The following is a 109,224-nucleotide window of genomic DNA, read 5'->3' as shown; positions in this document are numbered from 1 at the left end:
CACCGACGCCTGGGCCGAGAACATGTCGTTGATGTGGACCTTCCGCGGCATTCCGACGCTGTACTACGGCTCGGAGATCGAGTTCCAGAAGGGCAAGAAGATCGACTGCGGTCCGAGCTGCCCGCTCGCCACGACGGGCCGCGCGTACTTCGGCGACCATCTCGCCGGGTCGGTCACCGCGAGCGACTTCGGGAAGGTCGCCTCGTCGAGCGGCACGGTCGCCACGACGCTCGACCAGCCGCTGGTCAAGCATCTGCAGCGGCTGAACCAGATCCGCCGGGCCGTGCCCGCGCTGCAGATGGGCCAGTACTCGACGGAGGGCATCAGCGGGCAGATGGCGTTCAAGCGGCGTTACACCAGCGGGAGCACGGACAGCTTCGCGCTGGTCACGGTCTCGGGCGCGGCCACGTACACCGGCATCCCGAACGGGACGTACACCGATGCCGTCACCGGAGACATCAAGGCGGTCTCGAACGGGACGCTGTCCGTAACCGCACCAGGCAAGGGCAACCTGCGGGTGTACGTGCTGAACGGTCCCGGGAAGATCGGCGGTGACGGTCTCTACCTCAAGTAACTAGGGGCTGATCGCCAGGAACACGAACGACGCGAACACCACCAGATGCACCCCGCCCTGGAGGAGAGTCGCCCTGCCCGGAACCACGGTCAGGGCGCTCACCACCATCGTCAGGGCGAGCAGCACCATATGGGTGGCGCCGAGGCCGAGGTGCAGCGGCCCGTCCAGCCAGATCGAGGCGACGGCGATCGCGGGGATCGTCAGACCGATGCTCGCGATCGCCGAGCCGTGCGCCAGGTTGAGGCTGATCTGCACCCGGTCGCGGCGCGCCGAGCGGTAGGCCGCGAGGGTCTCCGGCAGCAGGACGAGCAGCGCGATCACGACACCGACGGCCGACTGCGGCAGGCCGGCGTCGTCGATCACGGACTCGATCGTGGGCGAGATGCCCTTGGAGTTGCCGACCACCGCGATCAGCGAGACGAGGAGCAGCACGACGCTGATCAGGGTCTCGCGGCCGGTCGGCGGGTGGGCGTGCGCCTCCTCGTCGAGCACTTCGCCGTCGCGGGTGACGGGCAGGAAGTAGTCGCGGTGGCGGATCGTCTGCATGGCCACGAACAGCAGATAGAGCCCGATGGAGACGATCGCGGCGAAGGCCAGCTGCGCGCTGGTGAACTGCGGGCCCTGGGCGCCGTGCGTGAAGGTCGGCAGCACGAGGCTGAGGGTGGCGAGGGTCGCCACGGTGGAGAGCGCCGCGACGGTGCCGTCCGTGTTGAAGGCGGCCACGCCGTTGCGCCAGGCCCCGACCAGGAGGGTCAGGCCGACGATGCCGTTGCAGGTGATCATGACCGCGGCGAACACGGTGTCCCGGGCGAGCGAGGACGCTTTCGGTCCGCCGTCGGCCATCAGGGTGACGATCAGCGCCACCTCGATCAGGGTCACGGCGACCGCGAGCACCAGGGAGCCGAAGGGCTCGCCGACCTTGTGCGCCACGACCTCGGCATGGTGGACGGCGGCGAGCACCGCGGCCGCCAGACAGAGGGCGACCAGCGCCACCATGGGGCCGGGCAGGTCGCGGCCCCAGGTGAAGGCCAGGACCACGAGGGCGATCAGCGGGACGGCGGTCGTCCCGACGGTCGTGAAGGTGCCCGTTTTCGCAGCTGCCATGATCCAACGCTGACAGCTGTCGGTGCGGCCCGCTTCCCCGGGGGAAGCGGGCCGTGGGATCACATGGGCCGCTCGTGCCCCTCCCAGTAGGGCTCGCGCAGCCGCCGCTTGTACAGCTTGCCGTTGGGGTCGCGCGGCATGGTCTCGATGAAGTCCACGCTCTTGGGCCGCTTGTATCCGGCCAGCTGCCGCTCGCAGTGCGCGAGGATCTCCGTGGCGAGGGCGTCGCCGGCCGTGTAGCCCTCGGCCGGCTCGATGACCGCCTTGACCTCCTCGCCCCAGTCGGCATGCGGGATGCCGAAGGCCGCGGCGTCCGCGACGGCCGGGTGGGTGAGCAGCGCGGACTCGATCTCGGCCGGGTAGATGTTCACGCCGCCCGAGATGATCATGTCGATCTTGCGGTCGCGCAGATAGAGATAGCCGTCCTCGTCGAGCATGCCGAGGTCGCCGACGGTGAAGAAGTCGCCGATGCGGTTCTTCTTCGTCTTCTCCTCGTCCTTGTGGTACGAGAATCCGCCGGTCTTCATCTGCATGTAGACCGTGCCCAGTTCACCGGGCGGCAGCCGGTTTCCGTCGTCGTCGAAGATGGCCAGCTCACTGATCGGCCAGGCCTTGCCGACCGTGCCCGGCTTCTTCAGCCAGTCCTCCGCGGTCGCAAACGCGCCGCCGCCCTCACTGGCCGCGTAGTACTCCTCGACGCAGGTGCCCCACCATTCGATCATCGCCCGCTTCACGTGATCCGGGCAGGGTGCGGCGCCGTGGATCGCGTGCCGCATGGACGACACGTCGTACGAGGACTTCGTGGCCTCGGGCAGCGCGAGCAGCCGGTGGAACTGGGTCGGCACCATGTGCGTGTGCGTGCACTTGTAGGTGTCGATCAGGCGCAGCATCTCCTCGGGCGTCCACTTGTCCATGAGGACCAGCGGATGTCCGATGTGCAGCGATGCACCCGCGAACTGCAGCACGGCCGTGTGGTAGAGCGGCGAGCACACGAGGTGCACGTTGTCGTCGAACGGCTTGATGCCGAAGATGCCGAGGAACCCGCCGAGATACGTCTCCTCGGGCAGCTTCCCGGACAGTGGCCGGCGGATGCCGCGCGGACGGCCCGTCGTACCGGAGGTGTAGTTCATCACCCAGCCCTGGGTGCGGTCCTCGGGCGCCGACTCGGGCTGTCCGTCCAGGAGTTGGGCGTACGGACGGAATCCCTCGACCGTGCCGACCGCGAACCGCTGTTCGGCCGGGAGCTTCGCCTCGTCGGCCGCGTTGACGGCGGCCTCGGCGAAGCGCTCGTGCGCGATGAGCACCTTGGCACCCGAGTCGGACACGATCCAGGCGATCTCCGGGCCGACCAGGTGGTGATTGACCGGTACGAGATAGAACCCGGCCTGGGACGCGGCGAGATACGCGGTGAAGAACTCCACCCCGTTGGGCAGCACGACGGCGAACGCGTCGCCGCGCTCCAGGCCCGCGGCGCGCAGCCCGTGCACGAGCTGGTTGACGGCGGCGTGCAGGCGCCCCGCGGACCACTCCTCGCCGTCGGGGGCGATGAGCATGACGCGCTCGGGGTCGGCCGTCGCCTGCGCCCAGAAACCGTTGGGTGCTTGGGACATGAAGGCTCCTCCTGGCTTACGGGGCCGTGGGTCGGTGGGCCGGGCCGGTCAGGCGCGGCCGGCGATCTTGTTGATGCGGTCGATGGCGCGCTCGAACCCGCGGGTGAGGTCGTCGAAGACCTCCTGGACGCTCCGCTCGGAGTTCATCCGGCCCACGATCTGGCCCACGGGCGTGCCGAGCAGCGGCTCGACCTCGTACTTCTGGATGCGGGTGAGCGCCTCGGCGACCAGGAGGCCCTGCAGCGGCATCGGCAGCGTGCCGGGCCCGTTCGGGTCGTCCCAGGCGTCGGTCCACTCGGTGCGCAGCTGCCGTGCGGGCTTTCCGGTCAGCGCGCGCGAGCGGACCGTGTCGCCGGAGCCGGCCGCGAGCAGCTTCTCGGTGACCGCCCGTGAGTGCATGTCGGCCTCGGTGGTGGTGAGCCAGATCGATCCGGTCCACACGCCCTGCGCGCCCAACGCCAGGGCGGCGGCGACCTGTTCGCCGCTGCCGATGCCGCCGGCCGCGAGCACGGGCAGCGGGGCGACGGCCTCGACGCACTCGGGCGTGAGCACCATGGAGGCGATCTCGCCGGTGTGGCCGCCGGCCTCGTAGCCCTGCGCGACCACGATGTCGATGCCGGCCTCGGCGTGCTTGCGCGCATGCCGGGCGCTGCCCGCGAGGGCGGCGACGAGCACGTTGTGGTCGTGGGCCCGCTGGATCACATCGGCCGGCGGTGAACCCAGCGCGTTGGCCAGGAGTTTGATGGGGTAGTCGAAGGCCACGTCGAGCTGGTTGCGCGCGACCTGCTCCATCCAGCCGGTGATCCGCCATCCGGACGCCTCGCCGTCGGCGAGCTCGGGGACGCCGTATTTGGCGAGGGTCTCCTTGACGAACTCCCGGTGGGACGCGGGGATCATCGCCTCGACATCGGCCTCGCTGACCCCCTCGACCTTCTTCGCGGGCATCACGACATCGAGGCCGTACGGCTTCGCGTCGGTGTGCGCCTCCATCCAGTCGAGGTCGCGTTTGAGTTCGTCCGGATCCTTGTAACGGACCGCGCCGAGCACGCCGAATCCGCCGGCCCGCGTGAGGGCGGCGGCCACGGCGGGGAACGGCGTGAACCCGAAAACGGCGTGCTCGACTCCGAGTTTCTTGCTCAGCTCCGTCTGCATGCGGGCAGGATGCCGCAGCCGCGCGGGCGAGGGAAGAGATTTTCTGACTGAGTGTCAGATTCTTTGCCCGTGGCGGCACTCGACGCGCCTGCACCCCGGGACTCTTGACAGGGACACCACCGCGAAAGAAGGTTTCATTCGGCTGTCGAGATCGCGAAAGTATCTTTCATTATCGATACGCGGAGGAGTACGGCATGCGTGAGGCGCACGCAGAACACGGCGAGGTTCCCAGACAAGCAGCCCTTTCCCGGCGCCGGTTCGGCCAGGGCATGATGGCGCTGGGCGGCGCCCTCGCCCTGGTGCCCTTCCCGGCAGGACCCGCCGCCGCGGCGGGCACCGCTCCGGCGGCCGAAGCGGGCTCCGCGCGCACCCTGCGCCGCGGATCGGCCGAGCAGGCCGGGCTGCTCCCCGGCGAGCTGCGCCAACTGGTCGTGGACGCCGAGAAGTTCCTCGGCCCCTCCCCCAAGCACCCGTGGTTCGCGGGCGCCGTACTCCTCGCCGGCCGCGGCTCCACCGTCGCGCTGCACGAGCCGATCGGCATGGCCGTGCGCTACGCGGCGTACGACGAGAAGACCGACACCGGCGTCGAGTTCCCCGCCGACCAGCAGATCCCGGCGGCCGAGGACACCGTCTACGACCTGGCGTCCGTCTCCAAGCTGTTCACCTCGATCCTGGCCGTGCAGCAGATCGAACGCGGCACGCTGGAACTCGAGGCCACCGTCGCCTCGTACCTCCCGGAGTTCGCCGGCGGCGGCAAGCAGGACGTCACCGTCCTCCAACTCCTCACGCACACCTCCGGATTCCGCTCCTGGATCCCGCTCTTCAGGGAGCCCACGTACGAGGGAAAGCTCCAACTCCTGTGGAAGGAGACCCTCCTCAACCCGCCGGGCACCAAGTACCTCTACTCGGACCTCAACCTGATCTCCCTCCAGCTGGTCCTGGAGAAGATCACCGGCCGCGCGCTCGACGTCCTGCTGCGCGAGGAGATCACCGCTCCGCTCGGCATGCGCCGCACCCGCTTCAACCCGCCCGCGTCCTGGAAGCCGAAGATCGCGGCGACCGAGGACGCCCGGCTGCCCTGGTCCGGGCTCGACCGCGGTCTGGTCTGGGGTGAGGTGCACGACGAGAACGCCTTCAGCCTCGGCGGTGTCGCGGGTCACGCGGGCATCTTCTCCTGCGCCTGGGATCTGGCCATCCTCGGCCGCTGTCTGCTCAACGGCGGCTCGTACGGGCGCGCCCGCATCCTGAACCGGGACTCGGTGGAGCTGATGTTCACCGACTTCAACACGGACTTCCCCGGCGACGAGCACGGCCTGGGCTTCGAGCTCTACCAGCACTGGTTCATGGGCGCGATGGCCACACCCGGTACGGCGGGCCACACCGGATTCACCGGCACGTCCCTGGTCCTCGACCCCACCACGGACTCGTTCCTCGTCGTCCTCGGCAACTCGGTCCACCCGGTGCGCAGTTGGCGCTCCGGCTCGGCGCCGCGTGTCGCCACCGCGAACCGGCTGGCCCGTGCGGTGCCGGTGCGTCCGGCGGGCGGGCGCAGCGCGTGGTTCTCCGGGATGGCGGGCTCCACCTCGGCGACCCTGACCCTCCCCGCGCTCCCCGCGGCCGAGGGCGCCCGCTTGAGCTGCTCCCTGTGGTGGGACACGGAGCCGAACTCCGACTTCCTCCGGCTGGAAGCCTCCACGGACGAGGGCACCACGTGGTCGCCCCTGGCCTTCACCACTGAAGGCCCGGTGTCAGGACCGCACCCCGACGGCCGCGTCACGGGCTGGGCCCACCGCACCTGGCACCGGGCGACGGCCGAACTGCCCGCGGCGGAAGGCGGCTCCGTACGGCTGCGGTGGCGGTACACGACCGATCAGCTGTACGTGGGGCGCGGGGCTTACGTGGACCAGCTGCTCGTCCAGGCAGGCTCCCGGCGCCTGTTCGACGAGGCACGCCCCTCGGACGCGGCGCGGATCGAGGCAGTGGGGTGGGCGGCCTCGCGGGACTGAGCGGGGCCGCGGAGTGGGTGTCGGCCTGGCCTGGCTCGGCTCGGCTCGGCTCGGCTCGGCTCGGCTCGGCTCGGCTCGGCTCGGCTCGGCTCGGCTGCGGTGAGTCTGACGGCCCTTCTGCCCGGTTGCAATGAGCGGAACGGCCGTCTGCTCGGCTGCGGCTATTCGGTGGCGGATGGGTCGCGGCGGGACTTGGATGCCCTGGTGACTTCTCCGGATCCCGCTCCCGCACCCACCGCCGCCCTGCTGCAGCGCATCGAGCAGTACTACGACGCCGCACCCCGCTCGTCGGCCGAGGCCGAGGACTTCGGGCCGCTGACCCTGTTCGTGCGCGCCGGGCAGGGTTTCCCGTTCTACGCCCGTCCGACGCCGGGCGGCTGCGCCGAGGTGAGCGCCGATGACGTACGGCGCGTCCGAGCCCGGCAGCGTGCGCTCGGCGTGCCCGAGGCCTTCGAATGGGTCGAGGAGACAACTCCCGTGCTGCGCGCCGCCGTTGAGGCCTCCGGCCTGGCGGTGCACGAGCATCCGCTGATGGTCCTCGACCCGCAGGCGGCCGCGCAGGAACCACCGGGCGGGCTCGTCCGGATGCTTGAGGCCGGCGACCCGGCGCTGGCGAGCGCGCACGCCGTACTGTTCCTCGCTTTCTCCGCGCCCGGTACGGCGGCGGGCGAGGCCGGTGTCGACGCACTCGACGCCGAGACGCGCACACGCTCAGGCGACGGCTCGGTGGAGTCGCTCGCCGAGCGGATCGAGGCGGGCCTGACGCGGGTCGCGGCGGCGGTCGAGGACGGTCGTGCCCTGGCGTCGGGGCGTCACCAGCCCGTCGGAGCGGTCACCGAGATCGTCGGCATGGGCACGCTGCCCGCCGCCCGGCGCCGCGGACTCGCCCAGGCGGTGGCCGCCGCCCTGATCGCGGACGCGCACGCGCTCGGCATCGAGACGGTGTTCCTGTCCGCGGCCGACGAAGCGGTGGCCCGTCTGTACGCACGGCTCGGCTTCCGCCGCGTCGGCACCGCGCTCATCGCCGAGGCCGCGTCCTGATCCGTATCGGGCGCTACTGCGGGGGCTGGTGCGGCGGCTGCCCGTAGGGGGATTGCTGCGGGTAGGGCGCGGCGGGCTGCTGCGGCGGGGCGTAGGGCTGCTGCCCGTACGGATTCGGCTGCTGGGGCTGCTGGCCATAGGGCTGGGGCTGCTGCCCATATCCGGCGCCCGAAGGCTGCGGAGCACCGTAAGGCTGAGGCTGCGGAGCACCGTAAGGCTGAGCAGGACCCTGCCCCTGCGGCGCACCGTAAGGCTGAGGCTGACCGTAAGGCTGCTGCCCGTACATCTGCTGCTGCGGCTGCGCGTAAGGGCTCCCCGGCGGAACCAGCCGCTCACGCCCCGTCGGCTCGGTGATCGGCACGTACCCCAGCGCCCGCAGCCGTTCGCCGCACTCGCGGCGCCACTTGCGCCGCAGCAGGTAGCTTCCGCCGGCCACCACCAGCGCCACCCCTATCAGCGCGCCCCAGTACACCGCGGCGTCCGGCATGCGGGCCATCTGCAGGGCGACGACCGCGAAGGCGATCGGCACGGCCGCGAGCCGGCGCTTCTCGTTGTGCCCCGCGTACATGTCGAAGCGGATCCGCGTCCGCAGCAGCTCCGGCACCTCACCGGGAAGCTGCGGCAGCGGCGCGCCCGCGGCCGGTGCGTGCTGGGCCCAGGCCTGCTGCGCCCGCTGCTGGGCCCCCGGATCTGGGTCCGGGACGAGCAGCATCTTCAGGCCCTGCATCGTGAAGACGACGTCCGCGTACTGGTAGCCGAACCGCTCGGCGACGGCCGCGAGCCGGGACAGTTTCTTCACCGACCCCCAGTAGTTGGTGACCTCGACCGGCTGCCCGTACGCCATCGCGTTCAGCATGGTGCGGACCTTCGAACTGCTGCTCATGCGCGGCTCCCTCCCGTGGGGAGCCACCTTCGCATACGCCCCTGTGGTCCCGGAGGCCGGGCATCCGGTTCAGGCCTGGGCCGGCGCCCTCTATCCCCTTGCCACCCCATGGCACGATGGCTGCGTGTTCCAGCCCACAGCCTCACCCCTCGTCGGCCGCCAGGACGAACTCGTCCGCCTCACCGGCCTGCTCGACCGCGCCCGCGAGGGCGAGGCCCGCGCCGTCCTTGTCGCGGGCGACGCCGGTGTCGGCAAGACCCGGCTGCTCGACGAGACCGCCGTGCGGGCGACGGAGGCCGGGATGACCGTGGTCACCGGGCGCTGCGTCGATCTCGGCGACGTCGGTCTGCCGTATCTGGCGTTCACCGAGATCCTGGGCAGGCTCGCCGGCGACGAGCGCTTCGCCGGTCTGATCGCCGAACACCCGCTCGCCCAGCGGCTGGTCGGCGGTGGCGGCGCGGGCGAGGCCGCCGGGCGGGAAGCCGACGGACGGCTGCGCCTGTTCGAGGACATCGCCGGCCTGTTCGCCGACCTCGCCGCGACCGCGCCCCTGCTGCTCGTCCTCGAGGATCTGCACTGGGCCGACCAGTCCACCCGCGACCTGCTGCGCTTCCTGCTCAGCCGTGCCGTGCTCCAGCGCACGGGCGGCACCTCGCAGCGGATGGCCGTCATCGCCTCGTACCGCTCCGACGATCTGCACCGTCGCCACCCTCTGCGCCCGCTCCTTGCCGAGCTCGTCCGGCTGCCGTCCGTCGAGCGCCTCGAGCTCAGGCCGCTCACCGACACCGACATCGAGCAGCTCATCCGTACGCTGCGTCCGGACCTGCCGGCGGACGACACGATCCGCCGCATCGTCGAGCGTGCCGAGGGAAACGCCTTCTACGCCGAGGAGTTGCTCGCCGCGACCGCGGACGACGAGCGCGGTGCCGGTTCGGCGGAGGTGCCGAGCGGACTGGCCGACGTCCTCCTCGTCCGCTTCGAGCAGCTCTCGGGTACGGCACAGGACGTGCTGCGGGCCGCTGCCGTGGCCGGCCGCAGCGTCGGGCACGAGGCCTTGCGTGCCGTGGTCGATCTGCCCGCGGACCAGCTGGAGTCCGCGCTGCGCGAGGCGACGGGCCGCCAGCTCCTCATATCCGGCGGCCTGCCCGGAGCGACCGGGGATGAGCGGGATCTTTACACCTTCCGGCACGCCCTGATCCAGGAGACGGTCTACAGCGACCTGCTGCCCGGCGAGCGGGTCCGTCTGCACCGGCTCTTCGCCCAGCTGCCCGACACGCGCAGCCGCCCCGCCGAGCGCGCCCATCACGCACGAGAGAGCCACGATCTGCCCGGCGCGCTCGAAGCCTCGCTCGAAGCGGCCGACCATGCCCATCGCGTGGGCGCGCCCGCCGAGGAGCTCCGCCACCTCGAAGCCGCGCTCGATCTGTGGGGCGCCGTGCAGCCCTCCGAACGCCCCGACAGCTCCGGCCTCACCGAAGTCACCCTCACGCTGCGGGCGTCCGCCGCCGCCGCGCAGGCCGGGGAGAACCACCGCGCCGTCGCCCTCACCCGCGCCGCGCTGGCCCGGGTGGGCTCCGACGCCGACTCCGAGCTGGCCGCCCGCGTCCACTACACCCTGGCCGGCCGCCTCCTCGGCATCGACAGCGTCGCGGCCGCCTTCACCCACAGCAGCGAAGCCCTGGCCATGATCCCGTCGGAACCGCCCACACCCACCTGGGTGTGGGCGGCCGCCACCCACGTGATGGCCGCCCACTACAAGGGCGACGAGGAGACCGCACGCCGCGTGGGCGCCGAGGCGCTCGGCAAGGCCAAGGCGCTGGGTCTGCACGACGCGCAGGCCGACCTGACCATCTCGCTGGTGGGGCTCGGGGCGTTCACCCGCCACACCCCCGAGGGCCGGCAGGAGCTGCGGCAGGCCCGCGCGCTGGCCCGCAAGGCCGAGAACGACTCGATCGAGCTGCGGGCGCTGTTCAACCTGGCGATGGGCAGCTTCGAGTCGGGCGCCCTGGACGAGTGCCTCACGTGGCTCACTGAAGGCCTCGACCGCGCCCGCACCACCGGACTGCTCACCGCGCACTACCCGCTGATGCTGCGCTATCTGCGCTCCCTGGTGCTCTACACCCTCGGTCGCTGGGACGAGTGCGTCGAAGCCGTACGGGCGGACACCGACCGGATGCCGGCCGCCGGTGTGTTCGTGACCGGCCCCGCGCTCTATGTCGCGCTGGGCCGTGGCGAGCCGGGGGCGGAGGAGGGCGCCCGGGTCCTGCTCGACCAGCCCTACGACGCGATGGTCTGGATCGTCGCGGGCATCGCGCTGACCGACGGTGCGGCCCTGCGCCACGACCCCGAGGCGGCCGTCGCGCAGGTGCACGCGACCCTCGCCCGGCTCACCGAGGACGCCGCCGGAGTACGTCACCCGATCGGGATCCGCCTGGCCGCGCTCGCTCTGGCCGCGGTGGCCGATGCCGCCGGTGAACTGCGCCTGACCGGCGACGAGTCGGGCGCCCGCCGCTGGACGGACACGGCACACGAGCTTGCCGATCTGGCACGGGACACGGTGGACCCGGAAGAGGACAACTGGTTCGGTCCGGAGGGCCGCGCGTGGCTCGCCCGCGCCGAGGCCGAGGAAAGCCGGGCGGCCGGGCGCACGGACGTCGCCGCCTGGACGAAGGCGGTGGCCGCGTTCACCGAGTACGGCGACGCGTACGAGCGGGCGCGTTGCGCACGCCGGCTCGCCGAAGCGCTCCTCGCGGACGACCACCGCGCCGAGGCCACCGAGCACGCCCTGGCCGCCCGCGAAACGGCCGCCGCGCTGGGGGCGCGGCCGCTGCTCGAGGACGTCGACGCGCTGATCCGCCGCGGCAGGCTGGAGGTCAAGGCCGCGCCCGAGGACGCCGTCCTCACGGCGCGCGAGCGGGACGTGCTGCTGCTGCTCGCGAAGGGGCTGACCAATCGCCGGATCGGCGAGGAGCTGTTCATCAGCGGAAAGACGGCCAGCGTCCACGTCTCCAACATCCTGGCCAAGCTGGGCGCCGCCAGCCGCACCGAGGCTGTGGGCATCGCCTATCGGCAAGGACTGATCGAGAAGTCCCCCGCTTCGTAAGGGCGCTGGGGGATCACTTGCTGAGGGATCACTCCCCAAGCACCACCATCGCGGCATTGTGCCCGGGAATCCCGCTCACCCCACCACCGCGCACCGCCCCCGCGCCGCACAGCAGCACATTGGCGTGCGCGGTCTCCACGCCCCAGCGGCCGGTGCCCTCCTGCGCGTAGGGGAACGCGAGGTCGCGGTGGAAGATGTTGCCGCCGGGCAGCCGCAGATCGCGTTCCAGGTCGAGCGGGGTCTTCGCCTCGATACAGGGCCGCCCCTGGGCGTCGGTGGCGAGCACCTCGGCGATCGGTTCGTCGAGATACGCGTCCAGTTGGGCGATCGTCGCCTTGAGCAGCTCCGCGCGTGCCGCGTCGTTGTCCTCGGCGAAGAGCCGCGCCGGTGCGTGCAGGCCGAAGAGCGTCAGGGTCTGGTAGCCGAGGTCGACGAGATGATCGCCGAGGATGCTCGGGTCGGTCAGGGAGTGGCAGTAGATCTCGGAGGGCGGCGCGGTCGGCAGCGTCCCGGACGCCGCCTCGCGGTAGGCGGTCGCCAACTGCTCGTATCCCTCGGCCACATGGAAGGTCCCCGCGAAGGCCTCGTGCGGGTCCACCTCGCGGTCGCGCAGCCGGGGCAGCCGCTTGAGCAGCATGTTCACCTTGAGCTGCGCGCCCTCGGCGGGTGCGGGCGGCTCCTCGCCGAGCAGAGCGGCGAGTGCCTGCGGGGAGGCGCCGACCAGGACATGGCGGGCGGCCACGGTGAACTCGTCGTCCGCGCCCCGGCAGGTCACCTCGGCCCGCGTGCCGTCCGTCTCGATCCGCAGCGCCTCGTAGCCCGTGGCGAACTCGGCGCCCGCCGCGCGCGCCGCCCGCGCCAGCGCGTCGGTGAGCGCGCCCATCCCGCCGACGGGCACGTCCCACGCGCCCGTGCCGCCGCCGATGACGTGGTACAGGAAGCAGCGGTTCTGCCGCAGCGACGGGTCGTGCGCGTCGGCGAACGTGCCGATCAGCGCGTCGGTCAGCACGATCCCTCGTACGGTGTCGTCCTGGAAGCTCTCCTCGATCGCGGCGCCGACGGGTTCCTCGAAGAGCATCCGCCAGGCGTCCTCGTCGTCCACCCGCGCCCGCAGCTCGGCGCGCGTCGGCAGCGGTTCGGTGAGCGTCGGGAACACCCGCTTGGCCACCTGGCCCGTCAGCCCGTAGAACCTCTCCCAGGCCGCGAACTCCCGCTCGCCGCCCGTGAACCGCGCGAACGCCTCCCGCGTACGGGCCCTGCCGCCGCCGACGAGCAGTCCGGTGTCCTGGCCGTCGCGCCGCACCGGCGTGTAGGAGGAGACATCGCGTCCGCGCACCGCGAAGTCCAGATCCAGATCGCGCACGATCTTCCGCGGCAGCAGGCTCACCAGGTACGAGTAGCGCGACAGCCGTGCGTCCACACCCTCGAAGGCGTACGTGGAGACCGCGGCGCCCCCGGTCTTCTCGAGCCGCTCGACCAGGAGCACGGAGAGCCCGGCGCGGGCCAGATAGGCCGCGGCGACGAGTCCGTTGTGTCCGGCCCCGACGATCACGGCGTCGTAGGCGGAGGGGGTGCCCCCTGCTCGAACGGAGTGGAGAGCTCGGGGGAGGGCCGACGTAGCTCCTTGTGCGGTCATGGCTCTTCGTAACACGGGATGATCGCGGACCGCCAGAGCAAGGAGCCGGGGCCCGGCGGGTGCCGCGCCGCGTCGGACCTATCGCGTCCCGCGCTGCTGCCGCAGCGCCGCCACCCTGCGGTACAGCTCGACGGCTTCGGCGCCGCGTCCCAGCTGTTCCAGGCAGTGCGCCTCGTCGTTGCGGCTGGCAAGCGCGTCGGGGTGGTCCACGCCCAGGACGCGTTCGCGGGCTGCGGCGACGCGGCGGTACTCGACGAGTGCGTCGGCCCAGCGGCCGAGCCAGCCGAGGCCGACGGCGACCTCGCGCCGGCTGACCAGGGTGTCCGGATGCTCGGGGCCGAGGACGCGCTCGCGCACCGCGCAGACGTCGCGGGCCTCGTCGAGTGCTTCCTCCCAGCGGCCCATCCGGCCGAGGTTCACGCCGAGGCCGTGGCGGGCGCGCAGGGTCTCCGGGTGGTCGAGGCCGTGCACGCGGGCGCGGTCCTCGACGAGGTCGCGGTAGAGGGTGAGCGCCTCGGCGCTGCGGCCGAGGCGGCCGAGGCTGATGCCGACTTCGTAGCGCGCCGCGAGGGTGTCGGGATGGTCGGCGCCGAGAGCGGTCTTCCGGGCTTCGGCGACCTCGCGGTAGGTCTGCAGGGCTTCGTTCCATCGGCCCAACTGGCCGAGTGCGTAAGCGACTTCGTAGCGAGTGACGAGAGTGTCGGGGTGCTCGGGTCCCAGGACGCGGGCGCGGGCGGTGGCCACGTCGCGGGCCATCCGGAAGGAGTCCTCCAGACGGCCGAGTCTGGACAGGTTGAACGCGAGGTTGTGGCGGCAGCGCAGCGTGTCGGGGTGGTCAGGGCCCAGGCGCGGGTTGCGTTCGCGGGAGGCGAGCACGGCGAGGTACACCTGGTGCGCCTCGAAGTGCCGCCCCAACTGCCCCAGGACGTAGGCGACTTCCTGCCGTGCGGCGAGCGTGTCGGGGTGGTCGGTCCCGAGGGAGCGTTCGCGGCCTTCGGCCACGCGGGTGTATTCGCGCAGGGCGTCGGCGGCGCGGCCGGTGCGGCTGAGGGTGAAGCCCACCTCGTAGCGGCTGGAGAGGGTGTCGGGGTGGTCGGGGCCGAGCGCGTGCTCGCGTTCGGCGGCCACCGCGCGGTGCACCTCGCCGGCCTCCTCCCAGCGGCCGAGCCGGCCCAGGCTGAGCCCGGCGTTGTGCCGGCCCGCGAGCACGGCGAGCAACTCCGGTGATGGGGTGGGCCGTTCGGGTTCGGGCACGGGCTGTTCGCGGCGGGTGTCCCCGCGCGGGATCCACTCGCCGGTGAGTCCGGCCGCCGCGTCGGGCGGGGTGGTGCGCAGCGCGGCGGAGGTGCCGCCGGCTTTGTGCCCGGTGGTCATGCCCCGGGTCCAGGACGGCAGCCGGGGCTCGTTGGACGGCGGCTGCTCGGGGCGGTGGGCCGGCGGGCGGGGCTGCGCGGGGATGGCGGGGACGCCGCGGCCCTCGGTGATACGGCGGGCCAGTTCGCGGGCGTCGCCGGGCCGCTCTTCGGGATCCTTGGCGAGCAGGTCGAGCACGATCCGCTCGAAGAACTCCGGCAGTTCGGACCGGTGGTTGCGGGGCGGCTCGGGCGGGGTGTCGCGGTGGCCGACGAGCACGGCCCAGGCGTCGTCGAGGTCGAACGGCGGTGCACCGGTGGCGATCTCGTACAGGACACAGCCGAGCGAGTAGAGGTCGCTGCGGTGGTCCACCTGCTGGCCGCCGATCTGCTCGGGCGACATGTAGTGCGGGGTGCCCATGGCGATACCCGTACCGGTGAGGCGTGAGGTGAAGCCGATGTCGGCGCCGAGCCGGGCGATGCCGAAGTCGCAGATCTTCACGGTGCCGTCGCCGAGCCGCATGATGTTCGCCGGCTTCAGGTCGCGGTGCACGATGCCCTGGTCATGGGTGTACGCGAGGGCGTGCGCGACCTGTTCGGTGATGTCGACGATGTCGGGCACGGGCAGCGGGTGGGCCCGGTTGTCCTCGAGCAGCTGGCTGAGGTTGCGGCCTTCGAGGAGCTCCATGACCAGGTAGAGGACGCCCTCGTACTCGCCGAAGTCATGGACGACGGTCACGCCCCGGTGCTGCAGCGCGGCCGCGACCCGCGCCTCGCGCCGGAACCGCTCGCGCAGCACACGCGTGAACTGCGCGTCGTGCTGCGGACCCATGGGCTTGAGGCACTTCACGGCGACGCGCCGCCCGAGCGACTCGTCGCGGGCCCGCCACACTTCGCCCATGCCACCGCGCCCGATCAGATCGAGCAGGCGGTAGCGGCCCTGGATCAGCCTGGTGTCCCCCAGCTCTGGCATGTCGTGCTGTCGCCCCCGTCGTTTCGCTGCGCCCTCCCCGGCCCGTCCAGTATGGCGGCGCGCCTGCGGAGTTTGTACGGTGCCGGTCGGCTGCCCGGACCGAGTCGCTCCATGGCGCGCAGAATGTGCTTGGGCGGTAGCTGCCAGCGTACGCGGGCCGGGATGGCCCGCAGCAGGACGCCCGCGATCCGCAGCCGGCGGTCCGCAGTCTTCACGGAAGGCCCCCGCCTGCCGTACAACTCCTGCGCATACGGCGGCAATGCGGCAAACGCCAGGTTCGCCACACGCCGCCAGATCAGGGCACGCAGCGGCACGAGCAGCGGATGGGTCGGCGGCCGCTGCAGGAAGTCGTCGACGTCGCGCGCCTCGGGACCGGCGGCGAGCTCGGGCCGGACCCGTTCGAAGTAGGCCGTCAACTCCGCTTGATTGGCGGGGACTTGCTCCGGGTCGAGCCCGAGCAGACGGGCGTCCACACGGTGTTCGTCGATGTAGCGGTCGACGAGGGCGTCGTCGAGCGGGAATCCGGATCTGCGCGCCACCTGGACATACGAGTCGATCTCGGCGCAGTGCACCCAGAGCAGCAGCTCCGGCTCGTCCACCCCGTACACCTCACCGGTGTCGGGGTCGGTCGCCTTGAGCATCCGGTGGATCCTGCGGACCCGCGCACCCGCCTTCTCGGCCGCCTCGGTGGCCCCGTAACTGATCGTGCCGACGAAGTTCGCGGTCCGAAGGAGCCGCCCCCAGGCGTCCTTGCGGAAGTCGGAGTTCTGCATCACGCCCCGCACGGCCCGTGGATGCAGCGCCTGCAGATACAGCGCCCGCACCCCCGCCACCCACATCATGGGATCCCCGTGCATCTGCCAGGTCACCGAATCGGGTCCGAACAACCCGGGATCCGCCTCCCGCATGCGCCCCACCTCCCCTGCCAGGTTAGGTGCCCCAGGAGGAAGCCGGTCAGTCGCACGCACGGTTCGAGGTGCCCGGGACGAACTCCAGGGGTGGCAGGTGCGCGGAGACGAAGACCGCCATGCCCGGGTCCTGCAACTGGATGTAGCCGGCCATGTAGTTGAAGGTGTTGTGCCGGCCCGAGTCCTCGTCGAGCGGCACGGGTGAGGTCAGGTCCGTGCGTACGGTCCGCAGGATCCAGGTCTTTCCGGCGAAGCGGGTGCTCTCGACGCCGCAGTGGGAGAAGAGGTCGTGGGGGTACCAGGTCCCGGCCTTCGGGCGCTCGGGCCCTTGGACGGGCGCGTTGTCGTCGCCCGTGCGCGGCGGCAGGGTCTCCTGGTCCGCGGGATACGTGGACGGGGCGGGCCCGGTGCGTTCCGCGCCGAGCGCGGTGCCGGGCGAGGCGGGTTCGTTGTCCGCGCAGCCCACGAACAGCAGAACGGCCGGCAGGGCGAAGGCGACGAGCAGGCGGTGACGTCTCATGCACCAAGGACGCGGTGCCCGCCGCTTTCGTTCGCCCCGAGTCCGGCCTTGTCCGACCGAAGAAGACGTTCGACAGGCAAAAGGTGAACGATCATAATCGTTAGCCATGGGAAAGACTTATGAACGCATAGACGGCCGCCTGCGCTCCTTCATCGAGCAGCAGCCCATGTTCTTCACCGCCACGGCCCCGCTGTCGGCCGACGGCACGGTCAACCTCTCCCCCAAGGGCCTCAAGGGCTCCTTCGCGGTCCTCGACGAAGTCACCGTCGCCTACCTGGACTTCGCGGGCAGCAACGCGGAGACGGTGGCGCATCTGCGCGAGAACGGCCGGATCACCCTGATGTGGTGCGCCTTCCAGGGCCCGCCGAGCATCGTGCGGGTGCACGGCCGCGGCGAACCCGTATTCCGTGACGACCCGCGCTTCGACGAACTCCTCGCCCGCTTCCCCGGCATCGACACCGCCCCGCACGGACTGCGCGCCATCATCGTCGTGACGGCCGACCTCGTCCGCGACACCTGCGGTTATGCCGTGCCGTTCATGACGTACGACGAAGACCGCGATCTGCACGGGCAGTTCTTCGCGCGCAAGGACGACGAGGCCCTCAGCAAGTACTTCGAGGGCAAGGACGACATCGCCACCAGCATCGACGGCCTGCCCGGTCTGCCGCTCCCGCTGCCGCCGCGTACGGCCTGAGCCCCCTCATCTCCGTCCGGACCGCTCAGGTCACCACCGCACCCACGGCGACGAACCCGCAGATCAGGACGAACAGGATGGCCAGCAACGGCCAGACGAACCGCAGGTACTTGTCGTAGCCGACCTTCGCCAGCGCCACACCGCCGATGGTGACAGCGGTGGTCGGCACCCACAGGTTCATCCAGCCGCTCGCCGCCGCCCAGGCCGTGACCACCACGGCGCGCGAGACGCCCGCGAAGTCGGCGAGCGGCGCGAGGATGGGCATGGTGAGCGTGGCGTGGCCCGAGGTGGAGGGGATCAGGAAGGCCAGCGGCAGGTTCACCACGAACACGATGACCGCGAAGAGCGCGGACGACGTGCCCTTGACCACGCCTTCGATGGAGTGGAGCACGGTGTCCGTGATCTTCGAGTTGTTCATGATCACGGTGACGCCGCGGGCCAGCATGATGACGAGCGCGGGCGAGATGAAGTCCGCCGCGCCCTGGATGATCGTCGAGCTCAGCTTGGGCTCGTTCATCCGCGCCACCAGGCCCACGAGCACCGCCGCGACCAGGAACATCGCCGCCAACTGCGGGAACGACCAGTCCAGTTCCCAGCCGTACGGGGTGGCGTCGGCGTCGCCGCTGAGCGCGCTGGACCAGGGCACCACGGAGAAGATCATGAAGGCGAAGACCAGGCCGACCAGGATGAGCACGGACTTGTGCAGCCGGGTCAGTTCGGGCGCCTCACCGACATTGGCCTGCGCCGCCTGCTCCCGGTCCCCGGGCTGGAAGCCGCCGATCGACTTCGACGGGTCCTTCTGTACGCGCTTGGCATAGCGCACCACGTACGCGATGATCACCGCGGTCAGCACGATCCACATGACGAAGCGCAGGATGATGCCGTCACCGAGCGAGATGCCCGCAGCCGACGAGGCGACGCCGGTCGCGAACGGGTTGACCGTCGAGCACAGCACGCCGACGCCGGCGCCGAGAATGGCGGTGCCGACGGCGACCATGCGGTCGAAGCGCAGCGCGAGCATCATCGGCACGAGCAGCCCGTAGAAGCCGAGAGTCTCCTCGGCGAAGCCCTCCACGGTGCCGAGCAGCGAGAAGACCACCATCACGCCCGCGATCAGGAGCGCACCGCGGTCGCGCAGCCGGTGCGCAAGGCGGGCGATGCCGCGGTCCAGGGCGCCGGTCGCGAAGACCACGGTGATGAACGCGCCGATGGCGAGCACGAACAGGAACACGCCCGCGCTGCCGTACAGCGAGCCCGTCAGGTCGGGGCCGACCTGTCCGGTCTTCTCGTCCTGGATGCCGTACAGGCCGTTGACCGGCGAGAGGAACAGGTCGTTGAGCCGGTCGACGAAGGACTGCCCGGACGGGACGCGGTGGTAGGTGCCCTGGATCGGGCCGCCGTCCTCGTTGCGGTCGTACTGACCCGCGGGGATGAGGAACGCGAGCAGCCACACGCCGATGGTGACGATCGCGAGGATCGTCAGGGCGCTCGGGAACGTGAACTTCTTCTTCCCGGGCTCCTGTTCGGGCGCCTGGGTCTCGGTGGCGCTCACGCGCCGGCTCCCGGTGCGCCCGTACGGCCGCGGAAGTCCTCGGCGTACTCGGTGACGAAGGCCGCCATGGCGACGACGGTGTTGCGCAGCTCGGACAGCAGGACGCGCTCGTTGGGGGCGTGCAGATTGCACATGCCGTCCTGGGCGCCGAAGAGCAGCACCTCGGCTTCGGGAGCGGCCTGTGCGAGCCCGTTGACCAGCGGGATGGAGCCGCCGGTGGCGACGTAACCGGCCTCCTTGCCCCAGGCCCTCTGCAGCGCGCTGCGCGCCGCCTCGTAAGCCGGTCCGCCGGTGGCCGCCTCGTATCCGGGTCCCGTGTCGCCGGGTGTGACGGTCAGTGCAATGCCGAAGGGCCGCTGCGCCCTCAGATGCTCCACGAGCTTGTCGCGCGCTTCCTTGGGGTCCTGCAGCGGGTGGAAGCGGAGGTTGAGCTTGGCCCGGGCGTACGGCACCACCGCGGACGCCGCGCCCTCGACGCTCGGGGCGTCCAGACCGATCACGGTGACGGCCGGCCCGGACCACAGCCGCTCCCCGAGTCCGCCGGACCCGATCAGCGGCAGCCCCTCCTGTACGCCGGCCAGTGAGCGGAACTCGTCCTCGGTGTAGCCCGCCCCGCTCCACTCGTCGCGGCGCAGACCGGGTACGGCCACGTCGCCCTTGTCGTCGTGCAGGGTGGAAAGGGCCCGCAGCAGTACGAGCAGAGCATCGGGCGCCGCGCCGCCGAACTCGCCGCTGTGCCGGGGCTCGTCCAGGGTGCGCACCTCGACGATCACCTCGGCGGCGCCCCGTAGACCGGTGGTGAGCGTCGGGGTGCCGGGGCGCAGATTGCCGAGGTCGGCGATGACCATGGCATCGCAGGCGAAGCGTTCGGGGTCGGTCGGCGGATAGTCGTCGAAGGGGCTGCCGTACTCCTCCTGCCCCTCGATGATCATCTTGATCCCGACGGGCGGGCGGCCGCCGAACACCCGGAGCATGCCGAGGTGGGCGATCACATTCGACTTGTCGTCGGCGATCCCGCGTGCCCGCAGACCGCCGCCGGGGTCGTCGGTGGGGGTGGGCTCGAAGGGCGGGGACAGCCAGGAGGACTCGTCGCCGGGCGGCTGCACGTCGTAGTGCCCGTACAGGAGCACGGTGGGTGCGCCGGGGTCGGGCGGCGGGATGTGCGCGTACACGGCGGGCGCGGTGTCCGGCAGATCGAGGCGCTCGATGTGCTCGACGCCGGCGTCCTTGAGCAGTTCCACCAGGAGGTCGTGGGCCTGTTCGAGCGGCTCGGGCGGGAAGCCCGGGAACGCGATCGAGGGGATCGCGGCGAGCCGTTCGAGGTCGGCGCGCAGGCCGTCCATCAGCCCGTCGACCCTGGCCTCCAGATTGCCGATCTCCATGGTGCTGCCCCTGACTGTGGCGCGGACGTACTTCCACGCCACATTTCCCGACCCTGCGCGGGCGCGCATTCCGGGTGGGGCAGGCGTGTGGTGTCACGGCGTCAGGGGCTGTCCATGGGCGACCCGACGGGCCGCTTCTAGCGGCAGGCGAAATCGGTCTCGCCGGGAACGAGTTCGATGGGCGGCAGCTCGACGGAGGCGAAGACGGCGAGGTCGGCGCTCTCCAGCTGCATGTAGCCCGCGAAGACTTCCTTCGCCACCGACCAGGTGCCCTTCTCCACCGGCGAGGGCAGATCGGTCCGCACGGTGCGAAGGAGCCAGGTGCGGGCTGCGAATTCCGTGCTGTGCAGCCCGCAGTGCGAGGTGAAGTCATGCGGGTACCACTGGCCGATTTCGGCCTTGGCCGGCGGCTTCACGGGCTTCCTGTTCTCATCGGCCTCGCGCGCCGGCAGCAAGGTCTCCGATCCGGCGGCCCCCTGGGTCTGCGTGGCCGCCGAGGTGGCGCAGCCGGTGAGAAGCAGCGCGGCGGGCAGCAGCAGGGCGGCTGTGCGGATTCTCCACGTCATGCCCCTTGGACGCCGGTGACCGCTGTTTCGTTCGCGTGCCCGCGCAAGCCGGGCGCCGCCTTTCCGTGCGCGTCCCCGCTGCGACCCGTACGCCGCTGTCTCGTGCGCATCCCTGCGCGACCCGGGCGCCGCCGTCGCGGGCGAGGCCCGTGTCCCGCGTTCCCCGGCGGACCCCGTCCGCGCCCTGCAAAAATGCCCGGCAACCTTTGCGGCCCCGGCGGCAACTCACCTGTGCACGACTCGGCTCGACAACGTGGACGGAACTGGCACATGAACACACCGAGGCAGGCCGCGCGGCAGCGCAGACAGCGGCGCAGGCTCATATTCGGCGCGGCGACGGCGGTGATCTGCGCGGCTGTCGCCGCCGTCCTGGTCATGGTGCTGCTGCCCGGTGGCGACAGCGACGCACAGTCCGTCGCGACGGCCACCGACGCCACGACGGATCGCCCGTCACCCAGCACCGCCACCGCGACCACGAAGCCCTCCCCGAGCAAATCCCCCAGCCCCTCGGCTTCCAAGTCGAGCGCGTCGGCCAAGCCGAAGCCCACCGCCACTCCGCGGCCCTCCCGCAAGCCCGCCGCCGCCCCGCAGGCGGGACGGATACGGCCCGGCGCCACGTATCAAGGCGTCGCCACCCACTACGAGGCCGGGGACGGCAACGGCGCCTGCCTGTTCGGGCCGAGCCCCGATCTCATGATCGCGGCCATGAACACGACCGATTACGAGACGTCCAGGGCCTGCGGCGCCCATGTGCTCGTCCGTGCGGCCAACGGGAAGACCGTCACGGTACGGATCACCAACGAGTGCCCCTCTCCGTGCGCGCCCGGACAGATCGACCTCAGCAAGCAGGCGTTCGCCAAGCTCGCCGCCCTCAACGCGGGCCGGATCCCGATCACTTGGAGCCTGGTGAGCCCCAGCACCTCCGAGAAGATCTCGGTGCGGTACAAGACCGGCTCGAGCCGCCACTGGTGCGCCGTCCAGGCCATCGGCCACCGCAACCCCGTCGCCCGGCTCGAGGTCCGGACCTCGGGCGGCTGGCGACAGCTCCCGCGCACCATGTACAACTACTTCCTCGCCGAGAACGGCAACGGCTGCGGTGGCGCGATCCGGCTCACCGACATCTACGGCGAGCAGCTGACCGTCCCCGCCCTCGCGGTGCGACCGGACGTCGCACAGCCCACCGGGCTCCAGTTCGCCCGCCGCTGATCCCCGCTCCCGTACGGTCGGTCAACTCGCCCTGTTCACAGGCGTGTTCGGACAGATAGGTTCACCGCGTGCCCTCGCCCACGCTCGCTCTCACGCTCGCCAACCTGGCGGTGCGCCCCTCGTTCGGCTCCCGGCGCGACCCCGGCCGGGTCTTCGACCGGATCGCCGCGCAGGCCGGACAGGACCCCGACGACGGGGAGTTCACGGACGAGTTCCGGTCGCTTCTGGGCTGGTGGGCGCAGGCCGACCGGCTCACCCCGGTCGGCTGGCAGGCGGCGCAGGCGCACGTGCGACGGCATCTCACCAACCGGGCTCGTATACGGCGGCTGATCGCCGAGCACCCGGAGATCGAGCGGGAGCCGATCGAGAAGCCGGTGTTCGTCGTGGGCCTGCCGCGCACCGCGACCACGGTCACGCATGCGGTGCTCGCGCTGCCACCGGAGCACCGCAGCCCGATGATGTGGGAACTGATGGCTCCCGACGTGGAGTCGACGCCCCGGCAGCGGCGCAAGGCGATCACGGCCGGACGCCGGATGGTCCAGGGCGCCAACGTCTTCACACCGCGCTTCCGGGACATCCACCCGATGACGGCGGAGGGCCCGGAGGAGTGCACGTTCGCGCTGCCGCACGCGCTGATGCCGGTGTCGCAGGCCGGGATCCCCGCGTACCGGGAGTGGCACTGCGCGCGGGATTTCGTCGCCGACTACCGGTATCTCAAGCAGACGTACCAGGTCCTGCAGTACGGACGCCCGCGCCGGCGCTGGGTGTTCAAGTCGCCCATGCACCTGGAGAACCTGGACGCTCTGCTCACCGTCTTTCCCGATGCCACGCTCGTGTGGTGCCACCGCGACCCGGTCACGGTGGTGGCCTCGTTCTGCAGCCTGGTCGAGCACGGCATGGTGGTCAGCACGCGCCCGGTCGATCTGGCGGGGATCGGCGCCACCTGGCTCGGTCTGCTGAGCCGGGCCATGACGCGGGGCCTGGCGGCACGGACTGCCGTCCCCGACGGACAGCTGGTGGACGCCCCGTACTCCTGGCTCGGCTCCGAACCGGCCTCGGGCGCCCCGAAGCTGTTCGCGGCGGTCGGCGCGCCCTGGACGGAGATGGAAGCCGCCCGGCTCCCCGAGGCCGTCGCCCGACCCAAGGGGGCCCGCCCCCACTCGTACGAGCTGGCGCGCTACGGCCTGGACCGGGACGAGGTCGAGGCAGCGTTCGCGGAGTACAACGTGCTGCGGGCGGAGGTCGACAGGGACTGAGGCGCAGGTCGCCGTAGGTCGACAGGGACTGAGCCGCAGGTGGCCGTCGGTCGACAGGGAACTGAGTCGCAGGTCGATCGCGCCCGAGCCGCAGATCCCCACAGGCCGACCACGCCTGAGCCGCAGCGGGCTCACTCGGCCTTACGTGCGTCCGCCGGAGCCGGAAACGCAGGAGAATCGGCGACTTCCCGCGCCGCGGCGGTGATGAGCCGGGTCACCGCGTCCGCCGCCTCATCGCCGCGCCCGTCCGCCACCGCGTCCAGGACCGCACGGTGTCCGGGCAGCGAGGAGGCGACGGCGCCGGGGGTCTGGGTGCTGATCGCGAAATGGTGGCGCAGCGCCACGTCGATGGCGCGGCCGAGCGAGCCGAGCAGACGGTTTCCGCCGGCGGCCAGGAGCGTGCGGTGGAACTCGGTGTCCGCCTCCACGTAGGCGGCACGGTCGCCGCGCGCCTCCGCCTCCTCCATCCGCGTCAACGCACCTCGCAGCGCGTCCAGTTGACCAGGACGGCAGCTCCGGGCCGCGAGGCGCGCGGCCTCCGGCTCGACGATCCGGCGCAACTCGCCTGTCTCGCGCAGCAGTTGGAGCGGATCGCACTCCTGCTGCCAGGCAAGGACGTCCCGGTCCAGGTGGTTCCATCCGTCGGGCGGCAGCACCCGGGTGCCGGTGCGCGGGCGCGTGGCTAGCATCCCCTTGGCCGCGAGCGCCTTCACCGCCTCGCGCAACGCCCCGCGGCTGACGCCGAGTTCGGCGGCGAGACGGTCCTCGACGGGCAACGGCTCGCCCACCGGGAACTCACCCGCGACGATACGGCGCCCGAGCACCTCGACGATCTGCTGATGGCCGGTGCGGCTTCCCGTCATCGCCACGGCCTTTGTCCCGATCTGCATCCCGGGCCCCTCCCCGATTCGTTCCACGATCTTGTGCACACCCCCTGGACGGTTTCATCGAATCATTCAATGATTGCCCGGCATCGTACCCGCACCGTCCCCAACGCCCCCTGGAGACGTCCAAGATGACCGACGCCGAACGCACCTCCGCTCCGCCGCCCGCTCCGTTCCCCCTGCGTACCGGGATTCTCCCCGCACCCGACGTGCGCGAGATGCCCGCCCCGCCCGCCAAGACCTGGAAGATCATCGGCCCCGGCATCGTGGCGGCCGGAGTCGGCCTGTCCTCCGGGGAGTTCATCCTCTGGCCCTACATCGCCTCGCAGGCGGGCCTTGTCTTCCTGTGGGGCGCCGCGGTGGGTGTGCTCACCCAGTGGTTCCTCAACATGGAGATCGAGCGGTACACCCTCGCCACCGGCGAGACGGCCGTGACCGGCTTCAACCGCTACTGGCGGCACTGGGGCCTGGTCATGGTGGCCCTCACGTATGCGGCGAACCTGTGGCCGGGCTGGGCCATCAGCTCGGCGACCATGCTCAGTTACGTCTTCGGCGGCAAGCCGGCCTACATCGGCATCGGCCTGCTCGTCGTCATCGGCCTGATCCTCACGCTCGCCCCCGTGGTCTACACCGCCCTGGAGAAGATGCTGGGCGCCAAGCTCGTCCTGATCGGCGGCTTCTTCGTCCTCGCCCTCGCGCTCGCGGTCACCGCCACGACCGTGGACGCCCTGCCGACGGCGGTCACCGACGCGAAGTTCCCCTCCGAGCTCGGCGTCGCCGTCCTGATGGGCGCCCTCGCGTACGCGGGTGCCGGCGGCGGCCAGAACCTGGTGCAGAGCAACTGGATCCGAGACAAGGGCTTCGGCATGGGGCACTACGTGCCGCGCCTGGTCAGCCCCGTCACCGGCAAGGAGGAGGCCGCGGGCCCGGCCGTCGGCTATGTCTTCGAGCTGAACGAGACCAACCTGTCGCGCTGGCGCCGCTGGTGGCGGTTCGCCAACGCCGAGCAGGCCATCACCTTCGCCCTGGTCACCATCGTGACCATCGTTCTCTCGTCGATGCTGGCGCACTCCACGCTCCATGGGACCGAGGGCCTCGACAACAGCGTGGCCTTCGTCGAGCAGGAAGGGCTCGTCCTGCAGGAGCGGGTCGGCAACTGGTTCGGTGTCTTCTTCTGGCTGATCGGCGCCTTCTCGCTGTTCAGCGCCGCCACCGGAATCGTCGACTATACGAGCCGGATGGCCGCCGACGTGCTCAAGTCGACGTATCTGCGCAGTACTTCGATCAGCGAGTCCCGGATCTACGCCCGCCTGGTGTGGGGCCTGGTGGCCGTCGGCGCCGTGGTGCTGCTTCTCGGGCTCGACCAGCCGCTCGTGCTGCTCGTGATCTCCGCCTGCGTGTCCGGACTCATGATGTTCGTCTACGCGATCCTGCTCCTGGTCATGAACCGCACCGCGCTGCCCAGGCCGCTGAAGGTACGCGGCTATCGCGTGGCCGCCCTGGTGTGGGCGGTGCTGCTCTTCGGCGTGCTGTCCGTCCTGACCGTGCGCCAGCAGCTCGACAACCTCTTCGGCTGACCCGCTCCCCCCAACGTAAGGAAGTGATCCGCATGTCCGAGGGACGACGCAGTCAGGCATGGTTCGGCGCGGCGGGCCGGGGCGGGATGCTGTACCGCTCATGGATGCGCAACCAGGGCTTCGGACCCGAGGTCTTCGACGGCCGCCCGGTGATCGGCATCGCCGTCTCCGCCTCCGAACTCGCTCCCTGCAACGCTCATTTGACCCGCGTGGCCGAGGCTGTTAAGCGCGGCGTATGGCAGGCCGGGGGCTTCCCCCTCGAATTCCCCACGATGGCCACCGGCGAGACGCTGATGCGGCCGACCGCGATGCTGTACCGCAACCTCATGGCGATGGAGGTCGAGGAGCTGATCCGCGCCAACCCGCTCGACGGCGTGGTGCTGCTCTCCGGCTGCGACAAGACGACCCCGGCCATGCTGATGGGCGCCGCAAGCGTCGATCTGCCGGCGGTGATGGTCACCGGTGGCCCGATGCTCAACGGCAAGTTCCAGGGGCGCGACGTCGGTTCGGGCACGGCGGTGTGGCAGATGGAGGCCGAGGTCAAGGCCGGCCGGATGACCGAGGAGGAGTGTTTCTTCGCCGAGGGCTGCATGGCCCGCTCCAACGGCCACTGCATGACGATGGGCACCGCCTCCACCATGGCCTGCATGGCGGAGACCCTCGGCATGCAGCTGCCCGGCTCGGCCACCTGGCCCGCCGTCGACATGCGCCGCTACGAGACGGGGCAGGCGGCGGGCCGCCGTATCGTCGAGATGGTCGAGGAGGAACTGCGGCCTTCCCGGATCCTGACCCGTGAGGCGTTCGAGAACGCTATCCGCACCAACGCCGCGATCGGCGGCTCCACCAACGCGATCATCCATCTCACGGCGCTCGCCGGCCGGGTCGGCGTACACCTGGACGCCGAGGACTTCGACCGGCTCGCGCGCGACGTACCGACGCTCCTGAACCTGATGCCGTCCGGCAAGTACCTGATGGAGGACTTCTGTTACGCGGGCGGCCTGCCCGCCGTCCACCAGGAGCTGGTGCGCGCCAAGCTGCTGCACGCGGAAGCACTCACCGTGACCGGGCGCACGCTCGCCGAGAACGTGGCGGACGCCGAACGCATCGGCGACGAGGTGATCACCCCGGTCGACGCACCGTTCCAGGCCGCCGGTTCGGGCACCGCCGTCCTGCACGGCAACCTCTGCCCCGACGGCGCGGTCATCAAGCAGTCCGCCGCCTCACCGCACCTGCTCACCCACACCGGCACCGCCCGCGTCTTCGACTCCCCCGAGGCGTACCACGCGGTGTGCGACGACCCGGACCTCGACGTCGACGAGAACACCGTCCTCGTCATCCGCGGCGCGGGCCCCAAGGGCTACCCCGGCATGCCCGAGGTCTCCAACGTGCCTCTGCCCACCAAGCTGTTGAAGGCCGGCGTCACCGACATGGTGCGGGTCTGCGACGGCCGGATGAGCGGCACCGGTTACGGCACGGTCGTGCTCCACGTCGCCCCCGAAGCGGCGGTCGGCGGCCCCCTGGCCCTCGTACGCGACGGGGACACCATCACCCTCGACGTACCCGGGCGGTCCCTGAACCTGCAGGTGGACGACGCCGAGCTGGAGCGGCGGCGTGCCGCATGGGAGCCGCCCGCCCCCCGGCACACCAGCGGATACGCCTGGTTGTACACCCAGCACGTGGAAGGAGCCGACCGCGGCGCCGACTTCGACTTCCTGCGCGGCTGCCGCGGACACGCGGTGCCCCGCGACTCACACTGACCCCGCCCGTGGAGCCGTTCTTGGAGCGCCGTATGCCCCTCACGCCCGAATCCGTATTGCCGGTCGATGCCTCGAGCGCCTTGCTCATCGCCCGCGTTCACGAACCCGAATGGGACGGACCGTGCGTGGCCGCCGTCCGCGACGGCCACGCCGTGGACCTCACCGCACACGCCCCCACCGTTTCCGACCTCCTGGAGCGCGAGGACGCCTGCCGCATCGTCCGCGAAGCCGAGGGCGGCCGCAGCCGGCCGCTCGACGAGCTGCTCGCGGCCACGGCCGCCGGTCGGCGGGACGTACCGCATCTCCTCGCACCCGTCGACCTCCAGGTCATCAAGGCGGCCGGCGTGACCTTCGCGGAGAGTCTGATGGAACGCGTCATCGAGGAGCGGACCGGCGGCGACCCGTCCCTGGCCGCCCGCACCCGGGAGCGGCTCGCCGCCTCCGTGGGACCGGTGACCGCGGTACGGCCCGGATCGCCGGAGGCCGAGAAGGCCAAGGCCATCCTTCAGACCGAGGGCCTCTGGTCGCAGTACCTGGAGGTGGGCATCGGCCCCGACCCGGAGGTGTTCACCAAGGCCCCCGTCCTCTCGGCGGTGGGCACCGGCGCCCACATCGGCGTGCTCGCCTCGTCCGTATGGAACAACCCGGAGCCGGAGGCCGTCCTCGCGGTGGACTCCCGGGGCCGCGTGCGCGGCGCACTGCTCGGCAACGACGTCAACCTCCGCGACATCGAGGGCCGCAGCGCCCTCCTGCTCCCCCGCGCCAAGGACAACAACGCGTCCTGCGCCCTCGGCCCTTTCCTGCGCCTGTTCGACGATGAAGGCGGTGGCAACGGGTTCTGCCTGGACGACGTACGGGGGATGGAGATCGACCTGGAGGTGCGGGGCACGGACGGCTACGTCCTGCACGGCAGCAGCTCGATGCGCCGGATCAGCCGCGACGTCCTCGACCTCGTGTCGTCCGTACATGGCGCCCACCACCAACACCCCGACGGCTTCGTCCTGTTCACGGGAACCCTGTTCGCACCGACCAAGGACCGCGACGCACCAGGCGAAGGCTTCACCCACCACGAGGGCGACGTGGTCCGCATCTCCAGCCCCCGCCTGGGCGCCCTCGTCAACACGGTCACCACCAGCGAGACGGCACCCCCGTGGGAGTACGGCCTGCGCCATCTCATGCGCAGCCTGGCGCACAGAGGTGTGTTGTGACCGAGGCCTCCGTGCGGTCCCGTATTCAGCTGTCCTGCCCCATCCTGGTCCTGGACGTGGAGCGGCACGACGCCAATGCTGTCGATCATCGCGGGACGTGTACATCGACTTCTACGTCAACAAGCTCGGCTTCGAGCTCCGCTTCGACAAGGAAGTCACGCCGGGACTGCGCTGGATAGAGGTCGGTCTGCCGGGCCGGCACGCCAACATCGGCATCCTGTCCGCGGCCGCCACCCCGGACAGGCCCGCCGTGACGAACTGGGCCACTCTGCACACCACCGACCTCGCCACGACGCGCGCGGAACTGCTCACGCGCGACGTCGAGGTCGGCGAACCGGTCTCCGCACCCTGGGGCCCCTTCGCGATGGTGACCGACCCCGAGGGCAACCAGATCATCCTGGCCGAGGTCCCGCTGTAGCGGGACCTCGCGCGCCCTCTGGGCGGACCCCCCCAGCCTCAGCGCCGTACGCGCGGCATCCCCAACCCGATCCAGGAGATGATCTCCCGCTGGATCTCGTTGTTGCCGCCGCCGAAGGTGAAGATCACCGCGCTGCGGTAGCCCCGCTCCAGCTCGCCGTGGAGCACCGCTCCCGCCGAGCCCTCCTTCAGCGGGCCGGCCGAGCCCACGACCTCCATCAGCCAGGCGTACGCGTCCCGGCGCGCCTCCGATCCGTACACCTTCACGGCCGAGGCGTCCTGGGGCGTGAGCGTGCCGTTCTGGACGGCGTTCACCATCTGCCAGTTGAGCAGCTTCATCGCGTCGAGCTTGGTGTGCGTCATGGCGAGCCGCTTGCGCACCCAGCCGAGGTCGAGCACGCGCCGTCCGTCGGCGAGCTTGGTCTCCTCGGCCCACTTCTGCACGTTGTGCAGCGCGCGGATCGCCATGGTGCCGTGCGCCGCGAGGGTGACCCGCTCATGGTTGAGCTGATTCGTGATCAGCCGCCATCCCTTGTTCTCCTCCCCCACACGCCTGCTCACCGGCACCCGGATGTTCTCGTAGTAGCTGGCCGTGGTGTCGTGCGAGGCAAGGGTGTTGATGATGGTGCAGGTGTAACCGGGGTCTGAGGTCGGCACCAGCAGCATCGTGATGCCCTTGTGCGGCGGAGCGTCCGGGTCGGTCCGCACCGCGAGCCACACCCAGTCCGCGGTGTCGCCGTTCGTCGTCCAGATCTTCTGTCCGTTGACGACGTACTCGTCGCCCTCCCGGACGGCCCGCGTCTTCAGCGCGGCCAGATCGGTGCCGGCATCCGGCTCGCTGTACCCGATCGCGAAGTCGATCTCCCCGGAGAGAATCTTCGGCAGGAAGTACGACTTCTGCTCATCGGTCCCGAACTGCATGATCGTGGGCCCGACGGTGTTCAGCCCCATGATGGGCAGCGGCACACCGGCCTGCGCGGCCTCGTCGAAGAAGATGAACTGCTCCATGGGCGTCAGCCCACGCCCCCCGTACTCCTCGGGCCAGCTGACTCCAAGCCATCCGTCGCTGCCGAGCCGCCGGATGGTCTCGCGGTAGAACCGCTTCTGTTCGGCCGGGTCCTCGTAACGGCTGTACGCGTTGTCCGGCACCAGCTCGGCGAAGTACGCACGCAGCTCGGCGCGCAACTGCTGCTGCTCAGGCGTGTATTCGAGGTGCACGGCCCCTCCTGGCTCTGGCGGTCCTTGGCGGCGCACACAGTAGAACTTGTTTCAGTAATGCGGAAGAGACAGCGACATACGGGCTGCCGGAACCGCGCCCGTCACGCTGCGTAGGATGCGAAGAGCACCAGCCCCACCAGGGACATGCCCCTCATTCCATGCCCCCTCACGAGGAGTTCCGATGAGCCTGTACGACATCCCGCTGCGCACCCTCCACGGCACGGACACCACCCTCGCCGACCACAAGGGCAAGGCGGTCCTGATCGTCAACGTGGCCTCGCGCTGCGGCCTCACGCCCCAGTACGAGGGCCTGGAACGCCTCCAGAAGCGCTACGCGGACCGCGGCTTCACGGTCATCGGCGCCCCGTGCAACCAGTTCGGCGCCCAGGAGCCGGGCACGGCCGACGAGATCGACACCTTCTGCTCGACGACGTACGGCGTCACGTTCCCCCTCCTGGAGAAGCTCGACGTCAACGGCGCCTCCCGCCACCCGCTGTACACGCAGCTGACGCAGACGGCGGACGCGGAGGGCGAGGCGGGCGACATCCAGTGGAACTTCGAGAAGTTCCTCATCTCCCCCTCGGGCGAGATCCTGAGCCGCTTCCGCCCGCGCACGGAGCCGGAGGCGGACGAGATCGTGACGGCGATCGAGGCGGCGCTGCCGGCCTGACGACCCGGTCAACGGATCGAACCAGGTCGGCCCCGGGGCAGGCGGGACCCGACCGGACGACAGGCCCCGGGCCTTCGCCGGACAGGGTCCCGCCCGCATCGGAGCACGTCAGGCCTGGACAACCGACAGCACTACAGCTCTACCTCGGGAAACACTCATGGACTTCGTCTTCCACATACTCTTTCCGTTGCTCATCCTGCTGATGCTGTGGGGCGGCTACGCCATCGTCCGCAGGACCGGGCAGCGGCGCAGAGCATGGGAAAGCGGACTGACCGCGCAGGCCCGGGTCGTGCGGGCCTACGTCCGCGTGCAGACGATCAACGACGTGCCCCGCCGGATCCAGTACCACGAATACGACTTCACGGCCGACGGTCGCGCGGTGCGCTTCACCGAGGCGGGCGGACCGCCGAGCAGGGCGGTCGGGGACGAAACGCTCGTCTACTACGCGAGCGAGGATCCGGAGAGCGCCACGGCCTCGGAGCCTTCCCCCGGACGGGACATGGCCGGTGCGGTGATCGGTCTCGTCGCCCTCACCGCCGGCGTGATCATCGCCGTCAACGTCATGATCACGTACGGCTGAGACAGCCTGCCGGGACGAGAACGCATCCCCCGAGCAACCAATTCAAGGTCATCGGCCTCTTTCTCCATGGCGGACTTGGCCCGCAAACCGAGCACGCACCGCCCCTGGATGCCCGACGACGCAGGGCGCCACCTCGACGCTGCACTGGAAAACGTTGCCAAGGTGATCGAAAGGCACTGGGGATGACCACACCGACCCCGAGCAACTGCCCCATCTGCAATGGCCCGATGCCCTGCCTGAAGCACTTCAGCGCAAGCGGGCCTCTCGCGGAACCCGACACACCCCTCGCCGGCGCTACTTACGCACAAACGTCTCCAACGCCTGGGCGAGATGAGGGAGTTCGTCGAGCACGGCGGACGTCGCGTACTCATGATCGGCGTAGTCGAATCCCGGCGTGACGACCTCCGCGACCAGCGCATGGCGCGCGCCGTCGACGAGGTGGCTCGCCTTCCACCAGCCGCCCGGCACCGGCAGGAAAAGGGCTGTGCCCCCGAGCCGGGTCCGGTTCAGCGCGCCGCCCGGGTCCACCGTCACGTATTCGACCGGCCCGCCGTCCAGCAGGAAGTGCAGGATGTCGCTGCGGTTGCGGTGCAGTAGCCCGGCGGGCCGGGATGCGTCGAGCAGGTAGTAGATCGAACTGGCCGAGGGGCGTTCGCCCTGCGGCGCTTGAGTGGTGTGCGGACTCGTATAGATCCGCCGGAAGTAACCGCCTTCACCGTGCGGCTCCAGCTCGAGTTCCCTGCGCCAGTCGTGCGGCATGTGCGTGACTCCCTCCGCCCCAGGTCGGGCTCATGTCATGATCATGGATCCGCGCCGAGGCCTGGTCACGGGTTGTCCGGTACCTCGATGACGAGACCCTCCGTTACCCCGGGACCGACCCACGATTCCTCCGACAGCTTCAGCGAATCGATGACTTCGGCCCCGTCCCGCCCCGTCCAGGTCTGCCCCCGCAACCAGGACTCGAGCCACTGCGGGAAGGTCAGATCCAGCTTGTGCCGGTCGCCCTCCTCCCACCACCACATCTGCCCGTCAGGGTGCCGGCAGTCCAGCAGGAACCACTGGGCACATCCCATGTCACAGAAGAACAGCACTCCGGCGGGCGGTGGTGGCGGGATCTCCGGGTCCAACTCTTCCGTGAGGTATTCGACATAGGCGTTGAGCATTCCCATAGGTTCGTCCTCATCCTGAAGCGCGGAAATGCCATCGAACGGGCCGATTCCACCGTCGCCTATTTCGAGATAGATGCGCCGCAGCAGAGGCGGCATGGGGCAGCCCACTATGCGCTCGAATACCTCGACCTCCGCGAGGGCGGCAGGACCGGGCAGCGCGTCGCGGTGGGGGCTGTCGGCCGGCCTCCCCTCCCTCACCCGGGCCAGGACGGCATCGAACAGCTCGTCATCCGTCATGCGCATGTGCACGCTCCATTTCATCGAAGCACGCATTCTCCAGCGCCCCACTGACAGTCACCGGGACCCATCCCCTCATCTAGGCCAAGAACAGACCTAGTTGCCTCCTACGCTCGAAGCATCCGGTCCACAGCAGCGGAAGGATCACCATGCCCGAGCAGACACACACGACCCCCCACGGCTACACCACCGTCGCCCCCTGGGTCGTCACCGATGACACCGGGGCCTTTCTCGACTACGTCGCCGAGGTGTTCGGGGGTGAGGAGTTGGGACGGGTGCTGACCGAGGACGGGCTCGTCGGGCACGGGGAGATCCGGGTCGGTGACACCGTCGTCCTCGCCTTCGACCGGCGCGAGGACTGGCCCGTCATGCCGAGCCTGCTGCGCGTATTCGTGGCCGACGCGGACGCGGCGTTCGCGCGCGCGGTCGCCGCCGGCGGGCAGGTCGTGACCGCCCTGTCGGACAGCGCCTTCGGGCAGCGCGGCGGGCGGATCAAGGACCCGTTCGGCAACGTCTGGTGGGTGGTCTGCCATGTGGAGGACGTCCCCGAGGAGGAGATCTGGAAGCGCCTCCAGGAGCCCGTGTACGCCGAAGGCATGCGCATCGCCCAGGAGACGCTCGACGCCGAGCTCAGCGGGCGCCGTGACGGACGCAGCAGCGCCCCCGTCAGGGGTGACCTGGCATGATCCAGGCATGATCCAAGAACCGGGGCGGGGCCGCTTCACCCACGTACTCTTCGACGTCGACGGCACCCTGATCGACGCCGTGAGCAACCAGCGCCAGGTGTGGGCCGGTTGGGCTCAGCGCTACGGGCTCGACGGGGACGAGGTCTACCGGGTCGCGCTGCGGACGCGGCCGGTGGAAACGTTCGCCGAGGTCGCGCCGGGGCGCGATGCGCAGGAATGTCTGGCCTTGCTGCACGAGCTGGAGGACGAGGACGTCCGCTCCGGGGATTACGGCGCGTTCGACGGGGCGGGCGAGCTGCTGCGTGCGCTGCCCGCCGGTTCCTGGGCCCTGGTGACCTCGAACTACGAGCACCGGGTGCGCGGCCGCTTCCAGCGCACCGGACTGCCCCTGCCGGACGTCCTCGTCGACGCGGCCGCCGTCGACGAGGGCAAGCCCTCCCCCGTCCCGTATCTCCGGGCCGCCGAGCTGCTCGGCGCCGCACCGGAGGAGTGCCTGGTGATCGAGGACGCCCCGTCAGGGGTACGGTCCGGTCTCGCGGCCGGGATGACGGTGTGGGGCGTCAACACAGACGTCGCCGTCGACGGTGTGCACCGCCACTTCCCGCGCCTGCGCGACGCGGTCCCCCACATCCTGGCCGCGACAGCCGGCCCGCCCCGGCAGCACTCCGCACTCGGGCAGCAGGCCTCTTGACGAACACGGCGATCTCGATGGCCTGCCCCGCGCCCCAGCTCGGCGCCATGGTGCTGACGGCCTCCCAGCCCTCACGCCCCAGCTCGTTGAGATCCCGCTCGATCTGCTCGTAGTCGAACGCCTTCATGCCGAGCTTGTACTTCAGCACTTTGTGCTCCCACCGCATGCTCATGATGGGGCCCCTTCACCGACTCCGACCGATCCCGACGGACGCTACCCACGGGTCTGGGGCACCGCATCTCGCGCCGGACGCGCTCGGGTGGCCAAAGCTGCCCACCACCATCGACGCAGCGTTGCCCATCACAGCGAAGACCGTCGATCATTTCCTCATGAGACCCGAAGCCGAGAGGTTCCTCGCCGGAGGTATCCGATGACCACTGTCGCCCAGCTCCGTAAGGCCGCTCTCGGGCTTCCCGAAGTGGAGGAGGGTACGCATTTCGGGATGGTGTCCTTCGCCGTACGCGGGAAGGGCTTCGCCTCCGTCACCAAGGAAGGGGATGTGCAGGTGCAGCTCCCGGACGCGGCCGTCGATGAGGCCCTTGCCGCGCATCCCAGCGGGGAGCGCCTCGAGCGCTTGGGGAAGCCGATCGGCTTCCGCGTCCCGTTGAAGGACATCAACGGCAAGGATCTCAACGCCCTCGTATACGCCTCCTGGGCGCACCGCGCCCCGAAGCGCCTCGCCGCCGCACTCGCCGACGCGCAGATCGCCGCGGAAGGTCCGGTCGGAGACCTTCCCGCGACCATCGGCAAGCCGGCGACGCGGGCACTGCTCGGTGCGGGCATCACCGGCCTGGAGGACGTGGCCCGGCATTCGGCCGCGGAGCTCCTCGCCCTGCACGGCGTCGGTCCGAAGGCGGTCAGAATCCTCGGCGAGGAGCTACGGGCGCGCGGGCTCGACTTCCAGGCCTGACCCTGGCACCTAACTCGCGGCGGGCTTACGGAAGATGAGGAATCCCTGCGGAGTCTTCTCCGGGAACGGGCCGTCGAGTTCCCGCTGTTTGACCAGCCGCATCCGCTCCTCGAACCCGGCGTCGCGCAGCCGCTCGGCCACCGCATCCGGCGTGCGGCGGTGGAACGTGAGGTCGAAGGTGTGCCCGAGCGCCTCGGTGAGCTGCAGGGGCTCCTCGCCGATCTGGAAGCCGAGAAGGAAGTGACCACCCGGCTTCAGTACGCGATGGAACTCGGCGAACACGTCCGGCAGTTGGCCGTCGGGGACGTGGATGACGGAGTACCAGGCGAGCGCCGAGCCGAGGGACTCGTCCGGAAGGTCGAGCGCGGTCATCGAGCCCTCGACGAAGCGCAGTTCGGGGTGCCGCTTGCGTGCGGCGGCCAGCATGCCCGGGGACAGGTCGATCCCGAAGACGTCGGCACCGAGCCCCGCGAGGTGCGCGGTGACCCGGCCGGTGCCGCACCCGACGTCCGCCATCGGGCCCTGACCGGCGGCGAGTTCGGCGAAGCAGGCCAGCACGGAACGCTCCACCGGCTTGACGGCGAGCTCGTCCGCCGCCCATTCCGCGTAGTCGGCCGAGATGGTGTCGTACGAGTCTCTGGTCGTGGCCAGGAAGCCCGGTTCAGTCATGGGGCAGGACCCTATCGACGGCGGGACCCCACTCGGCCAGGGGGTCCCGCGTCAATGTTTCACGTGCAACATCCGCCCATACGGGAAGATTGTCTGACTAGGCGTCGGGGCGACGCCTCTGCGGCCTAGCGGATCGGCATCCCCGACAGCGTGCGGGCGATCACCAGGCGCTGGATCTCGCTCGTGCCTTCGAAGATGGTGTAGATCGCGGCATCGCGGTGCATCCGCTCCACCGGGTACTCGCGTGTGAAGCCGTTGCCGCCGAGGATCTGGATGGCCTGGCCCGTGACCTTCTTGGCCGTCTCGCTCGCGTAGAGCTTGGACATCGAGCCCTCGGCGTTCTCGAACTTCTTGCCGGTGGTCGCCATCCAGGACGCGCGCCATACGAGAAGGCGGGCGGCGTCGATCTGCGTACGCATGTCCGCGAGCTGGAACGCGACGCCCTGGTTGTCGATGATCGGGCGGCCGAACTGCGAGCGGGTCTTGGCGTATTCGAGGGCCTCCTCGTACGCGGCGCGGGCCGTACCGACCGCCATGGCGCCGACGGCCGGGCGGGAGGCCTCGAAGGTGGCCATGGCCGCGTTCTTCACGCGCTCGCCGCCGCTCTTGGCGCGCTCACGGGCACGGGCGAGGCGCTCGTCGAGCTTCTCCTTGCCGCCGAGCAGGCAGTGGCCGGGGACGCGGACGTTCTCCAGGACGACCTCGGCGGTGTGCGAGGCGCGGATGCCGTGCTTCTTGAACTTCTGGCCCTGGGAGAGGCCGGGGGTGTTCGGCGGGACGATGAAGGAGGCGTGCCCCTTCGAGCCGAGCTCGGGGTCGACGACCGCGACGACGACGTGGACGCTCGCGATACCGCCGTTGGTCGCCCAGGTCTTGGTGCCGTTGAGGACCCACTCGTCCTTGGCCTCGTCGTAGACGGCACGGGTGCGCATGGCAGCCACGTCGGAGCCCGCGTCGGGCTCGGAGGAGCAGAACGCGGCGACCTTCACGTCGTTGGCGTCGCCGTACATCTGCGGGACCCAGGTGCCGATCTGCTCCTCGGTGCCGTTGGCGAGCACGCCGACCGCGGCGAGGCCCGTGCCGACGATCGAAAGCGCGATGCCGGCGTCGCCCCAGAAGAGCTCCTCCATCGTCATCGGGATGCCGAGCCCGGTCGGGTCGAAGAACTGCTGGGCGTAGAAGTCGAGCGAGTAGATGCCGAGCTTGGCGGCTTCCTGGATGACGGGCCAGGGGGTTTCCTCGCGCTCGTCCCACTCGGCGGCCGCGGGGCGGATCACGTCGGCGGCGAACCCGTGGAGCCAGTCCCTGACCTCCTTCTGCTCGTCGTTCAGCTCCATGGTGAACTCGGCCATGACCCCTCCAGCGCTGCACTGCCCAGGCTGCACTGCCCAGAACGTTGTTACTTGCGGTAACGAGAGTCTGTTACTCGCGAGTAAGTGATGTCAACTCCCGGCAGCCAGTTCGATGCCGGGGTACCCCGGAGTGTTACGTTGCGCGTGCGTTACCGAATCTGCACGGGCGGGGAGTAACTATGGAGACCACTGGGCGGACCGATCAAGAGCGGTCGGCCGACCGACGCCGCCGGGAGCTGCTCGAGGCAGCCGATCGCGTCGTGCTGCGCGATGGTCCCGGTGCCTCCATGAACGCCATCGCCGCCGAGGCGGGCATCACCAAGCCGATTCTCTACCGGCACTTCGGCGACAAGGGCGGACTGTACAAGGCTCTCGCCGTACGGCATACCGATGCGCTGCTCGATGCGCTGCGTGCGGCGCTCGACGCCCCGGCCGAGCGGCGCGAACGCGTCGAGGCCACGCTCGACACGTATCTCGCCGCGATCGAGGCGAACCCGCAGGTGTACCGCTTCCTCATGCACCCCGCCGAAGGCACGTCGGGGGGCGAGGCCGGATTCGACGTGGGGCTGCACTCGGCTCCGCTGCTGCGGCGGCTCGGTGAGGAGCTCGCGAAGGTGATCGAGGAGCGGGTGGATCTCGGGCCCGAGAGTGCGCTCCTTGCGCGCGTGTGGGGGCATGGGATCGTCGGGATGATGCATGCCGCCGGGGACTGGTGGCTGGGGGAACGGCCTTGTTCGCGGGCGCAGTTGGTGCAGTCGCTTGCGGATTTGCTGTGGGGGCGGCTGGCTGCTGCGGGGGACCGCGTGGGCGGGCCCGGCTTCTAGTCCGTACGACTCCATGGGTGGGGGCTCAAGCTGCGGCGGCATAGCCGTCGGTGTGCCGCGCCCACCCGTGCCGCCCTGCGGCACGACTGCCCGCTACCGGTTCAGGACCACGACGCCCGTCGTGCCTGGCGCAGGACGCGGCCGCGGCGGAAGCGGTCGAGGCGTTGGGGGTAGACCATGCCGTCCAGGTGGTCGCACTCGTGCTGGAGACAGCGGGCGAAGAAGCCCGTGCCCTGGATACGGACCGCTTCCCCGTGCCGGTCGACGCCCTCCACCACCGCGTAGTCAAAACGGGGTGTGCCCGCTTCCAGGCCCGGCAGCGACAGGCAACCCTCCGATCCGCGGACCGTGACGCCCCCGGTCTCGATGAGCTTCGGGTTGACGACATGGCCGAGGTGGCGGTTGTCCTCGTCGTCCGGGCAGTCGAAGACGAACACCCGCAGGCCGACACCGACCTGGTTGGCCGCGAGACCCACACCCGGCGCCGCGTACATCGTCGCGAACATGTCCTCGATCAGCCGGTCGAGCTCGGGCCCGAACTCGGTGACGTCTGTGCAGGGTGTGTGCAGAACCGGATCGCCGAGCAGAGTCATCGGCCGTACGCGTCCCGAGCTGCCCGGGATGGAACCATGTCGCATCCCGTAAGCGTACGTTTCGGGGAAGACGGGCGGCGCGCCGCGTTCCTGGTGGTGGCGCCGTGCAGGGCCGCAGATGGATCTCGGTAGGCTGGCCCGGACCAGTGCCGAGGGCAGGCGCGGCGCCGGATGCGTAGGAGGAGCAGGACGATGGCAGGACACCCAGGCAGCGCGGAGCCGCTGTCGCCCCGGTCGAAGCTCGCCGTGACGGCAGGCAAGGCGGCCGCGGCGGTCTCGCGTGCCGCGGGCCGTGGCAGCGGATCGGTGATCGGCGGCCGGGTGGCTCTCAAGCTCGACCCCGACCTCCTGAGCCGGCTCGCCACGCACCTCGATGTGGTGCTCGTCTCGGCGACCAACGGCAAGACCACCACGACGCGCCTGATCGCGGAGGCGCTCGGCGCCGCCGGTCCGGTGGTGTCCAACGCGCTCGGCGCGAACATGCCCGCGGGCATCACCTCCGCCCTGGCCGGCGGTTCGGACGCGAAGTTCGGCGTGATCGAGGTCGACGAGAAGTACCTCGCGGGTGTCGCCCGTGATGTCTCGCCGAAGGCCATCGCGTTGCTCAACCTGTCGCGCGACCAGCTCGACCGCGCCGCCGAGACCCGGATGCTGGCCGAGAAGTGGCGCGAGGGCCTGTCCGGTTCGAAGGCCGTGGTCGTCGCCAACGCCGACGACCCGCTGGTCGTATGGGCCGCCTCCTCCTCGCCGAACGTCGTGTGGGTCGCGGCCGGCCAGGAGTGGAAGGACGACGCCTGGTCGTGCCCCTCCTGCGGTGGTGTGATGCAGCGGCCGGGCGACGACTGGTTCTGCGGCGAGTGCGGCTTCCGCCGTCCGCAGCCGAGCTGGGCGCTGTCCGGTGACTATGTGCTCGACCCGCATGGTTCCGCCTGGCCGATCCACCTCCAGCTGCCGGGCCGTGCCAACAAGGCCAACGCCGCGAGCTCCGCCGCCGTCGCCGCCGTGTTCGGTGTGCCGCCGCAGGTCGCCCTGGAGCGGATGTATCAGGTCCAGGCGGTCGCGGGCCGCTACGACGTGGTGAACTTCCTCGGCCGTGACGTACGGCTGCTGCTCGCGAAGAACCCGGCCGGCTGGCTCGAGACGTTCTCGCTGATCGACCCGCCGCCGACCCCGGTGATCCTCTCGGTGAACGCGCGCGGCGCCGACGGCACCGACACCTCCTGGCTGTGGGACGTCGACTACACGCGCCTGGCCGGCCACCCGATCTTCGTGATCGGTGACCGCCGGCTCGACCTCGCGGTGCGCCTCGAGGTCGCGGGCCTCGACTTCCGTGTCTGCGAGACCGTCGACGAGGCCGTGCAGATGGCGCCGCCCGGACGGATCGAGCTGATCGCCAACTACACCGCCTTCCAGGACGTACGCCGCCGCGTCGGCAACTGACCGCTTAAGGACTGACGAACATGAGCGACAACAGCCTGCGCCTGGTGTGGGTCTACCCGGACCTCCTGAGCACCTACGGAGACCAGGGCAACGCCCTCGTCGTCGAGCGCCGCGCCCGTCAGCGCGGTCTCAACGTCGAGCGCTACGACGTACGCAGCGACCAGCCGGTGCCCACCTCCGGCGACATCTACCTGATCGGCGGCGGCGAGGACCGGCCGCAGCGACTGGCCGCCGAACGGCTGCGCCGCGACGGCAATCTGCACCGGGCCGCGTCCAACGGCGCGATCATCTTCTCGGTCTGCGCCGGCTACCAGATCCTCGGCCACGAGTTCATCAACGACCTCGGCCAGCGCGAGCCCGGCCTCGGTCTGCTCGATGTGATCTCCACCCGTGGCGAGGGCGAGCGCTGCGTCGGCGACGTGCTCGCCGACATCGACGCACCGCTCGGACTCCCCCAGCTGACCGGGTTCGAGAACCACCAGGGCATCACGCACCTCGGCCCGTCCGCGAAGCCTTTCGCGCACGTGCGGCTCGGCAAGGGCAACGGCACCGGCGACGGCACCGAAGGCGCGTACAACGACACCGTTTTCGGGACGTACATGCACGGACCGGTGCTCGCCCGCAACCCGCAGATCGCGGATCTGCTGCTCAAGCTGGCGCTCGACGTGAACGCGCTGCCGCCGACCGACGACCGCTGGTACGAGGCGCTGCGCGCCGAGCGCATCGCGGCCGCGACGCAGCCCGCCTGACAGCGAGTTGATTCGTAGGGAACTCCAAGGTCCGCTCTGCGGACCCGATTCGGCCCCGTCACTTCCCACTAGTAGGGTGACGGGGTCTTGTCGTCCGGACAGCGTGGTCCGGTCATCCGTCCACGTTGCAAAGGTTCTTGGGCCATGCGTATTGGTGTCCTCACCTCCGGCGGCGACTGCCCCGGCCTGAACGCGGTGATCCGCTCGGTCGTGCACCGCGCCGTCGTCGACCATGGCGATGAGGTCATCGGCTTCCACGATGGGTGGAAGGGCCTCCTCGAGTGCGACTACCGCAAGCTCGATCTGGACGCGGTCAGCGGCATTCTCGCCCGCGGCGGCACCATCCTCGGCTCCTCCCGCGTCCGTCCCGAGCATCTGCGGGACGGCGTCGAGCGGGCCAAGGGCCACCTGGCCGATCTCGGCCTGGACGCCATCATCCCGATCGGCGGCGAAGGCACGCTCAAGGCGGCCCGTCTGCTGTCCGACAACGGACTGCCCATCGTGGGCGTGCCGAAGACCATCGACAACGACATCGCGGTCACCGATGTCACCTTCGGATTCGACACCGCGGTGGGCGTCGCGACCGAGGCGCTCGACCGTCTCAAGACCACCGCCGAGTCCCACCAGCGCGTCCTGATCGTCGAGGTCATGGGCCGGCACACCGGCTGGATCGCGCTCAACTCCGGTATGGCGGCCGGTGCGCACGCCATCGTGGTGCCCGAGCGGCCCTTCGACATCGAGGAGTTGACGGCGCGCGTCGGCGCCCGTTTCGAGGCCGGCAAGAAGTTTGCGATCGTGGTCGCCGCCGAGGGCGCCAAGCCGCGTGCGGGCACGATGGAGTACGACGAGGGCGGCAAGGACATCTACGGCCATGAGCGGTTCGCCGGGATCGCCCGCCAGCTCTCCATCGAGCTGGAGCACCGCCTCGGCAAGGAGGCCCGCCCGGTGATCCTCGGCCATGTGCAGCGCGGCGGCACCCCCACCGCGTACGACCGCGTCCTCGCCACCCGCTTCGGCTGGCATGCCGTGGAGGCCGTGCACCGCGGCGAGTTCGGGATGATGACCGCCCTGCAGGGCACCGACATCATCATGGCGCCGCTCGCGCAGGCCGTCGAGACGCTCAAGACGGTGCCCGAGGAGCGTTACGCCGAGGCGGAGTGCGTGCTCTGACACCCGCCTGTTCGCAGGAGTGACCGCCCCCGGCCGCAGACGCGGCCGGGGGCGGTTCTACTCTGGTGCGGACAACGGGCACGAATCAGGAGCGAGTGGATGGATCACAGCGGACACGGCTCGATGACGGACCTGCCGCCGTTCACGCTGGGAAGAGGTCTGCAGCCGTCGTTCGACGCGTTCTTCGCCATCGGCTGCCTGCTCGCGCTTCTCCTGTACGGGTACGGCGTGGTGCGTCTGGTACGGCGCGGGGACTCGTGGCCCGTCGGCCGTACGGTCTCCTTCGTGATCGGCGTCCTTTCGGTCGCGCTGGTGATGTGCACCAAGCTGAACGACTACGGCATGGTCATGTTCAGCGTGCACATGGTGCAGCACATGGTGATCAGCATGCTGACGCCGATCCTGCTGCTGCTCGGCGCCCCGATCACGCTGGCGCTGCGCGCGCTGCCGGTGTCGGGCACGCGCGGGCGCAAGGGGCCGCGCGAGCTGCTCCTGATGCTGCTGCACAGCCGCTACATGAAGGTGATCACGCATCCCGCGTTCACCATCCCGATGTTCATCGCGAGCCTGTACGCGCTGTACTTCACGCCGCTGTTCGACTTCCTGATGGAGTCCAAGCCCGGCCACATCGCGATGATGGTGCACTTCCTCGCCGTGGGCCTGGTGTTCTTCTGGCCGATCATGGGCGTGGACCCGGGGCCGCACCGGCCCGGCTATGTGATGCGGATGCTGGAGTTGTTCGCGGGCATGCCGTTCCACGCGTTCTTCGGGATCGCGCTGATGATGGCGACCGAGCCGATGATCGGCACGTATATGCACCCGCCGGCCTCGCTGGGCATCGATCCACTGGCCGATCAGGAGGCGGGCGGCGGCATCGCCTGGGCGTTCAGCGAGATCCCCTCGGTGGTGGTGCTCGTGGCGCTGATGTTCCAGTGGCGCAAGTCGGAGGACCGCGAGGCCAAGCGCAAGGACCGTGCCGCCGACCGTGACGGGGACAAGGAGCTTGAGGCGTACAACGCGTATCTGGCGTCGCTCAACGCCCGCAGCCAGCAGTCGTAGGACGGCGTCGCATCTGTCGCAGCACAGCGTCCCACCTGTCGCAGAAAATCCCTCAGCGCGCGGGAACTCCGTCCCCGCGCCGCCCGTTGAACCCGGTGAAGCCCCGCAGCGTCCCCCGTCTGCGGGGCTTCACCAACTGCCGGAGACCCTGGCGCGGAGCGGCCGCCGATCTTCACCGAATGCTGGCGGAAACCGCCCCCGACGAGGGACGATGGCCTCAGCGAAGGAGCCCGGGCGTCGGTCCGGCCTGGCGTGAGGTGGGTGTCGCGATGCCCGGAACCACGAAGGCAATGGGAGTGATCACCGTAGGTGGTCTGGTCATGGTGACCGCCTACACGGTGGCACTCGGCAGCAACGGGTGGCTGTGGTTCGGCTGGGTCGTCCTGGGACTGCTCACGCTGGCGATGGTGGTGTCACGTAACGCCTGACCTGCGCCTTTGCAGGTGGTCAGGTTTGGAGAAGCCTCTTGCGGTGGGCCGTGGCTAGCGTGGAAACACGAGATCCCACCACCTCAGGAGGCACCATGACCAGCACCCAGACCCAGGGCATCAAGACCGTGCTGCACCCCGTCGCCGACCTGGCCAAGGCCAAGGACGTGTACACCGCGCTGCTCGGCGTCGCGCCGGTGGTCGACGAGCCGTACTACGTCGGATACGAGACCGGGGACCAGCACATCGGTCTGGTCCCGGGCGGCGGCCCGCAGAAGATGACCTCGCCCGTCGCGTACTGGCAGGTAGCCGACCTCTCCGCCAAGCTCGCCGAGCTGACCGCGGCCGGAGCGCAGGTCACGGAAGAGCCGCACGAAGTCGGCGGCGGACGTATCGTTGCCGCGGTGACCGACCTCGACGGGAATGTGCTCGGCCTTCTGCAGGACTGACCTGCCCGTCCGGAAGATGGAGAAACACACAGACATGGCCACGCGGAAGAAGACGCAGTCGCCCGCGGTGCACGCCGCCGACACCCACGACATGATCCGGGTGCACGGTGCGCGTGAGAACAACCTCAAGGACGTCAGCATCGAGATTCCCAAGCGGCGTCTCACCGTCTTCACGGGTGTCTCGGGCTCCGGGAAGTCCTCGCTGGTCTTCGACACGATCGCCGCGGAGTCGCAGCGGCTGATCAACGAGACGTACAGCGCGTTCGTGCAGGGGTTCATGCCCACGATGGCGCGGCCCGAGGTCGATGTGCTCGACGGTCTGACCACCGTCATCAGCGTCGACCAGCAGCGGATGGGCTCCGACCCGCGCTCCACCGTGGGCACGGCCACGGACGCCAGCGCCATGCTGCGCATCCTGTTCAGCCGGCTCGGCAAGCCGTACTTCGGCCCGCCCGGAGCGTTCTCGTTCAATGTCGCCTCGGTCTCCGCGAGCGGCGGTTTCACGGTCGAGCGCGGAGCGGAGAAGACCAAGACGGAGAAGGTCTCCTTCAACCGCACCGGCGGCATGTGCGTCAACTGCGAGGGCCGGGGCAATGTCTCCGACATCGATCTGGCGCAGCTCTACGACGACAGCAAGTCGCTGAACGAGGACCCCTTCACCATCCCCACGTACACCGGGGACGGGTGGGTCGTGCGGGTCATCCGCGACTCCGGTTTCTTCGACCCGGACAAGCCGATCCGCCGGTACACGAAGAAGGAGCGGCACGACTTCCTGTACCACGAGCCGACCAAGGTGAAGATCAACGGCGTCAATCTGACGTACGAGGGTCTGATCCCGAAGATCCAGAAGTCCTTCCTGTCGAAGGACCGCGAGTCGATGCAGCCGCACATCCGGGCCTTCGTGGACCGTGCGGTCACCTTCCAGGTCTGCCCGGAGTGCGACGGCACCCGGCTCACCGCGGGCGCGCGCTCCTCGAAGATCAAGGGGATCTCCATCGCGGACGCCTGCGACATGGAGATCCGCGATCTCGCGGAGTGGGTGCGGAAGTTGAAGGAGCCGTCGATCGCTCCGCTGCTCGCCGCACTCCAGCAGGCGCTCGACTCGTTCGTGGAGATCGGCCTGGGGTATCTGTCGCTGAACCGGCCTGCGGGCACGCTGTCCGGCGGCGAGGCGCAGCGCGTGAAGATGATCCGGCACCTCGGGTCCTCGCTCACCGATGTCACGTACGTCTTCGACGAGCCGACCATCGGTCTGCACCCGCATGACATCCAGCGGATGAACAACCTGCTCCTGCGGCTGCGCGACAAGGGCAACACGGTGCTCGTGGTGGAGCACAAGCCGGAGGCGATCGCGATCGCCGACCATGTCGTGGACCTCGGCCCCGGCGCCGGTACAGGCGGTGGCACGGTCTGCTTCGAGGGCGATATCGAGGGGCTGCGCGCCAGCGACACCGTCACCGGGCGCCACCTCGACGACCGGGCCGCGGTGAAGGACACGGTCCGCAAGCCGACCGGCAAGCTGTCGATCCGCGGTGCTGGTGCCAACAATCTGCAGGACGTCGATGTCGACATTCCGCTGGGTGTGCTGACCGTGGTCACCGGTGTGGCCGGGTCCGGCAAGAGCTCGCTGATCCACAGCTCGATCCCGGCGAGCGAGGGCGTCGTCTCGGTGGACCAGAGCGCGATCCGCGGTTCGCGGCGCAGCAACCCGGCCACGTACACCAGCCTGTTGGAGCCGGTGCGCAAGGCCTTCGCCAAGGCCAACGGGGTAAAGCCCGCCCTGTTCAGCGCCAACTCCGAAGGTGCCTGCCCGACGTGCAACGGCGCGGGCGTGATCTACACCGATCTCGCGATGATGGCGGGTGTCTCGACCACCTGTGAGGACTGCGAGGGCAAGCGGTTCCAGGCCTCGGTCCTGGAGTACAAGCTCGAGGGCAAGGACATCAGCGAGGTCCTCGCGATGCCCGTCTCGGAGGCGGAGAAGTACTTCGCCACGGGCGAGGCGAAGATCCCGGCCGCGCTGAAGATCGTGCAGCGGCTCCAGGACGTCGGCCTCGGCTACATCACCCTGGGGCAGCCGCTGACCACCCTGTCGGGCGGTGAGCGCCAGCGTCTGAAGCTCGCCACGCACATGGGCGACAAGGGCGGCGTGTACGTGCTCGACGAGCCGACCACCGGTCTGCACCTGGCGGATGTGGAGCAGCTACTCGGGCTGCTCGACCGGCTCGTGGATTCCGGCAAGTCGGTCATCGTGATCGAGCATCACCAGGCCGTGATGGCGCACGCCGACTGGATCATCGACCTCGGTCCGGGCGCGGGACACGACGGCGGAAAGATCGTCTTCGAGGGCACGCCCGCGGAGCTGGTCGAGAAGAAGTCGACGCTGACGGGTGAGCACCTCGCGGAGTACGTGGGGGTCTGAGCGCGTCGTTCCGCTGCGGGGAGGGGTCGTTGGGCCCCTCCCCGCAGTCGTGTCCGTCAGAAGTCGAAGACCGGGTCCGTGGCCGCGTGCCGCAGGCAGTCGTTGGCGAAGGTGCGGTGCCAGGAGATGTCCTGGCCGCGGTGGGTGCCGGCGGCCGTCACGGTGACCGGGTCGTACTCCTTCGTACACAACGGCGCCTTGCCCGGCAGCCGGTCCAGATCGCCGTCCACCGCGTCGATCGCCGCGCAGGCCTCCGCGGCGTGCGGGTGGTGACCGGACGCCTCGTGCGAGCACATCAGCTTCAGGCCTCGGATCCAGGTGTTGTCGGAGCCGGAGACCGTGAGGAAGACACCGGGGCGCGGCGGCGGCTCCGGGTCGTCGGCGTGCGCGGGCACGGCCGTGGCCAGGGCTGCGGCCAGCGTGACGAGGGCGGCGGCGTGGAGACGCATCGGACCTCCGGTACGGGGAAGGCATGGGGATCTTCCCCGTCAGCGCACCCGACCGGCGGCCGCGGGCCAAGCGGCCGCGCCGTGAGGTCCTCCGGACGAGGACCGGTGGCCGACGCCGATGCTCGCCGTCCGACCCTGCGTGCCCTACTTGCCGACTGCCTTGCGCAGTTGTTCCTTGTTCATCGACGAGCGGCCCTCGACGTTCTTGCGCTTGGCCTCCTCGTAGAGCTGTTCCTTGGTGGGGCCCTGCGCACCCTTGTGGGAGCGCTCGCCACCGCGCTGCGAGGACGACTTGGGGTCGCGCGTGGACACCTTGCTCGAGGTCTTCGCCTCGCCCGAGCGGGCACGCTCCTTGTTCACCGTACGAGCGGCGATCTCCTCGGCCCGGGACTCGGATTCGCCGCGCTGCTTGGCGCTCTCCTTGATGTGCTCGTACTGGCGCTCACGCTTCTTGCTCGATCCGGCGGGCATCGTCCGCTCCTTTCCTCAGGTGTCCCGGTGGACCCCTGGGTTGCCATCGGCGACCGATCCCGCGTACCCGCGCCGAGGACGCTTACGCACTGCAGCGGCGGGATCTACACTGTGTCGGCTCGGGGCCACCGCACCAGCAGGTACAGCGCCACGACAACCGAAACGGGGAGCAGCCGCCATGTTCTATTACGTCTTGAAGTACGTGCTCCTCGGCCCGCTGCTCCGGCTGATGTTCCGGCCGCGAATCGAGGGCCTTGAGCACGTGCCGGACACCGGCGCGGCCATCGTCGCCGGCAACCACCTCTCATTCTCCGACCATTTCCTGATGCCCGCGATCCTGAAGCGGCGGATCACGTTCCTCGCCAAGGCCGAGTACTTCACCGGCCCCGGCCTCAAGGGACGCCTGACGGCCTTCTTCTTCCGCAGCGCGGGGCAGATCCCCGTCGACCGGTCGGGCAAGGAGGCCGGGCAGAACGCGATCCGCGAAGGGCTCGGCGTCCTGCGCAAGGGAGAGTTGCTCGGGATCTACCCCGAGGGCACGCGCTCGCACGACGGGCGGCTCTACAAGGGCAAGGTCGGCGTGGCCGCGATGGCACTCAAGGCGGGTGTGCCGGTGGTGCCGTGCGCGATGATCGGCACGTTCGAGGCGCAGCCTCCCGGCCAGAAGATTCCCAGCCTGCGGCCCATCACCATCCGCTTCGGCAAGCCCCTGGACTTCTCCCGCTATGCGGGGATGGACAACGAGAAGGCCGCCCTGCGCGCGGTGACCGACGAGATCATGTACTCCATCCTCGAACTGTCCGGTCAGGAGTACGTCGACCGCTACGCGGCGGTGGTGAAGGCCGAGGAGCAGGAGGCGGCCAAGGCCGAGAAGAAGGGGAAGAAGTCCCCGCGGATGCCGCTGAGTTAGGCGCAGGCCGCGCAATCGGGCGCCCGGACCGCTGAGTTAGGGTGAATGCTTCTCGGCGGAACGGACTCAGGGCGGGCACGTGGCGGAGCATGAGCAGTACACCAAGCTGATCGGACTGCTCGACGAGCGCGGTGCGCAGTACCGCGTCATCGAGCACGAGCCCGAGGGCGCCACGGAGGCGGTGAGCGCGCTGCGCGGCAATACGCTGCAGCAGGCGGCCAAGTGCATCGTCGTGATGGTGAAGCTGACCAAGAAGACCAAGGCGTATGTGCTCGCCGTGGTGCCGGGTGACCGGCGCGTGGACCTGGGCGCGGTGAAGGCGCTGCTCGGCGGTGTCTACGCGGGCTTCGCGACCACCGAGGTGGCCGAGCGGCTCGCGGGCAGCGTCAGCGGGACCTTCCTGCCGTTCTCGTTCGATCCGGAGCTGCAACTCGTCGTCGATCCGGCGCTGTTGGAGCACGAGGAGCTGTTCTTCAACGCGGCGCGGCTCGACCGCTCCCTGGCGCTGCGGACCGCGGACTATGTGGCGATCGCTGAGCCGCGGACGGCGCCGATCGCGGAGCAGGCACCTTCGGCCTCTTCCCCGCCGACCGCTCAGTAGCCACCTTCGGCCTCTTCCCCGCCGACCGCTCAGTAGCCACCTTCGGCCTCTCCCCCACCGATCGCGGAGTAGCCACGGTCGGCCTGTCCCCCGCGATCCGGCTTCCTCGCCTAGCGGCCGTCCGCGGCCTCGCCCAGCAGCAACTCCAGGGCCTCGTCCAGGATCCGCCGCACCGCCAGCGCATCCGCTGCCACGGCGGTGACGAGCGCGGCCGGTCCCGCAAGCGGGGTGAGCGAAGCACGGTCGCCCAGCATGCGCGGCCGCACCGGAGACTCGGTGAATTCCGGTCGTACGACGAGGAGTTGGCCGAGCGCGCGCAGTCCGGCGAGCACGGCGGGGCCGTCCCAGCCGGCCGGGGCGCCCGGGCCGCAGGACAGTTCCTGGTCGAGCAGCGGGCGGCCTGCGCACGTGACCGTCAGGCGGCTGGTGAGCCGGCCGGGTGCTTCACCGCTGCGTCCGAGCACCTGTTCCTCGCGCAGCACGAGGACGGCGTCCTCGGCGACCTCCGCCCGGGTCGTCACCCGCAGATCGCTGCCGTTCGCGCTGATGAGCTGCTCGGGCAGCCAGTGCAGAGTGGCGCCGCGGCCGACGGTCAACCGCACGTCGTAATGCGCCGGTTGGCCGCTCTGGCCGGGCAGGGCGATCGTGGCCGCGGTGGCGGCGACGTGCAGCCGGGCACCGTCCGCCACATCGGCGCGTACGGCGAGCCGGTCGCCGCCGAGCGGTGCGCTCATGGCGCCGACCAGGGCGACGCGGCCTTCGCCGTACAGGCCGCGGATCCGGCGTACGGCCAGCGGGCCTTCGCCTTCGAGGACGGGCAGGACCGTGGCGCCGCCCGGGCCGGGACGGGCCTCGATCCGGGCGGTCGCCTCGATGCCCGCGATCGTGACAGCGGCCCGTGGTGCGACGGCGAGAAGCTCCGCGGTCATGCCGCGTTCCAGGCGGCGAGCCGCGCCCGCACCCAGTCGGCCACGTCGGTCACGCCGCGCTCCGAGCGCAACGACTGGAAGACGACCGGCAGTTCGTGCCGCTGCTCCTTGGCGTCGCGCGCCATGCGCTGCAGGTCGGAGCCCACGTGCGGGGCCAGGTCCGTCTTGTTGACCACAAGCAGGTCGGCGGTGGTGACGCCGGGGCCGCCCTTGCGCGGGATGTCGTCGCCGCCCGCGACGTCGATCACGAAGATCTGGGCGTCGACGAGACCCTTGGAGAAGGTGGCGGTGAGGTTGTCGCCGCCGGACTCGACCAGGATCAGCTGCAGCGGTCCGATCGCGTCCTCCAGGTCCTCGACGGCTTCGAGGTTGGCGGAGATGTCGTCGCGGATCGCGGTGTGCGGGCAGGCGCCGGTCTCCACGGCGGTGATCCGCTCGGGCGGAAGCACGGACTCGCGGAGCAGGAAGTCGGCGTCCTCACGGGTGTAGATGTCGTTGGTGACCACGGCCAGCGAGACCGTGTCGCGCAGGGCGCGGCACAGGGCCGCGACGGTGGCGGTCTTGCCGGAGCCGACGGGGCCGCCGAGCCCTATCCGCAGCGCACGGCGGGTGCCGTCGGCGCGCAGCGGCTCGGCGCTGTGGGTGTGGCGTTCGGGGAAGGTGGTCGCATGGTCGAGGTGCATGGGTGGATTCCTCTGCGGGATCGGAGAGTTGACGATTACGAGGCGAAGAGCCGTACCGGCCAGGCGGCATGGGCTTCGGCGCCGATCTCCAGGAGCGGCGCGGACGCGCGGGGCAGGGCGTCCACGCCGTCGTCGAGCGCCCGGCGGGCGGCCGTCACCGCCGCTGTCACGGTCTCGTCCATCGCGGGTGCGAGCCGCGCGAGCACCGCGGTCGCCTGGAACGGATCGAGGCTGAGCAGCCGTACGGTCGCGGTGGAAGGGCCGCCGACGCTTTCGTACACGGCGCAGTAGGCGGCGTCCTCCGGCCCGAGTCCCGCCGCCCGCGCGGTGAGGCCGAGCACCACCGGCTGGTGGGCGCCGCGGGGGCGGGCGGCGGCGAGCGCCGAGAGTTCGGGCGAGGGCCAGGTGGCGCGCGCGGCCCGAAGGAGCTGCCGGCCGAGCTTGCGTCCCGCGGTGCGCAGGGCGGCCGACGGTGTACGGGCATCGGCCGCGTCGTCGAGGACGAGCGGGTCGATGCCGAGCGCGGCCGCGGCGGCGAGGCCTGCCGCGACCAGGCCCGCGGTGTGCAGCCGGCCCCGGCAGAACTCCTCGAGCGTGGCCGCGTCCGTGATCCGGCCTGCCTTGACCGCCTCCTCGGCTCCCCCGGAGTGGGCGTGCCCGCCCGCGGGGAAGCGGCCGTCGGCCAGGACGAGCAATGCGGCTCTGCTCATGGACGTACTCCTCGTGCGGGAACGGCGACAGCGGTCAGAACAGGAAGTACCGCTGCGTCATGGGCAGTTCGGTGGCCGGATCGGGCTCGACCAGCGCTCCGTCGATGGTGACGGCGAAGCTGTCGGGTTCGACACGGACGTCGGGCCGTGCGTCGTTCTCCCGCATATCGGCCTTGGTGATGCCGCGGGTGGAGCCGATCGCGGTGAACTGCTTGTCCAGGCCCAGGCGTTCGGGAAGACCGTCGTCCAGCGCGGCCTGCGCCACGAAGTTGAACGACCCCTGGCCGGGCGCCTTGCCCACCGCCCCGAACATCGGCCGGGGAAGGACCGGCTGCGGGGTGGGGATGGAGGCGTTGGAGTCCCCCATCTGCGCATACGCGATCTGCCCGCCCTTGATGACGAGCTGCGGCTTCACGCCGAAGAACGCCGGGTCCCACAGGACCAGGTCCGCGAGCTTGCCGCTCTCCACGGAACCGACCTCGTGGTCGATGCCCTGGGCCACGGCCGGGTTGATCGTGTATTTGGCGACATAGCGACGTGCCCGGTGGTTGTCCGCCCGTACGTCGCCGGGCAGGAAGCCGCGGCGCTTCTTCATCACGTGCGCGGTCTGCCAGGTGCGCAGGACCACTTCGCCGATCCGGCCCATCGCCTGCGAGTCGGAGGAGATGATCGAGATGGCGCCCAGGTCGTGCAGGATGTCCTCGGCCGCGATGGTCGAGGGCCTGATCCGCGATTCGGCGAAGGCGAGGTCCTCGGGGACGCCCGGGTTGAGGTGGTGGCAGACCATCAGCATGTCGAGGTGCTCCTCGACGGTGTTGACGGTGTGCGGCCGGGTCGGATTGGTCGAGCTCGGCAGGATGTTGGGCTCGGAGACCACGGTGATGATGTCGGGCGCGTGCCCGCCTCCCGCGCCCTCGGTGTGGTACGCGTGGATGGACCGGCCCGCGATCGCGGCGAGCGTGTCGGCCACGAACCCGGCCTCGTTGAGTGTGTCCGTGTGGATGGCCAGCTGGGCGCCGGTCTCCTCGCATACGGACAGACAGGCGTCGATCACGGCCGGGGTGGCGCCCCAGTCCTCATGGATCTTGAACCCGAGCGCGCCGCCCCGCAGTTGGGCGTACATCGCGTCGCGGGACATCGTGTTGCCCTTGCCGAGCAGTCCGACGTTGACGGGCGTGTTGTCGAGCGCCTGGAACATCCGCTCCAGATGCCAGGAACTGGGGGTGATCGTGGTTGCCTTGGTGCCCTCGGCCGGTCCGGTGCCGCCGCCGACGACGGTCGTGGTGCCGGCGGCGAGCGCCGTGTCGAAGAGCGTCGGCGTGATGAAGTGGACATGCGCGTCGACGGTGCCGGCGGTCAGGATCCGCCCGTTGCCCGCGATGATCTCGGTCTCGGGTCCGATCACGAGGTCCGGGTGCACCCCGTCCATCGTGTCGGGATTGCCCGCCTTGCCGATTCCGGTGATCCGGCCGTCCCGTATGCCGATGTCGGCCTTGACGATGCCCCAGTGGTCGAGGATCACCGCGCCGGTGATGACGGTGTCGGGCGCGCCTTCGGCCCGCGTGACGCAGGACTGGCCCATCGACTCACGGATGACCTTGCCGCCGCCGAACACCGCCTCCTCTCCGGCGCGTCCGGGTCCGCCCGCGCGGTCCTCCTCGATCTCGATGAACAGATCGGTGTCCGCGAGACGGATGCGGTCACCGGTCGTGGGGCCGAACAGATCGGCGTAGGCGGCACGTGTCAGTTCAGGCATCGAGCGCTCCCGCGGTCTCGCCACGCAGCCCGGGAACCAGCCGCAGGCCCTTCAGAGGTACGAGTTCCACCTCGGCCGGAATGCCCGGCTCGAAGCGCACGGCGGTACCGGCCGCGATGTTGAGGCGCTTGCCGTGGGCGGCCGCACGGTCGAATTCCAGACCGGGGTTGGCCTCGGCGAAGTGGTAGTGGGAGCCGACCTGGACCGGGCGGTCGGCGGCGTTGAGGACAGTGAGCCGGGTGACGGGGAGGCCGGCGTTCAGCGCCACGGCGTCTTCGGCGTACAGGATCTCTCCGGGGATCATGGGCAGGACTCCCCCGTCAGACGATCGGCTCGTGCACGGTGACCAGCTTGGTCCCGTCCGGGAAGGTCGCCTCGACCTGGACGTCGTGGAGCATCTCGGGGACGCCTTCCATGACATCGGCCCGGGTGAGGACCTTGCGCCCGGAACGCATCAGCTCCGCGACGGTTCTGCCGTCCCGCGCACCCTCCAGGACATGCGAGGTGATCAGGGCGACGCTCTCCGGGTGGTTGAGCTTCACTCCGCGTTCGCGGCGCTTGGCCGCCACGTCGGCGGCCACATGGATGAGCAGTCGTTCCTGCTCATGCGGGGTCAGTTGCACGCGTGCACCTCACTGTCTCCGGAAGAGGTTGCACGCTAATGCCGAAGTTTTTCCTCCGCGTTAACTGGCGCCCGTAACCTGCATCCGCATGACGCCTCGCAGCCCCTGCTGCAGCTGATCGATCTCAAGATCGCCGAACAGCGCCTGCTGCGCGATGAAGCCCATCGCACAGCCCATGAGGGTGCGGGCCGCGTACTCCGGTTCCACATCGTCCGGCATGATGCCCTGCCGCTGGTACTCCTTGACCACCTCGGTCCAGCCCGCGCGCATCATTGTCACGGCCGCGTGCACCTTGGCCCCCAGGACCTCGTTGCGCGTGGTCTCGCCCCAGACCTGCAGCACGAGTTGACCGAATTCGCGCTCCGTGTCGAAGCCCGTACCGGCGAAGCACTGACGCAGCACATAGCCGAGGAGCTCGTCGGGCAGCGGCGGCGGGCTCTGCCGGGCCGCCTCGTCGAAGGCGTCATGCAGCACCGAGAAGGCCTCTTCGGCGATCGCCTCGATGAGCTCTTCCTTGCCGCTGAAGTATCGGTAGACGGCGCCGGCGGAGAGGCCGACCTCCTTGAGGATGTCCTGCATGGACGTGGCGTGGAAGCCGTTGCGTGCGAAGCAGCGACGTGCGCCGACCATGATCTGACGCCGTCGGGCGTCGAGGTGTTCCTGGGATACGCGGGCCATGGTCACAAACTAAAACGAACATTCCTTCTTGACAAGAGGACAGGGCGGCGGGACAGTGAGGCCAACGCAAAACGAACGATCCTTCTCTTTAAATCCGGCGCCACCGCGGCGCCCCTCCCGACAAGGAGCACACCATGTCCTCCGCTACCCCGCCGGCAGGAACGAGCCCCCGCAAGCTCATCGCCGTGATCGTCCTCGTGCCCGTCATCGTGGCGCTTGCCCTGTGGGCCTTCGCCTGGCCCGCCTCGCGCACCGCGCCCCGCGATCTGCCCCTCGGCGTCGCCGGACCCGCCACTGCCGTGAGCCAGGTCGAGCAGCAACTCTCCCAGCGCGAAGGCGCGTTCGAAATCCACCGCTACGCCGACGAAGCCGCCGCACGCGACGCGATCGAGGACCGGACCGTATACGGCGCGATCGTCGTCACCGAGCAGGGACCGAAGCTCCTGACGGCCACCGCGGCCAGCCCGCTCGTGGCCCAGCTGCTGCAGCAGGCGGCCACGGCCGGCGCACCCCAAGGCACCCAGGTGCCCACCGCCGATGTGGTCGCGGCCCCTGCCGAAGATCCGCGCGGCGGCGTGCTCAACGCCAGCGTGCTGCCGCTCGCGATCGCTGGTGTGGCGGCCGGCGCCCTGGTCACCGTGATGGGCCTGCGCGGCGGACGCGCCGTGGTCGCACTGGTCGGCGCCGCCACGCTGGTCGGCATCGTCGCGGCGGCGCTCGCCCACAGCTGGCTGGGCGCGCTGAGCGGTGACTGGTGGACCGAGGCGGGTGCGCTCGCGCTCTCGACTCTCGCGGTGAGCGCGGCCGTGGCAGGGTTCGCAGCGCTGATCGGCCCTGCCGGCATCGGGATCGGCGCCCTGCTCGTGGTCCTCATCGGCAACCCGTTCTCCGGTGTCGCCTCGGCGCCCGAGCTGCTGCCCCAGCCGGCCGGTGTCATCGGCCAGTTGCTGCCGCCGGGAGCGGGCGGGTCGCTGCTGCGGTCCGTGTCCTTCTTCGACGGGGCGGCAGCCACCGGACCGGCGATCACACTCGCCGTGTGGGCCCTGGCCGGCCTCGCCCTCGTCCTGATCGGGGCACGCAGGCGGACCGCACCGGCGGGGAACAGCCCGGCTCCGGCCAACGCTCCGCAGCCCGCACCGGTCGGCTGACCCGAGCCGCACCGCGGCCCCCCTGAACGACCGTGCACCCTCGGCGTAGCGGACGAGGGTGCACGGTCTTCGTGTGTGCCCGCGGCCTCCCCGTATGCGGTTGCCCGGCGGCGCCGGCGGGAACACTTGGCCGGGGCGCCTGGACGGGAGGCGCGTGGGGGGGAAGCCGGGGGAACTGGCGATGCGAGTGCTCAGGCCGCGCGACGATCGTGTGAAACAGCTGCCCGTGGCGGCACTGCCCGAAGCCGAGGTGGGGACCTGGAGTGCGGGCGACGCCGAGCAGTGGCGGCGCGCCCGGGTTCCGGCGATCTTCGCGCCCGTCGCCGGGAGTTGGGCCGCGGCGGCCCTCGTGCTCCTCTCGTACGTGCTGACGTCGGCGTTCACGTCCTCCTCCGCCGGGTGGCACGGCGGCGCGGACGCCGGTACGGACTGGCTGCGGTATCCCGGCGCGGTACTCCTTGCGGCCCTGCCCTTCTGGTATCGCCATCTGCCGGTCCCGGCCGGGGCGGCCGCCACGGTCGTCGCGGTGGACACGGGGTACTCGCTCGCCTCGGCGAACGGCGGCGGTGAGCGGGTCGGGCATCTGCTCGTCCTCGCCTTGTGCGCCTGGGCGTTCGCCGGAAGCTTTCTGTGCCTGCGGGCCCGGCGCAGGCAACGCGCACTCTTCCTGGCGGCGGCCGGACCTCGGCGCTTCCCGCTGCCCGAGCGGGCGCCCGAGTCGGACGGCTATCGCGGGCACGCCCTGTTCTACACCGGGCTGGTGTTCTGCCTGATCGCCGCGGGCCATGTGATCGCCGCGCTGGTCGAGGACCTGACCGGGGACGGGTACGACGCCGTGGGGCAACAGACGGCCGCGCTGCTGTTCCTCGTCCTCGGCAGCACCCTGTACGGCAGGGGCCTGACCACCTACCGGGCCGCGCGCCGGCTGCACGAGGCGCATAGGCACCCCGCCCTGCGCGTGGGCATCCGGATCGCGCCCGACGGCCGCCACTGGATACACCCCGACGCCGCCGCCCCGGCCGGCCACCCCCTGATCTGCTACACCGTCGGGAGCCGGGACACCTGCCGGGCCGCCCGGCTGCTCGGCAGCAGCTCCTCGTACGGCATCGGCGACGGACACCACAGCGTCGACCCGGCCGCCGAGCCCTTCGAAGCGGTCCTTTACGGTCCCGTCCACGAGGGCGCCGAGATCGTCGTCGCGTATGCCTCCATCGCCTACCAACCCCGCCAGGAAACGGGCCAGATGAGCCTGAGCGTGACCACCGCCGCACTGCTCGCGCACCGCCGCCACGGCCTGGGCCCGTGGCAGCCGGTCGACGGCACGGCCCACGAACGCACACGCCGCGCAAGGGTCCGCGAGAACGCGGCCCGCGCGGACCGCCTCCGGGACGAACTGGCCCGGGCCCGCGCCAAGAAGACGGCCGCGGGGACCGCGGGCGGATCCACGGCCGCGAGTGGCGGGGGCTGTGGGGGCGGGGGCGACGACAGTTGCGGTGGAGGTTGCGGCGGGTGCGGGTGTGGCTGAACTGCCGGGCGCCTTACCGCACTTGGGATACCCGCCGAGGCAGGCGACCGGACGCGGGGCGGCGTGGCACCGAGGGGACTGCCATGTCCACTCGGTCCATTCCGACGGGGAGCTCGATCCCGAGGAACTGGCCGCTCAGGCTCGGGCTGCCGGGCTCGACTTCATGGCGACGACGGAGCACAACTCGGCTGCGCGAGCCGGTGTGTGGGGCCATCTGGCCGCCGCCGACTTCCTGATCATGCTCGGTGAGGAAGTGACGACAAAGACCGGACACTGGCTCGCGCTCGGCCTCGAACCCGGCGAGGTCGTCGACTGGAACCATCAGGCCAGGGATGGGCCGATCGACCAGCACCTGGACCAGGTCCATCGACGCCGCGGGCTGTGCGTGGCCGCACACCCTCACGCGCCCTATCCGTCGGGCGACTTCCAGTTCCCCATACGGGGCTTCGACGTGGTGGAGGTCTGGAACGGACTGTGGACTTCGAACCGGCCTTGGAACGCGGACAACGAGGCCACCTTGGCGGAGTGGGGGCGCAGCCTCGCAACGGACCTGCGCACGGGCTCGTGGCGACCGGCCATGGGCAACAGCGACACCCACCTGGATGTACAGATCGGGACCCCTCACACCGTGGTCTTCGCCGAGGGGTTGAACACCGGGGCGATCCTGACGGGTATCCGTGCCGGCCACAGTTGGATCGCCGAGTCGGCGGATGTGGAGGTGACCTTCACCGCCGAGGCCGAGGTCGATTGTCTGGTGGTCGGGGTGGGCGAACAGCTGACAACTCACGGCGGGCGGGCCGAAGTTCAGGCCGCCGCGCGAGGCGTACCGGAGGGGACCGTCAGCTTCCACACCGATCGAGGAAAGGTGCATCAAGCGCCTGTCCCCCGCGGCGGGACGGATCCGGTGCGGTGGGACACGACCGCGAAGGAGTCGATGTTCGTCCGCATCGAGGTCCCTCACCCCAGCGGGGACGTCGCCGCGCTCACCCATCCGATCACTCTCGTCTGAGCACCGAGTGCCGCGTGCCGCTAGGAAGCGCCGTGCCCGCGGTGCTCCGCCGCGATCCCGAAACGCTGCTGCTCCGCGGAGGACGGCGCAGCCGGTGCCACCTGTGACACCGCGCTGACCACGGGCTCCCCCTCGGCCGCCGACAGGGCCTCCAGCTTCCCCAGATCCTCGGCCGAGACCAGCGCGACCAACGGTTTGCCGTGCCGGGTGACGACCACGCGTTCACCGCCGTACACCACACGGTTGATGAGATCGGCAAGCTCTGCCCGGGCTTGCGTCACCGGAATCTCGTAGGCCATGACCCCATTCTAACGTCACGTACGTCCTGTACATTTTTTACAGAACGGCGCGGGCGGTCTCCCGCGCCGACCTCTGACGCGGAGGCATGCCATGCACCAGATGGGAGCCGGCCCGGCAGGTCGTCATGTCCTGCCGGAGTTCAGCGAGCGGACCAGCCAAGGGGTGCGGACCCAGGATCCGTATGCAAAGTTGCTCGAGGAGCGGATTGTCTTTCTCGGGACGGCCGTTGACGACACCGCGGCCAATGACGTGATGGCGCAGTTCATGTATCTGGAGCATGCGGCGCCCGAGCGGGACATCTCGCTCTACATCAACTCCCCCGGCGGCTCGTTCAGTGCGATGAGCGCCGTCTACGACACGATGCGCTTCGTCTCCTGCGATGTGGAGACGGTCTGCCTGGGACAGGCCGTGTCCGCCGCGGCCGTGCTGCTCGCGGCCGGCACGCCGGGCAAGCGGGCGGCGCTGCCCGGCGCACGGGTGCTGCTGCACCAGCCGCGGTTCACCGAGCCCGTCGAGGGGCAGACCAGCGATCTGGCGATCCAGGCGGATGAACTCCTGCGCACCCGAGCCCAGTTCGAGGAGATGCTCGCGCGGCACACCGGGCGGACCCGCGAGGCCGTCTCCGCGGACATCGAGCGGGACAAGATCCTGGACGCCTCCGGGGCGCTCGCGTACGGCCTGGTCGACCGGATCGTGCCGGACCGCAGGACCCGTGCCGGCGAAGGCGGGTGAGCGTGCGTGTGGCCACCCGAACCGCCGCCGCTGCCCGCACTGACGCGCGCCGAGGGCGAGTTGATCGACCGCTATCTCGAAGTCGTGGATCTGCTCGGCCGGATCAATCCGGCCCGCGGGCGTGACACCTACAGCGGGCTGCGCGCCGCACAAGCCCTGGTCACGAAGGCGGTGGAACTGCGCGAGGCACTGGACGCGATGCATCGCCGCGGGGAGAGCGAGGTGCATGCCGCGACCCTCGCGCGGGCGCTGCGCACCCTCGACGGGGAGCGGCGCAGCGGGCGCGTCGCGGTGCCGCCTGCCGCCGGGAGGTGAGGGGCGGCCACCGCGAGGGGGTGCGGGGCGTCTGCGCACGCCTCCGTCAGGACTAGTCACGCTCCCCCTTTTGGCGTAGCCACGTTACTGATGTACGTACGAGCGGAGTTGCGCAAGTCCTGTACGCGCAAGCCGGAATGATTCATTCCGCCGCTGGTACGCGGGTCGTCGCGGCGCCGATCTCTGCGCGTCACCGACCCGTGTCCACCCGAACGGGTCAGCCGTGAGGAGCCTCACAAACAGCCGTTTCTAGTCGGAAATCGCCCGTGCCGTGCGTGAAGATCCCTTCCGACGACAAGCCCCCGCCACAGCGGCGGGGCGGTCCGGGCGGACGCCGAGTCCTGCCGCTGCCCGGATGCCAGGTCGACATCGGTGGACCGGCAGGAGTGGAGGACCCGAGCAGTACGGGGCGGAGGGCCGAAAGGTCCAGGCGCCCCTTGGGGTGAAGTCGCCGTACCGGCGCGGCAGTCGAGCCGTGACGGGAAGGCGGCCGGGCATCTTCGTTGGCCCGAATCCGACAGGTCATCCTTCACAGGCGGCTGACGAAGGGTTGCGCATGACTGCGCGTCATCGTGTTCCGTCTCTGATCACGCGGGCCGGCAGTGCTTCGGCGCTGACGCTCGCGGTTGTCGGCGGCACCGTTCTCGTACCAGGAGCAACAGACCAGGCCGAGGCCGCCACAGCGGCCACGAAGGCCGTCCAGATCGCGGCGTCGAAGAAGGGGTCTCCGTACAAGTACGGGGCCACGGGGCCACGCCGGTTCGACTGCTCAGGACTGACGCTCTACTCGTACAAGCGCGCGGGCAAGAAGCTGCCACGTACGGCAGCGGCCCAGTACAACAAGACCCGGCACATCAAGGCGAGCCAGCGCAAGCACGGCGACCTGGTGTTCTTCCACTCGGGCCGGAGTGTCTACCACGTCGGCATATACGCGGGGAAGGGCCGCATCTGGCACTCCCCCAAGCCCGGCTCCAAGGTGCGTCTGGAGAAAATCTGGACCAGGAGCGTGTGGTACGGGCGGGTGCGCTGAACGGCCCCTCCGTTGAACTGAGTTGACTGCGCGAGGCCTGTCCCCCGTTCACGGGGGACAGGCACTCAGCCCGTCAACGGCGCGATGAGCAGCCCGAGTCCGAGCCCGGTGAGGGCGATCCCGGTGACGGCCTCGACGGCGCGTGCGGCGCGCGGCCGGCGAAGGAAGCGGCCGAGGCGGTCGACGAGCAGCGCGACCATCGGGAACCACAGCAGCGCGATGACGACCACGATCGTGGCGAGCAGCAGCGTGCGCGGCAGCGCGGACCCCTGATCGGGAACGAACTGCGGCAGGATGCTCAGGAACGTGATCGACGCCTTGGGGTTGAGGGCGTTGGTGAGAAAGCCCTGGCGCAGGGCCGCCGCCGCGGTGAGCCGGGGCAGGGCGGCCGACTCGCCGGGGGCGTCGGTGCGCGGGCGCCGCAGCGAGCGCAGGGCCTGGACTCCCAGGTAGAGCACATAGGCGGCGCCGACCAGTTGCAGCGCGCGGAACAGCGTGGGCAGGGTCGCGAGCACCGCCGCGACCCCGGCCACCGCGAGCACCGTGTGCAGCAGCAGCCCGGCGGCGATCCCGAAGGCGCAGGCGAGCCCGGCCCTGCGTGAGGCGAGGGCACCGCGCACGACGACGGCGAAGTCCGCACCGGGCAGGGCGACCAGGCCCACGGCGAGCAGGGTGAAGGCAAGGAGCGTGGCATCCATGGTGCTCAGCCTGCCGCCGTACAGCCTTCAGCAGGTACTTGCAATCTTCATGGTCTGCCTTAAGCATTGCTTTAGGGTGGGGGCATGTACGACCCGACGCGACTGGCCGCTTTGGTCGCCGTGTCCGAGGCGGGCTCGATCACCCGGGCCGCCCAGCGCCTCGGCTACACCGCGCCCGCGCTCTCCCAGCAGCTCGCCAAACTGGAGCGGGAGGCAGGCACCACGCTGCTCGTACGGCACCATCGCGGCGCACGCCTGACAGCCGCCGGTGAGCTGCTCGTGGCGCGGGCGCGGCGGGTGCTCGACGAACTGGACCGGGCACGGCACGAACTGGCGCAGCTGTCCGGCCTGTCCGGGGGCCGGCTGCGGATCGGGACCTTTCCCACGGCGGGGGTCCATCTGCTGCCGCCTGCGCTCAGCGCGTTCCGGCGGGCGCACCCGGATGTGGAGCTTGCCGTCACGCAGTTCGAGCCGCCCGCGGGCGTGACGGCGGTGGCCGACGGCGAGGTGGACCTGGCGTTGACGCACACCTACGAGCCGGGCGAAGCGGAGCCGCTGCCCCGTTCCGTACGGGCGGAGGTGCTGCTCGTCGAGGAGTTGGTCCTGGTGACGGCGCCGGGCCATGTGCTCACGGCCGGCGCCGACCGGCTGCCGCTTGAGGACCTGGCCGGGCAGCCGCTGATCTCGATGGCGCCGGACCATCCGCGGCGGCGCGGCGTGGAGGCGGCGCTCGCGGCGGCCGGTGCGGTGCCTTCGGTGGTGCTGCAGACCCCGGAGTACGGCGTGGTCTGCGCGCTGGCCAGTGCGGGGCTCGGGGTGGCGGTCGTGCCGGACATGGTGGCGCGGATGGCGTCGACTCCCGTGGGCGTACGGCGGCTCGAGGCCTCGGCGCTGCGGCGCACGATCTCGGTGGTGCACCGGGCGGACGAGTCGGATGCCGCGGCGGGGACGCTGCGGGCGCTTTTGCGAGGGGCTTTCGGGCGGACCGGTTCGGGATGAGTGCGGACCGCCTTGGGATGAGCGCGGCCGGTGCGTCACGAGGCCGGGCCCGCCCTGGCGGACGGAGCCCGGCGACGCGGAGGCCGCACCGGCGTCACCCGCGGACCGGGGCTCCACCGCGGATGCGGGACAGGACGCGGGCGCCGAAGGCCATGGCGACCAGGCCGAGCGGGACGGCGAGGACCGCGCCGACCTGACCGTTGCCGGTGCCGGGACCGCCGTCGGAGGTGGCCAGGTGCAGCACGGCGAGGAACGTGCCGGCCAGGCCCACGGCGAGCGCGGAGAGGCCGGTGGTCCGTGCGTTGCCGAAGCGGATGCGGCCCCGGACGCGGGACAGGGCCAGCCAGCCGAGGGCCACGCCGAGCAGGCCCACGCCGAGGGCGAGGTTGGCGCCCGTACGTCCGTCGCCGATGACTCCGCCTTCGGCGGCCAGTGTCAGTGCCTGTGCAGTGTTCATGGCTTCTCCCCAGTGGGCTGCGTCAGTTGGGCTTTCCTGGCGGTGTTCCGCCGGTCGAGCTGCTTCGAGAGTGCCCGCGGGACCAGGCCCGCCGCGTCCCGCAGACGCAGACACTTCGCGCTGCCGCACCCGTGGCAGAACCGCCCCGCATACCGCAGCCGTGGTAGCCGATCGCTCCTTCGGCAGCACGACTCGCCGCCCCGGGACGGCGGGCTAGGGTGCGCGCATGGACATCGGACGCTTGCGTGTCCCCGCAGGTGTCAGGGACTGGCTGCTCGCCCTCGCCGTGGCGGCACTCCTGGTGGGGACAGGCCTGGCAGGCCCCGCCCCCGACGGGGCCGCGGGCCTGATCGGCTGTGCGCTGCTCGCGGCCGGCGGTCTCGCGCTGGCGGCGCGCCGCCGGGCGCCGCTCGCGGTGCTCGCCGTGACCGGGCTGTGCGCGGTGGGCTATCAGGCCGCCGGGTTCGAGGTGCTGTCCGTCGCCTATCTCGTCGCGGTGTACGGCGCGGTGCGCGCCGGCCACCATGCCGTCACCGTGATCGGGTCCGTCGCGCTCGTGCTCGTCCTGCATGTGTCGGCCCTCGCCTTCCACGACGGGCCCGCGAGCGAGGCGCTCGCGCAGGCCCGTGGCACGCTCGAAGCGGCCTGGCTGATCGCCGCGTTCGCCGCGGGTGAGGCGCTGCGGCAGGCGGAACGGCGTGCCGAGGAGGCGGAACGCGGCCGCGAGGAGGCCGCGGAGCGGCGTGCGGACGAGGAACGGCTGCATATCGCACGGGAGTTGCACGACTCGCTCACCCATCAGATCTCGATCATCAAGGTGCAGTCCGAAGTGGCCGTGCATGTGGCGCGCCGCCGCGGCGAGGAAGTCTCCGAGGCGCTCCTGGCCATTCAGGAGGCCGGCCGCGAGGCGACCCGTGAGCTGCGCGCCACCCTGGAGGCGCTGCGCGACGACGACACCGCGCCGCCCCGGGGTCTCGACCACATCGAGGAGCTGGTGGAACGGGTCCGCCGCGGCGGTCTCGAGGCGACCTTGACCGTCGAGGGCACCCGCGGAGACGTCCCGGCGGCCGTGGGCCGTACCGCCTACCGGATCGTGCAGGAGGCGCTGACCAACGTCGTACGGCACTCCGGCGCCTCCACCGCGACCGTCCGCGTCGAGCACCGTCCCGGGGCGCTGACCGTCCAGGTGGACGACGACGGCAAGGCGAGCCCGGACAGCCCGCCCGAGTCCGGCCTCGGACTGCTCGGCATGCGCGAACGCGTCACCGCACTCGGCGGCCGGCTGCAGGCCGTGCCACGCGCCGAGCGCGGGTTCAGTGTCCTGGCCGAACTCCCCGTGGAGCGTACGCAATGAGTGCCATCCGAGTGCTGCTCGTCGACGACCAGCGGCTGATCCGCAGCGGCTTCCGCGCACTGCTCGACCTCGAGGACGACATCGAGGTGGTGGCCGAGGCCTCCGACGGCCAGGAGGGCCTGGAGCTCGTACGGCGGCATCTGCCCGACGTGGCCCTGATCGACATCCAGATGCCGGTGCTCGACGGCATCGAGGCCACCCGTCAGATCGCCGCGGATCCGGCCCTCGCCGGGGTGCACGTGGTGATCCTGACCAACTACGGCATGGACGAGTACGTCCTTGATGCCCTACGCGCGGGCGCCGCGGGGTTCCTGGTCAAGGACATCCTGCCGGAGGACCTGCTGCATTCCGTACGGGTGGCGGCCCGCGGGGACGCGCTGCTCGCGCCCTCGATCACGCGCAAGCTGATCCACCGCTTCGTCGCCCAGCCGCTCCCCGGTACGCCCGCGGCGGCCGGCACGGGTCTGACCGAACTCACCGGCCGCGAACGGGAAGCGGTCGCGCTCGCCGCGCAGGGGCTGTCCAACGACGAGATCGCCGACCACATGGTGATCAGTCCGCTGACCGCGAAGACCCATATCAACCGGGCCATGACCAAACTGCGCGTTCGCGACCGCGCCCAACTCGTGGTCCTCGCCTACGAGTCGGGCCTCGTCACGCCTCGTAGGACCTGACGCCCGGACCTCGTAGGACCTGACGCCCGGACCTCGTACGAGCTGACGCTCGGACCTCGTCACACCTCGTACGGCCTCAAAGCTCGCCACGCACCGAACCGCAGCACCGCCCCGCCCGCCCCGAGCTCAGCTCTGCACGGGCGCCGTCCACGGCAGCGCGATCCACACCGTCTTGCCGCCCTCCGCCGTCGCGTTGACCGACAGGCGACCGCCGCACTCGGCCGTGAGCCAGCGGATGATGACCATGCCGCGCCCGTTGTCCTGCTGGACCGCGGCGGGCAGCCGCTTGGGGAAGCGGGGGTGGCTGTCGGTCACCCCGATGCGCAGCTGCTCGTCGCGTTCCAGCTCCACGTCCACCGTGAACGTGGGCGACTGGCCGAAGGTGTGCTGGACGGCGTTGGTGGCCAGTTCGGAGACGATCAGGCGGACGGTGTCGGCCGCCTCCGTGTCACCCGGCAACCCCCACTCCGAGAGCACATGGAGCACATAGTTCCGCGCCGCGGACACCGAGGCGGGGTCGCTCGGCAGCGTGACGGATGCTTCCTGGTGATCTGCCATGGCGACGTTGTCCCTTTCCCACCGGGGTCGAACTCCCGGCGCAAGACTGGCCGGAATGAACGAATCACCTGAATCACGGAGAACCCCGGACTGGTGCTTCGCGCCAGACTGCCACTACCCAACCGCCAACACGTGCCGATCCCCCAAGATATGCATATATCTGTCGCTCGAAGCGGTGAACTCTGCTACGGAAGAACGTATTTGGGAGCGAGACTGACCCATCGACGAGACTGACCCGTCGACCGGAAGGAGCCTGCCATGAAGTACGGGCCCGCCGTACGGCGCCGCAAGCTGGGCGCCGAGCTGCGTGCGCTGCGCGACCGCGCAGGACTAACCAGCGGCGAGGTGGCCCAGCTCGTCGGCTGGCACCAGTCGAAGGTCAGCCGAATAGAGACCGGCACGTCCAGCGCCAAGCCGGCGGACGTGGGGGTGCTGCTCGACGTCTACGGCGTACGCGACCCCCAACTGCGGGCGCTGTTCGAGGCGTTGGCGGGGGCGGACGGCGACCGGACCGCACGCCATCAGTGGTGGCATGCGTACAAGGGATTACTGCCGCCTGCGTATCGCGATTTCATCTCGCTCGAATCGCAGGCCTGCCGGGTGCGCACCTTGGAGACCACGGTGGTGCCCGGCCTCCTCCAGACGCCCGAGTACGCGCGGGCCGTCACGCGGGCCGCCCTGGACGGGCTGCCGGACGGTCAGGTCGATGAGCTGGTGCAAGTACGGCTCGCGCGCCAGGACGTGCTGCGCGGCGATCCTCCGCTGGAGGTGAGCGCGGTGATCGACGAGGCCGTGCTGCGCCGGCCGGTCGGCGGATACGGCGTCATGGGGCGCCAGTTGCGACATTTGACCGAAGTGGCACAACTGCCTCATGTGTCACTTCAGGTACTCCCCTTCGCTGCGGGGGGCCACGTCGGCCTCACCGGCCCCTTTCTTATTTTTTCGTTCCCGAACATTGCTGATCTGGATGTGGTTGTTCTCGACCATTTGACGAGTAGCCTCTATCTGGAACGGAAAGAAGACCTCAAGGCATACAGCGAGGCCTTCAACTCCCTGCAGGAACAGGCCCTTTCGACCGAGGACAGCCTGGAATACCTCACCGGGATCGGTGATGGCGCGTAAGGAGGCACGATGACTGCACTGCCTCGGAACGTTCTCTCCAGTACCTCTCTGAACAGAGCCCAGCACGACCTCCGATGGCGGCGCAGCAGCCGCAGCACCGGAATGAACAACTGTGTGGAGACAGCGCCGCTCAGTACGGGCACGCTGTCAGGACTGCTCGCCGTACGCGACTCGAAGGACACGGCGGGTCCCGCCCTGCTCTTCGCTCCCGCGGCCTGGAACGCCTTCCTCGACGCCGTCCGAGGCAAGGAGCTCTGAGCCCGGCGAGCAGAACGGGCAACTCACCTGGAAATCACCTGCGATGAGGCGCGGTACGGACAATCGTCCGTACCGCGTCTGCGATCTCGGCCTCGCTCAGGTCGGCGCGGGCGGTGAGCCGCAGCCGCGAGATGCCGTCCGGCACGGACGGCGGCCGGAAACAGCCGACGACCAGGCCCGCGGCGCGGCAGTCGGCCGCCCAGGCGACCGCCTCGTCGGGCGAGGGCGCCCGTACGGAGACCACGGCGGCGTCGGGGCGTACGGCCTCCAGGCCTGCCCGGGTGAGCCCGGTGTGCAGCGCGGTGGCGACCTCGCGGGCGCGCGCCGCACGGGCGGGTTCGCGGCGCAGCAGCCGCAGCGCGGCAAGGGCACCGCCCGCCGCGGCGGGTGCGAGGCCCGTGTCGAAGATGAAGGTGCGGGCGGCGTTCACCAGGTGCTGGATCACCTTGGCGGGGCCGAGCACGGCGCCGCCCTGGCTGCCGAGCGACTTGGACAGGGTCACCGTGGCCACCACGTCCGGAGCGCCCGCGAGGCCGGCCGCGTACGCGGCGCCGCGACCCGCGTCACCGAGCACTCCGAGGCCGTGCGCGTCGTCGAGCACCAGTCCGGCACCGAACTCCCGGCATACGGAGGCCAGTTCGGCCAGCGGAGCACGGTCGCCGTCGACGGAGAAGACCGAGTCGGTGACCACGAGGGCGGGTCCGCGGTGGGTGTCCAGGGACTTGCGGACCGCTTCGGGGTCGTTGTGCGCGGCTACGGCGGTGGTGCCGCGGGCGAGCCGGCAGCCGTCGATCAGGGAGGCGTGGTTGCCGGCGTCCGAGACGATCAGGGTGCCGTGCGGGGCGAGCGCGGTGACGGCGGCGAGGTTCGCCGCATACCCCGAGGACAGCACGAGGGCGGCCTCGAAACCGCAGAACACGGCGAGTTCGCGCTCCAGTTCCGCGTGCAGCTCGGTCGTGCCCGTCACGAGCCGCGATCCGGTGGCACCGGCGCCCCAGGTGCGGGCGGCCGCCGCCGCGCCCTCGACGACCTCGGGGTGGCGGGTCAGGCCCAGGTAGTCGTTGCTCGCGAGGTCGAGCAGCGGGGAGTCGGCCGGGCGCGGGCGCAGGGTGCGGACAAGTCCGGCGGCGCGGCGCACCTCGGCCTGTTCGTCGAGCCGGGCGAAGGGGTCAGCGTGCGGGTGCGCTGGCGTGTCCATCCGGACGTCCTCGGGTGCTCGGGAGCGTGCTTTCCGGGCGCTCGGCGCCATGCCTCGCGGGTGCCCGGGAAGGTGCCGCTCGTCTTTGTCGGCAGTCCACAGACACTAGCCGCACTCCCCCGAGGTCAGCGTGTGGCAATACCCACACCTGGGACGGCCACTGTTGTGCGGTTCCTACTTGGCCGGGGGCGCTCGCGTAAGCAAGGATCTGCACTCATGGACCTGCTGAACACGCTCGTGGACAAGGGGCTTCGGCGCGAGCTGCCGACCCGCGAAGAGGCACTCGCCGTGCTCGCCACCTCCGATGAGGACCTGCTCGACGTGGTCGCCGCCGCGGGCAAGGTGCGCCGCCAGTGGTTCGGGCGCCGGGTGAAGCTGAACTACCTCGTCAATCTGAAGTCCGGGCTCTGCCCCGAGGACTGCTCCTACTGTTCGCAGCGTCTTGGCTCCAAGGCCGAGATCCTCAAGTACACCTGGCTGAAGCCGGAGGACGCCTCGAAGGCCGCGGCCGCCGGGGTCGCCGGCGGCGCCAAGCGGGTCTGTCTGGTGGCGAGCGGCCGCGGGCCGACCGACCGCGATGTGGACCGGGTGTCCAAGACCATCGAGGCGATCAAGGAGCAGAACGAGGGCGTCGAGGTCTGCGCCTGCCTCGGGCTGCTCTCCGCGGGCCAGGCCGACCGGCTGCGCGACGCGGGTGCCGACGCGTACAACCACAACCTCAACACCTCCGAGGGCACGTACGGCGAGATCACCACGACCCACACGTACGCGGACCGTGTGGACACCGTGCAGCAGGCGCAGGCCGCGGGACTGTCCGCCTGCTCGGGTCTGATCGCGGGCATGGGCGAGAGCGACGAGGACCTGGTCGACGTGGTCTTCGCGCTGCGCGAGCTCGACCCGGACTCGGTGCCGGTGAACTTCCTGATCCCCTTCGAGGGCACCCCGCTCGCCAAGGAGTGGAACCTCACCCCGCAGCGCGCCCTGCGGATCCTCGCGATGGTGCGGTTCGTCTGCCCCGATGTCGAGGTGCGGCTCGCGGGCGGGCGCGAGGTGCATCTGCGCACCCTGCAGCCGCTCGCGCTGCATCTGGCCAACTCCATCTTCCTGGGCGACTACTTGACCAGTGAGGGCCAGGCCGGCAAGGCCGACCTGGAGATGATCGCGGACGCCGGGTTCGAGGTGGAGGGCGCGGGGACCACCACGCTGCCCGAGCACCGCACGGACGTGGCGGCGGCAGGCTGCGGCTCGCACGCGTCGGCCGGCTGCGGGTCCCACGAGTCGTCGGGATGCGGCTCGCACGGTGGCGGCTGCGGCCCGTGCGGCGCCTCCGAAGAGCCGTCCGTCCCCGGAGAGCCGTCCGTCCCCGAAGCCCGCACCGACCTGGTCGCGGTGCGCCGCCGCGGCGCCGGAACGGATCTCGCGCCCAATGCCTGACCTGTCCCCCGCCGAGCTCCTCGCCCTCGACCGGCGCCATGTCTGGCACCCGTACGGTCCGATGCCCGGCCGCCAGGAACCCCTGATCGTGGAGTCCGCGAACGGGGTGCGCCTGAAGCTGGCCGGCGGCGAGGAGCTGGTCGACGGGATGTCCTCGTGGTGGTCGGCGATCCACGGCTACAACCACCCGGTGCTCAACGAGGCGGCGCGCGGCCAGCTGGACCGGATGAGCCACGTCATGTTCGGCGGGCTCACCCACGAGCCCGCCGTCCGTCTGAGCAAGCTGCTCGTCGACATCACGCCGGACGGCCTGGAGCATGTCTTCCTCGCCGACTCCGGATCGGTGTCGGTCGAGGTCGCGCAGAAGATGTGCCTGCAGTACTGGCGCTCGCTCGGCCGGCCCGAGAAGCAGCGCCTGGTGACCTGGCGCGGCGGCTACCACGGGGACACCTGGCATCCCATGTCGGTGTGCGATCCGGAGGGCGGGATGCACGAGCTGTGGTCGGGTGCGCTGCCCCGGCAGGTGTTCGCGCCCGCTCCGCCTGCAGAGTTCGAGGAGGCGTACGCCCAGGTCCTGCGCGACACCGTCGCCGAGCACGCCGCCGAGACGGCCGCCGTGATCGTCGAGCCGGTGGTGCAGGGCGCGGGCGGCATGCGCTTCCACTCCCCCGCGTATCTGCGGGTGCTTCGCGAGGCCTGCGACGCGCACGACGTGCTCTTGGTGTTCGACGAGATCGCCACGGGCTTCGGCCGTACGGGAGAGCTGTTCGCGGCCTCGCATGCGGGCGTCACCCCGGATGTGCTGTGCGTGGGCAAGGCGCTGACCGGCGGCTATCTCACGATGGCGGCGACGCTGTGCACCTCCCGTGTCGCCGAGGGCATCTCGCGCGGCGCGGTGCCGGTGCTCGCGCACGGCCCGACGTTCATGGGCAATCCGCTGGCCGCGTCGGTGGCCTGCGCCTCGATCGAGCTGCTGCTCGGCCAGGACTGGCGGGCCGAGGTCAAGCGCATCGAGTACGGGCTGCGCGAAGGCCTCGCCCCCGCGGCCGACCTGCCGGGCGTATGGGACGTACGCGTCCTGGGCGCGATCGGTGTGGTTCAGCTCGATCACGACGTGGACATGGCCGCGGCGACCCGGGCGGCGGTCCGTGAGGGTGTGTGGCTGCGGCCGTTCCGCGACCTCGTGTACACGATGCCGCCGTACGTCACCGGCGATGAGGACATCGCCCGGATCTGCCGCGCGGTGGTCGCGGCCGCGCAGGAGGGCTGAGATGCCGGCAGTTCCCGAGAACGTTCTCGTCGTCACGGGCACCGGAACGGAGATCGGCAAGACGGTCACCACCGCGGCGCTCGCCGCGGTGGCGCTGGCCGCGGGACGCTCCGTGGCCGTGCTCAAACCCGCGCAGACCGGGGTCGCCCCCGGTGAGGCGGGCGATGTGGCCGAGGTGGAGCGGCTCGCGGGCCGCGTCACCGGGCTCGAACTCGCCCGCTACCCCGAGCCGTTGGCACCGGCGACGGCGGCACGGCGCGCGGGCCTGCCCGTGGTGACACCCGCCGAGGTGGCCGAAGCCGCGGCGAAGCTGGCCGCCGCACACGACCTCGTGCTCGTCGAAGGCGCGGGCGGACTGCTCGTCCGCTTCGACGACGCCGGCAGCACCCTCGCCGATACGGCCCGGCTGCTCGGCGCTCCCGTCCTGGTGGTCGCCCCGGCCGGGCTCGGCACGCTCAATGCGACGGCCCTGACCGGCGAGGCGCTGCGGGCGCGCGGTCTGGTCCAGGAGGGCGTGGTGGTCGGCAGCATGCCGCCCGAGCCGGGGCTCGCGGAGCGCTGCAACCTCACCGACCTGCCGGTGGTGGCCGAGGCACCGCTGCTCGGCGCGCTGCCGCAGGGCGCCGGCGCGCTCGATCCGTCGGCCTTCCGCGTCCGCGCCGCTTCCTGGCTCGCGCCGCGGCTCGGCGGTACGTGGCAGGGCTGACCGGATTTTCTCGATCGCCCGCAGCGCGGGCGATGAGTTTGCGGCCCGTGGCCGGTCCACCCTGGTGACACCCAAGGAAAGGACACTGCCATGTCGGAGCTTCTCGTCGACTTCATCACCTCCCTCGACGGCTACGCCTCGGGGGAAGGCTGGCCGGGCTTCTGGGGCCTCGAAGGCCCGGAGTACCTCGCATGGCTCGGCGAACAGCCCGCGGCCACGTACCTGATGGGCGCCACCACGTACCGTCTGATGTCGGGCTTCGCCGCAGGTGAGGTACCGAGCGGTCAGGACGAGTTCCGGCCGGAGGAGGAGGCCTCCGTCGACGAGCTCACGCAAGCGACCAAGCTGGTGTTCTCCTCTTCGCTCAAGGACCCGCTGACCTGGGCCAACTCCACGCTCATCCGCGACGACGCCGTGGAGACGGTCCGCGCCCTGAAGGCGAACGGCACAGGGCTCCTCAGCACGATCGGCAGCCTCAGCCTGAGCCGGTCCCTGCTGCGCGCCGGACTCGTCGACCGCTTCCGGGTCGTGATGTTCCCCGTCATCACCGGGGCCACGGGCGAGGAACGCATCTACGACGGCTATCCGGACGTCGCCCTCGAGATGACCGACCACCGCACCTTCGACGGCCGCATCCAGCTGGTCGAGTACAAGCCCCGCGTGCTCGAGCACCCGCCGCTGGGCGTCCCCGCGTGACCTCTCCTGTCCGCAGGCCCGGCGGCACAGTGGCAGGCTGACCGGGCATGGCCGAAGCCGTAAACTCCCGGACGTTTTCGGCCAGATGATGATCTACTTTCCCCTCATGACGACCGTTACAGAACTTCGGCCGGCCCCTGTCATCGACGAGACGATCCGCCTGCTGACCGAGCACTACGTCTTCCCCGAGACAGCCGAGCAGGTCGCCGGTCTGCTGCGGCAGCGCCTCGCCGACGGCGCCTACGACGTCGACGAGGCCGAGAAGCTCGCCGGTCTGGTCACCGCGGACCTCCAATCCGTCAACTCCGACCGGCACTTGAGGCTGAAGTACCACGCCGACCAGGTGCCGGCCGAGCAGGGCGCGGCCAACCTCAAGGCCATGCGCCGCCAGTTCGACACCACGCTGGGCGGCGTACCCCGCGTGGAGTTGCGCGACGGAGAAGTCGCCGTACTCGAGCTGACTCCCATGCTGTTTCCGCTGGAGTGGGCCGCCGAACCGCTGAGCGCCGCGCTCACCCTCGTCTCCCGGGCCAAGGCGCTGATCCTGGACCTGCGCGCCAACCTGGGCGGCGCCCCGGACACGGTCGCCTTCGTCTGCAGCTACCTGCTCGACCAGCGCACCCACCTCAACTCCATGTACTGGCGTGCCGGCGACCGCACCGATCAGGCCTGGAGCCTGCCGTACGTGCCCGGCGCCCGCTTCGGCGGCAGCAAGCCGGTGTACGTGCTGACCAGCGGCGCCACCTTCTCCGCCGCCGAGGAACTGACGTACAACCTGCAGCAGCTCGGCCGCGCCGTGATCGTCGGCGAGAGCACCCGTGGCGCCGCGCATCCGTGCAAAGGCTGGACGGTGCATCCGCACCTGGAGGCCACGATCCCCACGGGCCGCGCCATCAACCCCATATCCGGCACGAACTGGGAAGGCACCGGCGTACAGCCGGATGTGGCCTGCACCGCCGCCGACGCCCTGGAGCACGCCCACACCCTGGCTCTGGCCCGACTGGCGGACTGACCGGCTCCCGACAGAGCGCAGCCCGCGATCAAGACGTCTAGGCTGCCGATATGCGCGCACGTATCGAGGAAATCGTCTTCGACTGCATCGAACCTGCTCAACTGGTCCGTTTTTGGGCCGCGTTGCTCGACGCCGAGCCGGTCGACCGCACTCCCGACTGGTCGTATATCGACGTGCCCGGATTCGTCCGGATCGCCTTCCAGGGCGTCCCGGAGAAGAAGGCCGCGAAGAACCGACTGCATCTCGACCTCGACGGGGGCGGACTCGCCGCCGCGGTCGCCGAGGCCGAGTCGCTCGGCGCCCGGCGCATCGGTGAGACCGTCACGGACGCGTACGGGGATTTCCAGGTGATGGCGGACCCCGAGGGCAACGAGTTCTGTTTCGTCAGCGAGAGCGCGCGCCCTGCGGGGTCGGAATCGGCCTCCGCAGGGGGACAATCGGCCTAAGCCCTTACGGTCGAGGAGGCAGAATGCCGTCGCGCTCCGGAAACGTGCCCAAGGACGCCGTGCACCACCCGATCTTCGCGCGCTTCTACGAGAAGCAGAGCCTCGCAGCCGAGAAACTCATCGCCGCCCACCGCAAGGAGCTGCTTGCCGGTCTCAGCGGCCGGGTCATCGAGATCGGTGCCGGCAACGGACTGAACTTCGCCCACTACCCCTCGGCCGTCTCCGAGGTCGTGGCGATCGAACCGGAGCGCCATCTGCGCCAGTTGGCCGTCGAGGCCGCTCTGCGGGCCGAGGTTCCCGTCGATGTGGTGCCCGGTGCGGCCGAGGCGCTGCCGGTCAAGAGCGAGGCCTTCGACGCGGCGGTGTTCTCGCTCGTCCTGTGCAGCGTCCGCGATGTGCCCCGCGCACTCGCGGAGGCGCGGCGCGTGCTGCGCCCCGGCGGTGAGCTGCGGTTCTTCGAGCACGGGCGGGCGCCCAAGAGCCGGGCGATGGTCACCTTCCAGCGGGGTCTCGACGCGACCGTGTGGCCGCGCCTGTTCGGCGGCTGCCATGTGGGGCGCGAGCCGGTCATCTCGGTGCGGGACGCGGGATTCGAGATCACCGCGTCCCGTGACTTCCTGATCCCGCCGTCCCGGCTGCGCTTGCCGACCTCGTACTGCGTGATCGGTACGGCCGTCCGGAGCTGACGCGTTCTACGCGCACGTCCACTGCGGGTCACGGCCCGTCAGGGCGAGCAGGCGGTCGAGCGGCGAGGCGTTCTCCGGCACGTCGACGGGGTCGCCGAAGACGCCCATCTGCCGTCCGCCGGGCGCGAGTTCGGCGAAGGCCGGGGCCACGTCGGCCACCACGGCAGGATCGGGCGCGTAGGTCTGGCCGGTGGCCTCGGCCAGGTCCCAGGCGTGCACCACGAGATCGCCGAGCGCCATCCGCGCGACGGTGGGCGCGGGCATGTCCATCATCCCGGTGACGCCCTCGAGGGCGCCCGGTGCGGCCCAGGCCTGCGCGAGGCGGTGGACCTCCGCGGCGAAACGCTTGCGCCATTCCGGGTCCTCGCCGATGTAGTCCGGGGTTGTGGAGAAATCGGGGATCTGCTTGGCGGCGAGGGCCTGGAACTGGACGACCACATGCAGAAGATGGTTCGCCAGCGCGCGTACGTCGTATTCGGCGCAGGGCGTAGGTGCGCCCAGCTGCCCGTCCTCGATGCCGTCCAGGACCGCCGAAGCCCGCTCGCCGGCCACGGTCATCAGTTCGCTGATCTGCTGGTTCTGCTGGTTCATACCGCGAGGCTACGGCCGGGGGCTTGGCGGCTTCTTGTAGAAAGGCGTCACGCCGGTTTCTAGACTCGGCGGCATGGCAGCTCCGCGCAGGGACACCCGAGGCATCCTCGATCCGGCCGAGCTGCTCTCGCGCGTACGGTTCCGCCGCCATGAGCCGGCCGCCCCCGAGCTGCGCCCGTATCTGGAGCACTACTGGCTGATCGACTGGGATCTGCCCGAGCCGTTCGCCTCGCATGTCGTCCCGCATCCGTCGGTGAACGTCGTCTTTCAGCGCTTCGAGGACCGCTCGTACGGCGAGGTGGCGGGCATCGGGCTCGAACTGTTCACGCAGAAGCTCGAAGGCAGGGGACGGGTGTGCGGGGTGCAGTTCCGGCCGGGCGGCTTCCGGCCCTTCGCGCCCGACGCGCACGTCTCGGAGTGGACGGGCCGGCGGCTGCCGCTCGCGGAGGTCTTCGGAGAGCTCGACGGTGATCCGGTCGCGTCGGTGCTCGCGCCTGCCGACGACGCGGGGCGGGTGGCGGCCCTCGACGCGTTCCTGCTGGCGCGCGAACCGCGGCCCGATCCCCAGGCGGAACTCGCGATCGGCCTCGTGGACCGTATCCGCACCGACCGTACGATCCTGCGGGCCGGGGCCTTCGCCCGCTCGGAGGGCATGTCCTTGCGCACGCTGCAGCGGCTGTTCGCGCAGTACGTGGGGGTGGGCCCGAAGTGGGTCATCCTGCGCTACCGCATCCACGAGGCCCTGGAGCGCGCCGCGTCGGACACGGCGGTCGACTGGGCCCGGCTCGCGGCGGAGCTGGGCTACGCCGACCAGGCGCATCTCGTACGGGACTTCACGGCTACGGTCGGGGTGCCGCCGACGGCGTACGCGCCGAAGGGCTGAGGTCCGCGCGCTGCGCCGCCGGAGCCGCAGGCTAGTCGGTGGTGCGCTTGCGCACGAGGTCCTTGATCTCCTGCGGCAGCGCGTCGGCGGCCAGGAGCCGGCGCAGCAGATCCGGTTCGCGGGTCGTGGCGCGGAAGACGAGTTGGACGGTCACGTCGTGGGCGGGCCGGTGCACGATCTCGACCGGGTCGCCTGCGCAGATCTCGCCGGGCTCGATCACCCGCAGATACGCGCCCGGCCGTGCGGCCTGCGTGAACTGCTTGATCCAGCCCTCGCGTTCCAGCCAGCCTTGGAACGTCGCGCAAGGGATGCGTGCGCACGAGACCTCCAGGACCGTCGTGGACCCGATGCGCCAACGCTCGCCGATCAGGGCGCCGTTGACGTCGAGACCGAGGGTCGTGAGGTTCTCTCCGAAGGCGCCGCCTGCCAGCGGTCTCCCCAGCTCGGCCTGCCATCCGTCGAGATCCTCGCGGGCGTACGCGTAGACGGCCTGGTCCACGCCGCCGTGGTGCTTCACGTCGTAGACGCGGTCGCCCGCGAGGCCGACCGCGCCTGTGCCTTTGGGTCCGGGAGCGGTGACGGCTACCGGACCGTCGACAGGCCGCTTGTCGATGCCGGTCGAGCGGAGTCCCTTCCACGGGTTGGGACGGGGTCGGCCGATGTTGACGGAGAGCAGCTTCATACGGGTGACAGTACGGTCCCGCCGCAGCGGGGAGCGACAGATTTCCTGGCGCTGCGGACGGCCCGTGCCGCACGCGGCGCTGCTGCGTCAGCTCGCGGCGAGTCGCGCCTTCTTGACCTTGTTGCCGCAGGTGTTCATGGAGCACCAACGGCGGTTGCCCGCGCGGCTGGTGTCGAGGTAGAGCCCCGCGCATCCGGGGCCTTCGCAGTTCTTGACGCGGTGGCGGTCGGGGCCTCCGAGGAGGTGAATGGCATCCGTGGCCAGGACGCCGAGGGCGTCACCGACGGGCGCCGTGTCGGTGAGGTGCCATTGCGCGCGTCCCTGTTCCAGCGCGGCCTTCGCCTGTCCGCTGGAAGCGGCCTTGTTGAGGATGCGGACGTCCTTGGAATCCGGCCGCTTCCCTGCCGCGATCGCCGACCCGATGCGGTAGATCGCCTCGCGCAGTGCGACGGCGGCCGCCAGGTCGGCCGGTGCCACGTCGGCGACGTCGAACCCGGTGGCCCGCAGCCACATCGTCAGGCGTGCGGGGCCGGTCAGCCGCTCCCTCGGCTGCGCGCCCGCCCGGTCGCTGACCGTGGCCGTGAACCGGAAGGCCAGGACCTCGTTGTCCATCCGGAACACCCGTCGTACGTCCTCGGTCATTTCCCACCTTCGCAGTGCGACCACCTGGGGTGAACCGGTTCAAGCGGTTCGACAGAATGGTAGCCCCATGCCATCATCGAACCGGTTCAGACGGTTCAGACGGTTCAGACGGTGCAGATGGTTCAGTTGGCTGGTCGGAAGGGCTCTCCATGCGCAGCATCGCGGTCGTCGGTCTGGGAGCGATGGGCAGGCCCATCGCGCACAACCTCGTGAAGGCCGGCCATGACGTCGTGGTGTGGAACCGTTCCGACGCGCCCGCGGAGGAGCTCGTCGCGGCGGGCGCCAGGCGCGCCGCCTCCGTCACGGAGGCCCTGCGGACGCCGGTGGTCTTCTCACTCCTGTCCGACGACCGGGCCGTCACGCAGACGTTCCTCGACTCCGGCGTTCTCGCCCAGGCCCCGGCCGGGACCGTGCACGTCAACCTCGCCACGGTGAGCGCCGACCTGGCCCGCCGGGCGGGCGAGGTGCACGCCGAGCACGGTGTCGGGTACGTGGCCGCACCGGTCTTCGGCCGTGTCCCGGTCGCCGAAGCCGGGGCGCTCAACATCCTTGCCGCCGGCGAGGCGGAACTGATCGACCGCGTGCAGCCGTTCTTCGACGTCATCGGCTCGCGGACGTGGCGCCTGGGTGACCGCCCCGAGCAGGCGAACATCGTGAAGATCCTCGGCAACTACCTGATCGCCTGCGCCATCCAGTCGCTGGGCGAGGCGGTCAGTCTCGCGGAAGCCGCCGGCGTCGACTCGGGACAGCTCGTCGACCTGTTGACCTCGACCCTCTTCCCAGGCCCTGTCCACTCCGGCTACGGACCGATGATCGCCGAACGCCGCTACCAGCCGGCCGGCTTCACCACGACCCTGGGCCGCAAGGACCTCCACCTCGCCCTCGACGCCGCAGCCACCCACGCCGTCCCACTCCCGATCGGCGAACTACTGCGCACGGTCTTCGACCAGACCATCACGGACGGCCACGGCGCGGACGACTGGGCGGCGATCGCGGAACAGCAGCCGCGGTGACCGGCGGGGCCGACGCCCGTCACGCTTAGGTTCTATCCGGCAGATCATGTCCCTGTCGAATTGCCGTCTCGTTGTTGTCGATGCGGGGCGAGGCGATCTGAAGAACGCGGAGTGGGTGCGGCTCAAGGCGCATCTGCCGGCGCCCGTCGGCTGGTGCCCGAAAGGAGTAGCTGCGCGTCCCGGAAACGAAGACGCCCCATGGGACTTGGACGGTCCCGTGCAGGCCGGACCGCCAAAATCCACCTTGCTGGTAGGGCGTGCCCGGCGAATCAGATCGGCGTGCCAGACCCCGCGTCCGCGACAAGATCCGCCGGTCAAGCCCTACCCGCTCCACCCCCGCAGCTCCCTCGCGATCTGCTGGATGCCGGCCTCCCCGGACTTGACCAAGCGGGCGAGGTCGCGGACCTGTTCTGCCGAGGTGATCACCTTCTGGCCGTCGGCCATGAGGTAGGCATACGCGACGGCGCAGGCGAACATGGCGTTGGAGCGTTCCAGGGCCGGGATGTGCAGGAGCTGCTGGAGCAGGGCGGCGGCGCGCAGATGCGGGTCGTCGTAGACCGGGACGCCGAATATCTCCGCTTCGTGGCGGCTGACCGCGGCCACCAGGGAGCCCCAGTCGGTGACTTGGGGGTCGCCGGGGGTCTTCTGTTCGGCGACCATCAGCAGCCAGGCGAGGTCTATCTTCAGAGTCAAGGCCGGGTGCGCTCCGGGCCGAACTCCTCGGCGAACACGGACTCATAGCTCTTCATGAAGTCGGCGGCCGACTCCACGAAGGTGCGTCCCACTTCGCCGGCGTCCTGGCGGACGAGTTCCTCGATGTAGCGGTTGACGCTCATCCCGCGGGCCAGGGCGCGCTCCCGGGCGGCCCTGGCGGTCTCCTCGTCCACGCGGACGTTGAGTTGAGTCTTCGGCATACCACCAAGCTAGCGCCGGGGCGCTAGCACTGGCAAGAGCCGCCGGCGGTGGATACAGATGGCCCTTACATCCGCCTGCGATGCCCGACTTCGGAGGGATACCGGATGGACACCCGATCCGGCTACTCTCTGCGCTCGTACGGGAGTTGGGGACGGACCGGAGCCCGGGAGACGCCTTGTCCACACCGTCAGCAGCACATCCCACCGACCTCGCGGAACCGGACAGGATCGCGGCAAGGGCCCGCGGGCTGACCAAGGCGTACGGATCGGGCGAGACCACCGTGCTCGCGCTCGACGCGGTCGACGTCGACATCGCCCGGGGCCGGTTCACCGCCGTGATGGGCCCTTCGGGTTCGGGCAAGTCGACCCTGATGCACTGCCTGGCCGGCCTCGACTCGGTCTCCGCGGGACAGGTGTGGCTCGGCGACACCGAGATCACCGGACTGCGCGAGCGCGAGCTGACACGGCTGCGCCGGGACCGGATCGGCTTCATGTTCCAGGCGTTCAACCTGCTGCCGACCCTCAACGCCCGCGAGAACATCACGCTGCCGATGGACATCGCCGGACGCAAGCCCGACGCCGAATGGCTGGAGCGCGTGATCGACACACTCGGGCTGCGGGACCGCCTCAAGCACCGCCCGGCGCAACTGTCCGGCGGCCAGCAGCAGCGCGTGGCCTGCGCGCGGGCCCTCGCCTCGCGCCCCGAGCTGATCTTCGCGGACGAGCCGACGGGAAATCTGGACTCGCGCGCCGGGCTCGAAGTGCTCGGCTTCCTGCGCGAGGCCGTGGACGAACTCGGCCAGACCGTCGTCATGGTGACGCACGACCCGGGCGCCGCGGCGCACTCGGATCTGGTGCTGTTCCTCGGTGACGGACGGATTGTCGACGAGATGGAGCGGCCGACGGCGGAGGCGGTGCTCGAACGGATGAAGCGCTTCGACTCCCTGGGAGCCGTGCCAAGGCCCGACGAGCTCGACGCCCCGTCGGCCGACCCCCTGCACAAGGACTGAGGCGGCCGTGCTCAAGGCCACGCTGCGCAGCTTCTTCGCCCACAAGGGCCGGCTTTTCCTGTCGGCGCTCGCCGTGATCCTGTCCGTGGCGTTCGTCGCGGGCAGCCTGATCTTCTCCGACACGGTGACCCGTACCTTCGACCGGCTCTTCGCCTCGACCTCGGCCGATGTCACCGTCACGGCCAAGGAGGACATCGACGAGGGCATCCCGTCCGGTCTGGTCCCGACCGTGCCCGCCGAACTCGCCGAGCAGATCTCCTCGATGGAGGGCGTGGCGGGCACGCATCTGGACGTGGGCGTCGAGAACATCACGGTCGTCGACGCCGAGAACGAGCCGGTCGGCCCCACCACCGGCGCTCCCACCATCGCCACCAACTGGTATGTCACCGACCGCAGTCCGGTCGAGCTGACCGACGGCCGTGAGCCATCGGGCCCCGGCGAGGCGCTACTCGACGCGGACACCGCCGACAACAAGAACCTCGAGATCGGCGACACCCTCACGGTGCTCGCGCGTCCCGGTTCGTTCAAGGTGGAGATCGTCGGCATCGCCACGTTCACCACCACCAACCCCGGTGCCGCCCTGGTGTTCCTGGACACCGCCACCGCGCAGCAGGAGCTGCTCGGCGACCCGGGCAAGGCCACCGGGATCGCGGTCGACGCGGCCCCCGGGGTCAGCGACGAGCAGCTCAAGAAGAACCTGGCGGCCGAGCTCGGTGGCGCGTACGAGCTGCAGACCGCGGACGAGCAGGCCGAGTCCGCCGCGGCCGAACTGGGCGGCTTCCTCGATGTGATCAAGTACGTGATGCTCGGCTTCGCCGGGATCGCGGTCCTGGTCGGCATCTTCCTGATCGTCAACACCTTCTCGATGCTGATCGCCCAGCGCACCCGCGAACTCGGCCTGATGCGCGCCCTGGGCGCGGACCGCCGCCAGGTGCGCCGCTCGGTGATGACCGAGGCGCTCCTGCTCGGCCTGGTCGGCTCCACGCTGGGCCTGGCCACCGGCATCGGTCTGGCCGCGGGCCTGATCGAGCTGATGGGCCTGCTCGGGATGAACCTCAAGGCCACCGAGATGGTCATCGGCTGGGGGACGCCCGTCGCCTCGTACGCGGTGGGCGTCGGCGTCACCTTCCTCGCGGCCTATCTGCCCGCGCGGCGCGCGGCTCGGGTCTCCCCCATGGCGGCGCTCGCCGATATCGAAGTCATGGGCCTGGGGCGGCCGTTGACGGTCCGCGCCATCGTCGGCTCGATCGTGGGCGCGGCCGGTGCGGCCGCACTGATCGGCTGCGCCCTGGCCACGGACAGCGCGGGGGCGGGTTCGCTGCTCGGCCTCGGTGTGGCGCTCACCCTGATCGCGACCGTGATCGCCGGGCCGCTCCTCGTCCGGCCGGTGATCCGGGTCCTGGGCGGCGCGTTCCCTGCCGTGTTCGGCTCGGTGGGCCGGATGAGCCAGCGCAACGCGCTGCGCAATCCGCGCCGTACCGGCGCCACGGCCGCCGCGCTGATGGTCGGGCTGGCCCTGGTGGGCGGCCTGTCGGTGGCCAGCGCCTCGATGACCAAGTCCTTCGACGAGCAGATCGACCGCTCGCTCGGCGCCGACTTCGTGGTGCAGAACAGCAACTTCATGCCGTTCCCCACCGAGGTGACCGACGCCGCCAAGAGCGCGGACGGCGCGGGGCTCGTGGTGCGGCAGCGGTTCGTGCCGATCGCGCTCACCATGCCGGACGGCGAACGGGTGGAGTCCACGGCGTCCGCGTACGAGTCGCGCCTGGACGAAGTGGCGAAGGTCGAGTACACGGCGGGTGACACTCAGGCCGCCCTCGCCGCCGACAGCCTGGGCATGGACCACGAGTTCGCCGCCGAGCACGGCGTCAAGGCCGGTGACCGGCTGTCCGTGGAGTTCCCCGGCAAGCGCAAGGCGACGCTGACGGTGGGGGCCCTGACGGACCTGCCGGGCAGCGGCACCTTCGGGCCGCAGGGCGGGATCTTCCTCGGGTTCGAGACCGCCGACGCGTACGTGCCGGACGGCCAGGATTCGGCCGTGTACATCAACGCGGGCTCCGGTGTCGACGCCGATGAGCTGCGCAAGGACCTGGAGAAGGCGCTCGATCCGTATCCGCAGGTACAGGTGCGCGACCAGGCCGACTACAAAGAGCTGATCCGCAGCCAGATCTCGGTCATGCTCTATCTCGTCTACGCCCTGCTCGGCCTCGCGATCATCATCGCGGTTCTCGGAGTCGTCAACACCCTTGCCCTGTCGGTCGTCGAGCGGACCCGCGAGATCGGTCTGCTGCGGGCGATCGGCCTGGCGCGGCGGCAGTTGAGCTGGATGATCCGGCTGGAGTCCGTGGTGATCTCGGTGTTCGGTGCACTGCTCGGCATCGCGCTCGGCCTGGTGTGGGGCGTGGCCATCCAGCAGGTGCTCGCTCTGGAGGGCATGACGGCCTTCGCGATTCCGTGGGGAACCATGGTCGCGGTGGTGCTCGGCTCGATCGTGGTCGGCCTCGCGGCGGCGCTGCTGCCGGCGCTGCGCGCGGCCCGGATGAATGTCCTTGCGGCGATCGCGCACGAATAGGGCGCCCACTTCGGTGAGGGACGCCCCGATGAAGGAGGCATGATGCGCCGCCCGTTCCGCTTCGGCGTGAACTTCCTCGGCACCGCGCCCGCCGACGCCTGGCGCGCCAAGTGCCGACGCGCCGAGGAGCTCGGCTACGACGTCCTGCTCGTCCCCGACCACCTCGGCATGCCGGCGCCGTTTCCCGCCCTGGTGGCCGCGGCGGAGGCCACCGAGCGGCCCCGCCTGGGCACCTTCGTGCTCAACGCAGGGTTTTGGAACCCCGCCCTGCTCGCCCGTGAGATCGTCACGACGGACGCGCTGACCGGCGGCCGCCTGGAGGTGGGCCTCGGCACGGGATATGTACGGGCCGAGCACGAGGATGCCGCGCTGCCGTGGGGTTCCCCCGGGGAACGGGTCGGCCATCTCGTCCGCACCGTACGGGAGTTGAGGCGCCGGTACGCCGAAGCACCCCTCAAGGAGCAGCTGACGCAGCCGGGCGGTCCGCCCCTGCTGATCGGCGGCAATGGCGAGCGCGTGCTGCGGCTCGCCGCCGAGGAGGCCGCGACCGTGGCCTTCACCGGTGCGCGCTCGTCCCCCGATGCCCCCGGCACTCTGCTGGCACTGAGCGCCGAGGAGTTCGCGGCCCGCATCGCCCGCTACGAGGAGTCCGAGCGCGCCGTCGGCGGGCCGCCCGCCGAACGCAATCTGCTGCTGCAGCTGGTGGAGCTCACGGACGACCGGGCCAAGGCGGTGGACGCGCTGGCGCAGCGCAGTGCCCATCTCACACAGGAGCAGGTGCTCGCGCTGCCGATCCTGGCCGTGGGCACCGTGGACGAAGTGACCCGCCAACTGCTCGACCAGCGCGAGCAGTTCGGGATCTCGTATCTGACCGTGCTCGAGCCGTACATGGAAGCGTTCGCTCCGGTGATCCAGGCGCTGCACAGGCACTGACCCGTACGGGACTCGCCCCGTCTGTCCGCATCGCGGAATCGGTTGGAACGAGCGCGCGGGCCGGTGATGGGATGACGGCATGACCGATCTGAACATCCGGGCCGCCGGGCCCGAGGACCTCGACTCCGTACTCGCCTTCTGGAAGACCGCCGCCGAGGGCACGAGCATCAGCGACGACCGTGCGGGGGTGGAGCGGCTCGTCGAGCGGGACCCCGAGGCGCTGATCCTCGCGGAGCTCGACGGGGAGCTCGTCGGCACCGTGATCGCCGGGTTCGACGGCTGGCGCTGCCATCTGTACCGGCTCGCGGTGGATCCCGGCCGGCGCCGGCGCGGTATCGGTTCGGCGCTGCTCGCCGCGGCCGAGGAGCGGTTCGTGGCACTCGGCGGGCGGCGGGCCGACGCCATGGTTCTTGTGCGCAACGAGTCGGGGCAGCGGGCCTGGGAGGCCGGCGGCTACCACCCGGAGGAGCACTGGCGGCGGTGGGTGAAGCCGCTCGCCGAGCCCGCGGAGTGAGCATGCACCTCAGGCAAAGTGGCTTTCTGGCGGAGTGACCCGCGCATCAGCGGGAAACCGGCCCCATGACCTTGAGCACCGCCTACTTTGCGATTCCTTTACGATGGGGTCTTCAGCACGGCACCCGCACTGCATCAGCAGTGCGTCCCTCCCGACGAAAGGTGTGAGCGTCCGCCCATGGGCGAGCCTCCCAGTACCCGACATCGCGCACTCTCCGTATCCCTGGCCGATCATGGGACGGAGGTGACCCGATGATCGAAGTGCTCCTGCTCGCCGTGGCCCTGCTGCTCACGCTGGCCTGCGGCGTCTTCGTGGCCGCCGAGTTCTCGCTGACCACGGTCGAACGCTCCACCCTGGAGCGCGCCGCCGCCGAGGGCGAGCGCGGCGCCGACAGCGCCCTGAAGGCCGTACGGACGCTGACCTTCCAGCTCTCCGGCGCCCAGCTCGGCATCACCGTCACCGGCCTGGTCATCGGCATGATCTCCAAGCCCTCGCTCGGCAAACTGCTCGCCGGTCCGCTGGACGACCTGGGGCTTTCGCAAGGGGCCGCCGACAGCGTGGCGCTGGTGCTCGCCACCGCCCTGTCCACGATCGTCCTGATGGTCATCGGCGAGCTGGTGCCCAAGAACTGGGCCATCTCCTCACCGCTCGCGGTCGCCAAGCGGGTGGCCACGGCACAGCGCTGGTTCAGCCTGGCCTTCAAGCCGCTGATCAACCATCTGAACAACACCGCGAACCGTTCCGTACGGCGCTTCGGCATGGAGCCCGCCGAGGAGCTCGCCTCCGCGCGCGGGCCGCAGGAGCTGGCCGCCCTGGCGCGGCACTCCGCCAAGGAGGGCGCGCTCGAGGCGGACACCGCCGAGCTGTTCGTACGCACCCTGAACCTCGCCGACCTGACCGCCGAGAACGTGATGACCCCGCGCGTCCAGGTCATCGCCCTGGACGTGAAGGCCACCGCGGAGGATGTCGCCACCGCGACCAGGGCCACGGGCCTGTCCCGTTTCCCGGTCTACCGCGAGTCGCTCGACCAGGTGGTCGGCGTCGCCCACATCAAGGACGTCCTGGCCGTGCCCGCCGAGCTCAGGACGCGCCGCTCGGTGGCGCAGCTGATGCGCGAGCCGCTGCTCGTGCCGGAGTCGCTGACCGTGGACCGGCTGCTCGACCGACTCTCGGGCAAGCGCACCATGGCCGTCGTGATCGACGAGTACGGCGGTACGGCCGGTGTGGCCACCCTCGAGGACATCGTCGAGGAGGTCGTGGGCGAGGTCCGCGACGAACACGATCCGCACGAGACCACCGATCTGGCCCCGGCCGGCGAGGACGAGGACGGCCGCGCGCTGTTCTCGGCGGACGGCTCCGCCCGCATGGACCAGCTGGAGAAAATCGGCCTGCGCGCGCCGGACGGCCCGTACGAGACGCTCGCCGGTCTGGTGGCCACCGAGCTCGGCCATATCCCGGTCGCCGGCGACAGCGTCGAGGTGGCCGGCTGGCGCCTCGACGTCGTCGACGCCACAGGGCGCCGCGCCGCCCGCGTCCTGATGCACACACCCCTGCACGAGACCCCTGAGGAGGCGCAGCGATGATCGCCGTACAGCTCCTCATCGGTCTGGCGACCCTGGTCGTCAACGCCTTCTTCGTGGGTGCCGAGTTCGCCCTGATCTCGGTGCGCCGCAGCCAGGTCGAACCGCACGCCGAACAGGGCGACCGGCGGGCCCGCGCCGTCATGTGGGGCCTGGAGCACGTGTCGCATCTGATGGCCGCGGCCCAGCTCGGCATCACGCTGTGCACCCTGGTGCTCGGTATCGTCGCCGAGCCCGCGATCGCCCATCTCCTGGAGCCGGTCTTCGACATGGTGGGCTTCGTGCCGGAAGGCCTGGTGCACCCGATCTCGTTCGTGATCGCGCTCGCCGTGGCCACGTATCTGCACATGCTGCTCGGCGAGATGATCCCGAAGAACATCGCGCTCGCCGAGCCGGTGAAGTCGGCGCTGCTGCTCGGCCCGCCGCTGGTCGCGCTCACGCGGGCGCTGCGCCCGGTGATCTTCGCGATCAACGCCTTCGCGAACGTGCTGCTCAAGCTGTTGCGCGTGGAGCCGAAGGACGAGGTCGAGGCGACCTTCTCCGACGATCAACTGGCCCGTATGGTCAAGGACTCCAGCGACGCGGGCCTGCTCGACGACCGCGCTACTGAGCGCCTGCACGACGCGCTGGAGCTGGGCAACCGCCCGGTGAAGGATGTCGTGCTGCCGCTGGAGCGGGTCACGTACGCGCGCCTCGGTGTGACACCCGAGCAGTTGGAGCGGCTGTCGGCCGAATCCGGGTTCTCCCGGTTCCCCGTGGTGGACGATGCGCGCCGGATCGTCGGCTATCTGCACGTGAAGGACGCGCTGGAGGTCCAGCCGCGCGATCTGCCGTTCCAGGTACAGGACATGCGCCCGATCGCCCGGGTCCGCGAGACGACCCCGCTGGACGACGTGCTGACCGCGATGCGCCGCAGCCGTACGCATGTGGCGGCGGTGCTCGGCACGGACGGCCGCCTCGCGGGGCTCGTCACCATGGAGGACGTGCTGCGGGAGCTGTTCGGGCAGCCTGTGTGACGCCCCGTCGCAGTGAGCGGCCCGGAGCCGTCGGCCGGAATAACCGGTTGACGGTCTCCATAGGGTTTCCGGCATGACCCTCCGACTGGAAAAGATCACGCCGGCCACCCTCGATTCCGCGCTCGCGATCCGCGTACGGAGCGACCAGGAACACCTGGTCGCTCCGGTGGTGAAGTCCCTGGCCGAGGCCTATGTGCACCAGGAGACGGCCTGGCCCCGACTGATCATGGACGGGGACAAGGCCGTCGGCTTCGTGATGGCCTTCCTCGACATCCAGTGGAGGGATGAGGACCCCGCGGACGTCAGGTCCGGCCTGTGGCGCCTGAACATCGCGGACGGTGAACAGGGCCGCGGATACGGCCGGTTCGCGGTCGACGCGGTCGCCCAGGAGGTCCGCCGGCGCGGCGGCACGAGTCTGTACTCGACGTGGCACCCGGGCCCGGACGGCCCGGAGGGCTTCTACCGGGGCCTCGGCTTCACCCTCACCGGCGAGACGAGCGGCGACCAGACCGTGGGAGTGCTCGCCCTGGGGTGAGCACTCCCCCATGGCGGCCGTTCAGTACTGGCCCACCTCGTAGTGGCCGGCCGGCTGCTGGGTGATGACATTGAGGCGGTTGAAGGTGTTGATGATCGCGATACCGATCACCAGGGCCGACAGCTGCTCCTCGTCGAAGTGCTTGGCGGCGTTCGCCCACACCTCGTCGGGGACGCCGCCGGCCGCGTCCGCGATGCGGGTGCCCTGCTCGGTCAGCTCCAGGGCGGCGCGCTCGGCATCGGTGTAGACGGTGGCCTCGCGCCAGGCGGCGACGAGGTTCAGCCGGATCAGGGTCTCGCCCGCTGCGGCCGCCTCCTTGAGGTGCATGTCGAGGCAGCCCGAGCAGCCGTTGATCTGGCTGGCCCGGATCTTCACCAGCTCCTGCGTGGCCCGCGGCAGCGTGGACTCCTCAAGGACCTTGCCCGCCGCGATGATGTGCTTCAGGGCCTTCATCGGGACCTGGTGACCCATGGGGTTCAGACGCGCTTCCATGATGTGCTCCTCGGTAGGTTGCGATGCCTTCACCCACGTGACGAGGCAGCCCGGCGATCCGTAACACGCCTGCGTGTGACCTGCGTCTCAGCGCTCTGCGGGGGTGCTCGGCAGGCTGCTGAGCGAGGGGATAGCATCACTCGCGCCATGCAGATCAATGCCACGTACACCAGTCTTGTCGCGGTCGGCGACTCCTTCACCGAGGGCATGTCGGACCTGCTGCCCGACGGCAGCTACCGCGGCTGGGCCGACCTCCTCGCCCTGCGGATGGCGCGCGTCGAGCCCGGGTTCCGGTACGCCAATCTCGCCGTGCGCGGGAAGCTCATCTCCCAGATCGTCGACGAACAGGTCGACGTCGCCTCGGCGATGCGCGCCGACGTGGTGACCCTGGTCGGCGGCCTCAACGACACGCTGCGGCCCAAGTGCGACATGGTGATGGTGCGCGACCGGCTCACCGAGGCCGTCGAGAAGCTCGCGCCCTCCTGCAAGCAGCTCGTCCTGATGCGCAGCCCCGCCCGACAGGGCCCGGTGCAGCAGCGTTTCCGCCCGCGCATGGAAGAGCTGTTCACGCACGTGGACGAGCTCGCGGCCAAACACGGCGCCGTGGTCGTCGACCTGTACGGCGCCGCCACCCTGTCCGACCAGCGCATGTGGGACGTGGACCGACTGCACCTCACCGGCGAGGGGCACCGCAGGGTCGCCGAGGCCGTGTGGCAGTCCCTCGGGTACGAGCCCGAGGAGGACTGGCGTGCGCCGCTGCCGCCTGCCGTTCCGCCGAAGTGGCTGGCGCGGCGGGCCGCGGACGTCAGTTTCGCCCGGCAGCACCTGATCCCTTGGATCGGCCGCCGCCTCACCGGCCGCAGCTCCGGTGACGGCCGGCCCGCCAAGCGCGCCGAGCTGCTCCCGTACGACCTGAGCTCGTAGCTCTCCCCGTACGGACTGAGCGCATAGCTCTTGCCGTACGGCCGGGGTGCATAGCACTCCCCGTACGGCCTGAGCCGTAGATCTCCCCGTACGGCCTGAGCTCGTAGTTTCCGCCAAAGCGGGCGGGCGGTTTGGCCTGCACGTTCGGCCAGTAGAATGACCGACTGTGACTGTGAAGCCCCGCATCCCGAACGTTCTGGCCGGCCGCTACGCCTCCGTGGAGCTGGCCGCCCTGTGGTCCCCCGAGCAGAAGGTCAAGCTGGAGCGCCAGCTGTGGCTGGCCGTCCTGCGCGCGCAGAAGGACCTCGGGATCGAGGTACCCGAGCAGGCGCTGGCCGACTACGAGCGCGTACTCGACCAGGTCGACCTGGCCTCGATCGCTGAGCGCGAGAAGGTCACCCGGCACGACGTGAAGGCCCGTATCGAGGAGTTCAACGCCCTGGCGGGACATGAGCACGTCCACAAGGGCATGACCTCCCGTGACCTCACGGAGAACGTCGAGCAGCTGCAGATCCGCCTCTCCCTGGAGCTGATGCGGGACCGTACGGTCGCCGTACTCGCGCGCCTGGGCAAGCTGTCCGCCGAGTACGCCGAGCTGGTCATGGCGGGCCGTTCGCACAACGTCGCCGCGCAGGCCACCACCCTCGGCAAGCGTTTCGCGACCGGCGCCGACGAGCTGCTCGTCGCGTTCGGCCGCCTCGAGGAGCTGCTCGGCCGCTACCCGCTGCGCGGCATCAAGGGCCCGGTCGGCACCGCCCAGGACATGCTCGACCTGCTCGGCGGCGACGCCGGCAAGCTGGCCGACCTGGAGCAGCGCATCGCGCAGCACCTCGGCTTCGGCCAGGCCTTCACCTCCGTCGGCCAGGTCTACCCGCGCTCCCTCGACTACGAGGTCGTCACCGCGCTCGTGCAGCTCGCGGCCGCGCCGTCCTCGATCGCCAAGACGGTCCGCCTGATGGCCGGGCACGAGCTGGTCACCGAGGGCTTCAAGCCGGGCCAGGTCGGCTCCTCGGCGATGCCGCACAAGATGAACACCCGCTCCTGCGAGCGCGTCAACGGCCTGATGGTCATTCTGCGCGGCTACGCGTCGATGACCGGCGAGCTGGCCGGCGACCAGTGGAACGAGGGCGATGTCTCCTGCTCGGTGGTGCGCCGGGTCGCGCTGCCCGACGCGTTCTTCGCGCTCGACGGTCTTCTGGAGACCTTCCTGACCGTGCTCGACGAGTTCGGCGCGTTCCCCGCCGTCGTCGCCCGTGAGCTGGACCGCTACCTGCCCTTCCTCGCCACCACCAAGGTCCTCATGGGCGCGGTGCGCGGCGGCGTGGGCCGTGAGGTCGCGCACGAGGCGATCAAGGAGCACGCGGTCGCCTCGGCGCTCGCGATGCGCGAGCAGGGCGCCGAGCGCAACGAGCTGCTCGACAAGCTGGCCGCCGACGAGCGCATCCCGCTGGACCGTGCACAGCTGGACGAACTGATGGCGGACAAGCTGTCGTTCACGGGTGCGGCCGCCGACCAGGTCGGTGTCGTGGTCGCCCGGATCGACGAGCTGGTCAAGCAGCACCCCGAGGCTGCCGCGTACACCCCGGGCGCGATCCTCTGACCAGGTACTCCCGCGCGGAACTCGAGGCCGCCCGTGACCGCGTCGTCGACGACGTGGTGGCGGGCGGTCTTCGTGTGCTCTTCTGCGGCATCAACCCCGGCCTCCTGACGGCCGCTTCGGGCTTCCACTTCGCCCGCCCCGGCAACCGTTTCTGGCCGGTGCTCCACCTGTCGGGCTTCACCCCGCGTCTGCTCCAGCCCTCCGAGCAGCGGGAGTTGCTCTCGTACGGCCTCGGCATCACCAATGTCGTCGCGCGGGCGACGGCGCGGGCCGATGAGCTGACACCCGAGGAGTACGTGGAGGGCGGCCGCATCCTCGAAGCGAAGGTGGAGCGGCTCGCGCCCCAGTGGCTCGCGGTGGTCGGGGTGACCGCGTACCGCGCGGCGTTCGGGGAGCGCACCGCGAAGATCGGCCCGCAGGACCGGACGATCGGCGGCAGCCGGGTATGGGTCCTGCCCAACCCCAGTGGCCTGAACGCGCATTGGACGGCACAGACGATGGCCGAGGAGTACGCCCGACTGCGGGAGGCGGCGTCCTGACGCACCTCGCCACCGGAGTCAGGCGGGGGCACGGCGCATACGGGCCCGAATGAAGCGGCCGTCCTCGAAGTCGAGCCGCACGCCGTCCAGGTGGCTGAAGGGAGCGCCCCAGGAGGCGTGATCCGCCGCGGGCAGGACGGCGACCAGCGCCGGTTCGATGGAGCCGCCGTGCGAGACGATGAGCGCCCCGCTGCCGTCCGGCACGGAGCGGACCACCTCGATCCATAGGCCGCGGTGCCGGGCCGCGACGGCGGCGAGCCCACCCCGAGCGCCGATCAACTCCGCGTAGCGGACGTACGGTTGCGGCCAGGTCCACTGGTCATGGTGGGCGACTTCGCCCTCGACGTAGCCGGACGGCAGGTCGACGGTGTCGTCCACGGCCCATCCCATGGCGATGGCGGTCTCGATCGCCCGGGGTGACGCGCTGGTCACCACGGATGCGAACGGCCCCGAGTCCGCACCGGCCGTGCGTGCGAGCGCGACTCCGTGGGCGGACAGGTGCGAACCGCGGCCGCGGGCGGCGCCCTTCTTCGTCGGCGCATGCCGTCGGACCTCGAGCCACCGCATCCCGTCACCCTAAGGCCGGCGAGGCCCTTGAAGGCCACCACGAAGTCGCCTGGTATCGCTTCGACTTCGCGGTGGCCTTGGGCCTGTGGCTAGCGTGTGCCCGGCTCGTCCTTCTGGAGGCCGGGCTTGAGGGGCATGTTCTGGCCGGGCAGGACGCTGGCGTTGATCTCCAGGGTCAGGACGTGCGTGCCGGGCTTGAGCTTCGCGCCGAGGATCTCGTTGAGCTCCTTGGCGTACTGCTCGGAGAGCAGGAACTTCCAGTTGGTGGGCCCGAGGGTGAACGTGCCCTGGTTGAGCCGGGGGCTCAGCAGGTTCGCGAACACGTCGACGGTGTTGTAGTGCGCCATCTCGATCTCGTGCGGCACCCGCTTGTCGTCGACATAGGCGTTGGCGCTCGCCTTGGTGAGGAACGGGAAGTCGTGCAGCCAGAACCCGTCGACCCGGTGCGAGCGGCCGGTCTTGGGGTTGGTGATCTTCCAGCCGCCCGGGTACCAGATACGGCCGTTCAGGAGGTTGATGTTGCTGTAGCCGTCGGCGCCGACCGGCGTCCACACGCCCTTGCCGCCCTTGAGCCCGCCCACCGGGCAGATCGCCTCGACCTTCCCGTTCAGCCGCTCGATCTCCGCCAGGGCCTCCGGGGAGAACGTCAGGGTGCCGGTGCCCGACTGGGCGAAGAACCACCAGGCGACATTCCGGTCGGGGGCGTCGTCGTAGTAGTGCCCCGCCGGCTTGTCCTTCTGCCCGGTCGGCGGGTTGTACACGGACGGCAGGCAGTTGGTGGCCGGAGGGTTGCCCCTCGGGTACTCGGGATCCGCCTCGACGGCCTGAGCGGCCGCGGCGGACAGCGACAGCAGAGCCGCGGCGGTCACGGCGACGGTGGTGGTGAAACGCACGAGCGTACTCCCAGGGTGCGGTCCCCCCTTGGTCGTGGGCACCACTCAGCCCCATCGGTGCCCCGGCGGCCCGCCGTACGCGTCCGTTGGGGTGACCGGCCGCTACGGCGGGTCCGCCGTGGTGACCAGCGCGAGCAGGCGGGCGGGCTCGTCGCGGGTGACACCCAGGGCCAGCCAGCGGTCGCGGGCGCGCCAGATCCGGACCTCCGCCACCAGGGTGGCGAGGAAGGCCCAGGACTCGGGTATCTGCCCCGGCAGGTCCCGCAGTTCGAGAGGGACCGGAGCGCCCCACTGCTGGCCTACCGGGCCGAGCAGTGCGTCGAGGGCGGCCGGTGCCGCGTCACGTGCCAGCTCCGCTATCCGGTAGCCCGGCCCGGACGCGCCCGGGCCCGACCTCCCGTACTCCGCGTCCAGGTCGTGCGAGCACAGCAGGTCCAGGGCGGCCAACCGGTCGTGCAGCAGGCGCACTTCGGCGCCGGTCGGCGGGTGCGGCTCGGGCCGCGGTGCGGCGGTCATGGGTCCAGTAGAGCAACGGGCACTGACAACGGGCCGGGCCCCGCGCTGCCCGGCCCGCCGCGGACGCGCTCAGGCGTCCCTGCGCCGCACGGCCCACCAGCCGGCGCCCACCGAGCCCGCCGCCCACAGCGCGGTCACGCCGAGCCCGGTCCAGGGGCCGAGGCTTCCGGTCGGGTCCGAGTGCAGGATCACCTGGCCGGCGCGGTCGGGGAGGTATTCGGCGACGCCCGCAGACATGTCACCGATGACGAAGCCCACGATCAGGATGAACGGGATGAGCAGGCTCAGCACCGCGACACCGCTGCGCAGCAGGGCCGTGAGTCCGCTGGCGAACAGGGCCATGAGCGCCAGGTAGATGCCGGCCCCGACGCAGGCGCTCAGTGCTCCCTCGTCGCCCAGACCGATCGCGTACTCCCCCATGAAGGCCTGCCCGACGAGGAACGTGACGAAGGACGTGATCATGCCCAGGAGCAGCGCCGCGGCACCGATGACGGCGGTCTTCGCCCCGTAGAAGAGTGCTCTGTTCGGTACGGCGGCGAGCGAGACGCGCAGCGCGCCGTGGGCGTACTCCGAGGAGAAGGCGGTGGCGCCGAAGCAGATGGCGGCGATCTGCGCGAAGTTGATCGCGTAGAAGGCGCTGAAGATCGCGTCGTAGTCCGGGTTGTCGGCCTCTGCCTGCCCGATCAGCGGGAAGGCGAGCAGTGTGATGGCGAGGGCCGCGATCAGTACGGAAAGGAGCGAGCCCCAACTGGCCCGTACGGAACGAATCTTGATCCATTCGGAGTGGAGCACGGCGGTGGTGGTCATGGTGGGGTCTCCTCGGCAGTGCAGAAGGCAGCAGTGCGGAATCAGGGGCGGCTGGGGGCCGCGGCGAACTCGGCGTCCTGGGCGGTGAGGGCGAGATAGGCCTGTTCCAAGGAGGCCGTCTCGTCGGCGAGTTCGAGGATCGGCACTCCTTCACGGGCGGCGAGCGCGCCGATGTCCTCGGCCTTGGCGTCCTCGACCGTGAGCTTCCCGTCCTCGTCGAACTCGGCCACGTATCCCTGCTGGATCAGGGCCTGCCGCAGCCGTGTCTGCTCGGCGCTGCGGACCCGTACGCGGGCGTGGCTGTGCGCGTCGAGGAACGCGCGCATCGGGGTGTCCGCGAGGAGCCGGCCGCGGCCGAGCACGACCAGGTGGTCGGCGAAGGAGGCGGTCTCGTTCATGAGGTGGCTGGAGACGAGGACGGTGCGGCCTTCGCGGGCGAGGCGGCGCAGGAGTTCGCGGATCCAGATGATGCCTTCGGGGTCGAGCCCGTTCGAGGGCTCGTCGAGCATGATGACGGGCGGGTCGCCGAGCAGGGCGGCGGCGATGCCGAGGCGCTGGCGCATGCCGAGCGAGTACGTCTTGATGCGGCGCTTGGCCGCGGAGGTGAGGCCGGTCTCCTCCAGGACCTCGTCGACCCGCCCCGGTGCGAGGCCGTTGCTGACGGCGAGGGCCCGCAGATGGTTGCGGCCGGTGCGCGATGCGTGCGCGTTCTGGGCATCGAGCAGGGCGCCGACCTGGCGGAGCGGATCGGTGAGCGAGGCGTAGGTGCGTCCCCCGATGGTGGCCGTGCCCGAGGTGGGGCGGTCCAGGCCCAGGACGAGCCGCATGGTGGTGGACTTGCCGGCGCCGTTGGGGCCGAGGAAGCCGGTGACCCTGCCGGGTGCCACGGTGAAGGTGATGCCGTCGACGGCGCGGGTGCTGCCGTACTCCTTGGTGAGTGCTGCGACCTCGATGCTTGTCATGGGTTCAGCCTCGCGAGCGCCGCGTCGCGGGTCCTCCCCCGGCGGTGGGGATCTTCTCCCCCGTGCGGGGGAACTGGTTGTCGCACCGCGCTGGCACGATGGCGGTATGCCTCGTTTCCTGCGCCCGCTGACCCGTGCGGTGACCTACACCCGCTGGGTCCATCTGGTGGTGGGGGCCGTGCCCACGGTGATCGGCTCGTTCATCGTCGGGGTGCACACCGACTCGGTCGCGCACTGGTTGCTTCTGGCGCTGCTGCCGATCCCGCTGGTGGCGGCGGTCGGCCTGGTGCCCGCGATGCGCCTGGCCGAGGGGCTGCAGGCCAGGATCATGCTCTTCCCCGGCCGGCATGCGCGCCAGGAGGACGAGGACGTCCGTGAACCGGTCATCATGGCGCGCCCCGCCCGGACTTGGCGCGACCGCGGGGTCACCGCCCTGTGGATGGTGCTCCGCCTCGAAGTGGGCAGCGCCATGGCCTGGCTGTCGATCCAGGCGGGCGCGGCCACGCTGGAGTTCTGCGGCGCGGTGGTCGGCGACGACCCCGGCGGCGACTATGTGTTCTCCACGCGGGGCTCCCACTGGGCCTATGTGTTCCTGGTGCCGGTGCCGCTGCTCGTCCTCGGCTTCGTGACGGCGGGCGTGGGAGCGCTGACGGCCAGGACGGCACTGCGCATGCTCGGCCCCTCCCCCGCCGAGCGGCTCGCCGCCCTCGAGGAGCGCACCGAGCAGCTGCTCGAACACAACCGCATCGCCCGCGAGCTGCACGACTCGATCGGCCACGCCCTGACCGTGGCCGTCGTCCAGGCCGGGGCGGCGCGCGCCGCGAACAGCCCCGCGTTCACCGACCAGGCGCTGGCCGCGATCGAGGACACCGGCCGCGCGGCGCTCGAAGATCTGGAGCGGGTCCTGAAGGTGCTGCGCGAGCCGGGCGAGCCCGCACACCGGCGCCCCACGCTGGCCGAGGCCGACCGCCTCCTCGACTCGGCGCGGGCCGCCGGGGCCAAGGTGGACGTGGAGATCACCGGACCGCTCGACCGCTTGCCGGGCCCGGTCACCCGCGAGGCGTACCGGATCCTGCAGGAGGCCCTCACCAATGTGCTGCGCCATGCGGGATCCGTACCGGTCCGGGTCCGGATCACCGCGGGCGACCGCCGTCTGCTGTTGTCGGTGACCAATCCGCTCGACGGCGGCTCGATCGGCGCCGGCAGCGGTTCGGGCCTACGGGGCATCCGCGAGCGCGCGACCCTGCTCGGCGGCCGTGCGCAGGCGGGGCCGAGCGAGGGCGAGTGGCGGGTCAGCGTGGATCTGCCGGTGTCCTGACGGCGGCCCGTCACCCCGAGGGTGATCAAGGCCGCCTCCGGGCCACCGCCTAAGCTGGTCCGATGCCGATCTCCGTCCTCCTCGTCGACGACGAACCGCTGGTGCGCGCCGGGCTTCGTGCCGTACTCGAGGCACAGCCCGACATCGAGGTGGTCGGGGAGGCCGCGGACGGGGCCGCCGTGGTGCCCCTTGTGCGCTCGCTGCGGCCGGATGTGGTGGCGATGGACGTACGGATGCCGCTCCTCGACGGCATCGAGGCCACGCGTGCGGTGCTGCGCACGGTGGATGATCCGCCCAAGATCCTCGTGGTGACGACCTTCGAGAACGACGAGTACGTGTACGACGCGCTGCGCGCCGGCGCCGACGGCTTTCTGCTCAAGCGCGCCCGGCCCGCGGAGATCGTGCATGCCGTACGGCTGGTCGCGGAGGGCGAGTCGCTGCTGTTCCCGGCGGCGGTGCGCTCGCTGGCGGCCGAGTACGGCAGCGCACCGGCCCGTGCGGCGATGGAGCGGGCGGCGCTCACCGAACGCGAGGCGGCCGTGCTGCGCCTGATGGCACGCGGCATGTCCAACGCCGAGATCGCGGCCGAGCTCGTGGTGGGCGCGGAGACGGTGAAGTCCCATGTCAGCGCCGTACTGGCGAAGTTGGGTGCGCGGGATCGCACCCAGGCGGTGATCGCCGCGTACGAGTCGGGGTTCGTATCGCCCGGCTGATCACTTTCCAGGGCTTTCGGGCCACCGAATGTGGGCCTCCGGGCACTCGCCGTGGCCGGGCCGCGGCGAGTACGATCCGGCCAGGCAGGTCGCAGAGCAGGAAGGACGTACGTTGAGCCGGTTGACCGGCGGGGATCCCTCGCTGCTACGACGGATCAACTCGGCCGTGGTGCTGCATGCCCTGCAGGGTGCCGACTCCGCGACCCTCACCGAGATCACCCGGATCACCGGCCTGTCCCGGCCGACCGTCGAGGGCGTGGTCGAGGGTCTGATCGAGGCCGGACTGGTCGTCGAGGCACCCGTCGAGGAGGGCGCGGCCCGGCGTCAGGGCCGGCCGGCCCGCCGTTTCCGCTTCCGTGCGGAGGCCGGACATCTGCTCGGTCTGGAGATCGGCCCGCACCGCGTGGCCGCCATGCTCTCCGATCTCGACGGCAAGGTGCTCGGCGCCAACCAGAAGCAGGTCGACGAGACCGCCTCGTCCGACGAGCGCCTGGAGCGTCTTCGCACCTGTGTGGCCGAGCTGCTGCGCCGCGCCGGCATCGCCCGCGGCTCGCTGCGCGCGGTCGGCGTCGGCAGCCCCGGCATCGTCGAGGCCGACGGCACGGTGCGCCTCGGCACGGCGCTGCCCGGCTGGACGGGTCTGCCGCTGGGCGAGCGGCTGCGCCGCTCCTTCAAGTGCCCGGTCCTGGTGGAGAACGACGCCAACACCGCGGCGGTGGCCGAGCATTGGAAGGGCGCGGCGCGCGACTCCGACGACGTGGTGTTCGTGCTCGCCGGTCTCAGCCCGGGTGCGGGTTCGCTGATCGGCGGGCGGCTGCACCGGGGATACGGGGGCGCCGCGGGCGAGATCGGTGCGCTGCATCTGCTCGGCCGCGAGGTCACCCCGGAGACCTTGCTGTCGACCACGGACGAACCGCTGCACCCGCTGGACGAGCAGGCGGTCACCGAGGTCTTCCAGCACGCCCGCGAGGGTGATGTCGGCGCGAAGGCGGCCGTCGACCGGTACATCCAGCGACTGGTCCACGATGTGGCGGCGCTGGTCCTCGCCCTCGACCCGGAGCTGGTCGTGATCGGCGGCTGGGCGGCCGGTCTCGACGGCGTACTGGAGCCGCTGCGCCGGGAGTTGGCACGTTACTGCCTGCGTCCGCCGCGAGTGGCACTGTCGATGCTGGGCGAGGCGGCGGTGGCCACGGGCGCGCTGCGCCTGGCGCTGGACCACGTGGAGGAAGAGCTCTTCGCGGTGGAGGGCACCGTCACGGGCCGCTAGGGCACCGGCGGACGGGCCGCGGTGCCCCGGGCCTCTCGGCTCACCAGGTGGGCAGATCCCTGAGTTCGCGACCCCGGCGGCGCCGCACATGGCCGCGGCGGCCGGCCAGGAGGGCCATCAGGGTCCATACGGCGGCGCCCCCGACCAGGTTGCGGAGCTCTTCGGAGGCGTCGACGGAGTCGGCTTCCTCCATCGGCACCCGGCCGTCCGGATCGCGGATGATGTCGAGCCGTTCGCCCACCTCCGGCGCCCCGGCCTGGCCCCGGTAGGTGAGCTTCTCCGCCAACTCCCTGCCGGTCTCGGTGTTCTTCAGGGTGAGCTGGTGGTTGTTGCTGCTGGTACCGGCAGCACTGTCCGCGACGACCACCACCGGCTCCCGTACGCCGCGCAGATCAAGGGCGCCCTCGGGCGGGTACTGCACCGAGCCGACCAGGACGAACAAGGCGGGCACCAGGGCCAGCACGCCCAGCCACCAGGCGCGGTGCAGAAACACCAGGAGCATGACGAAGACGAAGCACAGCACCACCCCGACGATGATCGGGATGGCGTCCGTGCCGGACGTCAGATACGCGAGCAGGGTGTTGCCCACGGCGGCCGCCCACCCGAAGGCGATCAGTCCGAGCGTCCTGCGCGCCGACTTCCAGGCGCTGACTCCGGCCCCGCCCGAAACCGCGGCTGCCCCGCTGCGTATGTCCGTGGACACGTTTCCCCCTCATCGTTCCCCGGCGTCAAGCGACTTGGCCGGCCAGGAAACGCTACCGGTCGCGGAGACCGGCGGTGTTACGGGGTGTGCACAAGCTGGGATACGAGGGGCGCGCCGGGGCAGCTCTCAGTACCGCAGCGCGGTCTTGATGTCCGTCGTCACGTCTCCGGAGAGCTTGCGGTTGCTGCGCGCCGTGGCCTTGCCGGACTTGCCGGCGGCCACGTCCGGGACCGTGACCACCACGGTGTCGAGCAGGTTGCCGCCCGAGTCGCGGAAGTCGACCTGGACCGCGAAGGACTTCGTGGCGTCCTCCTTGTTGTCGGCCGTGACCTCGACCGTGGTGCGGCCCTCGCCGTCCGTGGCCGGGTCGCCCAGCTGTACGTCGCCCTTGGCGTCGACGCTGTTCTTGACCTCGTCGAGCTTCTGCTGTGCCTGCGCGGCGGCGGAGGACGCGGCGGCCGTGACCTCGGCTCCCACCGAGCTGACGGCGGAGGCCGCCTTGCTCGCGACGTCCGACGGGCTGCTGCCGTCGTCCGAACAGCCCGCGGCGCCCAGGGCGAGCGCCGCCAGGGTTCCAGTCGCCAGAACGCGGGTCCATTGACCAGCCATGTCGCCTCCGTCATTCGTTGCGGGCGTGCTTCCTGCCAGTGAAGTGCTCCTGACCTGCGACCGCATGCGGGGCGGCGGGCCCGGCCAGCCGTTCACCCGTACGGCCGTACGTCCGTTGCGGCGGCCTCAAGGCCCGGCGAGGCTCGGCCCTGTCGTCGCCGGGGCGGGCAGGCTCTGCACGCGTGAGGCAGCAAGGGGCGACGCCATCGGACAGATGCTCGCATCGGCTGTCGGTATCGCCATCAGCCCGTTGCCCCTCATCGCGATGGTCCTGATGCCGGCGACTCCGCGCGGCAAGGGAACGGCACCGCGTTCACGCTGGGCTGGATGCTCACGCTCGACCTGGTCACCGCCGTGGTCGTGGCGGCCGGCTCCGGCGCCGGGGCCGACGACGGCAGAACGCCCGCGACTTGGACGTACTGGCTCAAGCTCGCCCTCGGCGTGCTGTTCCTGCTGATGGGCGTCAGGCAGTGGCGGGGGGGCGTCCCAAGGAGGATGAGGTGCACCGGTCGCCGGGCTGGATGCGGGCGATCGACACCTTCACGCCGGCCAAATCGGCCGGGCTCGCGGCGCTGCTCTCCGGCGCCAATCCGAAGAACCTCGTGCTGGCCATCGGCGGCGCGGCGTCCATCGCGAGCAGTCCGGCGAGCGCGGGCGGCAAGGCTGTCGCGGGTGTCCTGTTCGTACTCATCGGTTCGCTGTGCGTGCCGCTTCCCCTGCTCGTGTACGTCTTCGGCGGCGCCAAGTCGGAGCGCGTGCTGGGCAGTTGGACGGCGTGGATGGCCGAGCACAATGCGGCGATCATGACCGTCGTCCTGGTGGTCCTCGGAACGAAGTACGTGGGGGACGCGATCAGCGGACTGGCGGCATGAAACGACCGCATCTGCCCCGCCTGGGCAAGCCCAAGCCGTCCGACGTCTCCGCCGGGCTCGTCACCGGCCTGTTCTCCATCCCCGAGGGCATGGCGCCTGAAGGACGCCACCGGCTACAAACCCGACGGCCACAGCAAGCTCGTCCAACTCGGCGACTGGCTCGTGCACATCGGGGACTGGCAGCTCGCGGCGACCATGACCGCGCTTGTCACGGTCGCCGTCTGGTTTCTGGTGCGGCTCGTCAGGCGTCTCGAACCGGTGGCGGTCCTGGTGGCGCTGCTCGTGGTGAGCGTGGGTGTGGCCGTGCTCGCCACCCAGGTCGAACTGGCCCGTGACATCGGCCGCATCCCGGCCGCGCTGCCCTCCTTCACCGCCCCGGACCTGTCGGCCGTGGGGGCGCTGCTGCCGGGAGCGTTCGCCGTCGCCCTGGTGGGCCTCGCGCAGGCCGCGTCGATCGGGCCGACCGTGCCCAACCCCGACGGCTCGAAGTCCTCGGTGAACGGCGACTTCGTGGCGCAGGGGCTCGGCAACATCGGCGGCGGTCTGTTCGGCGCCCTGCCCACCGGCGGCTCGATGTCCCGTACGGGCGTCGCCGTCAGCGCCGGGGCCCGTACCCGCTGGACCGGGATCTTCGCCGGGCTGTGGCCGGCGCTGCTCGTCCTGACGCGCGGCTCGCTCGACGAGCGGATCCCGATGCCGGTCATCGGCGGCCTGATCATCGTGATCAGGTGCGAGCTGATCGTGAGCCGTATCCCGGACATCCGACTTGTCCTGCGGACCTCTCCGCTGTCGGCGGCTGCGATGGTCGTCACCTTCCTCGCGACCACCCAGCTCCCGCTCCAGCAGGCCATCGTGATCGGCGCGGTGCTCTCGCTGCTCCTGTACTGCGTGCAGGCGGCCCGGCAGGGTGATCTGCACACGCTCACCGAGACCGCGGACGGCCGCTGGCAGGTCGGCGACGTACCCGCCAAGATCGCCCCGGCACCGTGACCGTCCTGTACTACGGCGGTTCCTCGCTGTTCGCCGAGGCGCCGAGGCTCGACGAACAGTGGCCGGACACGAAGGACGCGCGGGGCGCCGCCGTGGTCCTCGGGCTGCGCGGAGTCCCCGACGTCCCCTCCTCCGCCGTCCTCAAGCTGCTGCGCCGCTACGCCCGCGACCTGCGGTCCCACGGCGGCCGCCTCTACCTCGCGGGCGTCGAGCCACGGCTCCTGGCCGTGCTGCAACGCACCGGCCTGGCACAGGAGCTGGGCGAGGACGCGGTTCTGCCGCCGACCCCGACGTGTTCGGCGCCCAGCGCGAGGCGGTGGCCCGCGCGCGGCGCTGGACGCAGGACAGGGCCTCGGATCCGACGGCCACGTGAGCCCCTGAAACGCCAACGACCGGCCCCGCCGCGGAGGGGGACGGCGGGCCCGGTCGTGTGGGGTCGAGACTGAGTGGGGCGTGCCCCGAGGGGCAGAGCTCAGGAAGCCCTGCGCTCCTGGCCGGAGTGGAATTCGACGTCGCCGCCGAACGTCAGGCGGCAGGTGTCGGCACGGTAGGTGGCGACCGATACGGCGGCCGTACGGCCTCCGGGCCCGAAGTAGCGCGTGGTCACCAGGAGCACCGGCGCGCCGGGCAGGCGGTCCAGCTGACGGGCGTCGTCGGCGCGGGCCGAGCCGAGCTCGACCGCACGGTCCTCGCCTTCGAAGCCGAGCCGCTGCAATTCGCGCAGCACGACGCGGGCGCGGGTGACGCCGTCCGGGATGTCTATGGCCGACAGGTCGGGCACGGAGGCGGCCGGCACGTACAGCAGATCGGCGGCGACGGGCTGTCCGTTGTACATCCGCGAGCGGCGCAGCACATGGACCGTCTCTTCGCCGGTGCCCAGCAGTTCGGCGACCGAGGCGGGCGGGATCTCCTGCGTGGAGTCGGCGGCCTGCCAGGCGTCACCGGTGCCGCCCGGCCAGCCGTTGCCGGCGGCTCCGACGGCCACGCCCATGCGGGGCGGGGCGACCGTGGTGCCGACACCGCGGCGGCGCTGCAGCCTGCCCTCGAGTTCGAGCTGTTCCAGCGCCTGGCGCAACGTGGCGCGCGCGACGCCGAAACGGGCCGCCAGATCGCGCTCGTTGGGCAGAATCTCGCCGACCGCGAACTCGGAGTCCAGCGCCTCACCGATCACGGTCTTGAGGTGCCAGTACTTCGTCTCCGGTGCCTGCTCAAGCTGCGTGGTCCCCACCCTGATCCTCCGCATTCGCCCTGGCGTAAATGCCCTGCCACTGGCGGCTTTTACGTGCCCTTGTTTATTAAAGGTTCCTGCACTATCCGCGACGATAGGGCCGTCCACACCCTTGGTCAAGACCAATCCTCGCTCCGTTACAGAGCGCAGCGCCCTGCTCTCATGAGGTGTTCATGCACTTGTCGCGCACGAGAAAGCCCCCGCCACGAAAGGGCGGGGGCTTTACGGCAAAGGCGACTTGATGCCCGTACGGGATGATTCCGGCAATCAGCCCCTGTCGCCCGCCAGCAGGGATTCCAGCTTGTCCGGATTGCGCTGCACGTACACGTTCTGGACGAGGCCGCCGAGGATGTCGAGCTGCATCATCACGTCGACCCTGCCGTCGACGATCCCCAACAGGGCAGGGCCGCCGTTGAGTTCGACGATCCGGTACTCGTCCAGGGCCGACCCGGTCTGCGCGGCGACGCCGTGCAGGAAGCGGCCGACCTTGTCCGCGCTCTCAAGCACGCGCAGCGGCGCCTTGGACTTGCCGCCGCTGTCGCCGACGAGCCGTGCGTCGGGCGCGAGCATGCCGATCAGACCGTCGAGGTCGCCGGCGCCCGCGGCGGCGAGGAACCGCTCGGTGAGCGCCCGGCGTTCGACCGGATCGACGTCATAGCGCGGCTTGCGTTCGTCGACGTGCTTGCGGGCACGCCCGGCCAGTTGGCGTACGGCCGCCTCGGAGCGGTCGAGGGTCTCGGCGATCTGCGCGAACGGGAAGCCGAAGGCCTCGCGCAGCACGAACACCGCGCGCTCCAGCGGCGAGAGGGATTCCATGACGACCAGGACAGCGAGCGATACGGACTCGGCGAGCACGGCCTGCTCGGCCGTGTCGGGCACCTTGTCGCCGAACTCCGTGAACACCGGTTCCGGCAGCCAGGGCCCGACATAGGACTCACGCCGCGACTGCACCTGCCGCAGTCGGTCGATCGCGAGCCTGGTCGTGATCCGCACGAGGAAGGCGCGCGCGTCCTTGACGTCGGCGCGGTCCGCGGCCGACCAGCGCAGCCAGGCCTCCTGCACCACGTCCTCGGCGTCGGCCACGCGCCCGAGCATGCGGTAGGCGACGCCGGTCAGGACCGGGCGCTGGGCTTCGAATTCGTCCACGAGAGTGTCGGTCGGCACCGTTCCATCCCACCCGACGCGGTGCGCCGTGTCCAGCCGCGGCCAGTCGGGGCCCAACAAGGGGTTACCGAACAGTAGTTGTTGCTGACAGACTGTCTAGGAGCTCCGGGAGCCGGACTCCGAGGAGCCGCCAGCGCGCCCCAGTGCCGTCCACGACGAGGAGCAGCATGTCCGCCACCGTCACCTTCAGTGTCGACTCCCCCCAGGGCCCGAAGGATGTCAGCGTCGTCTACCGGCGCGGCGGTTCGGGCGATCCGCTGCTCCTGCTGCACGGCATCGGTCACCATCACCAGGCCTGGGACCCGGTCTTCGGGATCCTCGCGGCCGACCGCGATGTGATCGCCGTGGATCTGCCCGGCTTCGGCGCCTCGCCCGCGCTGCCCGACGGCCTCGCGTACGACCTGGCGGGTGTCGTGCCCGCACTCGGCGCCCTGTGCCAGGCGCTCGGGATAGAGCGGCCCCATGTGGTGGGCAATTCGCTGGGCGGTCTGCTGGCCCTGGAGATGGGCCGCGAGAAGCTCGTACGGTCGGTGACCGCGCTTTCGCCGGCCGGTTTCTGGACGCAGGCCGAACGCCGCTACGCCTTCGGCACGCTCCTGGCGATGCACCGGGGAGCCAAGGTGCTTCCGGTCCCGGCCATCGAGCGGCTTTCCCGCTCCGCGGCCGGACGCGCGGCGCTGACGAGCACCATCTACGCACGCCCCGGGCGCCGTTCACCGGAGGCCGTGGTCGCCGAGACCCTGGCCCTGCGCGACGCCACGGGGTTCCACGAGACGCTGGTGGCGGGGCGCGCCGTCCGGTTCCGCGACGATGTCGACTCCGTCCCGGTCACCATCGCCTGGGGCACCCGCGACCGATTGCTGCTGCGGCGCCAGGGTGTGCGGGCCAAGCACACGATCCCCGGCGCCCGCCTTGTCCGCCTGCCCGGGTGCGGGCATGTGCCGATGAACGACGATCCGGCGCTCGTGGCGCGCGTCATCCTCGACTCGACCTCCTGACGGCACCCCACCACGTCGTGGGTTCGTGAACACCCCTGACCCCAGGGCGACTCCGAGCCCCACGAGTACGCTTCCCGCCGCCTGTGCGGCGCCGTAGTTCCCGGTGCCGACCAGCGGCGCGGTCGCGGCGGCGGCCACGGGGATGAGGCCCGAGAAGAGCGTGGCCCGCTCGGCGCCGATGCGCTGCATCCCCGCGTACCAGCAGACGAAGCCGATCACGGTGACGATCACCGCCTGCCACAGCAGAGCGGCCGCTTCACCCTGCGTCGGCACGCGCAGCGCCTGGGTGCCCTGTGTCACCAGACCGATGACCAGGGACTCGACGGCGGCGATCCCGCACACGGTCGCCGACAGGAGCTTGGGGCCGAGCGGACGCACGAGCGGTACGGCGATGACGGCGAACCCGACCTCGCCGATCAGCGCGCACACCGAGAACGCGATCCCCGCGGCGTCCGTACGTCCCCATCCCTGCACCGTGAACGCCCCGGCCGCGACCAGCAACGCCCCGTACAGCACCGGGCGCGTGGGCTTACGGGATCCGAGCAGCGGCACGAGCACCGCCACCACCACCGGCGCACAGCCAACGAACACCCCGGGCACCGCGGGCTCGGCGGTGCGCTCGGCGAAGAGGACGGCCAGGTTGAAGCCGACCATGCCGACGGCCGCGAGGAGTGCGAGCCGCAGCCAGTGGCGGCGGGTCAGGGCGCGCAGCGGTGCGAGGCCGCCGCGGCCGAGCAGCGGCAGCAGGAGCAGACAGGCGAGGCCGTAGCGCAGGAACTGCCCTCCGGCGTACGGGTAGTCGCCGAGCACGCTGTTCGCGGTGAACGAGGCGCCGACGAGGCAGCAGGCGAAGGCGGCGAGCAGGGCGCCGCGGGCGGTGGTGAGCTGTGGTGCAGGCATGTCTTGGACGCTAGAGAGCCAAGCGGTCCGTATTAAGGTCCACTTTCATGACGTCATCGGGGACCAATTCCTCTGCGGACAGCGGGACTTCGGGCGGAGAGACTTCGGGCGGCTGGACCACCGCCTGGGAGCTGCTGCTGCCCGCGGCGGCCGCGCCCGCCCGCGCACGCGGCAAGGCCCTGCAATCGGCGCTGCGCGAGGCGGTGCGCTCGGGACGCCTGGCGCCCGGGACCAGGCTGCCGGCCAGCCGGGCGCTCGCCGCCGACCTGGGCGTCTCGCGGGGCCTGGTCACGGAGGCGTACGAGCAGTTGACGGCCGAGGGGTATCTGCGCGCGGGCCGCGGGTCGGGCACCTGGGTGGGCGGTGCGGTGGCCGCCTCCGCGACACGAACGGGCACTGGCGCTCAGGACTCCGCACCACGCACCCGGCTCAGCCTGCTGCCCGGCATCCCCGATCTGTCCCTGTTCCCGCGCTCCACCTGGTCCGCGGCGCAGCGCGCGGTGCTCGCGGAACTGCCCCACACCACGCTCGGCTACCCGGATCCGCAGGGGCTGCCGCGGCTGCGTACGGCCGTGGCGCAGATGCTGGCCCGCAGAAGGGGCGTGGTCGTCGCGCCCGAGCGGGTCGTGGTGTGCTCGGGGGTCTCCCAGGCCATGACCCTCCTCGGCCTGGTGCTGCACGCGCGCGGGGAGCGGACGGTGGCCGCGGAGGATCCCGGCAGCCCCGAACACGCCGAACTCTTCGCCCACTCGGGGATGCGGACCGTACGGATACCTCTGGACGGCGAGGGCCCCGACCTGGCCCTGCTGCGGGATGCGGGCGTGCGCACTCTGGTGGCCACGCCTTCCCACCAGTTCCCGTCCGGAATCGCCTACTCCGCACGGCGCCGTGCGGAACTCCTCGCCTGGGCGCGGTCGGTGGACGGCCTGGTCATCGAGGACGACTACGACGGGGACTTCCGCTACGACCGCGCACCGGTGGGCGCGCTGCAGGGCCTCGACCCCGATCACGTCGCGTACACCGGCTCGGTCAGCAAGTCGCTTGCGCCGGGCATGCGGCTCGGCTGGCTGGTGGTGCCCGAGGAGCTGACCGCGGCGGTCGTGGCCCGCAAGCGCCTCATGGACCTCGGCAATCCGGCGCTCGACCAGGAGGTGCTCGCGCGGTTCGTCGAACGCGGTGACTACGACCGGCACTTGAGGCGGGCGCTGCGCACCTACCGTGAGCGCCGCAACGCCCTCCTCACGGCGCTCGCCGAGCAGCTGCCCGGCACCGATGTGTCCGGGATCGCCGCCGGTCTGCATGTGATCGCCGCGCTTCCCGCGGGCGGATCACCAGGGCCTGAGCTCGCGGAGCGTGCGGCGGCCGCGGGTCTCGCGATCCGTCCCCTGGAGTCGTACACCTCGGCGCCCGCGCCCGACGGCCGGGCCCATCTCGTGATCGGTTACGCGCACTTGGCGCCGGACCGGATCGCCGAGGCCGTGGGACTGCTAGCGCAGGTCGTTCGCGGCGGTCAGGGGCTGCCCGCCGCCAGATAGCCGAGGATCAGGAATCCGAAGCCGAGGGGAAGGTAGACGAGGCAGAGCAGCAGCGGCATCCAGCCGATCACCCAGCCGCGCAGGGAACGCCCGGGCACCATCTTCTGGTTGGCCCGGCGCACCTCGTCCTCGAGTCCGAGCCGTTCGCCGGCGCGGGCCGACACCACGACACCGGCGTCGATGGGCCGCTCCAGGAGCGCCCGGCGGACCAGCCGGTCGACATCCCCCGCACCGCCCCTGAGACCGTTCACGATCACCCGCACCCCATGGGCGTCGGTCAGGATCAGCCGGTCGTCCGTCGAGGCCTGGCTCGCCACCTCGCTCCGGCCGACCTTCGTGAGCCGGGCCAGGTCGACGGTCCGGCGGCCGGTCAGCGTCCGTACGGACAGCAAGTCCTTCTCGTACGGGGTGACATGCCAGCCGGTCGCGGAGTAGAAGACGACCAGCACGCTGACCAGCGGCGTGACCAGATTGCCGAAGACCAGGGCGTCGGAGACGAGGCCGGCCTGGACGAGGAGCGCCGTGACGACCAGGTACACCGGCGGGAACAGCCAGCCGAACCAGTCCGTCACCTGACGCGCTCTGCGGCCTTGGCCCGGGGATATCGCCAGGTCGGGCGGGGCGGTGGATGCACCGGAGTTGAGCGCCATGTGCATGACGCTATCGCGGAGCGCTCCCGGGTCAGGAGTTGGACCAGGCGCGGGTGCACAGGACGAGGCGGTAGCCGTCGGGGTCCTCCAGTGTGACGCCCCATTCGTTCCAGTACGGGTTCGGCGATGTGACGCGCTTGCCGCCGTGCTCCTCGATCCGGGCGACCAGTTCGTCGGGGACGGGGCCGTCCAGGTAGACCACGAGGAGGTCCTCCTCCGTGGGGCGCGGGGCGACCGGGTGGTGCGCGTCGTACACGAGCTCCAGGTGCCAGCCCGCGTCCGGCCAGCCGAGCATCAGCAGGTCGTGGGCGTCGGGACCGTGGTCGCCCTCGGTGCGCCACACCACGCTGAGGCCGAGCCCGTCCACGTAGAACTTCTCCGCGGCGGCGAGGTCGAGGGACGGGCGGGCGATACGGATGTGACTGCGGGCGTCGATGGTCATGCGGGGCTCCCCCAGGTCGTGCTCGGTCTGCGGCTTCTTGTGCTGGTGCCTGCTTCTGCTTCTGCTTCTGCTTCTGCTTCTGCTTCTGCTGTCGATCTTGGTGGACAGCGTAGGCGGGTTCGATCAACTGGGCATCGAGCCTTGGTCGTACGACCTGGGGAGGCCATGGGGGTCCGGTCCTAGGACCGGTCCCTGGAGAGTGGAAGGGGTGCGGGGCACGTGGTGGCCGCGGATCAGGGCTTGAGCACGATGCGTCCGCGCACTCCGCCCTTGGCCATGGCGCGGTGGGCGTCGCCGGCCTGCTCCAGCGGGAAGACGGCGTGCACGCGGGCCGGCAGGCGGCCGGAGGCGACGTCGGCGAGTAGACCGCTCAGGCGGGTGCCGTCGGGGTGCGCCACCACGACGTCCACCCTGATGCCGCGCTCGGCGGCGGGCCGGGCGCTCGGCTGGACGCCCACGAAGGCGCCGCCGTCGCGGACCAGCGCGAGCGCCTTGTTCTGCAGTGCCGCGGCGTCGGCGACCGCGTCCCAGCCGGGAGTGGCCTGCGCGGTGAACTCGGCGCCCAGGCCGCGGACGAACGTCTCGTCCTCGACCCTGGCCAGGCCCGTCACCTCCCAGCCGCGGGCCGGCGCGAGGGCGGCGACGTAGCTGCCGACGGCGCCGGCCGCACCGGTCACCAGGAGCCTGCGGCCCTCGCCCGGGGCATCGCCGAGCAGGTCGAGCAGCTGGGCTGCGGCGAGTGCGTTGAGGGGCACGGTGGCCGCGGCGGTCAGGTCGAGGCCGTCGGGGACGACGGCGAGGTTGCCCGCGGGCAGGACGAGTTCCTCGGCGTAGGGGCCGAAGTCCCGGTCGAAACCGTCCACGAGACCGGCGACGCGGGTGCCGACGGTGAGCTCGGCGCCAGGGCCCGCTGCGCTGATCGTGCCTGCGAAGTCCCAGCCCAGACCCACGTGTTCGGGCTGGTGCACCAGGCCGAGCCGGTGGAAGACACCGCCTGCGACGCCGAGGTCGACGGGGTTGACGGTGGCCGCGGCGATCCGCACGCGGACCTCGCCGGGACCGGGCTCGACGAGGGGCAGGTCGGCCATCTCGATCGAGTCGGGCCCCTGGGGGGAACGGACGACGGCGGCGCGGTAGGTCGTGGTGGCGGAGTTGGTGTTCGCGTTCATCGGTCGCTCCAGGTGGCTTGTGCTCGTCTGCTGACATCCCCCACTCTGGAGTGGTCGCTCTCCATCGGGAAGTAGGCACCTCAAAGTGCGTAACTCCCCGCCACGATCCGGGAGGAGCATTCGATGCCGACCACGACGGCGGCTCAGCAGCGTGCCGAGGCGAAGCTGAGCTACAACGCGTTCCTGGAGGGCTGTCCCAGCCGCCAGTTGCTCGCCCGTATCTCCGACAAGTGGGTCGCGCTGATCCTCGCCGCCCTCAGCGACGAGGGCCCGGGGACCGAGGGCGGCGGCGAGCCGCGGGCGATGCGCTACTCCGAGCTGTCGCGCCAACTGACCGGGGTCAGCCAGAAGATGCTCACCCAGACGC

The 109,224-nt window shown here is 70.8% G+C and carries 114 protein-coding genes and 3 pseudogenes (2 of these 117 only partly in view); 65 read left to right on the top strand and 52 right to left on the bottom strand.

Annotation, left to right across the window (positions count from 1 at the left end; all coding sequences use genetic code 11):
- A protein-coding gene (locus H9Y04_RS20755) for a carbohydrate binding domain-containing protein (RefSeq protein ID WP_187815436.1) crosses the window boundary here: on the top strand, positions 1–574 show its end. The gene continues 2,426 nt to the left of window position 1, outside the view; the window shows 574 of its 3,000 coding nt (coding positions 2,427–3,000); its start codon lies off the left edge, out of view; it ends in the stop codon at positions 572–574.
- Here the strand turns inward: H9Y04_RS20755 and H9Y04_RS20750 are convergent, their stop codons facing one another.
- From H9Y04_RS20750 to H9Y04_RS20740, 3 genes are read right to left on the bottom strand one after another with little or no spacing between them, the layout of a single operon-like run.
- Positions 575–1,678, bottom strand: coding sequence for a calcium:cation antiporter (locus H9Y04_RS20750; protein ID WP_187815435.1), 1,104 nt, complete (start codon positions 1,676–1,678; stop codon positions 575–577).
- 59 nt (positions 1,679–1,737) lie between these two features.
- Positions 1,738–3,288: an acyl-CoA synthetase gene (locus H9Y04_RS20745; protein WP_187815434.1), complete on the bottom strand. Its 1,551-nt coding sequence runs from the start codon at positions 3,286–3,288 to the stop codon at positions 1,738–1,740.
- Between the two features lie 48 nt (positions 3,289–3,336).
- Positions 3,337–4,440: a nitronate monooxygenase gene (locus tag H9Y04_RS20740; protein ID WP_187815433.1), complete on the bottom strand. Its 1,104-nt coding sequence runs from the start codon at positions 4,438–4,440 to the stop codon at positions 3,337–3,339.
- Positions 4,441–4,709: 269 nt separating this feature from the next.
- On the opposite strand from H9Y04_RS20740, the gene H9Y04_RS20735 reads away from it, so the two are divergent.
- Together H9Y04_RS20735 and H9Y04_RS20730 are read left to right on the top strand one after the other, a co-directional pair.
- On the top strand, positions 4,710–6,446 hold the full coding sequence (locus tag H9Y04_RS20735) for a serine hydrolase domain-containing protein (RefSeq protein ID WP_438818127.1): 1,737 nt from the start codon (positions 4,710–4,712) through the stop codon (positions 6,444–6,446).
- 204 nt (positions 6,447–6,650) lie between these two features.
- Positions 6,651–7,487, top strand: a complete 837-nt coding sequence (locus H9Y04_RS20730) for a GNAT family N-acetyltransferase (RefSeq protein WP_187815431.1) — start codon at positions 6,651–6,653, stop codon at positions 7,485–7,487.
- 13 nt (positions 7,488–7,500) lie between these two features.
- Here H9Y04_RS20730 and H9Y04_RS20725 read toward each other — a convergent pair whose 3' ends face one another.
- Positions 7,501–8,370 carry a hypothetical protein gene (locus H9Y04_RS20725; RefSeq protein WP_187815430.1) on the bottom strand — a complete coding sequence of 290 codons (870 nt, stop codon included), beginning with the start codon at positions 8,368–8,370 and terminating at the stop codon, positions 7,501–7,503.
- 124 nt (positions 8,371–8,494) lie between these two features.
- Between H9Y04_RS20725 and H9Y04_RS20720 the strand changes: the two genes are divergently transcribed.
- Complete coding sequence (locus H9Y04_RS20720; RefSeq protein WP_308801050.1) at positions 8,495–11,473, top strand: helix-turn-helix transcriptional regulator; 2,979 nt, start codon at positions 8,495–8,497, stop codon at positions 11,471–11,473.
- Between the two features lie 28 nt (positions 11,474–11,501).
- Here the strand turns inward: H9Y04_RS20720 and H9Y04_RS20715 are convergent, their stop codons facing one another.
- The 4 genes from H9Y04_RS20715 to H9Y04_RS20700 form a co-directional block, all read right to left on the bottom strand.
- Entirely contained in the window at positions 11,502–13,109 is a 1,608-nt protein-coding gene (locus H9Y04_RS20715; protein WP_187815429.1) for a phytoene desaturase family protein, read from the bottom strand.
- 78 nt (positions 13,110–13,187) lie between these two features.
- On the bottom strand, positions 13,188–15,425 hold the full coding sequence (locus H9Y04_RS20710; RefSeq protein ID WP_187815704.1) for a serine/threonine-protein kinase: 2,238 nt from the start codon (positions 15,423–15,425) through the stop codon (positions 13,188–13,190).
- On the bottom strand, positions 15,407–16,342 hold the full coding sequence (locus tag H9Y04_RS20705) for an oxygenase MpaB family protein (protein ID WP_187815428.1): 936 nt from the start codon (positions 16,340–16,342) through the stop codon (positions 15,407–15,409). The genes H9Y04_RS20710 and H9Y04_RS20705 overlap by 19 nt, the downstream gene beginning before the upstream one ends.
- A 46-nt stretch (positions 16,343–16,388) precedes the next feature.
- Complete coding sequence (locus H9Y04_RS20700; protein WP_187815427.1) at positions 16,389–16,862, bottom strand: hypothetical protein; 474 nt, start codon at positions 16,860–16,862, stop codon at positions 16,389–16,391.
- A 106-nt stretch (positions 16,863–16,968) separates the two neighbouring features.
- Here H9Y04_RS20700 and H9Y04_RS20695 point away from each other — a divergent pair, with 106 nt between their 5' ends.
- Positions 16,969–17,556 (top strand): pyridoxamine 5'-phosphate oxidase family protein, encoded by a 588-nt coding sequence (locus tag H9Y04_RS20695; RefSeq protein ID WP_187815426.1) that lies wholly within the window; start codon positions 16,969–16,971, stop codon positions 17,554–17,556.
- Between the two features lie 25 nt (positions 17,557–17,581).
- On the opposite strand, the gene H9Y04_RS20690 is transcribed toward H9Y04_RS20695, so the two are convergent.
- The 3 genes from H9Y04_RS20690 to H9Y04_RS20680 form a co-directional block, all read right to left on the bottom strand.
- A complete protein-coding gene (locus tag H9Y04_RS20690; protein ID WP_187815425.1) occupies positions 17,582–19,108 on the bottom strand; it encodes a YfcC family protein in 1,527 nt (508 codons plus the stop codon).
- Positions 19,105–20,490: a M20/M25/M40 family metallo-hydrolase gene (locus tag H9Y04_RS20685; protein ID WP_187815424.1), complete on the bottom strand. Its 1,386-nt coding sequence runs from the start codon at positions 20,488–20,490 to the stop codon at positions 19,105–19,107. Before H9Y04_RS20685 ends, H9Y04_RS20690 begins: the two co-directional genes overlap by 4 nt.
- A gap of 137 nt (positions 20,491–20,627) precedes the next feature.
- A complete protein-coding gene (locus tag H9Y04_RS20680; protein ID WP_187815423.1) occupies positions 20,628–21,056 on the bottom strand; it encodes a hypothetical protein in 429 nt (142 codons plus the stop codon).
- Between the two features lie 270 nt (positions 21,057–21,326).
- On the opposite strand from H9Y04_RS20680, the gene H9Y04_RS20675 reads away from it, so the two are divergent.
- Positions 21,327–22,262, top strand: a complete 936-nt coding sequence (locus H9Y04_RS20675) for an expansin EXLX1 family cellulose-binding protein (RefSeq protein WP_187815422.1) — start codon at positions 21,327–21,329, stop codon at positions 22,260–22,262.
- Between the two features lie 68 nt (positions 22,263–22,330).
- Positions 22,331–23,518 (top strand): sulfotransferase family protein, encoded by a 1,188-nt coding sequence (locus tag H9Y04_RS20670; RefSeq protein WP_187815421.1) that lies wholly within the window; start codon positions 22,331–22,333, stop codon positions 23,516–23,518.
- 131 nt (positions 23,519–23,649) lie between these two features.
- On the opposite strand, the gene H9Y04_RS20665 is transcribed toward H9Y04_RS20670, so the two are convergent.
- Positions 23,650–24,408, bottom strand: a complete 759-nt coding sequence (locus tag H9Y04_RS20665; RefSeq protein WP_187815420.1) for a FadR/GntR family transcriptional regulator — start codon at positions 24,406–24,408, stop codon at positions 23,650–23,652.
- A gap of 125 nt (positions 24,409–24,533) precedes the next feature.
- Between H9Y04_RS20665 and H9Y04_RS20660 the strand changes: the two genes are divergently transcribed.
- The 4 genes from H9Y04_RS20660 (at position 24,534) to H9Y04_RS20645 (ending at position 29,362) form a co-directional block, all read left to right on the top strand.
- Positions 24,534–25,979: an Nramp family divalent metal transporter gene (locus tag H9Y04_RS20660; protein ID WP_187815419.1), complete on the top strand. Its 1,446-nt coding sequence runs from the start codon at positions 24,534–24,536 to the stop codon at positions 25,977–25,979.
- 32 nt (positions 25,980–26,011) lie between these two features.
- Positions 26,012–27,736, top strand: coding sequence for an IlvD/Edd family dehydratase (locus tag H9Y04_RS20655; RefSeq protein ID WP_187815418.1), 1,725 nt, complete (start codon positions 26,012–26,014; stop codon positions 27,734–27,736).
- Between the two features lie 32 nt (positions 27,737–27,768).
- Positions 27,769–28,944 carry a fumarylacetoacetate hydrolase family protein gene (locus tag H9Y04_RS20650; protein WP_187815417.1) on the top strand — a complete coding sequence of 392 codons (1,176 nt, stop codon included), beginning with the start codon at positions 27,769–27,771 and terminating at the stop codon, positions 28,942–28,944.
- Between the two features lie 97 nt (positions 28,945–29,041).
- The gene (locus H9Y04_RS20645) at positions 29,042–29,362 is read left to right on the top strand and encodes a VOC family protein (RefSeq protein ID WP_187815416.1); all 321 of its coding nucleotides are present in this window, start codon (positions 29,042–29,044) and stop codon (positions 29,360–29,362) included.
- A gap of 38 nt (positions 29,363–29,400) precedes the next feature.
- On the opposite strand, the gene H9Y04_RS20640 is transcribed toward H9Y04_RS20645, so the two are convergent.
- On the bottom strand, positions 29,401–30,579 hold the full coding sequence (locus H9Y04_RS20640; protein ID WP_187815415.1) for an acyl-CoA dehydrogenase family protein: 1,179 nt from the start codon (positions 30,577–30,579) through the stop codon (positions 29,401–29,403).
- 181 nt (positions 30,580–30,760) lie between these two features.
- Here H9Y04_RS20640 and H9Y04_RS20635 point away from each other — a divergent pair, with 181 nt between their 5' ends.
- Together H9Y04_RS20635 and H9Y04_RS20630 are read left to right on the top strand one after the other, a co-directional pair.
- The gene (locus H9Y04_RS20635) at positions 30,761–31,249 is read left to right on the top strand and encodes a glutathione peroxidase (RefSeq protein WP_187815414.1); all 489 of its coding nucleotides are present in this window, start codon (positions 30,761–30,763) and stop codon (positions 31,247–31,249) included.
- Between the two features lie 187 nt (positions 31,250–31,436).
- Positions 31,437–31,829 (top strand): DUF3592 domain-containing protein, encoded by a 393-nt coding sequence (locus H9Y04_RS20630; protein WP_236071132.1) that lies wholly within the window; start codon positions 31,437–31,439, stop codon positions 31,827–31,829.
- 294 nt (positions 31,830–32,123) lie between these two features.
- Here the strand turns inward: H9Y04_RS20630 and H9Y04_RS20625 are convergent, their stop codons facing one another.
- Positions 32,124–32,588: a cupin domain-containing protein gene (locus tag H9Y04_RS20625; RefSeq protein ID WP_187815412.1), complete on the bottom strand. Its 465-nt coding sequence runs from the start codon at positions 32,586–32,588 to the stop codon at positions 32,124–32,126.
- A 65-nt stretch (positions 32,589–32,653) separates the two neighbouring features.
- The gene (locus H9Y04_RS20620; protein ID WP_187815411.1) at positions 32,654–33,241 is read right to left on the bottom strand and encodes an SMI1/KNR4 family protein; all 588 of its coding nucleotides are present in this window, start codon (positions 33,239–33,241) and stop codon (positions 32,654–32,656) included.
- A 143-nt stretch (positions 33,242–33,384) separates the two neighbouring features.
- On the opposite strand from H9Y04_RS20620, the gene H9Y04_RS20615 reads away from it, so the two are divergent.
- Both H9Y04_RS20615 and H9Y04_RS20610 read left to right on the top strand, forming a co-directional pair.
- Positions 33,385–33,921, top strand: a complete 537-nt coding sequence (locus H9Y04_RS20615) for a VOC family protein (RefSeq protein ID WP_187815410.1) — start codon at positions 33,385–33,387, stop codon at positions 33,919–33,921.
- A 7-nt stretch (positions 33,922–33,928) separates the two neighbouring features.
- Positions 33,929–34,612, top strand: a complete 684-nt coding sequence (locus tag H9Y04_RS20610) for an HAD family hydrolase (RefSeq protein WP_187815409.1) — start codon at positions 33,929–33,931, stop codon at positions 34,610–34,612.
- 49 nt (positions 34,613–34,661) lie between these two features.
- Here the strand turns inward: H9Y04_RS20610 and H9Y04_RS46865 are convergent.
- A pseudogene (locus H9Y04_RS46865) lies at positions 34,662–34,739 on the bottom strand (DUF4177 domain-containing protein); the annotation flags it as partial.
- A gap of 243 nt (positions 34,740–34,982) precedes the next feature.
- Between H9Y04_RS46865 and H9Y04_RS20605 the strand changes: the two are divergent.
- Positions 34,983–35,522, top strand: coding sequence for a hypothetical protein (locus H9Y04_RS20605; protein WP_187815408.1), 540 nt, complete (start codon positions 34,983–34,985; stop codon positions 35,520–35,522).
- Between the two features lie 9 nt (positions 35,523–35,531).
- Here the strand turns inward: H9Y04_RS20605 and H9Y04_RS20600 are convergent, their stop codons facing one another.
- Both H9Y04_RS20600 and H9Y04_RS20595 read right to left on the bottom strand, forming a co-directional pair.
- Entirely contained in the window at positions 35,532–36,191 is a 660-nt protein-coding gene (locus H9Y04_RS20600) for a class I SAM-dependent methyltransferase (RefSeq protein ID WP_187815407.1), read from the bottom strand.
- 125 nt (positions 36,192–36,316) lie between these two features.
- On the bottom strand, positions 36,317–37,543 hold the full coding sequence (locus tag H9Y04_RS20595) for an acyl-CoA dehydrogenase family protein (RefSeq protein WP_187815406.1): 1,227 nt from the start codon (positions 37,541–37,543) through the stop codon (positions 36,317–36,319).
- 179 nt (positions 37,544–37,722) lie between these two features.
- Between H9Y04_RS20595 and H9Y04_RS20590 the strand changes: the two genes are divergently transcribed.
- On the top strand, positions 37,723–38,367 hold the full coding sequence (locus H9Y04_RS20590) for a TetR/AcrR family transcriptional regulator (protein ID WP_187815405.1): 645 nt from the start codon (positions 37,723–37,725) through the stop codon (positions 38,365–38,367).
- Positions 38,368–38,468: 101 nt separating this feature from the next.
- Here the strand turns inward: H9Y04_RS20590 and def are convergent, their stop codons facing one another.
- Complete coding sequence (gene def, locus H9Y04_RS20585; protein ID WP_187815404.1) at positions 38,469–39,005, bottom strand: peptide deformylase; 537 nt, start codon at positions 39,003–39,005, stop codon at positions 38,469–38,471.
- Between the two features lie 147 nt (positions 39,006–39,152).
- Between def and H9Y04_RS20580 the strand changes: the two genes are divergently transcribed.
- From H9Y04_RS20580 to H9Y04_RS20550, 7 genes are all read left to right on the top strand, one after another.
- Positions 39,153–40,400 carry a Mur ligase family protein gene (locus H9Y04_RS20580; RefSeq protein ID WP_187815403.1) on the top strand — a complete coding sequence of 416 codons (1,248 nt, stop codon included), beginning with the start codon at positions 39,153–39,155 and terminating at the stop codon, positions 40,398–40,400.
- Between the two features lie 20 nt (positions 40,401–40,420).
- Positions 40,421–41,149 (top strand): type 1 glutamine amidotransferase, encoded by a 729-nt coding sequence (locus H9Y04_RS20575; RefSeq protein ID WP_187815402.1) that lies wholly within the window; start codon positions 40,421–40,423, stop codon positions 41,147–41,149.
- Positions 41,150–41,293: 144 nt separating this feature from the next.
- Positions 41,294–42,319, top strand: coding sequence for a 6-phosphofructokinase (locus H9Y04_RS20570; RefSeq protein ID WP_187815401.1), 1,026 nt, complete (start codon positions 41,294–41,296; stop codon positions 42,317–42,319).
- Between the two features lie 99 nt (positions 42,320–42,418).
- The gene (locus tag H9Y04_RS20565; protein ID WP_187815400.1) at positions 42,419–43,378 is read left to right on the top strand and encodes a cytochrome c oxidase assembly protein; all 960 of its coding nucleotides are present in this window, start codon (positions 42,419–42,421) and stop codon (positions 43,376–43,378) included.
- A 269-nt stretch (positions 43,379–43,647) separates the two neighbouring features.
- Positions 43,648–43,806 carry a hypothetical protein gene (locus H9Y04_RS20560; RefSeq protein ID WP_187815399.1) on the top strand — a complete coding sequence of 53 codons (159 nt, stop codon included), beginning with the start codon at positions 43,648–43,650 and terminating at the stop codon, positions 43,804–43,806.
- 95 nt (positions 43,807–43,901) lie between these two features.
- On the top strand, positions 43,902–44,255 hold the full coding sequence (locus H9Y04_RS20555) for a VOC family protein (RefSeq protein ID WP_187815398.1): 354 nt from the start codon (positions 43,902–43,904) through the stop codon (positions 44,253–44,255).
- Positions 44,256–44,289: 34 nt separating this feature from the next.
- On the top strand, positions 44,290–46,677 hold the full coding sequence (locus tag H9Y04_RS20550; protein ID WP_187815397.1) for an ATP-binding cassette domain-containing protein: 2,388 nt from the start codon (positions 44,290–44,292) through the stop codon (positions 46,675–46,677).
- 56 nt (positions 46,678–46,733) lie between these two features.
- Here H9Y04_RS20550 and H9Y04_RS20545 read toward each other — a convergent pair whose 3' ends face one another.
- Together H9Y04_RS20545 and H9Y04_RS20540 are read right to left on the bottom strand one after the other, a co-directional pair.
- Positions 46,734–47,126 carry an SSI family serine proteinase inhibitor gene (locus tag H9Y04_RS20545; protein WP_187815396.1) on the bottom strand — a complete coding sequence of 131 codons (393 nt, stop codon included), beginning with the start codon at positions 47,124–47,126 and terminating at the stop codon, positions 46,734–46,736.
- 144 nt (positions 47,127–47,270) lie between these two features.
- Positions 47,271–47,597 (bottom strand): plasmid stabilization protein, encoded by a 327-nt coding sequence (locus tag H9Y04_RS20540; RefSeq protein ID WP_187815395.1) that lies wholly within the window; start codon positions 47,595–47,597, stop codon positions 47,271–47,273.
- 178 nt (positions 47,598–47,775) lie between these two features.
- Between H9Y04_RS20540 and H9Y04_RS20535 the strand changes: the two genes are divergently transcribed.
- Positions 47,776–48,507 (top strand): lysophospholipid acyltransferase family protein, encoded by a 732-nt coding sequence (locus tag H9Y04_RS20535; RefSeq protein WP_187815394.1) that lies wholly within the window; start codon positions 47,776–47,778, stop codon positions 48,505–48,507.
- Positions 48,508–48,586: 79 nt separating this feature from the next.
- On the top strand, positions 48,587–49,108 hold the full coding sequence (locus H9Y04_RS20530; RefSeq protein WP_187815393.1) for a YbaK/EbsC family protein: 522 nt from the start codon (positions 48,587–48,589) through the stop codon (positions 49,106–49,108).
- Between the two features lie 110 nt (positions 49,109–49,218).
- Here the strand turns inward: H9Y04_RS20530 and H9Y04_RS20525 are convergent, their stop codons facing one another.
- The 7 genes from H9Y04_RS20525 to H9Y04_RS20495 are packed head-to-tail and all read right to left on the bottom strand — an operon-like array spanning position 49,219 to position 54,487.
- Entirely contained in the window at positions 49,219–50,037 is an 819-nt protein-coding gene (locus tag H9Y04_RS20525; RefSeq protein ID WP_187815392.1) for an urease accessory protein UreD, read from the bottom strand.
- The gene (gene ureG / locus H9Y04_RS20520) at positions 50,034–50,720 is read right to left on the bottom strand and encodes an urease accessory protein UreG (RefSeq protein ID WP_187815391.1); all 687 of its coding nucleotides are present in this window, start codon (positions 50,718–50,720) and stop codon (positions 50,034–50,036) included. Before ureG ends, H9Y04_RS20525 begins: the two co-directional genes overlap by 4 nt.
- A 35-nt stretch (positions 50,721–50,755) precedes the next feature.
- Entirely contained in the window at positions 50,756–51,430 is a 675-nt protein-coding gene (locus H9Y04_RS20515; protein ID WP_187815390.1) for an urease accessory protein UreF, read from the bottom strand.
- Between the two features lie 34 nt (positions 51,431–51,464).
- A complete protein-coding gene (locus tag H9Y04_RS20510; RefSeq protein ID WP_187815389.1) occupies positions 51,465–53,186 on the bottom strand; it encodes an urease subunit alpha in 1,722 nt (573 codons plus the stop codon).
- Positions 53,179–53,490 (bottom strand): urease subunit beta, encoded by a 312-nt coding sequence (locus H9Y04_RS20505; RefSeq protein ID WP_187815388.1) that lies wholly within the window; start codon positions 53,488–53,490, stop codon positions 53,179–53,181. The genes H9Y04_RS20510 and H9Y04_RS20505 overlap by 8 nt, the downstream gene beginning before the upstream one ends.
- Positions 53,491–53,506: 16 nt before the next feature.
- Positions 53,507–53,809, bottom strand: coding sequence for an urease subunit gamma (locus H9Y04_RS20500; RefSeq protein ID WP_187815387.1), 303 nt, complete (start codon positions 53,807–53,809; stop codon positions 53,507–53,509).
- 60 nt (positions 53,810–53,869) lie between these two features.
- Entirely contained in the window at positions 53,870–54,487 is a 618-nt protein-coding gene (locus H9Y04_RS20495) for a TetR/AcrR family transcriptional regulator (protein ID WP_187815386.1), read from the bottom strand.
- A gap of 134 nt (positions 54,488–54,621) precedes the next feature.
- Here H9Y04_RS20495 and H9Y04_RS20490 point away from each other — a divergent pair, with 134 nt between their 5' ends.
- The 3 genes from H9Y04_RS20490 (at position 54,622) to H9Y04_RS20480 (ending at position 58,169) form a co-directional block, all read left to right on the top strand.
- Positions 54,622–55,635, top strand: coding sequence for an ABC transporter permease (locus tag H9Y04_RS20490; RefSeq protein ID WP_187815385.1), 1,014 nt, complete (start codon positions 54,622–54,624; stop codon positions 55,633–55,635).
- A gap of 211 nt (positions 55,636–55,846) precedes the next feature.
- On the top strand, positions 55,847–57,160 hold the full coding sequence (locus tag H9Y04_RS20485; RefSeq protein ID WP_187815384.1) for a hypothetical protein: 1,314 nt from the start codon (positions 55,847–55,849) through the stop codon (positions 57,158–57,160).
- Complete coding sequence (locus tag H9Y04_RS20480; protein WP_308801049.1) at positions 57,129–58,169, top strand: CehA/McbA family metallohydrolase; 1,041 nt, start codon at positions 57,129–57,131, stop codon at positions 58,167–58,169. Before H9Y04_RS20485 ends, H9Y04_RS20480 begins: the two co-directional genes overlap by 32 nt.
- Before the next feature lie 20 nt (positions 58,170–58,189).
- Here H9Y04_RS20480 and H9Y04_RS20475 read toward each other — a convergent pair whose 3' ends face one another.
- Complete coding sequence (locus H9Y04_RS20475; RefSeq protein ID WP_187815383.1) at positions 58,190–58,468, bottom strand: type II toxin-antitoxin system Phd/YefM family antitoxin; 279 nt, start codon at positions 58,466–58,468, stop codon at positions 58,190–58,192.
- 91 nt (positions 58,469–58,559) lie between these two features.
- On the opposite strand from H9Y04_RS20475, the gene H9Y04_RS20470 reads away from it, so the two are divergent.
- The 3 genes from H9Y04_RS20470 to H9Y04_RS20460 all read left to right on the top strand — a co-directional run bounded on the left by H9Y04_RS20470 (position 58,560) and on the right by H9Y04_RS20460 (position 60,546).
- The gene (locus H9Y04_RS20470) at positions 58,560–59,201 is read left to right on the top strand and encodes an ATP-dependent Clp protease proteolytic subunit (RefSeq protein WP_187815382.1); all 642 of its coding nucleotides are present in this window, start codon (positions 58,560–58,562) and stop codon (positions 59,199–59,201) included.
- 6 nt (positions 59,202–59,207) lie between these two features.
- Positions 59,208–59,516, top strand: coding sequence for a hypothetical protein (locus tag H9Y04_RS20465; protein ID WP_187815381.1), 309 nt, complete (start codon positions 59,208–59,210; stop codon positions 59,514–59,516).
- A 556-nt stretch (positions 59,517–60,072) separates the two neighbouring features.
- The gene (locus H9Y04_RS20460) at positions 60,073–60,546 is read left to right on the top strand and encodes a C40 family peptidase (protein ID WP_187815380.1); all 474 of its coding nucleotides are present in this window, start codon (positions 60,073–60,075) and stop codon (positions 60,544–60,546) included.
- Between the two features lie 65 nt (positions 60,547–60,611).
- Here H9Y04_RS20460 and H9Y04_RS20455 read toward each other — a convergent pair whose 3' ends face one another.
- Positions 60,612–61,244, bottom strand: a complete 633-nt coding sequence (locus tag H9Y04_RS20455; protein WP_187815379.1) for a LysE family translocator — start codon at positions 61,242–61,244, stop codon at positions 60,612–60,614.
- Positions 61,245–61,328: 84 nt separating this feature from the next.
- On the opposite strand from H9Y04_RS20455, the gene H9Y04_RS20450 reads away from it, so the two are divergent.
- Positions 61,329–62,243, top strand: coding sequence for a LysR family transcriptional regulator (locus H9Y04_RS20450; RefSeq protein ID WP_187815378.1), 915 nt, complete (start codon positions 61,329–61,331; stop codon positions 62,241–62,243).
- Positions 62,244–62,337: 94 nt separating this feature from the next.
- Here the strand turns inward: H9Y04_RS20450 and H9Y04_RS20445 are convergent, their stop codons facing one another.
- Positions 62,338–62,700: a DUF6223 family protein gene (locus tag H9Y04_RS20445; protein ID WP_187815377.1), complete on the bottom strand. Its 363-nt coding sequence runs from the start codon at positions 62,698–62,700 to the stop codon at positions 62,338–62,340.
- Positions 62,701–62,926: 226 nt separating this feature from the next.
- On the opposite strand from H9Y04_RS20445, the gene H9Y04_RS20440 reads away from it, so the two are divergent.
- Both H9Y04_RS20440 and H9Y04_RS20435 read left to right on the top strand, forming a co-directional pair.
- Positions 62,927–64,054 (top strand): sensor histidine kinase, encoded by a 1,128-nt coding sequence (locus tag H9Y04_RS20440; protein WP_187815376.1) that lies wholly within the window; start codon positions 62,927–62,929, stop codon positions 64,052–64,054.
- On the top strand, positions 64,051–64,728 hold the full coding sequence (locus H9Y04_RS20435) for a response regulator (RefSeq protein ID WP_187815375.1): 678 nt from the start codon (positions 64,051–64,053) through the stop codon (positions 64,726–64,728). Before H9Y04_RS20440 ends, H9Y04_RS20435 begins: the two co-directional genes overlap by 4 nt.
- 126 nt (positions 64,729–64,854) lie before the next feature.
- Here H9Y04_RS20435 and H9Y04_RS20430 read toward each other — a convergent pair whose 3' ends face one another.
- Positions 64,855–65,286 (bottom strand): ATP-binding protein, encoded by a 432-nt coding sequence (locus H9Y04_RS20430; protein WP_187815374.1) that lies wholly within the window; start codon positions 65,284–65,286, stop codon positions 64,855–64,857.
- Between the two features lie 258 nt (positions 65,287–65,544).
- Between H9Y04_RS20430 and H9Y04_RS20425 the strand changes: the two genes are divergently transcribed.
- Positions 65,545–66,408, top strand: a complete 864-nt coding sequence (locus tag H9Y04_RS20425; protein WP_187815373.1) for a helix-turn-helix domain-containing protein — start codon at positions 65,545–65,547, stop codon at positions 66,406–66,408.
- Between the two features lie 9 nt (positions 66,409–66,417).
- Positions 66,418–66,666, top strand: coding sequence for a DUF397 domain-containing protein (locus tag H9Y04_RS20420; protein WP_187815372.1), 249 nt, complete (start codon positions 66,418–66,420; stop codon positions 66,664–66,666).
- A gap of 34 nt (positions 66,667–66,700) precedes the next feature.
- Here H9Y04_RS20420 and H9Y04_RS20415 read toward each other — a convergent pair whose 3' ends face one another.
- Positions 66,701–67,864, bottom strand: coding sequence for an 8-amino-7-oxononanoate synthase (locus tag H9Y04_RS20415; protein WP_187815371.1), 1,164 nt, complete (start codon positions 67,862–67,864; stop codon positions 66,701–66,703).
- Between the two features lie 216 nt (positions 67,865–68,080).
- Here H9Y04_RS20415 and bioB point away from each other — a divergent pair, with 216 nt between their 5' ends.
- From bioB to H9Y04_RS20380, 7 genes are all read left to right on the top strand, one after another.
- Positions 68,081–69,298 carry a biotin synthase BioB gene (gene bioB, locus H9Y04_RS20410; protein ID WP_187815370.1) on the top strand — a complete coding sequence of 406 codons (1,218 nt, stop codon included), beginning with the start codon at positions 68,081–68,083 and terminating at the stop codon, positions 69,296–69,298.
- On the top strand, positions 69,291–70,568 hold the full coding sequence (locus tag H9Y04_RS20405) for an adenosylmethionine--8-amino-7-oxononanoate transaminase (RefSeq protein ID WP_187815369.1): 1,278 nt from the start codon (positions 69,291–69,293) through the stop codon (positions 70,566–70,568). Before bioB ends, H9Y04_RS20405 begins: the two co-directional genes overlap by 8 nt.
- A 1-nt stretch (position 70,569) precedes the next feature.
- Positions 70,570–71,274 carry a dethiobiotin synthase gene (bioD, locus tag H9Y04_RS20400; protein ID WP_187815368.1) on the top strand — a complete coding sequence of 235 codons (705 nt, stop codon included), beginning with the start codon at positions 70,570–70,572 and terminating at the stop codon, positions 71,272–71,274.
- A 90-nt stretch (positions 71,275–71,364) separates the two neighbouring features.
- The gene (locus H9Y04_RS20395; protein WP_187815367.1) at positions 71,365–71,970 is read left to right on the top strand and encodes a dihydrofolate reductase family protein; all 606 of its coding nucleotides are present in this window, start codon (positions 71,365–71,367) and stop codon (positions 71,968–71,970) included.
- A 106-nt stretch (positions 71,971–72,076) separates the two neighbouring features.
- Positions 72,077–72,982 (top strand): S41 family peptidase, encoded by a 906-nt coding sequence (locus H9Y04_RS20390; protein WP_187815366.1) that lies wholly within the window; start codon positions 72,077–72,079, stop codon positions 72,980–72,982.
- A gap of 50 nt (positions 72,983–73,032) precedes the next feature.
- Positions 73,033–73,428: a VOC family protein gene (locus tag H9Y04_RS20385; RefSeq protein WP_187815365.1), complete on the top strand. Its 396-nt coding sequence runs from the start codon at positions 73,033–73,035 to the stop codon at positions 73,426–73,428.
- A gap of 23 nt (positions 73,429–73,451) precedes the next feature.
- The gene (locus H9Y04_RS20380) at positions 73,452–74,114 is read left to right on the top strand and encodes a class I SAM-dependent methyltransferase (RefSeq protein ID WP_187815364.1); all 663 of its coding nucleotides are present in this window, start codon (positions 73,452–73,454) and stop codon (positions 74,112–74,114) included.
- Positions 74,115–74,120: 6 nt separating this feature from the next.
- Here the strand turns inward: H9Y04_RS20380 and H9Y04_RS20375 are convergent, their stop codons facing one another.
- Positions 74,121–74,705 (bottom strand): TIGR03086 family metal-binding protein, encoded by a 585-nt coding sequence (locus H9Y04_RS20375; protein ID WP_187815363.1) that lies wholly within the window; start codon positions 74,703–74,705, stop codon positions 74,121–74,123.
- A gap of 73 nt (positions 74,706–74,778) precedes the next feature.
- Between H9Y04_RS20375 and H9Y04_RS20370 the strand changes: the two genes are divergently transcribed.
- On the top strand, positions 74,779–75,588 hold the full coding sequence (locus tag H9Y04_RS20370) for an AraC family transcriptional regulator (RefSeq protein ID WP_187815362.1): 810 nt from the start codon (positions 74,779–74,781) through the stop codon (positions 75,586–75,588).
- Positions 75,589–75,619: 31 nt separating this feature from the next.
- On the opposite strand, the gene H9Y04_RS20365 is transcribed toward H9Y04_RS20370, so the two are convergent.
- Together H9Y04_RS20365 and H9Y04_RS20360 are read right to left on the bottom strand one after the other, a co-directional pair.
- Positions 75,620–76,270 carry an MOSC domain-containing protein gene (locus H9Y04_RS20365; protein ID WP_187815361.1) on the bottom strand — a complete coding sequence of 217 codons (651 nt, stop codon included), beginning with the start codon at positions 76,268–76,270 and terminating at the stop codon, positions 75,620–75,622.
- Between the two features lie 87 nt (positions 76,271–76,357).
- Positions 76,358–76,912 carry a CGNR zinc finger domain-containing protein gene (locus H9Y04_RS20360; RefSeq protein WP_187815360.1) on the bottom strand — a complete coding sequence of 185 codons (555 nt, stop codon included), beginning with the start codon at positions 76,910–76,912 and terminating at the stop codon, positions 76,358–76,360.
- A gap of 149 nt (positions 76,913–77,061) precedes the next feature.
- Here H9Y04_RS20360 and H9Y04_RS20355 point away from each other — a divergent pair, with 149 nt between their 5' ends.
- Positions 77,062–77,925 (top strand): NAD(P)-dependent oxidoreductase, encoded by an 864-nt coding sequence (locus tag H9Y04_RS20355; RefSeq protein ID WP_187815359.1) that lies wholly within the window; start codon positions 77,062–77,064, stop codon positions 77,923–77,925.
- A gap of 321 nt (positions 77,926–78,246) precedes the next feature.
- On the opposite strand, the gene H9Y04_RS20350 is transcribed toward H9Y04_RS20355, so the two are convergent.
- Complete coding sequence (locus H9Y04_RS20350; RefSeq protein WP_187815702.1) at positions 78,247–78,585, bottom strand: fic family toxin-antitoxin system, toxin component; 339 nt, start codon at positions 78,583–78,585, stop codon at positions 78,247–78,249.
- Between the two features lie 29 nt (positions 78,586–78,614).
- Positions 78,615–78,839: a toxin-antitoxin system HicB family antitoxin gene (locus H9Y04_RS20345; RefSeq protein WP_187815358.1), complete on the bottom strand. Its 225-nt coding sequence runs from the start codon at positions 78,837–78,839 to the stop codon at positions 78,615–78,617.
- A 176-nt stretch (positions 78,840–79,015) separates the two neighbouring features.
- On the opposite strand from H9Y04_RS20345, the gene H9Y04_RS20340 reads away from it, so the two are divergent.
- From H9Y04_RS20340 to H9Y04_RS20310, 7 genes are all read left to right on the top strand, one after another.
- The gene (locus tag H9Y04_RS20340) at positions 79,016–79,849 is read left to right on the top strand and encodes an ABC transporter ATP-binding protein (protein WP_236071130.1); all 834 of its coding nucleotides are present in this window, start codon (positions 79,016–79,018) and stop codon (positions 79,847–79,849) included.
- Positions 79,850–79,856: 7 nt separating this feature from the next.
- Positions 79,857–82,421, top strand: coding sequence for an ABC transporter permease (locus tag H9Y04_RS20335; protein WP_187815357.1), 2,565 nt, complete (start codon positions 79,857–79,859; stop codon positions 82,419–82,421).
- A 42-nt stretch (positions 82,422–82,463) separates the two neighbouring features.
- Positions 82,464–83,354, top strand: coding sequence for a TIGR03621 family F420-dependent LLM class oxidoreductase (locus tag H9Y04_RS20330; protein ID WP_187815700.1), 891 nt, complete (start codon positions 82,464–82,466; stop codon positions 83,352–83,354).
- Positions 83,355–83,433: 79 nt separating this feature from the next.
- Positions 83,434–83,868, top strand: coding sequence for a GNAT family N-acetyltransferase (locus H9Y04_RS20325; protein WP_187815356.1), 435 nt, complete (start codon positions 83,434–83,436; stop codon positions 83,866–83,868).
- Between the two features lie 251 nt (positions 83,869–84,119).
- Positions 84,120–85,451: a hemolysin family protein gene (locus H9Y04_RS20320; protein ID WP_187815355.1), complete on the top strand. Its 1,332-nt coding sequence runs from the start codon at positions 84,120–84,122 to the stop codon at positions 85,449–85,451.
- Positions 85,448–86,464, top strand: a complete 1,017-nt coding sequence (locus tag H9Y04_RS20315; protein WP_187815354.1) for a hemolysin family protein — start codon at positions 85,448–85,450, stop codon at positions 86,462–86,464. Before H9Y04_RS20320 ends, H9Y04_RS20315 begins: the two co-directional genes overlap by 4 nt.
- Positions 86,465–86,537: 73 nt before the next feature.
- Positions 86,538–86,999 (top strand): GNAT family N-acetyltransferase, encoded by a 462-nt coding sequence (locus tag H9Y04_RS20310; protein ID WP_187815353.1) that lies wholly within the window; start codon positions 86,538–86,540, stop codon positions 86,997–86,999.
- Positions 87,000–87,020: 21 nt separating this feature from the next.
- Here H9Y04_RS20310 and H9Y04_RS20305 read toward each other — a convergent pair whose 3' ends face one another.
- Entirely contained in the window at positions 87,021–87,491 is a 471-nt protein-coding gene (locus tag H9Y04_RS20305) for a carboxymuconolactone decarboxylase family protein (RefSeq protein ID WP_187815352.1), read from the bottom strand.
- Positions 87,492–87,638: 147 nt separating this feature from the next.
- On the opposite strand from H9Y04_RS20305, the gene H9Y04_RS20300 reads away from it, so the two are divergent.
- From H9Y04_RS20300 to mug, 3 genes are all read left to right on the top strand, one after another.
- A complete protein-coding gene (locus H9Y04_RS20300; protein ID WP_187815351.1) occupies positions 87,639–88,415 on the top strand; it encodes an SGNH/GDSL hydrolase family protein in 777 nt (258 codons plus the stop codon).
- Positions 88,416–88,581: 166 nt separating this feature from the next.
- A complete protein-coding gene (gene purB, locus H9Y04_RS20295; protein WP_187815350.1) occupies positions 88,582–90,015 on the top strand; it encodes an adenylosuccinate lyase in 1,434 nt (477 codons plus the stop codon).
- 53 nt (positions 90,016–90,068) lie between these two features.
- Positions 90,069–90,554, top strand: coding sequence for a G/U mismatch-specific DNA glycosylase (gene mug / locus H9Y04_RS20290; RefSeq protein WP_438818123.1), 486 nt, complete (start codon positions 90,069–90,071; stop codon positions 90,552–90,554).
- Between the two features lie 18 nt (positions 90,555–90,572).
- Here mug and H9Y04_RS20285 read toward each other — a convergent pair whose 3' ends face one another.
- From H9Y04_RS20285 to H9Y04_RS20265, 5 genes are all read right to left on the bottom strand, one after another.
- On the bottom strand, positions 90,573–91,121 hold the full coding sequence (locus H9Y04_RS20285; protein ID WP_187815349.1) for a histidine phosphatase family protein: 549 nt from the start codon (positions 91,119–91,121) through the stop codon (positions 90,573–90,575).
- Positions 91,122–91,210: 89 nt separating this feature from the next.
- A complete protein-coding gene (locus tag H9Y04_RS20280) occupies positions 91,211–92,014 on the bottom strand; it encodes a hypothetical protein (protein ID WP_187815348.1) in 804 nt (267 codons plus the stop codon).
- A gap of 102 nt (positions 92,015–92,116) precedes the next feature.
- Positions 92,117–92,530: a hypothetical protein gene (locus H9Y04_RS20275; RefSeq protein WP_187815347.1), complete on the bottom strand. Its 414-nt coding sequence runs from the start codon at positions 92,528–92,530 to the stop codon at positions 92,117–92,119.
- Positions 92,531–92,599: 69 nt separating this feature from the next.
- Positions 92,600–93,337: an ABC transporter permease gene (locus H9Y04_RS20270; RefSeq protein ID WP_187815346.1), complete on the bottom strand. Its 738-nt coding sequence runs from the start codon at positions 93,335–93,337 to the stop codon at positions 92,600–92,602.
- 41 nt (positions 93,338–93,378) lie between these two features.
- Entirely contained in the window at positions 93,379–94,299 is a 921-nt protein-coding gene (locus tag H9Y04_RS20265) for an ABC transporter ATP-binding protein (protein ID WP_187815345.1), read from the bottom strand.
- Between the two features lie 106 nt (positions 94,300–94,405).
- On the opposite strand from H9Y04_RS20265, the gene H9Y04_RS20260 reads away from it, so the two are divergent.
- The 3 genes from H9Y04_RS20260 (at position 94,406) to H9Y04_RS20250 (ending at position 97,597) form a co-directional block, all read left to right on the top strand.
- Positions 94,406–95,617 (top strand): sensor histidine kinase, encoded by a 1,212-nt coding sequence (locus H9Y04_RS20260; RefSeq protein WP_187815344.1) that lies wholly within the window; start codon positions 94,406–94,408, stop codon positions 95,615–95,617.
- Between the two features lie 62 nt (positions 95,618–95,679).
- Complete coding sequence (locus H9Y04_RS20255; protein ID WP_187815343.1) at positions 95,680–96,330, top strand: response regulator transcription factor; 651 nt, start codon at positions 95,680–95,682, stop codon at positions 96,328–96,330.
- Positions 96,331–96,442: 112 nt separating this feature from the next.
- Complete coding sequence (locus H9Y04_RS20250) at positions 96,443–97,597, top strand: ROK family transcriptional regulator (protein ID WP_187815342.1); 1,155 nt, start codon at positions 96,443–96,445, stop codon at positions 97,595–97,597.
- A gap of 40 nt (positions 97,598–97,637) precedes the next feature.
- On the opposite strand, the gene H9Y04_RS20245 is transcribed toward H9Y04_RS20250, so the two are convergent.
- Together H9Y04_RS20245 and H9Y04_RS20240 are read right to left on the bottom strand one after the other, a co-directional pair.
- Positions 97,638–98,300 (bottom strand): hypothetical protein, encoded by a 663-nt coding sequence (locus H9Y04_RS20245; RefSeq protein ID WP_187815341.1) that lies wholly within the window; start codon positions 98,298–98,300, stop codon positions 97,638–97,640.
- Between the two features lie 126 nt (positions 98,301–98,426).
- Positions 98,427–98,909: a hypothetical protein gene (locus tag H9Y04_RS20240; RefSeq protein ID WP_187815340.1), complete on the bottom strand. Its 483-nt coding sequence runs from the start codon at positions 98,907–98,909 to the stop codon at positions 98,427–98,429.
- 327 nt (positions 98,910–99,236) lie between these two features.
- Between H9Y04_RS20240 and H9Y04_RS48680 the strand changes: the two are divergent.
- The 3 genes and pseudogenes from H9Y04_RS48680 to H9Y04_RS46855 all read left to right on the top strand — a co-directional run bounded on the left by H9Y04_RS48680 (position 99,237) and on the right by H9Y04_RS46855 (position 101,217).
- Positions 99,237–99,781 (top strand): annotated as a pseudogene (locus H9Y04_RS48680) (GAP family protein).
- Positions 99,782–99,943: 162 nt separating this feature from the next.
- Positions 99,944–100,771: a SulP family inorganic anion transporter gene (locus H9Y04_RS46860; RefSeq protein ID WP_308801047.1), complete on the top strand. Its 828-nt coding sequence runs from the start codon at positions 99,944–99,946 to the stop codon at positions 100,769–100,771.
- On the top strand, positions 100,768–101,217 hold the full coding sequence (locus tag H9Y04_RS46855) for a sodium-independent anion transporter (RefSeq protein WP_308801046.1): 450 nt from the start codon (positions 100,768–100,770) through the stop codon (positions 101,215–101,217). The genes H9Y04_RS46860 and H9Y04_RS46855 overlap by 4 nt, the downstream gene beginning before the upstream one ends.
- A 26-nt stretch (positions 101,218–101,243) precedes the next feature.
- On the opposite strand, the gene H9Y04_RS20225 is transcribed toward H9Y04_RS46855, so the two are convergent.
- Together H9Y04_RS20225 and sigJ are read right to left on the bottom strand one after the other, a co-directional pair.
- Complete coding sequence (locus tag H9Y04_RS20225) at positions 101,244–101,999, bottom strand: GntR family transcriptional regulator (protein WP_187815339.1); 756 nt, start codon at positions 101,997–101,999, stop codon at positions 101,244–101,246.
- 267 nt (positions 102,000–102,266) lie between these two features.
- Entirely contained in the window at positions 102,267–103,163 is an 897-nt protein-coding gene (gene sigJ, locus H9Y04_RS20220; protein ID WP_187815338.1) for an RNA polymerase sigma factor SigJ, read from the bottom strand.
- A gap of 167 nt (positions 103,164–103,330) precedes the next feature.
- Between sigJ and H9Y04_RS20215 the strand changes: the two genes are divergently transcribed.
- Entirely contained in the window at positions 103,331–104,161 is an 831-nt protein-coding gene (locus tag H9Y04_RS20215; RefSeq protein WP_187815337.1) for an alpha/beta fold hydrolase, read from the top strand.
- 54 nt (positions 104,162–104,215) lie between these two features.
- Here the strand turns inward: H9Y04_RS20215 and H9Y04_RS20210 are convergent.
- Positions 104,216–105,061, bottom strand: a pseudogene (locus tag H9Y04_RS20210) (DMT family transporter); the annotation flags it as partial.
- A gap of 47 nt (positions 105,062–105,108) precedes the next feature.
- Between H9Y04_RS20210 and pdxR the strand changes: the two are divergent.
- A complete protein-coding gene (gene pdxR / locus H9Y04_RS20205) occupies positions 105,109–106,596 on the top strand; it encodes a MocR-like pyridoxine biosynthesis transcription factor PdxR (RefSeq protein ID WP_187815336.1) in 1,488 nt (495 codons plus the stop codon).
- Here the strand turns inward: pdxR and H9Y04_RS20200 are convergent.
- The 3 genes from H9Y04_RS20200 to H9Y04_RS20190 form a co-directional block, all read right to left on the bottom strand.
- Complete coding sequence (locus H9Y04_RS20200; RefSeq protein WP_187815335.1) at positions 106,572–107,246, bottom strand: hypothetical protein; 675 nt, start codon at positions 107,244–107,246, stop codon at positions 106,572–106,574. The two genes, pdxR and H9Y04_RS20200, sit on opposite strands and share 25 nt — an antisense overlap.
- 31 nt (positions 107,247–107,277) lie before the next feature.
- Positions 107,278–107,688, bottom strand: coding sequence for a VOC family protein (locus H9Y04_RS20195; RefSeq protein WP_187815334.1), 411 nt, complete (start codon positions 107,686–107,688; stop codon positions 107,278–107,280).
- Between the two features lie 233 nt (positions 107,689–107,921).
- On the bottom strand, positions 107,922–108,857 hold the full coding sequence (locus H9Y04_RS20190; protein ID WP_187815333.1) for an NADP-dependent oxidoreductase: 936 nt from the start codon (positions 108,855–108,857) through the stop codon (positions 107,922–107,924).
- Positions 108,858–108,980: 123 nt separating this feature from the next.
- Here H9Y04_RS20190 and H9Y04_RS20185 point away from each other — a divergent pair, with 123 nt between their 5' ends.
- A protein-coding gene (locus H9Y04_RS20185; protein WP_187815332.1) for a winged helix-turn-helix transcriptional regulator crosses the window boundary here: on the top strand, positions 108,981–109,224 show its 5' portion. Its footprint extends 191 nt past the window's final position; only the first 244 of its 435 coding nucleotides appear in the window; its start codon is at positions 108,981–108,983; its stop codon lies off the right edge, out of view.

This window comes from Streptomyces polyasparticus (assembly GCF_014493765.1).
GTDB lineage: Bacteria > Actinomycetota > Actinomycetes > Streptomycetales > Streptomycetaceae > Streptomyces > Streptomyces polyasparticus.
The sequence above is the reverse complement of the archived record's forward strand: the minus strand, read 5'-3'. Positions and strand labels throughout refer to the sequence as shown.

What these genes read in the sequence shown, in the direction of transcription:
- H9Y04_RS20750 (WP_187815435.1), bottom strand. Translation starts at nt 1,678, where the DNA reads ATGGCAGCTGCGAAAACGGGCACCTTCACGACCGTCGGGACGACCGCC.
- H9Y04_RS20745 (WP_187815434.1), bottom strand. Translation starts at nt 3,288, where the DNA reads ATGTCCCAAGCACCCAACGGTTTCTGGGCGCAGGCGACGGCCGACCCC.
- H9Y04_RS20740 (WP_187815433.1), bottom strand. Translation starts at nt 4,440, where the DNA reads ATGCAGACGGAGCTGAGCAAGAAACTCGGAGTCGAGCACGCCGTTTTC.
- H9Y04_RS20735 (WP_438818127.1), top strand. Translation starts at nt 4,710, where the DNA reads ATGATGGCGCTGGGCGGCGCCCTCGCCCTGGTGCCCTTCCCGGCAGGA.
- H9Y04_RS20725 (WP_187815430.1), bottom strand. Translation starts at nt 8,370, where the DNA reads ATGAGCAGCAGTTCGAAGGTCCGCACCATGCTGAACGCGATGGCGTAC.
- H9Y04_RS20715 (WP_187815429.1), bottom strand. Translation starts at nt 13,109, where the DNA reads ATGACCGCACAAGGAGCTACGTCGGCCCTCCCCCGAGCTCTCCACTCC.
- H9Y04_RS20705 (WP_187815428.1), bottom strand. Translation starts at nt 16,342, where the DNA reads ATGCGGGAGGCGGATCCCGGGTTGTTCGGACCCGATTCGGTGACCTGG.
- H9Y04_RS20700 (WP_187815427.1), bottom strand. Translation starts at nt 16,862, where the DNA reads ATGAGACGTCACCGCCTGCTCGTCGCCTTCGCCCTGCCGGCCGTTCTG.
- H9Y04_RS20695 (WP_187815426.1), top strand. Translation starts at nt 16,969, where the DNA reads ATGGGAAAGACTTATGAACGCATAGACGGCCGCCTGCGCTCCTTCATC.
- H9Y04_RS20685 (WP_187815424.1), bottom strand. Translation starts at nt 20,490, where the DNA reads ATGGAGATCGGCAATCTGGAGGCCAGGGTCGACGGGCTGATGGACGGC.
- H9Y04_RS20680 (WP_187815423.1), bottom strand. Translation starts at nt 21,056, where the DNA reads ATGACGTGGAGAATCCGCACAGCCGCCCTGCTGCTGCCCGCCGCGCTG.
- H9Y04_RS20675 (WP_187815422.1), top strand. Translation starts at nt 21,327, where the DNA reads ATGAACACACCGAGGCAGGCCGCGCGGCAGCGCAGACAGCGGCGCAGG.
- H9Y04_RS20665 (WP_187815420.1), bottom strand. Translation starts at nt 24,408, where the DNA reads ATGCAGATCGGGACAAAGGCCGTGGCGATGACGGGAAGCCGCACCGGC.
- H9Y04_RS20660 (WP_187815419.1), top strand. Translation starts at nt 24,534, where the DNA reads ATGACCGACGCCGAACGCACCTCCGCTCCGCCGCCCGCTCCGTTCCCC.
- H9Y04_RS20655 (WP_187815418.1), top strand. Translation starts at nt 26,012, where the DNA reads ATGTCCGAGGGACGACGCAGTCAGGCATGGTTCGGCGCGGCGGGCCGG.
- H9Y04_RS20650 (WP_187815417.1), top strand. Translation starts at nt 27,769, where the DNA reads ATGCCCCTCACGCCCGAATCCGTATTGCCGGTCGATGCCTCGAGCGCC.
- H9Y04_RS20635 (WP_187815414.1), top strand. Translation starts at nt 30,761, where the DNA reads ATGAGCCTGTACGACATCCCGCTGCGCACCCTCCACGGCACGGACACC.
- H9Y04_RS20625 (WP_187815412.1), bottom strand. Translation starts at nt 32,588, where the DNA reads ATGCCGCACGACTGGCGCAGGGAACTCGAGCTGGAGCCGCACGGTGAA.
- H9Y04_RS20620 (WP_187815411.1), bottom strand. Translation starts at nt 33,241, where the DNA reads ATGCGCATGACGGATGACGAGCTGTTCGATGCCGTCCTGGCCCGGGTG.
- H9Y04_RS20615 (WP_187815410.1), top strand. Translation starts at nt 33,385, where the DNA reads ATGCCCGAGCAGACACACACGACCCCCCACGGCTACACCACCGTCGCC.
- H9Y04_RS20610 (WP_187815409.1), top strand. Translation starts at nt 33,929, where the DNA reads ATGATCCAAGAACCGGGGCGGGGCCGCTTCACCCACGTACTCTTCGAC.
- H9Y04_RS20605 (WP_187815408.1), top strand. Translation starts at nt 34,983, where the DNA reads ATGACCACTGTCGCCCAGCTCCGTAAGGCCGCTCTCGGGCTTCCCGAA.
- H9Y04_RS20600 (WP_187815407.1), bottom strand. Translation starts at nt 36,191, where the DNA reads ATGACTGAACCGGGCTTCCTGGCCACGACCAGAGACTCGTACGACACC.
- H9Y04_RS20595 (WP_187815406.1), bottom strand. Translation starts at nt 37,543, where the DNA reads ATGGCCGAGTTCACCATGGAGCTGAACGACGAGCAGAAGGAGGTCAGG.
- H9Y04_RS20590 (WP_187815405.1), top strand. Translation starts at nt 37,723, where the DNA reads ATGGAGACCACTGGGCGGACCGATCAAGAGCGGTCGGCCGACCGACGC.
- def (WP_187815404.1), bottom strand. Translation starts at nt 39,005, where the DNA reads ATGCGACATGGTTCCATCCCGGGCAGCTCGGGACGCGTACGGCCGATG.
- H9Y04_RS20580 (WP_187815403.1), top strand. Translation starts at nt 39,153, where the DNA reads ATGGCAGGACACCCAGGCAGCGCGGAGCCGCTGTCGCCCCGGTCGAAG.
- H9Y04_RS20575 (WP_187815402.1), top strand. Translation starts at nt 40,421, where the DNA reads ATGAGCGACAACAGCCTGCGCCTGGTGTGGGTCTACCCGGACCTCCTG.
- H9Y04_RS20570 (WP_187815401.1), top strand. Translation starts at nt 41,294, where the DNA reads ATGCGTATTGGTGTCCTCACCTCCGGCGGCGACTGCCCCGGCCTGAAC.
- H9Y04_RS20565 (WP_187815400.1), top strand. Translation starts at nt 42,419, where the DNA reads ATGGATCACAGCGGACACGGCTCGATGACGGACCTGCCGCCGTTCACG.
- H9Y04_RS20560 (WP_187815399.1), top strand. Translation starts at nt 43,648, where the DNA reads ATGCCCGGAACCACGAAGGCAATGGGAGTGATCACCGTAGGTGGTCTG.
- H9Y04_RS20555 (WP_187815398.1), top strand. Translation starts at nt 43,902, where the DNA reads ATGACCAGCACCCAGACCCAGGGCATCAAGACCGTGCTGCACCCCGTC.
- H9Y04_RS20550 (WP_187815397.1), top strand. Translation starts at nt 44,290, where the DNA reads ATGGCCACGCGGAAGAAGACGCAGTCGCCCGCGGTGCACGCCGCCGAC.
- H9Y04_RS20545 (WP_187815396.1), bottom strand. Translation starts at nt 47,126, where the DNA reads ATGCGTCTCCACGCCGCCGCCCTCGTCACGCTGGCCGCAGCCCTGGCC.
- H9Y04_RS20540 (WP_187815395.1), bottom strand. Translation starts at nt 47,597, where the DNA reads ATGCCCGCCGGATCGAGCAAGAAGCGTGAGCGCCAGTACGAGCACATC.
- H9Y04_RS20535 (WP_187815394.1), top strand. Translation starts at nt 47,776, where the DNA reads ATGTTCTATTACGTCTTGAAGTACGTGCTCCTCGGCCCGCTGCTCCGG.
- H9Y04_RS20525 (WP_187815392.1), bottom strand. Translation starts at nt 50,037, where the DNA reads ATGACCGCGGAGCTTCTCGCCGTCGCACCACGGGCCGCTGTCACGATC.
- ureG (WP_187815391.1), bottom strand. Translation starts at nt 50,720, where the DNA reads ATGCACCTCGACCATGCGACCACCTTCCCCGAACGCCACACCCACAGC.
- H9Y04_RS20515 (WP_187815390.1), bottom strand. Translation starts at nt 51,430, where the DNA reads ATGAGCAGAGCCGCATTGCTCGTCCTGGCCGACGGCCGCTTCCCCGCG.
- H9Y04_RS20510 (WP_187815389.1), bottom strand. Translation starts at nt 53,186, where the DNA reads ATGCCTGAACTGACACGTGCCGCCTACGCCGATCTGTTCGGCCCCACG.
- H9Y04_RS20505 (WP_187815388.1), bottom strand. Translation starts at nt 53,490, where the DNA reads ATGATCCCCGGAGAGATCCTGTACGCCGAAGACGCCGTGGCGCTGAAC.
- H9Y04_RS20495 (WP_187815386.1), bottom strand. Translation starts at nt 54,487, where the DNA reads ATGGCCCGCGTATCCCAGGAACACCTCGACGCCCGACGGCGTCAGATC.
- H9Y04_RS20490 (WP_187815385.1), top strand. Translation starts at nt 54,622, where the DNA reads ATGTCCTCCGCTACCCCGCCGGCAGGAACGAGCCCCCGCAAGCTCATC.
- H9Y04_RS20475 (WP_187815383.1), bottom strand. Translation starts at nt 58,468, where the DNA reads ATGGCCTACGAGATTCCGGTGACGCAAGCCCGGGCAGAGCTTGCCGAT.
- H9Y04_RS20470 (WP_187815382.1), top strand. Translation starts at nt 58,560, where the DNA reads ATGCACCAGATGGGAGCCGGCCCGGCAGGTCGTCATGTCCTGCCGGAG.
- H9Y04_RS20460 (WP_187815380.1), top strand. Translation starts at nt 60,073, where the DNA reads ATGACTGCGCGTCATCGTGTTCCGTCTCTGATCACGCGGGCCGGCAGT.
- H9Y04_RS20455 (WP_187815379.1), bottom strand. Translation starts at nt 61,244, where the DNA reads ATGGATGCCACGCTCCTTGCCTTCACCCTGCTCGCCGTGGGCCTGGTC.
- H9Y04_RS20450 (WP_187815378.1), top strand. Translation starts at nt 61,329, where the DNA reads ATGTACGACCCGACGCGACTGGCCGCTTTGGTCGCCGTGTCCGAGGCG.
- H9Y04_RS20445 (WP_187815377.1), bottom strand. Translation starts at nt 62,700, where the DNA reads ATGAACACTGCACAGGCACTGACACTGGCCGCCGAAGGCGGAGTCATC.
- H9Y04_RS20440 (WP_187815376.1), top strand. Translation starts at nt 62,927, where the DNA reads ATGGACATCGGACGCTTGCGTGTCCCCGCAGGTGTCAGGGACTGGCTG.
- H9Y04_RS20435 (WP_187815375.1), top strand. Translation starts at nt 64,051, where the DNA reads ATGAGTGCCATCCGAGTGCTGCTCGTCGACGACCAGCGGCTGATCCGC.
- H9Y04_RS20430 (WP_187815374.1), bottom strand. Translation starts at nt 65,286, where the DNA reads ATGGCAGATCACCAGGAAGCATCCGTCACGCTGCCGAGCGACCCCGCC.
- H9Y04_RS20425 (WP_187815373.1), top strand. Translation starts at nt 65,545, where the DNA reads ATGAAGTACGGGCCCGCCGTACGGCGCCGCAAGCTGGGCGCCGAGCTG.
- H9Y04_RS20420 (WP_187815372.1), top strand. Translation starts at nt 66,418, where the DNA reads ATGACTGCACTGCCTCGGAACGTTCTCTCCAGTACCTCTCTGAACAGA.
- H9Y04_RS20415 (WP_187815371.1), bottom strand. Translation starts at nt 67,864, where the DNA reads ATGGACACGCCAGCGCACCCGCACGCTGACCCCTTCGCCCGGCTCGAC.
- bioB (WP_187815370.1), top strand. Translation starts at nt 68,081, where the DNA reads ATGGACCTGCTGAACACGCTCGTGGACAAGGGGCTTCGGCGCGAGCTG.
- H9Y04_RS20405 (WP_187815369.1), top strand. Translation starts at nt 69,291, where the DNA reads ATGCCTGACCTGTCCCCCGCCGAGCTCCTCGCCCTCGACCGGCGCCAT.
- bioD (WP_187815368.1), top strand. Translation starts at nt 70,570, where the DNA reads ATGCCGGCAGTTCCCGAGAACGTTCTCGTCGTCACGGGCACCGGAACG.
- H9Y04_RS20395 (WP_187815367.1), top strand. Translation starts at nt 71,365, where the DNA reads ATGTCGGAGCTTCTCGTCGACTTCATCACCTCCCTCGACGGCTACGCC.
- H9Y04_RS20390 (WP_187815366.1), top strand. Translation starts at nt 72,077, where the DNA reads ATGACGACCGTTACAGAACTTCGGCCGGCCCCTGTCATCGACGAGACG.
- H9Y04_RS20385 (WP_187815365.1), top strand. Translation starts at nt 73,033, where the DNA reads ATGCGCGCACGTATCGAGGAAATCGTCTTCGACTGCATCGAACCTGCT.
- H9Y04_RS20380 (WP_187815364.1), top strand. Translation starts at nt 73,452, where the DNA reads ATGCCGTCGCGCTCCGGAAACGTGCCCAAGGACGCCGTGCACCACCCG.
- H9Y04_RS20375 (WP_187815363.1), bottom strand. Translation starts at nt 74,705, where the DNA reads ATGAACCAGCAGAACCAGCAGATCAGCGAACTGATGACCGTGGCCGGC.
- H9Y04_RS20370 (WP_187815362.1), top strand. Translation starts at nt 74,779, where the DNA reads ATGGCAGCTCCGCGCAGGGACACCCGAGGCATCCTCGATCCGGCCGAG.
- H9Y04_RS20365 (WP_187815361.1), bottom strand. Translation starts at nt 76,270, where the DNA reads ATGAAGCTGCTCTCCGTCAACATCGGCCGACCCCGTCCCAACCCGTGG.
- H9Y04_RS20360 (WP_187815360.1), bottom strand. Translation starts at nt 76,912, where the DNA reads ATGACCGAGGACGTACGACGGGTGTTCCGGATGGACAACGAGGTCCTG.
- H9Y04_RS20355 (WP_187815359.1), top strand. Translation starts at nt 77,062, where the DNA reads ATGCGCAGCATCGCGGTCGTCGGTCTGGGAGCGATGGGCAGGCCCATC.
- H9Y04_RS20350 (WP_187815702.1), bottom strand. Translation starts at nt 78,585, where the DNA reads ATGGTCGCCGAACAGAAGACCCCCGGCGACCCCCAAGTCACCGACTGG.
- H9Y04_RS20345 (WP_187815358.1), bottom strand. Translation starts at nt 78,839, where the DNA reads ATGCCGAAGACTCAACTCAACGTCCGCGTGGACGAGGAGACCGCCAGG.
- H9Y04_RS20330 (WP_187815700.1), top strand. Translation starts at nt 82,464, where the DNA reads ATGCGCCGCCCGTTCCGCTTCGGCGTGAACTTCCTCGGCACCGCGCCC.
- H9Y04_RS20325 (WP_187815356.1), top strand. Translation starts at nt 83,434, where the DNA reads ATGACCGATCTGAACATCCGGGCCGCCGGGCCCGAGGACCTCGACTCC.
- H9Y04_RS20320 (WP_187815355.1), top strand. Translation starts at nt 84,120, where the DNA reads ATGATCGAAGTGCTCCTGCTCGCCGTGGCCCTGCTGCTCACGCTGGCC.
- H9Y04_RS20315 (WP_187815354.1), top strand. Translation starts at nt 85,448, where the DNA reads ATGATCGCCGTACAGCTCCTCATCGGTCTGGCGACCCTGGTCGTCAAC.
- H9Y04_RS20310 (WP_187815353.1), top strand. Translation starts at nt 86,538, where the DNA reads ATGACCCTCCGACTGGAAAAGATCACGCCGGCCACCCTCGATTCCGCG.
- H9Y04_RS20305 (WP_187815352.1), bottom strand. Translation starts at nt 87,491, where the DNA reads ATGGAAGCGCGTCTGAACCCCATGGGTCACCAGGTCCCGATGAAGGCC.
- H9Y04_RS20300 (WP_187815351.1), top strand. Translation starts at nt 87,639, where the DNA reads ATGCAGATCAATGCCACGTACACCAGTCTTGTCGCGGTCGGCGACTCC.
- H9Y04_RS20285 (WP_187815349.1), bottom strand. Translation starts at nt 91,121, where the DNA reads ATGCGGTGGCTCGAGGTCCGACGGCATGCGCCGACGAAGAAGGGCGCC.
- H9Y04_RS20275 (WP_187815347.1), bottom strand. Translation starts at nt 92,530, where the DNA reads ATGACCGCCGCACCGCGGCCCGAGCCGCACCCGCCGACCGGCGCCGAA.
- H9Y04_RS20270 (WP_187815346.1), bottom strand. Translation starts at nt 93,337, where the DNA reads ATGACCACCACCGCCGTGCTCCACTCCGAATGGATCAAGATTCGTTCC.
- H9Y04_RS20265 (WP_187815345.1), bottom strand. Translation starts at nt 94,299, where the DNA reads ATGACAAGCATCGAGGTCGCAGCACTCACCAAGGAGTACGGCAGCACC.
- H9Y04_RS20260 (WP_187815344.1), top strand. Translation starts at nt 94,406, where the DNA reads ATGCCTCGTTTCCTGCGCCCGCTGACCCGTGCGGTGACCTACACCCGC.
- H9Y04_RS20255 (WP_187815343.1), top strand. Translation starts at nt 95,680, where the DNA reads ATGCCGATCTCCGTCCTCCTCGTCGACGACGAACCGCTGGTGCGCGCC.
- H9Y04_RS20240 (WP_187815340.1), bottom strand. Translation starts at nt 98,909, where the DNA reads ATGGCTGGTCAATGGACCCGCGTTCTGGCGACTGGAACCCTGGCGGCG.
- H9Y04_RS20215 (WP_187815337.1), top strand. Translation starts at nt 103,331, where the DNA reads ATGTCCGCCACCGTCACCTTCAGTGTCGACTCCCCCCAGGGCCCGAAG.
- pdxR (WP_187815336.1), top strand. Translation starts at nt 105,109, where the DNA reads ATGACGTCATCGGGGACCAATTCCTCTGCGGACAGCGGGACTTCGGGC.
- H9Y04_RS20200 (WP_187815335.1), bottom strand. Translation starts at nt 107,246, where the DNA reads ATGGCGCTCAACTCCGGTGCATCCACCGCCCCGCCCGACCTGGCGATA.
- H9Y04_RS20195 (WP_187815334.1), bottom strand. Translation starts at nt 107,688, where the DNA reads ATGACCATCGACGCCCGCAGTCACATCCGTATCGCCCGCCCGTCCCTC.
- H9Y04_RS20190 (WP_187815333.1), bottom strand. Translation starts at nt 108,857, where the DNA reads ATGAACGCGAACACCAACTCCGCCACCACGACCTACCGCGCCGCCGTC.